General features: G+C 64.5%; 91 protein-coding genes and 2 tRNA genes (1 of these 93 running past the window's edge). 37 read left to right on the forward strand and 56 right to left on the reverse strand.

Features of this window, described 5'->3' with window-relative positions; translation table 11 throughout:
* Together ACR652_RS15965 and uvrB are read right to left on the reverse strand one after the other, a co-directional pair.
* Positions 1-1,629, reverse strand: the 5' portion of a protein-coding gene (locus ACR652_RS15965) for a hypothetical protein (protein WP_434507467.1). It extends 489 nt beyond the left edge of the window; only the first 1,629 of its 2,118 coding nucleotides appear in the window; the start codon lies at positions 1,627-1,629; its stop codon lies beyond the left edge, outside the window.
* A gap of 223 nt (positions 1,630-1,852) precedes the next feature.
* Entirely contained in the window at positions 1,853-4,414 is a 2,562-nt protein-coding gene (gene uvrB / locus ACR652_RS15970; RefSeq protein ID WP_434507468.1) for an excinuclease ABC subunit UvrB, read from the reverse strand.
* Between the two features lie 142 nt (positions 4,415-4,556).
* On the opposite strand from uvrB, the gene ACR652_RS15975 reads away from it, so the two are divergent.
* Entirely contained in the window at positions 4,557-4,844 is a 288-nt protein-coding gene (locus tag ACR652_RS15975) for a hypothetical protein (RefSeq protein ID WP_434507469.1), read from the forward strand.
* On the opposite strand, the gene ACR652_RS15980 is transcribed toward ACR652_RS15975, so the two are convergent.
* Together ACR652_RS15980 and ACR652_RS15985 are read right to left on the reverse strand one after the other, a co-directional pair.
* Positions 4,821-5,426, reverse strand: coding sequence for a hypothetical protein (locus tag ACR652_RS15980; RefSeq protein WP_434507470.1), 606 nt, complete (start codon positions 5,424-5,426; stop codon positions 4,821-4,823). The genes ACR652_RS15975 and ACR652_RS15980 overlap by 24 nt on opposite strands.
* 600 nt (positions 5,427-6,026) lie before the next feature.
* Positions 6,027-7,919 carry an ABCB family ABC transporter ATP-binding protein/permease gene (locus tag ACR652_RS15985; RefSeq protein ID WP_434507471.1) on the reverse strand — a complete coding sequence of 631 codons (1,893 nt, stop codon included), beginning with the start codon at positions 7,917-7,919 and terminating at the stop codon, positions 6,027-6,029.
* 128 nt (positions 7,920-8,047) lie between these two features.
* On the opposite strand from ACR652_RS15985, the gene ACR652_RS15990 reads away from it, so the two are divergent.
* Positions 8,048-8,644: a TIGR00730 family Rossman fold protein gene (locus tag ACR652_RS15990; protein WP_434507472.1), complete on the forward strand. Its 597-nt coding sequence runs from the start codon at positions 8,048-8,050 to the stop codon at positions 8,642-8,644.
* A 135-nt stretch (positions 8,645-8,779) separates the two neighbouring features.
* On the opposite strand, the gene cimA is transcribed toward ACR652_RS15990, so the two are convergent.
* The 4 genes from cimA to cysS form a co-directional block, all read right to left on the reverse strand.
* Positions 8,780-10,372 carry a citramalate synthase gene (cimA, locus tag ACR652_RS15995; protein ID WP_434507473.1) on the reverse strand — a complete coding sequence of 531 codons (1,593 nt, stop codon included), beginning with the start codon at positions 10,370-10,372 and terminating at the stop codon, positions 8,780-8,782.
* Positions 10,372-10,869 carry a GNAT family N-acetyltransferase gene (locus ACR652_RS16000; protein ID WP_434507474.1) on the reverse strand — a complete coding sequence of 166 codons (498 nt, stop codon included), beginning with the start codon at positions 10,867-10,869 and terminating at the stop codon, positions 10,372-10,374. The genes cimA and ACR652_RS16000 overlap by 1 nt, the downstream gene beginning before the upstream one ends.
* Positions 10,870-10,871: 2 nt before the next feature.
* Positions 10,872-11,006 (reverse strand): hypothetical protein, encoded by a 135-nt coding sequence (locus ACR652_RS16005; protein ID WP_434507475.1) that lies wholly within the window; start codon positions 11,004-11,006, stop codon positions 10,872-10,874.
* 178 nt (positions 11,007-11,184) lie between these two features.
* On the reverse strand, positions 11,185-12,585 hold the full coding sequence (gene cysS / locus ACR652_RS16010) for a cysteine--tRNA ligase (RefSeq protein WP_434507476.1): 1,401 nt from the start codon (positions 12,583-12,585) through the stop codon (positions 11,185-11,187).
* Between the two features lie 277 nt (positions 12,586-12,862).
* Between cysS and ACR652_RS16015 the strand changes: the two genes are divergently transcribed.
* Positions 12,863-13,198 (forward strand): hypothetical protein, encoded by a 336-nt coding sequence (locus ACR652_RS16015; RefSeq protein WP_434507477.1) that lies wholly within the window; start codon positions 12,863-12,865, stop codon positions 13,196-13,198.
* Here the strand turns inward: ACR652_RS16015 and ACR652_RS16020 are convergent.
* Positions 13,195-13,725, reverse strand: a complete 531-nt coding sequence (locus ACR652_RS16020) for a CreA family protein (protein WP_434507478.1) — start codon at positions 13,723-13,725, stop codon at positions 13,195-13,197. The genes ACR652_RS16015 and ACR652_RS16020 overlap by 4 nt on opposite strands.
* A 260-nt stretch (positions 13,726-13,985) precedes the next feature.
* Here ACR652_RS16020 and ACR652_RS16025 point away from each other — a divergent pair, with 260 nt between their 5' ends.
* The gene (locus ACR652_RS16025) at positions 13,986-15,095 is read left to right on the forward strand and encodes a DUF2865 domain-containing protein (protein ID WP_434507479.1); all 1,110 of its coding nucleotides are present in this window, start codon (positions 13,986-13,988) and stop codon (positions 15,093-15,095) included.
* A 72-nt stretch (positions 15,096-15,167) separates the two neighbouring features.
* Here the strand turns inward: ACR652_RS16025 and cckA are convergent, their stop codons facing one another.
* Entirely contained in the window at positions 15,168-17,702 is a 2,535-nt protein-coding gene (cckA, locus tag ACR652_RS16030; RefSeq protein ID WP_434507480.1) for a cell cycle histidine kinase CckA, read from the reverse strand.
* Positions 17,703-18,008: 306 nt separating this feature from the next.
* Between cckA and ACR652_RS16035 the strand changes: the two genes are divergently transcribed.
* The gene (locus ACR652_RS16035) at positions 18,009-18,932 is read left to right on the forward strand and encodes a hypothetical protein (protein WP_434507481.1); all 924 of its coding nucleotides are present in this window, start codon (positions 18,009-18,011) and stop codon (positions 18,930-18,932) included.
* An 82-nt stretch (positions 18,933-19,014) separates the two neighbouring features.
* Here the strand turns inward: ACR652_RS16035 and dksA are convergent, their stop codons facing one another.
* Together dksA and ACR652_RS16045 are read right to left on the reverse strand one after the other, a co-directional pair.
* Positions 19,015-19,431 carry an RNA polymerase-binding protein DksA gene (dksA, locus tag ACR652_RS16040; RefSeq protein ID WP_434507482.1) on the reverse strand — a complete coding sequence of 139 codons (417 nt, stop codon included), beginning with the start codon at positions 19,429-19,431 and terminating at the stop codon, positions 19,015-19,017.
* A 217-nt stretch (positions 19,432-19,648) separates the two neighbouring features.
* On the reverse strand, positions 19,649-20,860 hold the full coding sequence (locus tag ACR652_RS16045) for an NADP-dependent isocitrate dehydrogenase (RefSeq protein WP_434507483.1): 1,212 nt from the start codon (positions 20,858-20,860) through the stop codon (positions 19,649-19,651).
* Positions 20,861-21,076: 216 nt separating this feature from the next.
* Here ACR652_RS16045 and ACR652_RS16050 point away from each other — a divergent pair, with 216 nt between their 5' ends.
* Positions 21,077-21,910, forward strand: coding sequence for an RNA methyltransferase (locus ACR652_RS16050; RefSeq protein ID WP_434507554.1), 834 nt, complete (start codon positions 21,077-21,079; stop codon positions 21,908-21,910).
* Here the strand turns inward: ACR652_RS16050 and ACR652_RS16055 are convergent, their stop codons facing one another.
* The 5 genes from ACR652_RS16055 to ACR652_RS16075 are packed head-to-tail and all read right to left on the reverse strand — an operon-like array spanning position 21,911 to position 26,364.
* Positions 21,911-22,537: a prepilin-type N-terminal cleavage/methylation domain-containing protein gene (locus ACR652_RS16055; RefSeq protein ID WP_434507484.1), complete on the reverse strand. Its 627-nt coding sequence runs from the start codon at positions 22,535-22,537 to the stop codon at positions 21,911-21,913.
* A complete protein-coding gene (locus tag ACR652_RS16060) occupies positions 22,534-22,944 on the reverse strand; it encodes a type II secretion system protein (protein ID WP_434507485.1) in 411 nt (136 codons plus the stop codon). The genes ACR652_RS16055 and ACR652_RS16060 overlap by 4 nt, the downstream gene beginning before the upstream one ends.
* Positions 22,929-23,393 (reverse strand): GspH/FimT family pseudopilin, encoded by a 465-nt coding sequence (locus ACR652_RS16065; protein ID WP_434507486.1) that lies wholly within the window; start codon positions 23,391-23,393, stop codon positions 22,929-22,931. The genes ACR652_RS16060 and ACR652_RS16065 overlap by 16 nt, the downstream gene beginning before the upstream one ends.
* Positions 23,390-24,604, reverse strand: a complete 1,215-nt coding sequence (locus ACR652_RS16070) for a type II secretion system F family protein (protein WP_434507487.1) — start codon at positions 24,602-24,604, stop codon at positions 23,390-23,392. Before ACR652_RS16070 ends, ACR652_RS16065 begins: the two co-directional genes overlap by 4 nt.
* A 5-nt stretch (positions 24,605-24,609) precedes the next feature.
* Positions 24,610-26,364, reverse strand: a complete 1,755-nt coding sequence (locus ACR652_RS16075) for a GspE/PulE family protein (RefSeq protein ID WP_434507488.1) — start codon at positions 26,362-26,364, stop codon at positions 24,610-24,612.
* A 125-nt stretch (positions 26,365-26,489) separates the two neighbouring features.
* Here ACR652_RS16075 and ACR652_RS16080 point away from each other — a divergent pair, with 125 nt between their 5' ends.
* The 5 genes from ACR652_RS16080 to ACR652_RS16100 all read left to right on the forward strand — a co-directional run bounded on the left by ACR652_RS16080 (position 26,490) and on the right by ACR652_RS16100 (position 30,510).
* On the forward strand, positions 26,490-27,206 hold the full coding sequence (locus ACR652_RS16080) for a DUF1190 domain-containing protein (protein WP_434507489.1): 717 nt from the start codon (positions 26,490-26,492) through the stop codon (positions 27,204-27,206).
* Between the two features lie 131 nt (positions 27,207-27,337).
* On the forward strand, positions 27,338-28,468 hold the full coding sequence (locus ACR652_RS16085) for a PilN domain-containing protein (protein WP_434507490.1): 1,131 nt from the start codon (positions 27,338-27,340) through the stop codon (positions 28,466-28,468).
* Positions 28,465-29,067 carry a type II secretion system protein GspM gene (gene gspM / locus ACR652_RS16090; RefSeq protein WP_434507491.1) on the forward strand — a complete coding sequence of 201 codons (603 nt, stop codon included), beginning with the start codon at positions 28,465-28,467 and terminating at the stop codon, positions 29,065-29,067. Before ACR652_RS16085 ends, gspM begins: the two co-directional genes overlap by 4 nt.
* Entirely contained in the window at positions 29,064-29,750 is a 687-nt protein-coding gene (locus ACR652_RS16095) for a hypothetical protein (RefSeq protein WP_434507492.1), read from the forward strand. Before gspM ends, ACR652_RS16095 begins: the two co-directional genes overlap by 4 nt.
* Before the next feature lie 22 nt (positions 29,751-29,772).
* Positions 29,773-30,510, forward strand: a complete 738-nt coding sequence (locus ACR652_RS16100) for a class I SAM-dependent methyltransferase (protein WP_434507493.1) — start codon at positions 29,773-29,775, stop codon at positions 30,508-30,510.
* A gap of 13 nt (positions 30,511-30,523) precedes the next feature.
* On the opposite strand, the gene ACR652_RS16105 is transcribed toward ACR652_RS16100, so the two are convergent.
* Entirely contained in the window at positions 30,524-30,946 is a 423-nt protein-coding gene (locus ACR652_RS16105) for a metallopeptidase family protein (RefSeq protein ID WP_434507494.1), read from the reverse strand.
* A 143-nt stretch (positions 30,947-31,089) separates the two neighbouring features.
* Positions 31,090-31,764 carry an enoyl-CoA hydratase-related protein gene (locus ACR652_RS16110; protein WP_434507495.1) on the reverse strand — a complete coding sequence of 225 codons (675 nt, stop codon included), beginning with the start codon at positions 31,762-31,764 and terminating at the stop codon, positions 31,090-31,092.
* A gap of 389 nt (positions 31,765-32,153) precedes the next feature.
* Between ACR652_RS16110 and ACR652_RS16115 the strand changes: the two genes are divergently transcribed.
* Complete coding sequence (locus ACR652_RS16115) at positions 32,154-32,726, forward strand: hypothetical protein (RefSeq protein WP_434507496.1); 573 nt, start codon at positions 32,154-32,156, stop codon at positions 32,724-32,726.
* A 205-nt stretch (positions 32,727-32,931) separates the two neighbouring features.
* Here the strand turns inward: ACR652_RS16115 and ACR652_RS16120 are convergent, their stop codons facing one another.
* From ACR652_RS16120 to ACR652_RS16135, 4 genes are all read right to left on the reverse strand, one after another.
* Positions 32,932-33,615 carry an ABC transporter ATP-binding protein gene (locus ACR652_RS16120; RefSeq protein ID WP_434507497.1) on the reverse strand — a complete coding sequence of 228 codons (684 nt, stop codon included), beginning with the start codon at positions 33,613-33,615 and terminating at the stop codon, positions 32,932-32,934.
* Between the two features lie 8 nt (positions 33,616-33,623).
* Entirely contained in the window at positions 33,624-34,913 is a 1,290-nt protein-coding gene (locus ACR652_RS16125; protein ID WP_434507498.1) for a lipoprotein-releasing ABC transporter permease subunit, read from the reverse strand.
* Positions 34,910-36,253 (reverse strand): proline--tRNA ligase, encoded by a 1,344-nt coding sequence (gene proS / locus ACR652_RS16130; protein WP_434507499.1) that lies wholly within the window; start codon positions 36,251-36,253, stop codon positions 34,910-34,912. Before proS ends, ACR652_RS16125 begins: the two co-directional genes overlap by 4 nt.
* A gap of 258 nt (positions 36,254-36,511) precedes the next feature.
* Complete coding sequence (locus tag ACR652_RS16135) at positions 36,512-37,495, reverse strand: beta-ketoacyl-ACP synthase III (RefSeq protein WP_434507500.1); 984 nt, start codon at positions 37,493-37,495, stop codon at positions 36,512-36,514.
* A gap of 476 nt (positions 37,496-37,971) precedes the next feature.
* On the opposite strand from ACR652_RS16135, the gene rimO reads away from it, so the two are divergent.
* The 3 genes from rimO to ACR652_RS16150 all read left to right on the forward strand — a co-directional run bounded on the left by rimO (position 37,972) and on the right by ACR652_RS16150 (position 40,182).
* Entirely contained in the window at positions 37,972-39,318 is a 1,347-nt protein-coding gene (gene rimO, locus ACR652_RS16140) for a 30S ribosomal protein S12 methylthiotransferase RimO (RefSeq protein WP_434507501.1), read from the forward strand.
* 151 nt (positions 39,319-39,469) lie between these two features.
* Positions 39,470-39,784 (forward strand): hypothetical protein, encoded by a 315-nt coding sequence (locus ACR652_RS16145; protein WP_434507502.1) that lies wholly within the window; start codon positions 39,470-39,472, stop codon positions 39,782-39,784.
* Between the two features lie 104 nt (positions 39,785-39,888).
* Positions 39,889-40,182, forward strand: coding sequence for a hypothetical protein (locus ACR652_RS16150; protein WP_434507503.1), 294 nt, complete (start codon positions 39,889-39,891; stop codon positions 40,180-40,182).
* Here ACR652_RS16150 and ACR652_RS16155 read toward each other — a convergent pair whose 3' ends face one another.
* Both ACR652_RS16155 and ACR652_RS16160 read right to left on the reverse strand, forming a co-directional pair.
* On the reverse strand, positions 40,183-40,746 hold the full coding sequence (locus ACR652_RS16155; protein WP_434507555.1) for a nicotinate-nucleotide adenylyltransferase: 564 nt from the start codon (positions 40,744-40,746) through the stop codon (positions 40,183-40,185).
* 58 nt (positions 40,747-40,804) lie between these two features.
* A complete protein-coding gene (locus tag ACR652_RS16160; RefSeq protein ID WP_434507504.1) occupies positions 40,805-42,091 on the reverse strand; it encodes a glutamate-5-semialdehyde dehydrogenase in 1,287 nt (428 codons plus the stop codon).
* 109 nt (positions 42,092-42,200) lie between these two features.
* Here ACR652_RS16160 and ACR652_RS16165 point away from each other — a divergent pair.
* Positions 42,201-42,276: transfer RNA gene (locus tag ACR652_RS16165), tRNA-Glu, on the forward strand.
* 580 nt (positions 42,277-42,856) lie between these two features.
* Here the strand turns inward: ACR652_RS16165 and ACR652_RS16170 are convergent.
* Entirely contained in the window at positions 42,857-43,624 is a 768-nt protein-coding gene (locus tag ACR652_RS16170; protein WP_434507505.1) for a carbonic anhydrase, read from the reverse strand.
* Positions 43,625-43,761: 137 nt separating this feature from the next.
* Complete coding sequence (locus ACR652_RS16175; RefSeq protein ID WP_434507506.1) at positions 43,762-44,058, reverse strand: tyrosine-type recombinase/integrase; 297 nt, start codon at positions 44,056-44,058, stop codon at positions 43,762-43,764.
* A gap of 47 nt (positions 44,059-44,105) precedes the next feature.
* Here ACR652_RS16175 and ACR652_RS16180 point away from each other — a divergent pair, with 47 nt between their 5' ends.
* From ACR652_RS16180 to ACR652_RS16205, 6 genes are all read left to right on the forward strand, one after another.
* Complete coding sequence (locus ACR652_RS16180) at positions 44,106-44,306, forward strand: hypothetical protein (RefSeq protein ID WP_434507507.1); 201 nt, start codon at positions 44,106-44,108, stop codon at positions 44,304-44,306.
* 239 nt (positions 44,307-44,545) lie between these two features.
* Positions 44,546-45,661, forward strand: a complete 1,116-nt coding sequence (locus tag ACR652_RS16185) for a CDP-diacylglycerol diphosphatase (protein ID WP_434507508.1) — start codon at positions 44,546-44,548, stop codon at positions 45,659-45,661.
* Positions 45,662-45,842: 181 nt separating this feature from the next.
* Entirely contained in the window at positions 45,843-46,280 is a 438-nt protein-coding gene (locus tag ACR652_RS16190) for a VOC family protein (RefSeq protein WP_434507509.1), read from the forward strand.
* A gap of 259 nt (positions 46,281-46,539) precedes the next feature.
* Positions 46,540-46,989, forward strand: coding sequence for a c-type cytochrome (locus tag ACR652_RS16195; protein WP_434507510.1), 450 nt, complete (start codon positions 46,540-46,542; stop codon positions 46,987-46,989).
* 261 nt (positions 46,990-47,250) lie between these two features.
* Positions 47,251-49,401, forward strand: coding sequence for a carbohydrate porin (locus tag ACR652_RS16200; protein WP_434507511.1), 2,151 nt, complete (start codon positions 47,251-47,253; stop codon positions 49,399-49,401).
* Positions 49,402-49,486: 85 nt separating this feature from the next.
* Positions 49,487-50,545 carry an SAM-dependent methyltransferase gene (locus tag ACR652_RS16205; RefSeq protein WP_434507512.1) on the forward strand — a complete coding sequence of 353 codons (1,059 nt, stop codon included), beginning with the start codon at positions 49,487-49,489 and terminating at the stop codon, positions 50,543-50,545.
* On the opposite strand, the gene ACR652_RS16210 is transcribed toward ACR652_RS16205, so the two are convergent.
* Positions 50,523-51,335: a hypothetical protein gene (locus tag ACR652_RS16210; RefSeq protein WP_434507513.1), complete on the reverse strand. Its 813-nt coding sequence runs from the start codon at positions 51,333-51,335 to the stop codon at positions 50,523-50,525. The genes ACR652_RS16205 and ACR652_RS16210 overlap by 23 nt on opposite strands.
* Positions 51,336-51,548: 213 nt before the next feature.
* Here ACR652_RS16210 and ACR652_RS16215 point away from each other — a divergent pair, with 213 nt between their 5' ends.
* From ACR652_RS16215 to ACR652_RS16225, 3 genes are all read left to right on the forward strand, one after another.
* Positions 51,549-51,926, forward strand: coding sequence for a hypothetical protein (locus ACR652_RS16215; protein WP_434507514.1), 378 nt, complete (start codon positions 51,549-51,551; stop codon positions 51,924-51,926).
* Between the two features lie 72 nt (positions 51,927-51,998).
* Complete coding sequence (gene gspG, locus ACR652_RS16220) at positions 51,999-52,481, forward strand: type II secretion system major pseudopilin GspG (RefSeq protein ID WP_434507515.1); 483 nt, start codon at positions 51,999-52,001, stop codon at positions 52,479-52,481.
* Positions 52,478-53,437, forward strand: a complete 960-nt coding sequence (locus tag ACR652_RS16225; RefSeq protein ID WP_434507516.1) for a general secretion pathway protein GspK — start codon at positions 52,478-52,480, stop codon at positions 53,435-53,437. The genes gspG and ACR652_RS16225 overlap by 4 nt, the downstream gene beginning before the upstream one ends.
* Before the next feature lie 75 nt (positions 53,438-53,512).
* Here ACR652_RS16225 and gspD read toward each other — a convergent pair whose 3' ends face one another.
* Positions 53,513-55,861, reverse strand: a complete 2,349-nt coding sequence (gspD, locus tag ACR652_RS16230) for a type II secretion system secretin GspD (RefSeq protein ID WP_434507517.1) — start codon at positions 55,859-55,861, stop codon at positions 53,513-53,515.
* Between the two features lie 538 nt (positions 55,862-56,399).
* Between gspD and ACR652_RS16235 the strand changes: the two genes are divergently transcribed.
* Positions 56,400-56,843 (forward strand): prepilin peptidase, encoded by a 444-nt coding sequence (locus tag ACR652_RS16235; protein ID WP_434507518.1) that lies wholly within the window; start codon positions 56,400-56,402, stop codon positions 56,841-56,843.
* 16 nt (positions 56,844-56,859) lie between these two features.
* Here ACR652_RS16235 and ACR652_RS16240 read toward each other — a convergent pair whose 3' ends face one another.
* Positions 56,860-58,722: an ABC-F family ATP-binding cassette domain-containing protein gene (locus ACR652_RS16240; RefSeq protein WP_434507519.1), complete on the reverse strand. Its 1,863-nt coding sequence runs from the start codon at positions 58,720-58,722 to the stop codon at positions 56,860-56,862.
* A 184-nt stretch (positions 58,723-58,906) separates the two neighbouring features.
* Between ACR652_RS16240 and ACR652_RS16245 the strand changes: the two genes are divergently transcribed.
* The 6 genes from ACR652_RS16245 (at position 58,907) to ACR652_RS16270 (ending at position 63,555) form a co-directional block, all read left to right on the forward strand.
* On the forward strand, positions 58,907-59,029 hold the full coding sequence (locus tag ACR652_RS16245) for a hypothetical protein (RefSeq protein WP_434507520.1): 123 nt from the start codon (positions 58,907-58,909) through the stop codon (positions 59,027-59,029).
* 118 nt (positions 59,030-59,147) lie between these two features.
* Positions 59,148-59,223, forward strand: a tRNA-Glu gene (locus ACR652_RS16250).
* Positions 59,224-59,666: 443 nt separating this feature from the next.
* Positions 59,667-60,221: a TetR family transcriptional regulator C-terminal domain-containing protein gene (locus ACR652_RS16255; protein WP_434507521.1), complete on the forward strand. Its 555-nt coding sequence runs from the start codon at positions 59,667-59,669 to the stop codon at positions 60,219-60,221.
* A gap of 244 nt (positions 60,222-60,465) precedes the next feature.
* Positions 60,466-61,773: a selenium-binding protein SBP56-related protein gene (locus tag ACR652_RS16260; protein ID WP_434507556.1), complete on the forward strand. Its 1,308-nt coding sequence runs from the start codon at positions 60,466-60,468 to the stop codon at positions 61,771-61,773.
* Complete coding sequence (locus ACR652_RS16265; protein WP_434507522.1) at positions 61,770-62,492, forward strand: SCO family protein; 723 nt, start codon at positions 61,770-61,772, stop codon at positions 62,490-62,492. The genes ACR652_RS16260 and ACR652_RS16265 overlap by 4 nt, the downstream gene beginning before the upstream one ends.
* Position 62,493: 1 nt before the next feature.
* Entirely contained in the window at positions 62,494-63,555 is a 1,062-nt protein-coding gene (locus ACR652_RS16270; protein WP_434507523.1) for a cytochrome-c peroxidase, read from the forward strand.
* A 67-nt stretch (positions 63,556-63,622) separates the two neighbouring features.
* Here ACR652_RS16270 and ACR652_RS16275 read toward each other — a convergent pair whose 3' ends face one another.
* From ACR652_RS16275 to atpD, 9 genes are read right to left on the reverse strand one after another with little or no spacing between them, the layout of a single operon-like run.
* Positions 63,623-64,471 (reverse strand): F0F1 ATP synthase subunit gamma, encoded by an 849-nt coding sequence (locus ACR652_RS16275; protein WP_434507524.1) that lies wholly within the window; start codon positions 64,469-64,471, stop codon positions 63,623-63,625.
* Positions 64,468-66,030 carry a F0F1 ATP synthase subunit alpha gene (locus tag ACR652_RS16280; protein ID WP_434507525.1) on the reverse strand — a complete coding sequence of 521 codons (1,563 nt, stop codon included), beginning with the start codon at positions 66,028-66,030 and terminating at the stop codon, positions 64,468-64,470. Before ACR652_RS16280 ends, ACR652_RS16275 begins: the two co-directional genes overlap by 4 nt.
* Positions 66,017-66,757, reverse strand: coding sequence for a F0F1 ATP synthase subunit B family protein (locus ACR652_RS16285; protein WP_434507526.1), 741 nt, complete (start codon positions 66,755-66,757; stop codon positions 66,017-66,019). The genes ACR652_RS16280 and ACR652_RS16285 overlap by 14 nt, the downstream gene beginning before the upstream one ends.
* 12 nt (positions 66,758-66,769) lie before the next feature.
* Positions 66,770-67,015 carry a F0F1 ATP synthase subunit C gene (locus ACR652_RS16290; protein ID WP_434507527.1) on the reverse strand — a complete coding sequence of 82 codons (246 nt, stop codon included), beginning with the start codon at positions 67,013-67,015 and terminating at the stop codon, positions 66,770-66,772.
* Positions 67,002-67,703: a F0F1 ATP synthase subunit A gene (locus ACR652_RS16295; protein ID WP_434507557.1), complete on the reverse strand. Its 702-nt coding sequence runs from the start codon at positions 67,701-67,703 to the stop codon at positions 67,002-67,004. Before ACR652_RS16295 ends, ACR652_RS16290 begins: the two co-directional genes overlap by 14 nt.
* Positions 67,703-67,996, reverse strand: a complete 294-nt coding sequence (locus ACR652_RS16300) for an N-ATPase subunit AtpR (RefSeq protein WP_434507528.1) — start codon at positions 67,994-67,996, stop codon at positions 67,703-67,705. Before ACR652_RS16300 ends, ACR652_RS16295 begins: the two co-directional genes overlap by 1 nt.
* Positions 67,993-68,283 (reverse strand): AtpZ/AtpI family protein, encoded by a 291-nt coding sequence (locus ACR652_RS16305; RefSeq protein ID WP_434507529.1) that lies wholly within the window; start codon positions 68,281-68,283, stop codon positions 67,993-67,995. Before ACR652_RS16305 ends, ACR652_RS16300 begins: the two co-directional genes overlap by 4 nt.
* On the reverse strand, positions 68,280-68,729 hold the full coding sequence (locus ACR652_RS16310) for a F0F1 ATP synthase subunit epsilon (protein ID WP_434507530.1): 450 nt from the start codon (positions 68,727-68,729) through the stop codon (positions 68,280-68,282). The genes ACR652_RS16305 and ACR652_RS16310 overlap by 4 nt, the downstream gene beginning before the upstream one ends.
* Positions 68,726-70,201 (reverse strand): F0F1 ATP synthase subunit beta, encoded by a 1,476-nt coding sequence (gene atpD, locus ACR652_RS16315; protein WP_434507531.1) that lies wholly within the window; start codon positions 70,199-70,201, stop codon positions 68,726-68,728. Before atpD ends, ACR652_RS16310 begins: the two co-directional genes overlap by 4 nt.
* Before the next feature lie 117 nt (positions 70,202-70,318).
* On the opposite strand from atpD, the gene ACR652_RS16320 reads away from it, so the two are divergent.
* The 5 genes from ACR652_RS16320 (at position 70,319) to ACR652_RS16340 (ending at position 74,290) form a co-directional block, all read left to right on the forward strand.
* Positions 70,319-70,813: a CBS domain-containing protein gene (locus ACR652_RS16320; protein WP_434507558.1), complete on the forward strand. Its 495-nt coding sequence runs from the start codon at positions 70,319-70,321 to the stop codon at positions 70,811-70,813.
* 120 nt (positions 70,814-70,933) lie between these two features.
* Complete coding sequence (locus ACR652_RS16325; protein ID WP_434507532.1) at positions 70,934-71,554, forward strand: nucleoside deaminase; 621 nt, start codon at positions 70,934-70,936, stop codon at positions 71,552-71,554.
* A 141-nt stretch (positions 71,555-71,695) separates the two neighbouring features.
* Positions 71,696-72,898 (forward strand): molybdopterin-dependent oxidoreductase, encoded by a 1,203-nt coding sequence (locus tag ACR652_RS16330; RefSeq protein WP_434507533.1) that lies wholly within the window; start codon positions 71,696-71,698, stop codon positions 72,896-72,898.
* Between the two features lie 3 nt (positions 72,899-72,901).
* Positions 72,902-73,219 (forward strand): cytochrome c, encoded by a 318-nt coding sequence (locus ACR652_RS16335; RefSeq protein ID WP_434507534.1) that lies wholly within the window; start codon positions 72,902-72,904, stop codon positions 73,217-73,219.
* 54 nt (positions 73,220-73,273) lie between these two features.
* Complete coding sequence (locus ACR652_RS16340) at positions 73,274-74,290, forward strand: lysylphosphatidylglycerol synthase transmembrane domain-containing protein (protein ID WP_434507535.1); 1,017 nt, start codon at positions 73,274-73,276, stop codon at positions 74,288-74,290.
* A gap of 265 nt (positions 74,291-74,555) precedes the next feature.
* Here the strand turns inward: ACR652_RS16340 and hypE are convergent, their stop codons facing one another.
* The 17 genes from hypE to ACR652_RS16425 form a co-directional block, all read right to left on the reverse strand.
* Positions 74,556-75,605: a hydrogenase expression/formation protein HypE gene (hypE, locus tag ACR652_RS16345; RefSeq protein ID WP_434507536.1), complete on the reverse strand. Its 1,050-nt coding sequence runs from the start codon at positions 75,603-75,605 to the stop codon at positions 74,556-74,558.
* 9 nt (positions 75,606-75,614) lie between these two features.
* Positions 75,615-76,733, reverse strand: a complete 1,119-nt coding sequence (hypD, locus tag ACR652_RS16350) for a hydrogenase formation protein HypD (protein ID WP_434507537.1) — start codon at positions 76,731-76,733, stop codon at positions 75,615-75,617.
* Complete coding sequence (locus tag ACR652_RS16355; RefSeq protein WP_434507538.1) at positions 76,730-76,954, reverse strand: HypC/HybG/HupF family hydrogenase formation chaperone; 225 nt, start codon at positions 76,952-76,954, stop codon at positions 76,730-76,732. The genes hypD and ACR652_RS16355 overlap by 4 nt, the downstream gene beginning before the upstream one ends.
* A complete protein-coding gene (hypF, locus tag ACR652_RS16360) occupies positions 76,945-79,236 on the reverse strand; it encodes a carbamoyltransferase HypF (protein ID WP_434507539.1) in 2,292 nt (763 codons plus the stop codon). Before hypF ends, ACR652_RS16355 begins: the two co-directional genes overlap by 10 nt.
* Positions 79,237-79,240: 4 nt before the next feature.
* Positions 79,241-80,176, reverse strand: coding sequence for a hydrogenase nickel incorporation protein HypB (hypB, locus tag ACR652_RS16365; RefSeq protein WP_434507540.1), 936 nt, complete (start codon positions 80,174-80,176; stop codon positions 79,241-79,243).
* Complete coding sequence (gene hypA, locus ACR652_RS16370) at positions 80,176-80,517, reverse strand: hydrogenase maturation nickel metallochaperone HypA (RefSeq protein ID WP_434507541.1); 342 nt, start codon at positions 80,515-80,517, stop codon at positions 80,176-80,178. The genes hypB and hypA overlap by 1 nt, the downstream gene beginning before the upstream one ends.
* Complete coding sequence (locus ACR652_RS16375; protein WP_434507542.1) at positions 80,510-81,583, reverse strand: nickel-dependent hydrogenase large subunit; 1,074 nt, start codon at positions 81,581-81,583, stop codon at positions 80,510-80,512. The genes hypA and ACR652_RS16375 overlap by 8 nt, the downstream gene beginning before the upstream one ends.
* A complete protein-coding gene (gene hybE, locus ACR652_RS16380; RefSeq protein WP_434507543.1) occupies positions 81,580-82,074 on the reverse strand; it encodes a [NiFe]-hydrogenase assembly chaperone HybE in 495 nt (164 codons plus the stop codon). Before hybE ends, ACR652_RS16375 begins: the two co-directional genes overlap by 4 nt.
* Positions 82,067-82,273: a rubredoxin gene (locus ACR652_RS16385; RefSeq protein ID WP_434507544.1), complete on the reverse strand. Its 207-nt coding sequence runs from the start codon at positions 82,271-82,273 to the stop codon at positions 82,067-82,069. Before ACR652_RS16385 ends, hybE begins: the two co-directional genes overlap by 8 nt.
* On the reverse strand, positions 82,270-83,121 hold the full coding sequence (locus ACR652_RS16390; RefSeq protein WP_434507545.1) for a hydrogenase expression/formation C-terminal domain-containing protein: 852 nt from the start codon (positions 83,119-83,121) through the stop codon (positions 82,270-82,272). Before ACR652_RS16390 ends, ACR652_RS16385 begins: the two co-directional genes overlap by 4 nt.
* Positions 83,118-83,561: a hydrogenase accessory protein gene (locus ACR652_RS16395; RefSeq protein WP_434507546.1), complete on the reverse strand. Its 444-nt coding sequence runs from the start codon at positions 83,559-83,561 to the stop codon at positions 83,118-83,120. Before ACR652_RS16395 ends, ACR652_RS16390 begins: the two co-directional genes overlap by 4 nt.
* Before the next feature lie 10 nt (positions 83,562-83,571).
* Complete coding sequence (locus ACR652_RS16400) at positions 83,572-83,874, reverse strand: HypC/HybG/HupF family hydrogenase formation chaperone (protein ID WP_434507547.1); 303 nt, start codon at positions 83,872-83,874, stop codon at positions 83,572-83,574.
* A gap of 6 nt (positions 83,875-83,880) precedes the next feature.
* Positions 83,881-84,084, reverse strand: a complete 204-nt coding sequence (locus ACR652_RS16405; protein ID WP_434507548.1) for a hypothetical protein — start codon at positions 84,082-84,084, stop codon at positions 83,881-83,883.
* Positions 84,085-84,115: 31 nt separating this feature from the next.
* A complete protein-coding gene (locus ACR652_RS16410) occupies positions 84,116-84,685 on the reverse strand; it encodes a HyaD/HybD family hydrogenase maturation endopeptidase (protein WP_434507549.1) in 570 nt (189 codons plus the stop codon).
* Entirely contained in the window at positions 84,682-85,410 is a 729-nt protein-coding gene (gene cybH / locus ACR652_RS16415) for a Ni/Fe-hydrogenase, b-type cytochrome subunit (protein WP_434507550.1), read from the reverse strand. Before cybH ends, ACR652_RS16410 begins: the two co-directional genes overlap by 4 nt.
* A 10-nt stretch (positions 85,411-85,420) precedes the next feature.
* Positions 85,421-87,211 (reverse strand): nickel-dependent hydrogenase large subunit, encoded by a 1,791-nt coding sequence (locus ACR652_RS16420; RefSeq protein WP_434507551.1) that lies wholly within the window; start codon positions 87,209-87,211, stop codon positions 85,421-85,423.
* A 58-nt stretch (positions 87,212-87,269) separates the two neighbouring features.
* The coding region (locus tag ACR652_RS16425) for a hydrogenase small subunit (RefSeq protein ID WP_434507552.1) at positions 87,270-87,723 on the reverse strand (454 nt) is incomplete at its 5' end.

Raw genomic sequence — 87,723 nt, forward strand, 5'->3', positions numbered from 1 at the left:
TTTACGCAGGGCCGTCACATGCGCCTTGAGGGCCGTCAGCCGTGTACCTGCCGCATCGCGCTCTGACTCCGTCAGCTTGCGTCCGATGATCTTCCGCAGCTCATCCGGTGAAAGCTTTTCAATCGCTTCAGCCATATCGGTGTCGATGACTGGCGGCATGAGCACGCCGTGGAAAACGGGCGTCCTGACGCCCGTCTTGAGGATATCATTGCTCAGCGCGCCGCTTTGGCTTGCGTCATTTGGAGTCTTGATCTGATCGCCCAGGCAAAAGTCGTGATCGAAACCCACGACTTTCTTGATTTTATCCACCTCGCAAACGAACCAGTTTCCAGCATGGCGGTCGATCTGCCCGGTCAAGGCGTCCAGAAGCTGGAGCTCGATCAGACTGGGCCAAATCTGGGGATTCTCATAAATATTGGACTGACCGTAACGCCCTGTCATGCCGGCGACGTCGTCGCCCTGGACCCCCTCCGTGATCATCCTCGTCTCGAGGCCGAGTTCGACCGACCCATCAGGTAGGGTTCTGATCGCCACCTTGATCGGGTCCACGACCGTGAAGCCAAGTTTGCGCGCCAGCTTGTCCACAATGACGTTGCGCATGGCGAGCTGCGGATTCCTCGGATTGATCCCCGAGGCGATGGCGCCGTTGCTTTTCGTCTCCAGGGCCAACGGCTTGAAGGCGCCGGCATAAGTGGAGCCGTCCTCCGTTTTGTACTGTGTCTTGTAGACTTGCCCGCACTTCCCCTTTTTGAGCAGCTCTACCTTGACGTCCTTCGGTTGACTCGCGACCGTGTCTTCGGTGATGCGAAGGTCCTTGGCGCGATAGAGCTTCCCCTCCTCGATCCCCAGACCGGCAGTCTGCAGGCGCAGCATTTCACGCTTGTCGAAACCTTCCCGCTCGAAGGCGGGCCACGCCGCGCTCTCTTCGGACGAAAGGTTCGGATTCGCCGGGACATCTTCATCCAGAGCCGCCAACCGCCTGAACCGATCCTGCTGACTCTTGTCGAGCGCTCTATTGCCGCGCCAGGGCAATCTGAACAATTTCTTCCCGCCAGTTGGGGCTTTCTCCACGCCATCATTGGCGCGGTTCCTGGAAGTCCGCAGCTTGCGCCGTCCTTCGACAGGGGACGCCTGCGTCTGGCTCCCCTCGCTCTTCGAGCGCACCAATCCTGTCTCAGGGTTCCCTATGGATTTCTTCTCCTTGATCGTGTCGTGATGATCGCGCTGACGCGTCTTGTGTTTCGGGCGGCTTGTGTCGAGGGGCTCCCGCGTCGCCGTCGATCCATGACTCCTCGACCGCGCCGATCTCGTCTCGGCGCCCTTCTCGGTCTGTCTCTCGTCGTTTCGGTGCACATCGCTCGCGAAACGAGCGGTGAGGCTTTGAGATTTCTCCCCCGGACGCTCGCCGCTCCTCGCGGAGTCGTGCAGTTTTCTTTCGCGCTGATCACGAGGCTCCTGCGTCGGGGTTGATCCCTGACTCATCGAGCGCACCAATTTTTGCTCCGGCTTTCTGAGCTTCTCGACCTTCACCGGCGCGACATCGCCACGGCCCGTATTGTTGATGACGATATCTGACGTTTGCGGCCTTATGCTGAGCGCACGGTTCCCCATGACGAGCCGGTCTGTCATCGCTTCCTCTCAACCAATTTCGCCGCAAGTCGATCGAGACATCCGATATGCGCGTTCCTAAAATATTACAGACGCCGCATTCCGCAACACGCTCTTTCCTAACGGCTTGCCACGGATTTCCCGTTTTGGTTGATCGGTCTTCGCGCGAGACCTCGTGCATCTCGTCGCACGAGACGAGTTCAGCGTAACACGGCTCTCAGGCTTTCACCTGCCACGCGCGTCCCTATTTCGGCTTGCCCTTCACTGTCCGCGTTCCAGGCTTCCCGCCCGACGACCGCCCCGCCGGGCGCGCGGGCGCGACGCGACCCACGGGCCTCGCCTCCCCGCCGCCGAAATTATGCGGCCCCATGTCGGCGTCGGTCGGCTTGCGGGCGCGGGTCGACAGGCTCTCACCGCCCCCTCCCCCCGCCTTACGCGCGAGGGACATGCGCAACAGCGGGCTCGCTTCGGCAAGCAGCTCGGCCTTCTGCAAGCGCTGAATCTCGTCGCGCAGCCGCGCGGCCTCCTCGAAAGCGAGATCGGCCGCCGCCTCCTTCATGCGCTTTTCGAGATCGGCGATGGTCGCCGCGAGATTATGGCCCGGGGCGATGTCGAATCCGGTGTCGACCGTCACATGATCCTGCTCGGCGACGCTGCCGAGAATGTCGGCGATGCCGCGCTTGATCGACGCCGGCGTGATGTTGTTCTCGATATTGTAGGCCTGCTGCTTGGCGCGGCGGCGTTCCGTCTCGTCCATGGCGCGCTTCATCGAGCCCGTGATGTGATCCGCATAGAGGATCACGCGCCCGTCGACGTTGCGCGCGGCGCGGCCGATGGTCTGCACCAGCGAGGTTTCGGAGCGCAGAAACCCTTCCTTGTCGGCGTCGAGAATGGCGACGAGACCGCATTCGGGAATATCGAGACCCTCGCGCAGCAGATTGATGCCGACCAGCACGTCGAAGGCGCCGAGGCGCAGGTCGCGGATGATCTCGATGCGCTCCAGCGTGTCGATGTCGCTGTGCATGTAGCGCACGCGCATGCCGTTCTCGTGCAGATATTCGGTGAGGTCCTCGGCCATGCGCTTGGTCAGCACGGTGACGAGCGTGCGATAGCCGATCTGCGAGGTGGCGCGCACCTCGTCCAGAAGGTCGTCCACCTGCGAGCGCGCCGGGCGCACTTCGACGGGCGGATCGATCAGCCCGGTCGGGCGAATGACTTGCTCGACGAAGACGCCGCGGGTCTGCTCCAGCTCCCAATTGCCGGGGGTCGCAGAGACAGAGACCGTCTGGGGCCGCATGGCGTCCCATTCCTCGAATCGCAGCGGGCGATTGTCCATGCAGGACGGCAGGCGGAATCCATATTCCGCGAGCGTCGCCTTGCGCCGGAAGTCGCCGCGATACATGCCCCCGATCTGCGGGATCGACACATGGCTTTCATCCGCGAAGACCAGCGCATTGTCGGGCAGATATTCGAAGAGCGTCGGAGGCGGCTCGCCGGGCTTGCGGCCGGTGAGATAGCGCGAATAATTCTCGATGCCGGCGCAGGCGCCCGTCGCCTCCATCATCTCCAGATCGAAGCGCGTGCGCTGTTCGAGCCGCTGCGCCTCCAGCAGGCGCCCCGAGCGGTTCAGCTCGTCGAGCCGCTGCTTCAGTTCATCCTTGATGGCCTTGATGGATTGCAGCAGCGTCGGGCGCGGCGTGACATAGTGCGAATTGGCGTAGATCTTCACGAATTCGAGATCGACAGTCTTCTTGCCGGTGAGCGGATCGAACTCCGAAATCGACTCCACCTCGTCGCCGAAGAAGGAAATGCGCCAGGCGCGATCCTCATAGTGGGCCGGAAACACATCCACCGTATCGCCGCGCACGCGGAAGGTTCCTCGCGTGAAATCCGCCTGCACGCGGCGGTAGTGCAATGCGACAAGGTCCGTCACCAACTGCCGCTGCTCCAGCTTCTCGCCGAGCTGCACGGAGAAGGTCATGGCCGTATAGGTCTCGACCGAGCCGATGCCGTAGATGCAGGACACCGAGGCGACGATGATGACGTCGTCGCGCTCCAGCAGCGAGCGCGTCGCGGCGTGGCGCATGCGGTCGATCTGCTCGTTTACGCTCGACTCCTTCTCGATATAGGTGTCCGAGCGCGGCACATAGGCCTCAGGCTGATAGTAATCGTAATAGGAAACGAAGTATTCGACGGCGTTGTTGGGAAAGAAGCTCTTGAACTCGCCGTAGAGCTGCGCCGCCAGCGTCTTGTTGGGCGCGAGAATGAGCGCCGGCCGCTGCGTCGCGGCGATGACGCTGGCCATGGTGAAGGTCTTGCCCGAGCCGGTGACGCCGAGCAACACCTGATCGCGGTCATGCGCCTCGATGCCCTTCACCAGTTCGGCGATGGCCGCCGGCTGGTCGCCCTTGGGCGTATAGTCCGAAACAAGCTCGAACTTGAGGCCGCCTTCGGACTTCTCCGGGCGCTCGGGGCGATGCGGGACCCACGGTTTCGTGTCGCGAAGATTGGGGTCGCCGAGGCGGAGCAGCTCCGCGAGCGAATCGGCGGTCGCCTGTACGCCGCCGCCCTGAGGGGACAAGTCGCCCAGCACCCATTTGGGGATGTCTTCATTGTCCAGAGCGGTTGGATCGGAGACGTCATAGCCAGCCTGCCGCATGTCCTCGAACCCGGGCGCCAGCGCGGGGTTGAGGAGCTGGGCGAGATGCGGCGCCAGCGGCGCGACCTCGGGCTTCGACGCCTTGGCGCGGGTGGGGCGCGCGGGGTCCTTCTTCGCAGGCTTCGGTTTTTCGGGAGACTTCGCCATGGCCGCGAATATGGGGGTTCCGGGGGCCGGAGGGAAGCGCAACCCTCGGGAAAGAAACGCTCAGGCCAGCCAGACGGCCCAGCCTTTGCATTTACAATCCAGATGACGCAAACTCCGGGTCTCGCCGCGGAGGTTGACGCAAATGAACAGCAGGTCGGACCTCGTCACGCTTTTCGTCGATACGCTCACCCTGAGCATGGCGGCCAACGCCGTCATCGCGATGCGCTTGACCAAGATGGCATTCGGCGTCGTCGACCCCAGCCAAGAGGCTCCGCTCATGGTCGTCGAGAAGATCGACGCGGCGACCGAGGCGTCGCTGGCGGCCGCGCGCAGCATCGCCGCCGGCGAGCCGCATCACGCCGCCGGCCGCGCCATGGCCGTCTACAAGAGGCGTGTCGACCGCAATCTAAGACGACTGACGCGCGGCTGACGTCGCGGGCTTCGCCTTGGCCGCGGCCTTGCCCACGCTCCCGCGCCGCCACAGCAGCAGAAAGCCCGTAAAGCTCACGGCCGCCACGGCCACGCCCGTGGCGATGATCTGGGTATAATCCGCGCCCACCGTGAAGCGGTACTGGCCGATATAGTCCTTGGCGCCGTCGTCGCTGAAGGCGCGCACCACAGCCATATACTCGCCGTCCTTCGCGAATTCGGCATTGAAGCTCGTCGTGCCGGCGGCCGCCAGATATTTGCCCGGCGGCAGGCGGGAGACGGTGTTGGCGTCGAGATCGTCACGCCAGTCCTTCTGTCCGACGTCCTTCAGCACCCGGGCCTCGATATTCATGTCGCGAAGCTCATTGCTCTTCGCGTCGAGGATGATCAAGGTCTTGCCCGCCTCGGCGATGGACTGACAGAAGATGGCGTCCGTGCGGTTTTCCTGAAAGGCGCTGAACATCATCTGCGCCGGCCCGACGTTCATGACGCAGAAACGCGGATGCTCGGCCGCGATCTGCGCATGGGCGCCGGACGCCGCGCCGAGCGCGATCAATGAAGCGAGAAGAAGAGATTTGGACATCGGACGCTCCCGAGGCGGCTGCGAAGCATCAGGGTGCGCCCGAACTTGACTTAGAGCAAAGAACGATCCTCGCCAAAAGCCTGCGGGATTTCGCCAGCGGCTCGGACCCCAGCCGATCCGTATGACGGACGATGACCCCAACGTGAATGCTGCTCGCGAGCGCATCCCTCCCCCTTGCGGGGAGGGTGGGCCCACGAAGCGGGGGTCGGGTGGGGTCAAGCCCCTTCATGGCTGTGGCGGCGCGAACCCCACCCGGCGGTCTTCGACCGCCGACCTCCCCGCGAGGGGGAGGTATGGGGATCACGTCGCATGACGGAGATGACCCCAACGTGAATGCTGCTCGCGAGCGCATCCCTCCCCCTTGCGGGGAGGATGGCCCCGCGAAGCGGGGTCGGCTGGGGCCAAGGCCCATCATGGCCGCAGCGGCGAGACCCCCACCCGGCGGTCTTCGACCGCCGACCTCCCCGCGAGGGGGAGGTATGGGGATCACCTCGCAAGACGGACGATGACGCCAACATGAATGCTGCTCGCGAGCGCATCCCTCCCCCTTGCGGGGAGGGTGGCCCCGCGAAGCGGGGTCGGGTGGGGGCGCCCGCCGCCCTACTCCGCCTCTGCCTCTTCCCGTTCGGCCTCGATCAGCCGCGCGCGGGCCTCGGCGGCTTCGCGCTGGCGGTTCCACATGCCGGCGTAATGTCCGCCCAGCGCCAGCAGCTCCGCGTGGCGGCCGCGCTCGATGATGCGGCCGTGGTCGAGGAACAGGATCTCGTCCGCGTCCACGACGGTCGACAGGCGGTGTGCGATCACCAGCGTCGTGCGGCCCCTGGCAACCCGGCGCAGCGCCTCCTGGATTTCGTGCTCGGTCAAACTGTCGAGCGCCGAGGTCGCCTCGTCGAGGATGAGAATTGGCGGACCCTTCAGGATCGTGCGGGCGATGGCGACGCGCTGCTTCTCGCCGCCGGAGAGCTTCAGCCCGCGCTCGCCCACCTGCGCGTCATAGCCGCCCGGCACGCGCTGGATGAAGGCGTCGATCTGCGCCAGCCGCGCCGCCTCGCGCACCTCTTCGTCGGCGGCGTCCCAGCGGCCGTAGCGGATGTTGTAGCCGATGCTGTCGTTGAACAGCACCGTATCCTGCGGCACCATGCCGATGACGGCGCGCAGGCTGATCTGCGTCACGTCGAGAATGTTCTGCCCGTCGATCATGATCCGCCCGCCCTGCGGCTCGTAAAAGCGGAACATCAGCCGGGAGATCGTGGATTTGCCGGCGCCGGACGGCCCGACGATGGCGATCGTCTGCCCCGGAGTGGCTTCGAAGCTGACGCCCTTCAGGATCGGCCGCTCGGGATCGTAATGGAAATGCACGTCGTCGAAGACGATGCGGCCTTCCGAAACGACAAGCGGTTTCGCGCCGGGCTTGTCCTTGATCTCGGGGCTGCGCGACAGAATGCCGAACATCATCTCGATGTCGATGATGGCCTGCCGCACCTCCCGGTAGAAGGTTCCCATGAAATTCAGCGGCTGCGCGAGCTGAATCATCATGGCGTTGATCAGCACGAAATCGCCGATGCTGTTGTGCCCGGCGCGAATGCCGTAGACGCACATGATCATCATCACGGTGACGCCGATGATGTAGATCACCGTCTGTCCGGCGTTGAGAACGGCGAGCGAGACGTAGGAATGCGTGCTCGCCTTCTCGTAATGGATCATCGACCTGTCGTAGCGCTCGGCCTCGCGCGCCTCGGCGCTGAAATATTTCACTGTCTCGTAATTGAGCAGACTGTCGATCGCCTTCTGATTGGCGTCGGTGTCGCTCTCGTTCATCTTGCGACGGATGGAGATGCGCCAGTTGGTGGCGAGCGTCGTATAGGCGAAATAGGCGGCGAGCGTCAGAACGAGCACGACGCCGTAGCGCCAGTCGAACTGATAGAGAAACACGCCGAGAACGAGAACCATCTCGATCGCGGTGGGCGCGCCGGTGGACATCACGAGGCGCGACAGCGTCTCAATGGCGTTGCGGCCGCGCTCCAGAACGCGCGTGAGCCCGCCCGTCTTGCGGCTGATATGGAAGCGCAGCGACAATTCGTGCATGTGCACGAACAGGTCCGTGGCCAGCCGCCGCACGGCGTGCATGGCCACGGCCGCGAAAATGCCGTCTCGCGTCTGCATCAGGATGACCGCGACGATGCGGATCGCGCCCATGAGCAGGGTGAATCCGACGGCGCCGGCGCCCAGAACGGGCAGCGCATCTGCTCCGCTTTCCGCGAGGGCGTCTGTCGCCCATTTGAAAGCATAGGGCGTCATGGCGTTGAAGAGCTTGCTGACGATCAGCAGCCCGAAGACGACTGCGACGCGCAGCTCCAGATCGCGCCTGCCGCGCGGCCAGATATAGGGCCACAGCCGGCGAATTGTCTTGAGGAGCGAGGCTTCGGAAAGGGAAGCGTCCTGCGGATCGGGCACGCCAGAGGCGCCCGACGAGCGTTGGCCAATTCTGAGCATTCGGAGTCCGATGATGAACTGAGAGGCGCCTCGCGAAAGAGGCTTGAAAGGTCATATAAGACTTTTGCCTTCCTCGCGCACCCCGCTTGACGGCCGGGGGGACGGGCGCCAGATGACGGAAGACGGTTATGCAAAAGATCAAGAACATTTGCGTCTACTGCGGCTCTGCCGAGGGAGACGACTTGCGCTACGCCGCCGCGGCGGAAACTTTCGGGCGCCTTCTGGCCCAGGCCGGCGTCGGTCTCGTTTTTGGCGGCGGCTCCTGCGGCCTCATGGGGATCACGGCCCGAGCCACGCTGAACGCGGGCGGGCGGGTGACAGGGATCATCCCCGGCTTTCTCGATGACCGGGAAATCGCCATGCGCGGCCTCACTGAAATGATCGTGGTCGAGGACATGCACACGCGAAAGCGGCTGATGTTCGAGAGGTCGGACGCCTTTGTGGCGCTGCCCGGCGGCGTGGGCACGCTGGAGGAGCTCACGGAACAGCTCACCTGGATTCAGCTCGGCCGACACACCAAGCCGCTCGTCATCGCGGATATTGGCGGCTTCTGGCGCCCATTGCTGTCGCTCTTCGCCCATATGCACAATGAGGGCTTCATCCGCGAGGGCTATGAGGTGCGCTACTCGGTCGCCGAGCGGGTGGAGGACATTCTGCCGATGATCCTCTCGACGGCGCGGCGCATGCCGAAGGTCAAAGAGACGGCCATTACAGAGAAGATGTGACGTGCCCCCTCCCCAACCCTCCCCCGCTTGCGCGGGAGAGGGGGCAGATTCGGGCCTTCATCGACATTGCTGATCACGAGCGTCCCCTCTCCCGCGCAGCGGGGGAGGGACAGGGAGGGGGGCGCCCTCTTCGGTCTATCGCGCCCCCGACACCAGCAGCTTGTAATTGATCGCGTCGACGATCGCCTCGAAGGACGCGTCGATGACATTGGCCGAGACGCCCACGGTGGACCAGCGATTGCCCTCCGCGTCCGCGCATTCGACCAGCACGCGGGTCACCGCGTCCGTGCCGCCCTGGAAGACGCGCACGCGATAATCCACCAGCCGCACATCGTCGATGAATTTCTGATAGGCGCCGAGATCCTTGCGCAGCGCCAGATCGAGCGCATTGACCGGACCGTTGCCCTCGGCCGCCGAGATGCGGGTCTCGCCGTGGACAGTGATCTTCACGATCGCTTCGGCGCCCTGATCCTCGAATCCGTTGCGCGAGAAGCGCCGGTCGACCGCCACGCTGTAGCGCTCGATGTCGAAGAAATGCGGCGCCTCGCCGAGCACCCGCTTGGCCAGCAGAAAGAAGGACGCGTCCGCGCCCTCATAGGCGTAGCCCTGCGCCTCCTTCTCCTTCACCTCGTCGAGGAGGCGCGCGAGCCTCGGGTCGTCCTTCTCCACCGTCACGCCAAGACGGGTGAGTTCCGAAATGATATTCGAGCGCCCCGCCTGATCCGAGACCAGCACGCGGCGCATATTGCCGATCGTCTCCGGCGGCACATGCTCATAGGTGCGCGGGTCGGTCATAACGGCGGAGGCGTGGATGCCCGCCTTGGTGGCGAAGGCGCTGGCGCCGACATAGGGCGCGTGGCGGTTCGGCGCGCGATTGAGCAGCTCGTCCAGCGCATGGCTGATGCGCGTGAGATGGGTGAGCTTATCTCTCGTGACGCCGATTTCGAAACGCTCTGCGAATTCCGCCTTCAGCAGCAGCGTCGGGATGATCGTCGTCAGATTGGCGTTGCCGCAGCGTTCGCCAAGACCGTTGAGCGTCCCCTGAATCTGCCGCGCCCCGGCGCGCACCGCAGCCAGCGAATTGGCCACCGCCTGTCCGGTGTCGTCATGACAATGCACGCCGACGTGACCGCCGGGAATGACCTTCACGACCTCCGCGACGATCCGTTCGATTTCGTGCGGCAGCGTCCCGCCATTGGTGTCGCAGAGCACGATCCAGCGCGCGCCGGCGTCATGGGCCGCCCTGGCGCAGGCCAGCGCATAAGCGGGATTGTCCTTGAAGCCGTCGAAAAAATGTTCGCAATCGACTGCGACCTCCTTCCCTCTGGAGACCGCCGCTCTTACGGACTGCGTAATGCCTTCGAGATTATCCTCTTCCGTGGAGCGTAAGGCGACCTTGACCTGATAGTCCCAGCTTTTGGCGACGAAGGTGACGGCGTCGGCCGCGCTGTCGAGGAGCGCGGCGACGCCGGGATCGTTCTCGACCGACCGACCCTGCCGCCGCGTCATGCCGAAGGCCGAGAAGCGCGCGCGCAGGTTTGGCCGCGCGCCGAAAAACTCCGTGTCCGTCGGATTGGCGCCGGGATAGCCGCCTTCGACATAATCGACCCCGAGCTCGTCGAGCATGGCGGCGATCTGCCGCTTGTCCTCAAGCGAAAAATCGACCCCGGTCGTCTGCGCGCCATCGCGCAGCGTGGTGTCATAGAGCGTGACGCGTTCCCTGGCCATCAATGCGTTCTCCCGGCGGCGGGCGCCGCCAGTTCCTTGATCATGGTGGTGTTCCCGAGCCATTGGCCCGCGACGGTCACCGTATTGCGGCTCTGCCCGACATAGCCGCGCGCCGCGAAGAAATCGCGAGCGGAATCGGAGGCCTCGACGGTCAGTTTCGTCACGCCGCGCGCGCCGGCGAGTTTCTCGATGGCGTCGGCCAGCGCGCTGCCGACGCCCTGCCCCGAGAGATCGGGCCGCACGTAGAGCATGTCGAAAAGCTGATTGTCCTTCAGCGAAGCAAAGCCCGCCAGTTCGCCGTCCACCAGCGCGACGATGGTGAGCGCGCCGGACAGACGCGCGGCGAAGGCGGCCTCGTCATCGGCCGCGGAGATCCACGCCTCGCGCTGATCCTCGTCGTAATCCTCGGCGGCAAGCTCTTCCACGCTGGCGCGAAACAGGGCGGCGAGCGTGGGCGCGTCGGCAGGGAGAAACGGGCGAAGGCCGGGCTGCGCCATGATCACACCACCGCGAAGGCGCGCAGCAAATGCCAGGCGACAAAGGCCGCGAGCGCCAGCAAGCCGAGCTTGAAGACGAGGTAGACCGCCCAATGGCGCTTGAACGGCAGCGTGGATTTCCAGTCGTCGTTGGACATGGCTGTTTCCTTTACCCCACCCGCCGCGCTTCGCGCGCCGTAATGGCGAGGGATGGGGTGGCGGCGGCGTTGCAAACAAATAGCAGCATTTCAAACGAAGCGGCGATCTGCGTGTTCTCCTCCCTCGCCCTCGCGGGGAGGGTGGCGCGCGAAGCGCGACGGGTGGGGGGCGCCGCGATCATCGCTTCATCTCCCAGCTCGTCGTGCCGTCCTTGTTGTCCTTGAGCGCCACGCCCATGGCGGCAAGCTCATCGCGAATGCGGTCGGACTCCGCCCAGTTCTTCGCCGCGCGCGCGGCGAGGCGGGCGGAGATCAGCGAGTCGACCGTCTCCTTCAGAGCCGGATCGACCGCCACCTTGTTCCAGGAGGCGTCGAGAATGCCGTCCAGACCCAAGAGCTCGAGACAGAACCGCAAGGCGCCGCGCGCCGCCGGCGCAGCGGGATGGTCCCCGCCCGCCGGCGTTTCGGCGACGCTGGCAAGCGCATGCATTTCTGCTTCCACCCTGGAAAAGTTCAGGTCGTCGACGAGCGCCTCGACAAACGGCGGATGTTCCAGCGCCTGCGCGGAGGCGGCGACGCCCCGCCATTTCTCCAGCGTCTTCTCCGCCTCTTCCAGCGCCTTCACGGTCCAGTCGATCGGCTGGCGATAATGCGTGCGCAGCATGGCGAGGCGCAGGACTTCGCCGGGCCATTTCCGGCCGCCGAACGTATCCGTGTGCAACAGCTCATGGATCGTGATGAAGTTACCCAGACTCTTGGACATCTTCTCGCCCTCGACCTGGAGGAAGCCATTGTGCATCCAGTAGGTCGCCATCACGTCGCGGCCGAAGGCGCAGCAGCTCTGCGCGATTTCGTTTTCATGATGCGGGAAGACCAGATCGATGCCGCCGCCGTGAATGTCGAAGGTCTCGCCGAGATGGCGCCAGGACATGGCCGAGCATTCGATGTGCCAGCCGGGGCGTCCCCGCCCCCAGGGCGAGTCCCAGCCGGGCTCATTCTCCCGCGACGGCTTCCACAGCACGAAATCCATGTCGCCGCGCTTGTAGGGCGCGACATCCACCCGCGCGCCGGCCAGCATCTCATCGAGCGAGCGCCGTGAGAGACGGCCATAGGCGGGCATCGACGGCACGTCGAAAAGCACATGGCCGTCCGCCGCATAGGCGTGCCCTGTCGCGATCAGCTTGTCGATGATCGTGATCATTTCAGCGATGTGCTCGGTCGCGCGCGGCTGCACGTCGGGCTCCAGACAGCCGAGGGCGCGCACGTCGCCCTGAAAGATGCGGTTGGTTTCTTCCGTCAGCTCGCGGATCGTCACGCCCCGCTCGGCGGCGCGCGCATTGATCTTGTCGTCGACGTCCGTGATGTTGCGGACATAGCGCACATGCTCCACCCCATGGAGATGACGCAGCAGCCGGTAGAGCACGTCGAAGACGATCAGCGGCCGGGCGTTGCCGATATGGGCGAAGTCGTAGACCGTCGGGCCGCAGACATACATGCGCACATGTGCGGGATCGATGGGCCTGAAAGGCTCCTTCGTTCGCGTCAGCGTGTTGTAGATCTTGAGCGCGGGCGTCGACATGAAATCCCCTGGGGCCAGCATGGCCGGCGCGTTTCATGTCGTTTGAGGGACGTGACGGCTCCGGCCAGCGGTGGTCGCTAGCTGATGATGATCCGGCCGCAAATTCGGCAGTTGAGCGTCATGCGGCGACCATGCGCCGGGCGCGCCGCCGCGTCAAGGCCGTTATCGCGCCGCCGCATCGCGCCGCCAGGCTGATTTAAGGGATAGTTTACCAACACCGGATAACCCTTTAGGCAGCCGCCTCCACCGCCGGCGGCCCTCAAACGGGCTCCCCGCCATGTTCATCCTGTCCTCAAAAGCCGAACACGCCTTTTTGCCCCGCCTCGCCGCGCCGCTCATCGCCGGCGCACTGGCGACGCTGGCCTTCCAACATGGCGCGCAGGCGGCCCCCGAGACCTTTATCGTCGCCGATCAGGAGGGCTACGGCATCTCCGAGTGCCTAAAGGGCCGCGCCGAATGCGGCAGGATCGTCGCCGACGCGTGGTGCGAGTCGCATGGGCATGGGCCGGCCAGCGCGTTCGGCCTTGCCGAGGATGTCACGGCCTCCGTCCCGGGCGGCGCGTCGCGTCAGTCCATCCCGGCCGACGCGACGATCGTCGCCTGCTCCGATTAGCGCACCCAGTCCTTGCACTGGGCGGCGGCTGCGCCGCCCCAGGGCTGGATGGGAACCACGGCCGTCGAGTTTTCCGGCGAGCCCTCGATGAGCTTGTCCGAATAGATCATGTAGACCAGCATGTTGCGCCTGGTGTCGCAGCCGCGCGCGATGTGCATCTGCTTCCATAGCAGCGACCGTCGCTCGCTGATCATCAGATCGCCCTGGCTGAATTTCTCATTCTCCTTGCCCGCCCGCGGCTTGATCGGGCCGTATTGATTGCAGGCAAGCGAGACCTCGGACGTCTGTTCCGCGACTCCGAACATGCCCGCGACGCCGCCCTTTTCATGGGCGGTATAGGCGCAGGCAACGCCGTCGAGCAGCGGGTCGTCGACCACATAGGTCGCAAGCTTGTCGTTGGGCGTCAACAACTTGAAATCCGTGGACTTGCGGAAGATGAGGTCCGGCCCCTCCTGCGCGGCGGCTGCGCCGGCGGCGAGCGCCGCGCCCAAAACGATCGTGAAAGACAAAGTGCGAAGTCGCGTCATCGAGCCGGCCTCCAAATGCGTCAGCGCCGGATATGGGCGAAGTCCCCGCTCAAGGGAAGGCCTCCGCCAAAAAAAGCGGGCGGACAGCCGCCGCCTTGTTGCCGACACGATAGGCTGAACAATCGCATCCGGTTGATCCGCGGTCGGAACGGGCCACTATGGCGCATGGAAACCCGGCCGTGATTCCTACGAGACGGGACCCGCCGCGCCGCTGGCGCTCGAGAGACGTCCCGCAGTCAGGCTGCAAGCCGGAGCATTCAATGAGGCCGACACTGGGGCCCGAGACCATCCGCACCACCCGTTTCCTGGCGCCGCGCGCCGCCGCCCTGCTCGCCGCGTTCTTCATCGCCCCTGTCGCAAGGGCCGAATCTCCCCGCTGCATGGATCTGCGCGCCCAGATCGCCAAGGCGGGCCAGGAGGGCATGGCCGCCCGTTATCGGGCCGCCGCCGCCAAGCAGAGAGCCGAATACTCCCGCCTCGCCGTCAAGGGCCGGTCCATGGGCTGCAATCGCCAGCAGTTTCTGTTCTTCGGCGAGCCGCGGCCGCCGCAGTGCGACGGAATCAACGCGCGGCTCGGCGCCTTGCAGGCGAGCATCGCCGCCTATGATCAGGGCGCGTCCGACGACAGCCAGCGTCAGGCGCTCATGGCCCGTTATGAGGTGGAGTGCCGCCCGCAGCAGCGCGCGCCGGCCGAGCCCGATCCGGGCAGTTTCTTCGAAGAGCTTTTTGGCGTACGCCCGCCGGACCAGGGCGCCGGCCTGCGCGATGAGCCGGTCGATCCCTCGCAGCAGGGCGAGGCCGAGGAGGTCGACCAGGGCGCGCGGCCGATGGGCGGCCCCATGGCGATCTGCGTGCGCTCCTGCGACGGTGGCTTCTTTCCGATCACCTATTCCGCCCGGCACGCGCAGCTCGAAGACCTCGGCGCGCTCTGCAAGGCCATGTGTCCGGGCGCCGAGGCGAAGCTTTACACACAGTCGCAGTGGAAGGGGCTGGAGTCCGCCGTTTCCATCGATGGCGAGCCCTATGCCGACCATCCGAACGCGCGCAAGTTCGAGACGAAATATGATCCGACCTGCGGCTGCAAGCCGCCGGGTCAAAGCTGGACGGAAGCACTCGCCGAGGCCGAACGCATCCTCGCCGAGCGCAACCGGAAGGATCAGATGGTCACCGCCGAGCAGGCCGAGCAAATGTCGCGGCCGATCCCGGCCGCCGTCCGCCCGCGCAACCCGCTTGAGCCCGCCCCGCCGGCGACCGCCCCGGAGCCTGACCCGAAGGGCAGCGTGACCCTTGGCGCGCCGGACGTGTTCCGCGAGGTCGTCGGGCCGGACGGCGTGAAACGGCGCGTGCGCGTCGTTGCACCGCTGCTGTGAGGCCGGCGGAAAGGCGACACGGACGACGCCCTGTGAGAGACAGGGCGCCGTCGCGAGCTCGAAATCAGCTTCCTAAGACGCACCGCCAGCGCCCGGGGGCGGCAGATGCGCCTTCACCGTCTCGACGAGTTGCTTGATCGAGAACGGCTTCGGCAGGAAGCCGAATTCGCCCTCCGGCAGATTTTTGGCGAACGCCTCTTCCGCATAGCCCGAAACGAAGATGACCTTCGCCTTGACGCCGCGCTTGCGCAGTTCGGCGTACATGGCGGGGCCGTCCATTTCCGGCATCACCACGTCCGAGACGATCAGGTCGATCTTGCCGTCGACCTCCTCGACGACCTCCAGCGCCTCGAGGCCCGTCGTGGCTTCCAGCACGGTGAAGCCGCGCGTCTTGAGCGAGCGGGCGCCGATGGAACGCACGGCGTCCTCGTCCTCGACCAGCAGGATGACGCCCTGCCCCGTGTAATCGCCCTGCGGCTTGGCGCCCTCGGCCTCCTTCTGCGGCGCCTCTTTCTCCTCGGGAATGTAACGCGGCAGGAAGATGCGGAAGACCGTGCCCTTGCCGACCTCGCTCGCGGCGAAGATGAAACCGCCCGACTGCTTGACGATGCCGAAAACGGTCGAGAGCCCGAGCCCCGTGCCCTTGCCAACCTCCTTGGTGGTGAAGAAGGGCTCGAAAATCTTCTCGATGACATCCGGCGGGATGCCGGCGCCCGTGTCCTCGACCTCCACCAGCACATAATCGGCCGCCGGCAGATGCGGCTCGCTGAAGCTCGCGCAGTCCCCCGTCGTCACATTGCGCGTGCGAATCTGCACGCGGCCGCCCGACTCCGGCATGGCGTCGCGGGCGTTCACTACGAGATTGATGATCACCTGTTCGAACTGCGTCAGGTCGGCTTTCACGTACCACAGGTCGCGGCCGTGGCGCAGTTCGATCTCGTTCCTCTCGCCGACGACGCGGCGCAGCAGCATCTGCAATTCGGAGAGCGCGTCGCCGAGCTGGAGCACCTGCGGCCGGAGCGTCTGGCGACGGGAGAAGGCGAGCAGTTGCCGGGTCAGCCCGGCCGCGCGCTCGGCCGTCGCCTTGATCTGGCGAATGTCCTTGAAGCTCGGATCGGTCGGACGATGGCTGGACAGCAGGAAATCGGAGTAGCCGATGATCGCCGTCAGCATGTTGTTGAAGTCGTGCGCGATGCCGCCGGCGAGCTGGCCCACGGCGTTCATTTTCTGTGACTGAGCGAATTCCTCCTGCAGCTTGCGCTGCTCGGTGGTGTCCAGCGCATAGATGGTCACGCCCTTCTGGCCGCCGTCCTCGGCCGGAGACACGAAGAAACGCGCCGAGCGCGGGCCTGCCCCCTCCTCGAAAGAGACGTTCACCGGCTTGACGTCGCTCTTGCCGTCGATGGCGTCCTGAACCGCCTTGCGGAGCGCCTCGGCGTCCCGCTCGCCAAGGCCCGCGAGCAACGACCAGGGCTCCCTGGCCTGGCCGGACTTCAGCGCCTTTGGCAGCAGCTTGGCGAAAGCGGCGTTGGAGTCGCGCACGCGCCCCTCGCCGTCGAGCGTCACGATCGCCATGGGCGTCGAATTGAAGAAGCGCGCGAAGCGCACCTCCGCCGCGCGCAGCCCCTCCTCCGGCTTTTCGCCCGCAGCGCGGTTGAGCGCCAGCGTGCGCGACGCGCCGGCCGCGCCGTCCTGCCCGAAGGCGACGCGGTGCAGGAGACGCACCGGCAGCGGGCGGCCGTCCCGGCAGCGCAGATCGAGGTCGATCTGGTCCGTGCGCACCTCTCCGGGCGCGCCGGAGACGGCGGCAAGCAGCGCCGCGCCGTTATTGGCGACGATGGAGGCGAGCGTCGCGCCGCCGGACCCCACCTGCGTGAGATCGTAGCCGAGCCAGTTGGCGAGCGTCTTGTTCATGTAGGACACCGCCCCGTCGGGGGAGGCGGAGAAGAAGCCCGCCGGCGCGTGATCCAGGAAGTCGATGGCGTGCTGAAGCTCCTGAAAGACGCCCTCCTGCCGCTGCCGCTCCCCCGTCACATCGGCCACGCGCCAGAGCACGGCGCGCGGGCCCGCCTGCGGGAGCGACCGCACCATGATTCGGTACCAGCCCACGCCAGGCCCGCCGGTCAGCGGCGGCGACAGGCGCAGCTCCTCCACATGCGCCGTGCCGGCGCGCGCCGCCTGCGCCAGCCGGTAGACGGCTTCCGAGACTTCCGGGGGACCGGAGAACAGGCGCTCCACGACCTGGAGGCCGGCAGGGTCGCGCGCGCCGCACAGGTCCATGTAGGCGGCGTTGGCGTAGACGATCTGCGTATCCTGCGTGACGACGAGCCCCTCGGCCGCCGAATCCGCAATCAGGCGGGTGACGTCGTTGCGCGCGGCGCGGGGCGAGAACTGGACAAGCCCGACCGCGAGAGTGAACAGGAAAAACACGCCCGCCACGCCGAACAGCGCCAGCGCGAACATGACGAAGCGCGGCGCAATCGCCGCCGGCGCCAAAAAATAGACGCCAAGCACCGCGAAGATCACGAGAGCGAGCATCAGCACCAGGCTGGCGCTTCCTGGCCGCTCGCTTCGGTCATATGCTGACGACGCCGTCCTGTCGGTCATCCTGAACGCCCCGCGCGCCATGCCCGGACCGTGACGTGATCCGGGCGATTCGGTGTGCATGCCAGAATAGGGTTAATGAAGGCGCACGTCGAAAACGGCCGGGCCCCTCTCGATTTGCCGGCCGCGCGGCCGCCAGAATCGTGAGGAAAGAATGGCGGTCGACGCATCGGAACGCAACGGCGCGCCCTCTGGTTTGCGTCGCTTTCGCAAGCTGCGTTAACCATTGATTAACCTTTTAACCCCGCTTGCCAGAAATCCTGTTAATTTGGCAAGGTACAGGCGCGTTCGAAGAGAGACCCGCAGTTCATGCAAGACCGATTCTCCCAACTGCTCCCGATTCTCGGAGCAATCGTGGCGTTCCTCATCGCCGCGCTCCTTGTCCTCTACATCATCCGTCTCCTGTTTGGACGCCGGATTCGCTCCGCCGCCAAGAAGGGCGGGCCGCGCCGGCTGGATGTCGTCGACGTGTTCGATCTCGACCGCGAGCGCCAGCTCGTCATTGTGCGCCGCGACGACACGGAGCACCTGCTCCTGATCGGCGGGCCGAACGATGTTCTGGTCGAAGGCTCGATCGCGCCGTCGGAGGCCATGGCCGCCGCCCGGGCGCGCGCCGCGTCCGCTCCCGCCGCGGCGGCCTGGCCGCCGGGACCGGTCGAGCCGCTGACGCCGTCGCCCGCCGCCGGCCCCATGCCGAAGCCCGCCGCGCCCGGCCCGGTCAATCTGCCGCCGGATCTGTTTGCGCCCGCCCCCAGCAAGGCTGCCGCGCCTCCTCCGGCCAAGCCCGCCCCCACCCCCGGCAAGCCGGCGACGCCCGAACCCGCGCCGGCTCCCGCAGCGCCGATCGCCGCCGCGCCGCCGCCCGCCCCTCCCGCGCCGCCGGCCCCAGCGCAGCGCCCGGCCAGCCCGCCGCCCGCCCGGCCGGCTCCGCCCCGGCCCGCGACGCCGCCTTTCCTGGCGCGCACCCAGCGGCTGATTCAGCCGAAGGGGGAGATGCCGCCGCCGGCTGGGCCGTCAACCGCCGCCGCGCCGCCGCCGGTCGCGCCGCCACCCCCGCGTCCTTCCGCGCCCCCGGCGGCTCCGCCCCTGCGTCCGGCGGTTCCGCCCACGGCGTCCCAGCCGCCAGCGCCGCCTCCGGGCCCCGCGATTCCGCCGCCGCCCCCAGAGGCCGACCCGCTGGAGTCGCTGGAAGCCGAAATGGCCCGCCTGCTCGGCAGGCCGGAGAAGGAATAAAAAGAAAAGGGCGCCGCTGATCAGCGGCGCCCTTTTTCTTTCCACTTTTCATTGCCGAGCCGAACGCCCCGGCGGCGGCCTTTTAGTCGTCCCGGTAAACCTTCTCGCGACGCTCGTGACGTTCCTGCGCCTCGATGGAGAGGGTGGCGATGGGTCGCGCGTCCAGCCGCTTGAGAGAAATGGGTTCGCCGGTTTCCTCGCAATAGCCGTAGGAGCCGTCTTCGAGACGGCCGAGGGCGGCGTGGATCTTGGCGATCAGCTTCCTCTGCCGGTCGCGGGCCCGCAGCTCGATGGCGCGGTCCGTCTCGGAAGATGCGCGGTCCGCCAGATCCGGATGGTTCTCATTCTCGTTCTGAAGCGCCGCGAGCGTCTCACGGCTCTCGTGGAGGATGTCTTCTTTCCAGGCCAGCAGCTTCCGCCGAAAATATTCGCGCTGCCGATCGCACATGAAAGGCTCGTCTTCGGACGGTTTGTAGTCTTCGTCCAGATCGACCGTCATTGCCGCGATTCTCCCATTGGGCCATAGGCGGCGCCTATATAGACGCGCCGCGAGACAGATACAATCACAGTATTTTGGCGCGCCGCCGCAAAACCGACCCGCCGGCGCCGCCGGGGAAATCCGCGCGCCGAGCCCCCGCGCCCCCGGCGCCGGGCCGGGAGCGGGACCCTTTTCAACGGCGTTCCGGCGATCCAAACAGAACCGCCGGCGCAAACCGTCACCCCATGGCCTTGCGCAGGTTTTCGTCGACCTTGTCGAGGAAGCCCGTCGTGGACAGCCAGCTTTGATGATGGCCGACGAGCAACGCCAGATCCTTGGTCATGAAACCCGATTCGACTGTCCTGACGCAGACGTCCTCCAGCGTTTTGGAGAATCGCGCCAGCTCCTCGTTGCCGTCGAGCTTGGCGCGATGGGCGAGGCCCCGCGTCCACGCGAAAATCGAGGCGATCGAATTGGTCGAGGTCTCGTGACCTTTCTGATGCTCGCGGTAATGGCGCGTCACCGTGCCATGGGCGGCTTCGGCCTCGACGGTCTTGCCGTCCGGGGACATCAGCACGCTGGTCATGAGGCCCAGCGAGCCGAAGCCCTGGGCGACGATGTCGGATTGCACGTCGCCGTCGTAATTCTTGCAGGCCCAGATATAACCGCCCGACCACTTGAGCGCGGATGCGACCATGTCGTCGATCAGCCGATGCTCGTACCACAGGCCCAGCGCCTCGAATTTCGACTTGAATTCAGCCTCGTAGACCTCCTGGAAAATATCCTTGAAGCGGCCATCATAGGCTTTGAGGATGGTGTTCTTCGTCGAGAGATAGACAGGGAATTTCCGCTGCAGGCCATAATTGAAGGTGGCGCGCGCAAATTCGAGGATCGAGTCGTCGAGATTGTACATCGACATGGCGACGCCGGCGCCGGGGAACTTGAACACCTCCTTCTCGATCACCTGCCCGTCCTCGCCCTCGAATGTGATGGTGAGGCGGCCTTTGCCGGGAACCTTGAAATCGGTGGCGCGATACTGGTCGCCGAAGGCGTGGCGGGCGACGACGATCGGCTGCGTCCAGTGCGGCACGAGACGCGGGACGTTGCTGCAGATGATCGGTTCGCGGAAAATCACGCCGCCGAGGATGTTGCGGATCGTGCCGTTTGGCGACTTCCACATTTCCTTCAGGTTGAACTCCTTCACCCGCGCTTCGTCGGGGGTGATGGTCGCGCATTTCACGCCGACGCCGTGTTGCTTGATGGCGTTGGCGGCGTCGATGGTCACCTGATCATTGGTGGCGTCGCGATTCTGGATCGAGAGATCGAAGTAGAGGAGATCGATGTCCAGATAGGGCCGGATCAGCTTGTCCTTGATGAAGGCCCAGATGATGCGGGTCATTTCGTCGCCGTCGAGTTCGACGACGGGATTGGCGACTTTGATCTTCTGCATGTGTAATCGATCCTCGCGCTACGCGCGCCTTATAGACCTGCCCCGGCGTCAGGAAAAGCGCCGGGAACGGGGCAGTCGCGGACAAGCATCAACGGCGCCATTGCCGGGCTTGCGCCTTCGGTAATGTCAAGTTCCTGGCGTCGCCGCCGAACGAAAAACCTTCCCACTTGCGCCGGTTCCGCCTAATTAGCGGCTTCGAGCGAAAGGATGCGGGCGTTGGTCGGAGCGGGAACGGATCACACGAAACAGGCGCTGTCAGGCGGGCCGGCGATCATTCTGGTGCGGCCGCAGCTTGCCGTGAACATCGGCATGTGCGCGCGCGCGATGGCGAATTTCGGCCTCTCCGACCTGCGTCTGGTGTCGCCGCGCGAGGGCTGGCCGCGCACGGGCGCCTATCGCAAGGGCGCCTACGCCGCCGCCGCCGGGGCGACGCATCTGCTCGAAGGCGCGAAGCTCTACGACAGCGTCGCCGAGGCCGTCGCCGATCTGAATTTCGTTTACGCCACGACGGCGCGCGGGCGCGGCCAGATGAAGCCCGTCCACACGCCCGCCAGCGCTCTCGCCGACACGGCGAAGCGGGTCGCCGCCGGCGAGAAGCACGGGGTGCTGTTCGGCCCCGAGCGCACCGGCCTCGACAATGACGATGTGGCGCTCGCCGACGCCATCCTCACCTTCCCGGTCAACCCCGCCTACGCCTCGCTCAACCTTGCTCAAGCCGTTCTGCTCGTCGGCTATGAATGGTTCCGCTCGGCCCATGGCGACGTGGTTCCCTATGATCTCGAGGAGCGCTCGCCGCCCGCCACGCGCGAGATGACCATGGCGTTCTTCGACTTCCTGGAAGAGGAGCTGGACACGCGCGGCTTCTTCCGCCCGCTCACGAAAAAGCCGGTCATGTCGCGCAATCTGCGCAACATGTTCCACCGCATGAACCTGACGCAGCAGGATGTGCGCACGCTCTGGGGCATGGTGGTGCGGCTGATCGAGGGGCCGCGGCGCGACCCCAAGAAAGTGTGGCGGCGCAAGGCGCAGACGGAGGACGCCGGCGGGTGACTATTGCAGGCGCGGCGAGACGGTCGAGGCGAGTTCCATGACGTGGCCGAGACGGCTCGCGCCGAGTTTGATCGACACCAGCCCGGGGAGACTGGTCGGGCTCCGCCATCCGCTGCTCCAGGCGGGAGTCTGTCCCTGCTGCTGTGGGCCGAAATAGGAGAGCGCGAACCCTGTCACACCGCTAAGGATCACGGTCTTCCTCATGGACTCGCGGCCCGCCGAGAGACCTTCTTTCGGCCGATAAACTTTCGTCCACACCGCCAGCTCGGCGCCGCCGGGGCCGTTGTCGACCCCGATCTCGGTGAGAATGAGCCCGCCCCACTGGGCGCCGCCCTCGCTGAGTGTCACGAAACGGCATCCCTGCTGGGAGCCGAGAAAGACCGGCGGCAGGTCGGCCCCGTTGATCTGCGATTGATCGGGCAAGATCGCGAAACTTTTCGCCAGCAGCGCCGACGTCGCCCGCATGGCGTTCTCCACTTCATCCAGCGCGTCGCTCGCGCGCGTCGTCTCCCAACTCCGCCGCCCCAGATGAATGCCGCCCATGATGGCGGCGGTGATCAGCGAGAGGAGGCTGATCGCCAGCAGAAGTTCGAGCAGCGTGAAGCCGTCCGGCGCGCGTCGCTTCATTGGCCTGGCCGGAGTTCGACGGGCTTCGCCTTGAACGTCGACAGGGTGAATGTCTCGCCGAAGCCGGTTGGTTTCTTGATGACGAGCTCGGCGTGGAAGCTCGTGGCGAGGGGCTGACCGCCCGGGCCGGAGGCCGCGGGACCCGGCGTGACGGAGAGAAACCAGTAGAGTCCGTCGGAATAGCGTCCGCTCGTCTGGCCGAAGGAGACGGGGCCTTCCACGCCCAGCGAATCGAGATGGGCGGCGCCCTGGCGCGCGGCGCGCAACAGGAAGTCGGCGCGCGCCTCGTTGCGGACGCCTCCGCTCACCCCATTGAGCAACTGCCCGAGCGACATGGCGAGAATCGCGAAAGCCGCCAGGGACTCGATGAGCGAGAAGCCTCGCCGCGCCTTCAGCCGAACGAGCATTTCGTTTCGCCTGTGAGCCAGTTCACGCCGATGGCCGCGCGCGCGTCCAGCAATTGCACCGTGATGTCCGCGCCGGTCGAGGCCCCGTCGGGAAAGAAGGTGATGGCCCCGGCTCGCGCCGACACTTGCTGCGTGCTGGCGACGTCGAGCTGGACGACCGCGTCGGCAGGCAGGGCGCCGGGCTTGCCGACCGGCGAGGTGTAGGTCTTCGTGTAGAGATCGAAGACCACCGCCGCCTCGCTGTTGGTGGCGATCGCGCGCGAGCGCGTCGCGCGCAACGTGGCGCATAGGGTCCGCGCGGCGGTCTCGAGCTTCAGCCGGCCGGACGGCGGACGCAGCAGTTGCGAAGCCATGCCCGCCATCATCGCGACCAGCGCGAGCACCACGAGCGACTCCAGCATGGTGAAGCCAGCCCGCCGAAGAAGGGTTCGCGAAAGGCGCGGGCTCATTTCGCCGCGAGATCGTTGATGCTGAGCACGGCGTCCATCACCGTCATGATCAGGCCGCCGACGACGGCCGCGATGACGATGGTGAGAACCGGCGTCATCAGCCCCATGGCGCGTTCGATGGAGCGCTGCGTCTGCCGCTCGAACATGGTGGCGACGCGCAGCAGCATGTCGCCGAGCTGGGCCGTTTCTTCGCCGATGGTGATCATCTGCACCGCCACCGGGGGAAGATACGGCACGCGCGCGAGCGCGCCGCTCAGATTGGCGCCGCCGCGCACCGCCTCGACGACGTCGGCCAGCTCATTGTTGAGAAAGCTGTTCGCCACCGCCGTGCGCGCGCTTTCCAGCCCCTGTAGCAGCGGCACGCCCGCCTTGAGCATCGAGCCCAGCGTGCGCGAGAACCGCGCCGTCGCGAATTGCGACAGGAGCGGACCCGCGACCGGCAGCCGCAGATAGAACCGGCCGAGCGCGATCTGCCAGTTCGGCCGCGTCTGCGCCATCTTGTAAAAGAGCGCCACCCCGGCGCCGATCAGGCCGAGCACGAGGCCGATGGTCCCGGCGTTAGCCTGCACGTCGAGAATGAATTGCAGACCCGACGGCATCTCCTTGCCATTGTCGGCGAAGATCGGCGCGATGCTCGGCACCAGCGTCCCCAGCACCACGCCCGTCGAAATGATCGCGAGCGTGATGAGGAGCGAGGGATAGATCAGCGCGCTCTGGATGCGCGCGCGCAATTCGAGCCGGCGCTCCAGCATCTCGGAGAGGTCCATCAGCGACGAACCGACCCGGCCCACCGCCTCGCCCTCGCGCACGATGTTGATATATTCCGACGAGAAGACGTCGGGCCGCCGCGACAGCGCGTCCGACAGGGACGCGCCGTCGACGATGCGGCCGAGGATTTCCTGCGCCAGCTCGCGCAGCGGCTCGGTCGGACTTTGCGCGGCGAGGATGCGCAGGCTCTGATCGAGCGGCACGTCCGCCTGTTCCAGCGTCGCGAATTCGCGCGTGAACGCGGCGACCTGCGTCGCATTCGGCCCCTTGCTCCCGAAGGAGATCTGGGTGATCGACGGCTCCTTCCGGGCCTCGAAGGTCTCGAACGGCGTCAGGCCGCGCATGAAGATCGCGTCCTCGGCCTCCGCCGCCGTGCGCGCCTCGATCTCCCCTTCCAGAAGATCGCCAGCCGCGCTGAAGGCGCGGTATTTGTACATTGGCATGAGCGTCAATCCATGCGGGTCACGCGCGCGACTTCCTCGATGGTCGTCTCGCCGCGCCAAGCCTTGGCCATGCCGCAGTGATACATGGTCACCATGCCATTTTCACGCGCCGCCGCCTCGAGCTGCGCATCCGGCGCGCTCTCGCAGACGAGCCGCTGCATCCGCTCGTTCATGATCAGCAGCTCGGCGATTGTGGAGCGGCCGGCATAACCGAGATTGCGGCATTGCGCGCAGCCTCGCGGCGCGGACAGACGATCGGGACCTCTCGCGAAGGCTTCCCCCGCGAATTGCGCGCGAACCTGCGCGCGCGTCTCCAGCGGCGCGGCGCAATGCGGACACAGCCGCCGCACGAGGCGCTGCGCCAGAACCGCCTTCACGGTCGACGCGATGAGATAATTTTCCACGCCCATGTCGATCAGACGCGTGATGGACGCGGCGGCGCTGTTGGTGTGCAGCGTCGAGAACACCAGATGGCCGGTGAGCGAGGACTGGATGGCGATTTTCGCGGTTTCGGCGTCGCGAATTTCGCCGATCATGATGATGTCCGGGTCCTGGCGCAGGATCGCGCGCAGCGTGTTGGGGAAATCCAGCCCGATCGCCGGCTGCACCTGCACCTGATTGACGCCGGCGAGCTGATATTCGATCGGGTCCTCCACGGTGAAGACCTTCACGTCCGGCTTGGTCAGCTCGCGCAGCGCCGTATAGAGCGTCGTCGTCTTGCCGGAGCCGGTCGGGCCGGTCACGAGCACGATGCCGTTGGGATTGCGCATGACCTTGCGCAAATCCGCCGTCGTTTCGGGCTCAAAGCCAAGCTTGTTGAAGTCCAGCGCGATCTGGCTGCGGTCGAGAATACGCAGCACGATGCTCTCGCCATGCGCCGTCGGCAGGGTCGAGACGCGGAAGTCGATGTCGACGCCGCGAATGGCGAGCTTGATGCGGCCGTCCTGCGGCAGACGGCGCTCGGCGATGTCGAGCCGCGCCATGATCTTGATGCGCGACGCGATCGCGGCCTTCAGTCCCGGCGGCAGGGTCTCGGCCGTGCGCAGCGCGCCGTCGATCCGGTAGCGGACCTGCACCGCCTCCAGCGAGGGTTCGATGTGAATGTCGGAGGCGCGCGCCTCGATGGCGTCGGCGATGATCTGGTTGACCCGCCGCACGACCGGCGCCTCATTGGCGATGTCGCGCAGCCGTTGCAGGTCGAATTCGCTGGCGTCATTGGCCCGCACGTCGGTGTCGGCGAAGGCCACGCCGTCCTGCTGCGCGCCATAGAGCGAGGCCCAGGCCTTGTCGAACTGCGCGGGCGATGCGACGCGCAGCTCGATTTCGAGCCCGGTCGAATAGGCCAGCGCCTGCACCGGCTCTAGATCGAGCGGATCGGTGACCGCCAGCTTCAGCCTCCGTCCCTCTACCGAGAGCGGCAGAAGCCGGTTCGCATGAATGAATTTTTCCGGGATGTCGCCCCTGAGCGGCGGCTCCAGAGGCATGTCCCCCGCGTCAAGCTGCGGGATTTCCAGAAATCTGCCCAGAAGCGTGCAGAGGTCCGCCTCGGAAACGAGGCCAAGTTTCGTCAGCACGTGATCGAATCGCTCGCCGCTTTGCGTCGCCGCGCGCTGCGAGCGCTGCAACGCCAGTTCGTCGATCGCCTTCTCGCGCAGGAGAAAAGCGCCGAACGTCTCGGCGAAAGCTGGACTGTTGGCGTCCGGCCAGGACTGATCCTGACTGGGTCCGCCAATCCCCGCGACCTGGGTTCCCGCCGCCATCGAGGCTCCTTTTCGCGAAGCTTGACGCCAAAGCTCCACTCCAGCGCTCAGCTTGACTCTGGAATGACACATTTGGGATGAAAAATATATGGGAAGCGTTAAGTCTCTGTTGAGCTTTATTAACCATGTCTAGCACAGAAGCATTCGCCGCCAAGCAGCCTTGCGCGCGCATGCCGGCGCTGAGCGTTGCGTTTTGCGTGTCTCTGCTGAGCCTTGCCGCGAGCGACGCCGTCGCCGCGACTTTGGGGAAGACATACTTTTTCGCCACGCGCGACGCCTGCGCCGCGTCGGGAATCTTTTCCCCGCATGAATGCGCGATGGCCTTCTCGAACGCCCGCGCGCAAGTGCGCGACCGCGCGCCCCGCTTCGCGGGCGGCGCGGAATGCCGTCTGCATTTCCACATCTGCCAGATCGGCCGCGTCGAGGACGCCGCCGTGGACGCCGGCAGCGCCGGGGGCGCCTTGTCCTACGCCGAGGCCGAGGAGCCGGTCTATGTGCCCACGGCGCTCGGCGTCGAGATGGTCGCCTCCGCCAACGGCGTCGAGGCCGCCCCGACCCTCGCGGTCGAAACGCCCACCCGGCTCTTTCCCTATTATCCGGTCTCCAGGGTCTATGAGGCGGAGTCTCAGGGGCAGTCCGTGCAGGCCAAGGGCGAGCAGCAAAACGCCTCCATCCTCTCGCCCGATCATTTCGAGCCGTTCTCGAAGCGCAAGCCCGTCGCCGGCGCGACCACCTTCACGGCCTCGGCCCTCGGCGCCATCGAGGGCGCGACAGGCAATCTGAACGGCGAGAGCCGCGAGGATCGGCGCATGCGGCTCAGAAGCGCGCCTTTCGTCGAGTAGCGCGGCGACCGGGCGGGCGTGCGCCCGGAGCCGGCCGTTATTGCCAGTCCCCGGCCGGAAAGCTATTTTGGCCGCGCTTGACGGCGCCTTGGGCATGAGCGCCGCGTCTCTCGATCTCCGAGGTTTTATTCTTGCCAAGCGAGTTCTGGACGCGCGACGTTCTCGAAGGCTCTCTCAAAGGGGCGGCGCGCCGCTTCCTGGCCTGGTATCGCCGCGAGTTCTTCAGCCTTTTCCCGCCGGAGACGGTCGCCTGGCTGACCGACCGGGGAGACCGTCAGCTCATCCTGCGCGCGGGCGAGCGCGATTTATGGTGCGTGGACTCGCGCGGCGCGCCGCTCTGGGGCGTCACGGGCGACGAACTCGCCTCGGGCTCGCTGGAGGAGGCGCTCACGCGCCGGGACCTCGCGCGCAACGCCGTGCGGATCGGCGTCGAAATCGACGCCGGCGCGTTTTTCATCCGGCGGTTCGACATCCCCGCCGCCGCCGCGGCGAATCTGCCAAAACTGCTCGTCTCCGACATCGAACGCAAAACCCCGTTCAAACTCGCGGACGTGATCTACGGCCACACGACGGCGAAGCATCCGACGGCGCCCGACAAGCTGCGCGTGAGCGTCTGGATTCTGCGTCAGGACTTCCTGATCGCGTCGCTGCAATACGCCGGGCTGGCGCTGGCCGACGTGGCCTTCGTTCGCCCGACCGGCGCGCAGGCGCAGGGCGACGCGGCGCCGGTGATCACCCTGGCGGCCAAGACCGAAACCTCTCATCTCTTTCGCAATCTCGCGCTCGGCCTGTGCGCGGCGACCGTCGTTTTCGCGGCGATCGGCGTCGCCGCGACATTATGGCGGCAGGCGGCGCTCAGCGAAGAGCTGGACGCGAAGATTCAGGAAGCCTCGGCGCGCGCCGCCAAGGTGCGGCAGGTGGTGGATCGCGCCTCGTCCGAGAGCCGCCTCCTCTCCGTGCTCCGCACCGCCCGCCGCGACGGCCCGCTCTTCGCGGACCTCTGGGAGGAGACGGCGCGCATCCTGCCGGACAGCGCCTATGTGACCGACTTCCGCCTCAGCGAGACGAAGCCGAATGAACGGGCGCTGGACATCGTCGGTTTCGCCAGTTCCGCCGTCGGCCTGCCTGCGCTCTTCAACAAGTCGCCGCTCTTCGCCGACGCCGGCCTGACGGCGCCGATCACGCCGGACCCGCGCGAAAAGCGCGAAGGCTTCTCGCTTCAGGCCAAGCTCGAGGCGAAAAAGCCGGAGGGCCGCAAGTGACCTGGCGCGACATGAACTGGAAGGCGTTGCGCGCCTCGCCGGCCGGCCGCCGCGCCGCCTTCATCGGCGTCAATCTGCTGGCCCTGCTCATCGCCTATCTCATCTTCATGGAGCCCTTCCGCCGCATGATCGCGGACGGGGCCGAAGCGATCACCGAACGCCGGCAGACCCTTGCGCGCTACGAGGCGGTGGCCGCCCATGAAGCGCAAATCCAGGCCTACGCCCAGCAGGTGGCCGACATCAACGGCCGCGGCGAGTTGTTCGACGGCGACAGCGACGGCGTGATCAGCGCCAATCTTCAGGCGCGCCTCAAGACTGTCGCGGAACAGACGCAAGTCACGGTGCGGTCGATCCAGATGCTACCGGAGCGGGCGCTTCAGGGCGTCACGCTGGTCGGCGCGCGTCTCGATGTCGTCGGCTCTTACGAGAACATCCACGCCCTCGCCCGGGCGCTCGAGGGCGAGCCGCCCCTTCTCATCATCACCGCCGCCTCGATTCGTGGACAGGCGATGTTGTGGGGCGCGGCGCCGCAGCAAAACGAAGAACTCGAAGCGCAATTCGACGTCTTCGGCGGCGCGCCGAAGAAAGGGCGCCCGTGATGAAAGACCGGGTGAAAATCCGCATCTCCGAGTGGCTGAGCAAGACCCGGGCGATGCTGTCGCGTTTGAAACAGTGGCGGCTCTCGCCCCTTTCGGCGATCCTGCTGGCGCTCTTGTCGGCGGTCGCGGCGGGAACCGCCCTGTTCGCGGCGGCCGCCCTGCTCTGGCCGGTCGGGTCCTCCAGCGGCGCGGCGGTCCCGGACTGGACTCCGCCGACGCTCGCGGTCGTCGAACTCGATCCGCCCAAGCCGCCCTCGGCCGATGTCGACTCTCTGTCGCGGCCGATTTTCTCCAAGACGCGCAAGCCGTCGCCCAAGGCCGCCGTGGCGGTGGACGCCGCCAATATCTCCGAGGCGCCGACAGGCGTGGTTGTCACCGCCATTGTCAGGAACAAGAAGGTCACGCAGGCCTTCATGATCTCGACCGAGGCGCCCGACGGCGCCTGGCGGAAGGAGGGCGACCAGGTCGACTCCTGGACCCTCCACAAGATCCTGCCCGCGGAAGTCGTGCTGCAGAGCGGCGACCGGCTGACCAAGGTGAAGCTCTATACGCCGCCGCCGGAAACGCCGGAGGCCCCCGTCGAAGGCGGCTTCAGCGTCGGCCCCGGCGCGACGCCCGCCGCGCCGCCTGAAGCTCCGCCCGTTCAGCAGGACCCGTCTGCGAACACCCCCCCGCCTTTCTGAGCTTCGCGAAACGGAGGCAGCCGTGACGACAGATTACGATCCGATCGCCGAGGAGTACCGGCGCGCGAAGCAACAGCCCTGGCGCACCCATATCGAGGCGTTCACGCTCGGCGCGCTTCTGCCGGACCTCACCGGCAAGTCCGTTCTCGATATCGCCTGCGGCGAGGGCTATTACACCCGCCGGCTGCGGCGCCTCGGCGCCGAGCGGGTGATGGGCGTCGATCTGTCCGCCGGGATGATCGACCTGGCGCGACAGCAGGAGGCCGCCGAGCCTCTGGGCGTCGACTACAGGGTCGGCGACGGCAAGCATCTCGACTTCGACGCGGAATTCGATCTGGCCTTCGCCGCCTATTTTCTCAATTACGCCCATGATCGAGGCGAGCTGCAACAGATGTGCGACGCCATCGCGCGCTCTCTCAAGCCGGGCGGGCGCTTCATCACCGTGAACAGCAGCCCGATGCTCGATTTCGATCCGGCGCGGTCCTATCGGCAATATGGGTTCGAGGCCAAAATCAAGGGGCCGCTCGTCGAGGGCGCGCCGATCATCTGGCAGATTTTTCTCGACGAGGGATCATTCGAGATCGAGAACTATTTTCTCGACCGCCGGAGTCACGAGGACGCCTTCCGCGCCGCAGGATTCCGGGAGACGATCTGGCATGCGCCGCGCCTGTCGCCAGAGGGCGAAGAAGGCTTCAGGCGCGATTTCTGGCAGCCCTTCTTCGACCATCCGACCGTCGCCTTCATCGAATGCGTGAAGTAGCAGGCGGCGCGCGTCAACCGACGACGCTCTGCTCGATCTCCTCCATCTCTTCGTCCGAGAGTCCGAAGTGGTGGCCGATTTCGTGCACGAGCACATGGGTGACGATATCGCCGAGCGTGTCCTCGCTCTCGCACCAGTAATCGAGGATTGGCCGGCGATAGAGATAGACCCGGTTCGGCTCGGAGCCGGTCTCGGCGAGATGCTCGCCTTCGGTCAGGCCGCGGCCGCGAAAGAGACCGAGCAGATCGAACTCCGTTTCGCAGGACATTTCCGTCATGGTCTCATCGTCGGGAAAGTCTTCGACGTGAAAGACGACGCCTTCACACAGGCGCGTGAACTCTTCCGGCAGCGACGCGAAGGCCGCGTCGGCGAGCGCTTCGATATCGGCAAGCGTGGGCGCGCCCCGCTGCGCCCAATCATAAGACATGTCAGCCATGCCGGGACTATGACGCAGCGCCCGCACGGCGCCAAGTTGCAAGGCTGGGTCCGGGTTTATGCATCCGTCTCATTCGCGCGGCGACGAATCGGCGCGCCGCCGGCCCCGCCTGTGCGAGCGGCGCGCGCCGATGCGCCATGACGTCAGCCGACGAGCAGCGGCCGCCGGTCGATCGGCGGCTCGGCCATGCGCTGCGCCCGGTAAATGGCGTGCGAAGCGTTGTAGCGCCGCTCGAACTGGGCGAGATAGGCGGCGATTCCCTCGTGACCCGGCCGCGCGGGCGCCACGTCCCGCACCAGCAGCAGATCACGCGCCTCCTGCGGCGAGAGCGCGCGGTCGCTCTCGATCAGCCGCTCGGCGCGGGCGAAGCCGATCCTCCGCCCGAGCGCCGCATAAAGTCCAAGCAGATCGAAAGGATCGCCGGCAAAGGAAAAATCGGCCGAGCTCTCCGCGACGACCGCTGAACAGTTCATCGCGAAGTCGAAGTCCAGACCGCCCATCAGTCCGCGCGCCCAGGCCAGCGTGATGACAGGCGTATCCACGATGAGATCGGACGTTACGGCGACAATGTCGGCGAAGCCCTCCGGCGCCTGCGTCGCGCCGGCGCCGTCATGAGCAAAGTCGAAAACGAGGAATTTCAGCGCGTCGCCGCCGTCCATCGCTACCCGACGCAAAATGGCGGCAATCGCGCCGACGCCGGCCTGATCGAATCCCGGCCGCGACTTGGTTACGACAAGCGCGCCCTGCTCCTCGAGCCAGGTCACGTCCAGCCCCACGGCGCCCACGGTCAATTCCTTCCAATCCTTTAAAAATCGCATGCTTTCCCCCACACCCAAACGTTGCATGGTGAAGCAAAGCTTAACCTAAACGTTCAGCAATTGCTAAGCCTGCGTGTGCTGGGCGAACAGTTCGCGCGGAAGATGGTTAACGGCGTCAGTTTTCAATATGCGCGAAGGCTTTGGAGGACATGGGCCGCCGTCCCCTCGTCGTCCCCTGCAAGCCTGGCGACCGCGCGTCAGCGTGTGGCCGAAGGTCGCAAGACAGCCCCCCTTGAATTGATATATGCTAACCACAAGCTGCTAATGGCGGACCTCAGCCTGCCAGGGCGACAGGGGAACGTTCTATGGTTTCGCGCGTGGCGTGCCGGCCACGCCGGGATCGCCCATCCAAGAGGCGGCAGAGAATAATGGGTAAGGGAGGAAACAGGATGAAAATGCGCTTTCTCGTCGCCATGACGCTGGCGACGGTCGGTTGGACAGTTCAGGCGCACGCGCACGGCGACGTCGGCTCCAACCAGGGGCAGTGCCTGATGAAGATCGGGCCCGACACGATGAGCTTCACCGGCTATCAGCCCCTGAAGTCGCGCGAACAGTTCTGTGACGACATCCCGGACGCGGGTCCGACCATCATCACCCTCGACGCGCAGCAGGATGAGCTTCGCGAGATGAACCTCGAAATGCGCGTGCTGCGCGACGTCGGCCAGAAGGACGACAACGAGAATCTCGAAGCCAACACCGAATATTTCTCGCCGCCGAAGAAGTACAAGACCGGCACGCTCACCTTCGATCACAACTTCGCGACCGAGGGCAAGTATATCGGCATCGTGAAGGCGAAGAGCGACGACGGCAGCAAGGAATATGTGGCCCGCTTCCCCTTCTCCGTCGGCCTGACCGCCAGCAAGGAGCTGACGACCTTCCTCGTGCTCGGCGCCGCCGGCGCGGTGGCCTTCGGCCTGTGGTACAAGCACTTCATCCTCGACAAGAAGAAGAAGACGGTCTGATCGGCTTTCACCGAAAGACAACGCCCCCCTGCCATGGCAGGGGGGTCAGCCCGCGGTTTCGCGTGGCGTAGATCTGACTGAGAAGAATTGGCAAGCGCGCAAGCCGGAATCAGCGGCCACGGCGCCGCTTCTCTCTCAGGGTTCAGAACTTTCCCCGAAATAAGCCTGCTCATACTGGACGCGGCGCTTGCGCCCTCCTCGACGCTTACGGCAATTCCTCGATCCGTCCGTCGCGCAGGGTGACGCGGCGATCCATCTGGTCAGCCAGTTCGAGATTATGCGTCGCGATCAGCGCGGCGAGGCCGGAATGACGCGCGAGCGTCATCAGCGTGGCGAAGACATGTTCCGCCGTGCGTGGATCGAGATTGCCGGTCGGCTCGTCGGCGAGCAGAAGCTGCGGCCCGTTGGCGACCGCGCGCGCGATGGCGACGCGCTGCTGCTCTCCCCCTGAAAGCTCCGAGGGTCGATGTCCGGCGCGCGGTCCCAGCCGCAGATACTCCAGCAATTGCTGGGAGCGGGTCTCCGCTTCCTTGCGCTCCATTCCGGCGATCATCTGCGGCAGCATGATGTTTTCGAGCGCCGAGAACTCCGGCAGCAAATGATGGAACTGGTAGATGAAGCCAATGGCCCCGCGGCGCAGCTTCGTGCGCTCATTGTCGTTCATCTGCGAGGTCGGCGCCCCGCCGATGAGGGTCTCGCCGCCGTCCTGACGCTCCAGCAGGCCCGCGATGTGCAGCAGGGTCGACTTGCCCGCGCCCGAGGGCGCGACAAGCGCCACTGTTTCGCCGGGGTAGATCACGAGACTGATGTCGACGAGGATGTCGAGACGCGCCGCCCCTTCACGATAGTGGCGGGCGATGTTGCGCAATTCCAGAATGGCTTCGCTCATCTTCTCGCTCATTCGTGCCGGAGCGCTTCGATCGGGTCGAGCGAGGCGGCCTTCCAGGCGGGATAGATCGAGGCGAGAATGGCGATGACGAGCGTCATGACGACGATCACGGTCACCTCGCGCGTATCCACGATCGCCGGCAGGCGGGAGAGGAAATAGAACTCGGCGGGAAACAGATTGGCGTCGAAGGCCTTGTTCAGCCCCACCCGGATCGCGTCCAGATTCTTGGCGATCAGCAGCCCGAGCGCAAAGCCCGCGATCGTGCCGACCACGCCGATCGACGCGCCGATGATGAGAAAGACCCGCAGCACCGACCCGCGCGAGGCGCCTATGGTGCGCAGAATGGCCACGTCCTGCGTCTTGTCCTTCACCAGCATGGTGAGGCCCGAGATGATGTTGAAGGCCGCGACGATCACGATGAGCGTCAGGATGATGAAGAGGATGTTCTTCTCCACCTGAAGCGTGTCGAAGAACGTCTTGTTGCGCTGGCGCCAGTCCGTGACCATCATCGGCCGCGACACGGACTTGTCCAGCCGCGCGCGGAACAGGTCCATTTCCTCGGGATTGTCGACGAAGACTTCGACGACCGTGGCCTCATTGTCCTTGTTGAAGAAAAGCTGCGCCTCCGCCAACGGCATATAGACGAAGACATTGTCGAATTCCGACATGCCGATCGAGAAGATCGCCGCGACAGTATAGGCCTTGATGCGCGGAGCGACGCCAAAGGGGGTCTGCGCGCCCTTGGCGACGAGCAGGCTCACCTTGTCGCCCACCGAAACGCCGAGGGTCTCGGCGAGGCGCTGGCCGATGGCGACGCCCTCGCCCTTGTCGAAGCCCTTGAGCGCGCCCGCCTTGATATTGCCGACGATGCCCGGCAGGCGCAGGAGGTCCTTCTCGCGGACGCCGCGCGTCAAAACGCCGGACTGGCCGTAGGGCGTCGAGATGCCCGCCGCGCCTTCAACCATGGGGATCGCCAGCTTGACGCCGGGAACCTTCTCGGTCTGGGCCGAGACGTCGTCCCAGTCCGTGAAACGGGTCTCGACGGCCTGCAGGAAGGCATGGCCGTTGATGCCCATGATCTTGTCCATCAACTCGCGATGGAAGCCGTTCATCACCGAGGTGACGACGATCAGCGTCGCGACGCCCAGCATGATGCCGAGGAAGGAAAAGCCCGCGATGACGGAAACGAAGCCGTCGGCCCGGCGCGCGCGCAGATAGCGCAGCGCGACCAGCCATTCGAAAGCCGAGAAGGCCCTGCCGCCGTTTGAGGCCGCTGGCGCGGCGCCGCTGTCGCTCATGCGCCCGCCTGCTTCACCGCGTCCACGATCCGGGCCGCCGCCGCGTCGGGCGACAGCATTTCGCGCTCGCCGGTCTTGCGGCGCTTCACCTCGACATGGCCGTCGGCAAGACCCTTCGGGCCGACGAGGATCTGCCAGGGCAGACCGATCAGGTCGAGAGTGGCGAATTTCGCGCCCGGCCGCTCGTCGCGATCGTCGTGAAGCACCTCGAGGCCGGCGTTTTCGAGCTTCTCCACCAGATCGCCGCAGACCTTGCCGGTCGCCGCGTCGCCGACCTTCAGATCCGCCACCCCGACATGGAAGGGCGCGACCGCCTCCGGCCAGATGACGCCCGCGTCGTCGTGAAAGGCCTCGACGATTGCGGCGACGAGGCGCGAGGGACCGATGCCGTAGGAACCCATTTGCACGACGACCTCCTTGCCGTCGGGGCCGTTGACGACGGCCTTCATGGGTTCGGAATATTTGGTTCCGAAGTAGAAAATATGGCCGACCTCGATGCCGCGCGCCGAAACCTTGGCGTCGTCCGGAACGGCGGCAAAGGCGGCGGCGTCATGCATCTCGCTCGTGGCGGCGTAGCGGCTCGTCCATTTGCCGACGATCTCCTCCAGCGCCGCCGGATTGTCGAAGGCGACATCGGCGGGCGGCGGGGCGAAGGAGAGAAAATCTTTATGGCAGAACACTTCGCTCTCGCCGGTGTCGGCGAGAATGATGAATTCATGCGAGAGATTGCCGCCGATCGGGCCCGTGTCGGCGGCCATGGGAATGGCCGTCAGCCCCATGCGCGCGAACGTGCGCAGATAGGCCACGAACATCCTGTTGTAGGAGTGGCGGCTGCCTTCGGCGGTCAGATCGAAGGAATAGGCATCCTTCATCAGGAATTCGCGCGAGCGCATGACGCCGAAGCGCGGGCGCACCTCGTCGCGGAACTTCCACTGGATATGGTAGAGATTGAGCGGGAGATCCTTGTAGGAGCGCACATAGGCGCGGAAAATCTCCGTGATCATCTCCTCATTGGTCGGCCCGTAGAGCATTTCGCGCTCGTGGCGGTCCGAGATGCGCAGCATCTCCTTGCCATAGGCGTCGTAGCGGCCGGATTCCTTCCACAGATCGGCCGACTGGATGGTCGGCATGAGGCATTCGATCGCCCCGGCGCGATTCTGCTCCTCCCGGATGATTCGGTTGATGTTGTTGAGCACCTTCAGGCCGAGCGGCAGCCAGGCGTAAATGCCGGCCGACTCCTGCCGGATCATGCCCGCCCGCAGCATCAGCCGGTGGGAGACGATCTCGGCCTCCTTGGGCGTCTCGCGCAGGATGGGCAGGAAGTAACGGGACAGGCGCATGGGGGCTTCCACTCACGATTCGAAGGAGAGCGAGCATAACGGCGGCTCACGGGCCGTTGAAGCGCCTAACCGGGGAAAAGGCAAGTTTCAGGGACAGGCCCGCCCAACCTCGCCCGTGAATGTCGCCGGCGCGGACTCGCCTCGGCGCGCGGCGGCCCTACTTCTCCCTCCAGAGGGATCGCGTTGCGGCGGCGTGATCGTCGTATGGTTCCCCCAGGGGCGGGCGGCTCAGGCGGCTCGCCCTTTTCGCGCGGGGCGTCACCAGCGTAGAACCGCGCCGCCCCAGGTCATGCCCGCGCCAATCGCCATCATGGCGATGACATCGCCCCGCTTGAGCCTCCCCGCGCGGCTCGCCTCGTCCAGCGAAATCGGCATGGAGGCGCTGGAGGTGTTGCCGTAACGATCGATGTTGATCCAGCACTTCTCGCGAGGCACGCCGAGCGTGTCGAGCGCGGACTCGATGATGCGCTGATTGGCCTGATGGCAGATCACGTGGTCCACGTCATCGGGCGAGAGCCCCGCCTTGGCCAGCGTCTCCGCCACCACCTCCGGCAGAAGCCTCGTCGCCACCTTGTAGACCTCGCGGCCGCGCATCTTGATCTTGTTGCCGTTGTCCTCAAGCATGTCCGGCGAGACCGGGCGCCGGCTGCCGCCGCCGAAAATGCCCAGAATGCCGGTCATGGACCCGTCGGTGCGCAGCGTCGCGGCGAGCAGGCCATGGCCCTCTTCCTCGGTCGCGCCCAGCAGCATGGCGCCGGCCGCGTCGCCGAACAGCACGCAGGTCTCGCGGTTGGTCCAGTCGACGAAGCGGCTCAAGGTCTCGGCGCCAATGACCAGCGCGCGCCGCGCCATGCCCGAGCGGATGAACTGGTCGGCGATGGTCAGGCCGTAGATCGACCCGGCGCAGGCGGCGGCGACGTCGAAGCAGAAGGCGTTCCGCGCGCCGATGAGATTCTGCACATAAGCCGCGCAGGAGGGCGTCGGCGTGTCGCCGGTCACCGTGCCGACAATGATCATGTCGACGTCCGCCGCGCTGACGCCAGCGGACTCCAGCGCCTTGCGGGCGGCGGCGGCGGCGAGGTCGGAGGTGGCCTCGTGATCGGCGGCGACGTGGCGCTCCATGATGCCGGTCCGGCTGACGATCCAGTCGCTGTTGGTGGCGACCATTCTCTCAAGGTCGGCGTTGGTCAGGGTGCGCTCGGGCGCATAGGAACCCGTTCCAAGAACGATGGAATTCGGCAAAGCGAGGGTCTTTCTGAAAGGCCGCCGGCCGTGCGGCGTTAACGAGCGCCGGCGCCGGAAGTCGACCGGCGGGCTCCGGCGGGGCTATTCATAAAGCCGTGCCCGGGAAGCGCAAACGGTTTTTGCCCCTCTTCGTAACCGTCTGTTTTACCTAATTCTTTCTTAGGCCACACAGGCGGCCCTCTTCGGGGCGCCCGCTTTTTCCGCAACCGGATCAGCGGCGGCGCAACCATTCCTTAAGCCGCGGTCATTTATTAACAGGGGAGCGGCGCCCGCGCCGTCAAGCAGCCAAGTTCCCGATCTAGAACATGATCCCGCCGCGTCCTCCCCGCGCGCGGCCAGCAGGAGTTCGCGTCTGATGATCCAAGCCTTTGTCTTTGCCGCTGTCGCTCTTTATGCGCTCGTCGGCATGATGGCCGCCTGATTATTCGCCTGTTTCGATTGCCTTCCGCGTCGCGCCGTGGCAATCGGGCGCGATGCAGGAAGACCTGAAGCGTACCGCCGCCCCGCGCGTTTCCTTCGTTTCGCTGGGCTGCCCCAAGGCCCTCGTGGACAGCGAGCGCATCGTCACCAGATTGCGCGCCGAGGGCTATGAGCTGGCGCGCCACCACGCCGGCGCCGATGTCGTGGTCGTCAACACCTGCGGCTTTCTGGACAGCGCCAAGGCCGAGTCGCTCGCGGCCATCGGCGCGGCGCTCGCGGAAAACGGCAAGGTGATCGTCACCGGCTGCATGGGCGCGGAGCCGCAGCAGATCATCGACAAGTTCCCCGACGTTCTGGCGATCACCGGACCCCAACAATATGAGAGCGTCGTCGAGGCGGTCCACCGCGCCGCGGCGCCCGCGCATGATCCTTTCGTCGACCTCGTGCCCGAGCAGGGCGTGAAGCTCACGCCGCGTCATTACGCCTATCTCAAGATTTCCGAGGGCTGCGACAACAGCTGTTCCTTCTGCATCATCCCGCATCTGCGCGGCGGCCTCGTTTCGCGCCCGGCCGGCGACGTGCTGCGCGAGGCCGAGAAGCTCGTGCGCGCGGGGGTGAAGGAGCTGCTCGTCATCTCTCAGGACACCAGCGCCTATGGCCGCGACATCCGCTACGCGGAGAGCCTGTTCGGCGAACGCGCGGTGCGCGCCCGCTTCCTGGATCTGGCGAAGGAGCTTGGCGAACTCGGCGCCTGGGTGCGGCTCCATTACGTCTACCCCTATCCCCATGTCGACGAGGTCATCGCCCTCATGGCGGAAGACAAGGCGCTCCCCTATCTCGACATCCCCTTCCAGCACGCCGCGCCCAATGTGCTGAAGGCCATGAAGCGCCCCGCCAATGAGGAAAAGACGCTCAGCCGGATCAAGGCGTGGCGCGCCGCCTGCCCCGAGCTGACGCTGCGCTCGACCTTCATCGTCGGTTTCCCGGGCGAGACGGAAGAGGACTTCCAGATGCTGCTCGACTGGCTGGAGGAGGCCGAGATCGACCGCGCCGGCGCCTTCAAATATGAGCCGGTCGCCGGCGCGCCGGCCAATGATCTGGGCCTCGCCCCCGTGCCCGACGAAGTGAAGGAAAGCCGCTGGAAGCGCTTCATGGAGAAGCAGCAGGCCGTCAGCGCCCGGCTGATGAAGCGCAAGATCGGCAAGAGGCTTCAGGTCATCATCGACGAACCGGGCGGCGGCCCCTCGGGCGCGCTCGCCAAGGGCCGGACCAAGGCGGACGCGCCGGAAATCGACGGTTCTGCTTTCGTGGAGAGCCGCCGGCCGCTGCGGGCGGGCGACATTGTCTCGATCAAGGTCGAACGCGCGGACGCTTATGATGTGTATGGCGCGGCGGGCTGAGCCCAACAGGAAAAAGAAGGCGTGATGTCTCGTCTTTGCCCGACGCTTCCCGAAGCGGCGCTGGCGAACATGCATGTCCCTTTGGCGGATTGTGGCGCTTCCGCGCCGGCTCGGCCCCCTCTAACGTCACAATCGAAAGAGGAGAAACGCCATGGCGGAAAATCAGACCAATCACCGCGCGCCGCAGCGCCGCCCGGGAGAAGAACCGCAGTTCGTCTTCCCTGTGCCGAGAAACATGGTCTATGGCACGGTGGCGGTCGTCGTCGCTTCCCTGCTCGTGACCTTCTTCGTGCGCAACCCCTATACGCAGGCGGTGAGCGAGGGCAGCCTCTATTACGAGCGCGGCTTCGAGGCCAATATGGCGCTCTGGGTGGTGATCTTCATCGGACTCCCCGCGAGCTTCCTGGCCTACAAGCACTGGCTCGCGCCCATGCTGGAGCGCAGGGCGAAAGGCCAGCGTCGCTAGAGCCGATCCCTCCACGAGACCTCGCGGGGGACCAGCTGTCTATGGCGGAAGCTTGCGGCATGTCCCATATTAGGGACCGAGAAAAACGCCCGAGGGAGCCAATCATGTCCGATGAGCAGAAAAACCGCCAGCAGCCCCCGCAGAACCAGAAGCCGGGGCAGCCGGTCATGCTGATCCCCAAGAGCTTCATCTATATCGTCGGCGCGATTGTCGTCGGCTCCTTCCTGCTGACTCTCTTCGTGCGCAATCCTTACACGCAGTCGGTTCACGAGGGCGGCAGCTTCTATGAGAACAGCATCGACAACTCGGGCCTGATGTGGGTTGCGATCTTCATCGGCATTCCGGCAAGCTTCTGGGCCTACAAGCGCTGGATCCTGCCGCTGTTCGAGAAGAAATAATCAGCAAGCGCCCGCGCGCAGCGCCGTCGAGGACGCGGCGCTGCGCGGCCCGTGCAGATAGGCGAACGCCGGCGGCGCGGCGTCGCACAAGAGACGCGCCTCCCGCTCGTCGAGCCTGGCCCACGCAAATCGCTGGACGGCTTTGGCGCTCGCGGCGCGCAAGGCGGCGCCGGGCCGGTCGACGATGGCGATGGGCATGGCGCGCATGATCTCCTCCCAGTCGCGCCAGCGGTGGAACTGAAGCAGATTGTCGCCGCCCATGATCCAGACAAACCGGACGCCGAGGCAACGCGCGCGCAGATATTTCAGCGTGTCGGCGGTGTAGCGGGCGCCGATGCCCGCCTCAAGGCCCGTGACCACGATGCGAGGATCGCGCGCGAGTCGACGCGCCGCGTCCATGCGCGCCGCGAGCGGCGGCAGCCGGCGCGTATCCTTCAGCGGATTGCCGGGCGTGACGAGCCACCAGACCCGATCGAGCCCAAGCCGTGTCAGCGCAAGGCGGGAGGCGAGCAGATGGCCCTCGTGCGGCGGATTGAAGGAGCCGCCGAAGAGCCCGATGCGCATGCCCGGCGCATGGGGTGGGAGGCTGAGCCTGTACCTCACGCGCAGCCCTCCGAACGCCCTACCCTCTCACCTGCCCGTCGCCATGCACGCGATACTTGAACGACGTGAGTTGTTCGACCCCCACCGGCCCGCGCGCATGCATGCGCCCGGTGGCAATGCCGATCTCCGCGCCGAAACCGAACTCGCCGCCATCAGCGAATTGCGTCGAGGCGTTGTGCAGCACGATGGCGGAATCGACCTCGTTCATGAAGCGCCGCGCCACGGCCTCGTCATGGGTCAGGATGCAGTCCGTGTGATGCGACCCGTAGGTTTCGATATGGTCGATCGCGGCCTCGACGCCGTCGACCACGCGCGCGGCGATGATGGCGTCGAGATATTCGGCGCGCCAGTCCTCTTCGGTCGCGGGCTTCACCCGCGCGTCGGCGGCCTGGATCGCGGAGTCGCCGCGCACCTCGCAGCCCGCTTCAATCAGAGTGGCGACGAGCGGCGCGAGATGGGTGGCGGCGCAGGCCTTGTCGACCAGCAGCGTCTCGGCCGCGCCGCAGATGCCGGTGCGGCGCATCTTGGCGTTGAGCAGCACGCGTCTGGCCATTTCCAGGTCGGCGTCCTTGTGCACGAAGACATGCACGATCCCTTCGAGATGGGCGAAGACCGGCACGCGCGCTTCATGCTGCACGCGCGCCACGAGGCTCTTGCCGCCGCGCGGCACGATGACGTCGATATTGCCATCGAGCCCCGCCAGCATGGCGCCGACGGCCGCGCGGTCCGTGGTGTCGATGAGCGAGATCGCCGCCTCGGGCAGTCCGGCCGCCTTCAGGCCTTCGACCAGGCAGGCATGGATGGCGCGGGAGGAGCGCAGGCTCTCCGAGCCGCCCCGCAGGATGGCGGCGTTGCCGGCCTTGAGGCAGAGCGCGCCGGCGTCCGCCGTGACATTGGGCCGGCTTTCGTAAATGACGCCGATGACGCCGAGCGGCGTCGCCACGCGCTCGATGACGAGCCCGTTGGGGCGTTCGAATCGCGCCAGCACGCGCCCCACCGGATCGGTCAGATCGGCGATCTCTTCGATCCCCCTCGCGATCGCCTCGACACGGGCGGGGTCGAGCGTGAGACGGTCGATGAAGGAGCCGGCGGTTCCGCGGCCCCTGGCGTCCGCGACGTCGAGGGCGTTCGCGGCGAGAATTACGCCGCTCTGCCGGCGAATTTCGGCGGCGGCGACGCGCAGGGCCATGTTCTTGACCTCGGCCGGGGCAAGGGCGACCGCCCGCGCCGCCTTGCGCGCGGCGCGGCCCAGACCGGCGAGAACGTCTTCGAGGCTCGTGCTTTCGGTGGCAAGCGGCTGCGTCATTGTCCTGATCCGGCGAAGTAGGCCTCTCCGCTATCACGCCGGCGACAGTCGCGAAAGTCGCCGCGTCGCCCTTGCGGACCGGCCCGGGTCAGTCTATAGAACCGGCAACGCTCCCTTCGTCTAGCGGTCTAGGACGTCGCCCTCTCACGGCGAAAACAGGGGTTCGAGTCCCCTAGGGAGCGCCAAAGAAATCAAGCAATTGCAAGAGATACGCGCGCAAAACTGGCTGCCGTGCCCAACATTTGCCCGATAAGCGTTGCCGAACGCCAGCGGACCTCGAGGCCGCGTCAAGCCCCTCAGCACCTTCGCTAAATCCGCCCGCCGAGCCAACCGCCCTCCGTCCGCTGCCGGCTTCGATGCCGCCGAATACAGGGCTCGTTCCGCCCTCCCCTGAATGGGGAATCAATCGGGTTTAATCGGAGCCAGCCGGGAGCGTTACTGTGCCTCGCCAACGGCCAAAGCGGGCTTCACGTTTGGCCAAGACCTCTGAGGCCCCCGAGCTGGCTGACTCTAGGGCGCCCTTCCCGTTGCGGTCAGGCCTGTGGTTCTCGCCGTATCGGATGCAAACGACAAATTGTCGCTCACGCCTCCCCGCCCGAGAGCGTTATTCGTCCCGGCCGCCTGCGCCACACCCGCCGCCGTCTCCGGATGCAACTTTGCGGGGACGAAAGGAGCCCTAAACAGGGACGTTTGTGAGAGGCTGATTTGCTCGCGGAGCCCGGCGCACGGCATGGCTTCCGTGACGCCAGTTCTCGATGGTCGATATCAGACGAAGATTTCGACCTCGCCATTCGCAAGGCGATAGATTCCCCCCACGACCTTGACGCGGTTCTCATTGACGGCTGCGCTCAGCAGCGGCGTCGCCGTCTTGAGTGCTTGCACGCCCAGACGGACATTCTCTTTCGTGGCGTTCTCAAGCTCGTCGCCCGAATGGTTCGCAACAGCTTTCACAGCAGGCGCTAACGCTGTCACGAGATAGGGCAGATGGCCAGGAAGCGTTGTTTTGTCTGCAATCGAAGAAATCGCAGACTTCACCGCGCCGCAGCTATCGTGGCCGAGCACTAGCACGAGTGGTGTTTTCAGCACTTCCACAGCAAATTCGAAACTCGCGATATTCTCTGGACTGACGAAGTTGCCGGCGACGCGACAAACGAATAGATCGCCGCGAGAACTGTCGAAGGCATATTCGGGCGCAATGCGAGAGTCGGCGCAGCTTAGGATTCCGGCGTAAGGATTCTGCCCGCCTATGAGCGCCTCGCGTTCAGCGACGAAATCATGCCGCCGAGCAATACCATTCTGGTAGCGTTTGTTGCCCTCCATCAAACGCGCGAGAGCGGCGTCCGGAGTTATTACGTTTTCTGGCCTCGGCGGCGGCGCTTCCGACTTTGATTCCGCTTTGCGCGCCTTTCGAGCTTTGGCATTTGCCTGCCCGGCCGCTGTCAGCGATCCGGCCACCGCCGCGCCGAACATGAAGTCCCGGCGAGCCAAACTCTTCATGTGCGAGATGTAAGGGTTTCCACATAGCTGACACATTAACAAATCTCCCTAAGCGATCGTGGGGTGTTTGGCTTTCGTTGGCTCGGCCGCCTCCGCCGATGCGGCGTGATTCCCTCGGGCAATCCTCCGGCGGTGGCGAGCCCGGGCCGCGCAAACGCCTGCGCTTCCTATCATCAATATGAGTTTCCTGGAGCATGGTATCCCCTGCGTTCGTTGCCGGAAGTTGGCGAACGCCAAAGTCGACGCTGCGCCTCGCTCATGGTCTTGTGGCCAAGAATGGCCATGATTTCTTTTGCTGAGCATCCCGCTTCCGCGAGTCGCCTTCCAGCGGCCTTACGAAGGCCATGGGGCTGGTCGTCTGCTGGATCCCCCGGAGGGTCCGTAGCGTCGTATCCGCGAATGTCATGCGGTGGGCGTCTTGGCGACTCGCAATGTCGGGCGAACTGAAAGCGCGGGCGGCATCGCCACATTACCGGACAATTTCCGTCTTTCGATGCAGAGGGGGCGGAGTGAAGTTATGCGTTTCACGATCCAATCGTTTGTTGCGCTCGTCCGCCGAGAGGCGATTTTTGCCATTTCCGAAATCAGCAAAGGAGCCATGATCGTCGGCGTCGGCGATATGGCGACTGCCGACCAGGTCGGCGAAGCAATCGTCGGCGCATGGCCAGTGATAGCCTTTATCGGCGGACTCCTCTTCCCTGTCGCCGGCCCGAGCTAACCGCTGCGCGGCTTGGTCCGCGCCGCTGGAGACGGCCCGCCCGCATCCTGTCAACGCAGACGAGCCATCCCGCGCGGGACCGCCGGTGCGCAGCCATCGCGCTCAGCCAGGATATCCGATGCATGTTTCGCAGCTGTGTCTCGACGGGGACGAAACGGCAACGCCCCAGCATCCGGCCACGACTAAGTCGATTCACAATTAGGGAGGAGAAAGCTGTGGCGTGAGCGCAGGGGGTGCGCTTGGCTTTGCTGAACCGCGAGCGCTTTGCCATACATTGGAGCACGATCGCCAATCCGCCCAACTCTGGCCCTGCGCCACCTGCAGGCTCATCGGCCCCGCGCAAACCGCTTTGGAGAGGCGCCGCGCGCCGCTATCTCCGATCCTTGCGAGCAAGCCTAGCCAAAACGTTGCCCATGTTGTCTATTTCCGTCTTGGAGAAAAGGGAGGGCGCTGTGGCGACTTTTGAGAAATTACTCGACGGGAGCATTTTTGCCGAGCTCTTTCGTCGTATTTGTTGGGTATCCGCAATGGCCGTCGTGAGTGCGAGCTTCGCAGCCCTCATCGCGGGCGACTCCGTCGCCGCGCCGTACCAATGGCAATATCGTCTTCCGTTCCCGACAGCATCCACGCCCTACGATGGGGCCAGACAAGAAGTTTGGAATGCTGCCCAAAACTGTTTCAACCACGCAACCAAAGACAACGTCAATAAATGGCAGTTGCCGACGTCAATCTGTTATGTGCCGAAGTTCGCGTTTGAGGCCGGAGCAAAGGATTATAAAAACCGCCTGATCCTTTATTGGGACAAGGATAAAAAGCAAGTCCTTCTCGTGCCGGTTGATTACATCTCGGGCGTAGAAGCAAACCAGTTTTATGGCGGGAATGTCCTGTTGCCTGATTATTGGTCTCAAGCGATTGACGCCCTCGATTCGATGCTGAAAAGCAACCCCTACAAAGCTCCGAGCGGAGGCGGTTACGGAATTGCCATGAATTCGGCAAATTTTCGCACACGCGACCAGCTCCATCTCCATATTTGCACAGTTGATAAGGAGGTGATTGAAGCAATCACCGCCAAAAACCCCGGCGAGGCTTTCATCAACATCCCAGTCAAAAATGGTCACGCCTGGTGGGCGAGAAAATTCACAAAAACCGACGACGTCTGGGCCAGAACCTTTCTGAGTAGCACAGAGCCAGCCAGCACGGTGGATAAGGCGAATGTCTCGATAGCTGTCATCGAAGATACAAAGAGCAACTATTGGCTGCTTTATAACCAAATGGGAAAGCCCGTCGGCGAGAAGGGAACGGGCGCTGAGACGCTGCTTCAAAGCGGGTGCAACAACGCCGGGGAACCGAAATAAGTTTGTGGGGTTCTCCTGGTCGGTGTGGTGGAGCGAGGCCCTTACAGACACGTGGCGCTCTTGCTTCGGCTAAGAGCCCGACGTCACGCGAGAAGCCCGGCAGCAATGCCGGGCTTTTTGCTTGGTGCGCCTCCGGCGTCCGGTGTTACACTCGGCAAATGCGACCCCAGAGGTTGGAAGCATGGCGCTCAAGCGGATGGACAATGTCGGAATCGTCGTCGAAGACCTCGGCGGGGCCATCGACTTCTTTCGCGAACTCGGCCTTGAGCTCGAAGGGCGGACCACGATTGAAGGAGAATGGGCCGGGCGTGTCACTGGACTTGCCGATCAGCGCGTCGAAATTGCCATGATGCGCACACCGGACGGCCACGCCAGGCTCGAGCTTTCCCGCTTCCTGACCCCGCCAGTCATCGCGGATCACCGGAACGCCCCGGTCAACGCGCTGGGCTACCTCCGCATCATGTTCGCGGTGGACGACATCGACGAGACGCTTGAAAGGCTCCGGAAGCGGGGCGCGCAGCTCGTCGGCGAAGTCGTCCAGTATAAAGACGCGTATCGGCTCTGCTACATACGTGGGCCTGAAGGGCTTCTCATCGGACTTGCTCAAGAACTCAACTGAGAGCAAGAAGGAGAGAATGTTGAGGGCGCGGCCCGTGGCGTGCTAACCTGATTATAGCCGGCATAGGAGAGGAAGCATGTCTGTATCTTGGCAATGATGGCCGCTGGAACAGACCTTCATTTGATGGGCGCCGACGCCACGAGTCACGTCACAGGCCGTCCTTCGACGAAACAAATTCGAACGGCCTGTTCGCTGCTACGATTGCCTCATTGCGAATAAAAGCACGTCGTGAAAACATCCAAGCCATTGGCGGGATCACATGAACAACACTATCGATTCAAGGCTTCTCGCAGCCGCCTTCAGCTTTCTTTTGGTCGTGCAAGGGCCGGTTTGCGCGAAAGACGCTCAACAAGGTGTAAAGCTCTATAAAACCTTCTGCGCCTCCTGCCACGGAGAAGACGCAAAAGGGAAGGGCCCAGTCGCCTCGCAGCTTACTGTAGCCCCAGCGGATCTGACCCAGCTCGCCAAGAAAAATGGCGGCGCCTTTCCCCAGGATGCCGTTGCCGAGAAGATCGACGGCAGGCAAGAGGTTGCAGCACATGGTTCGCGTGACATGCCTGTCTGGGGCCGGAGGTTTGCGCCGTTAAAAGGGAGAGGGTTCATTTCTGGCGACTCTTTTCCCTGGGAAGACGGGCCGACCTCGGAGCGAGACGTTTCGAGCGACAAGCTGAGTCTTGTCCGTTATCTCCGAACATTGCAGGAGAAATGAATCTGCGACAGTCGCAGGGAGGGTGGAATCCAACTCTCTTGAAATCATGGACTTGCGCTGCATCCCCGCCAAATCGTTTCAGGCTGCTCGGGCAATAGGCGACGATAAAAGCTTGCCCTGCCCCTGAACGACTGATGTTGCTTTCTGGCAACCGTCAGAAACAATTGTCGTCTTTCCGCGCCGACAGGGGTTCTCGCATTAGCAAATCCACGCGCCCGGCCTTAACCTGCGCGCGTGTTTTGACAGTAGACGCCCCGGAGCATGAGCTGGCTTTCCAAACGCCTGGATTTCGGCCTGACGGCCCTGCTCTTGATCACAGCGGGCGGCGCGCCGGCCTCTGCCGAGGAGACGGTTCACGACGCCATCGCGCGGCTGAATGACGCCGTGGTGGGACCAACGGCTCCCCCGAGCTTCACTTGGGCCGGCGCATATTTCGGCGTCAGTCTGGGGGCCGGCGTCCCTCTTCATCGCCGCGAACATCTGCAAGCCGCGACGGGATGGAACGCGCCGCTGCGTGATCTCGCGCCGCCGAGCGTGGAAAGAAATGGAATCACCACTGGCGTGCAGGTGGGATACAACTGGCAGGCGGGCCGTTTCGTTTACGGCATCGAGACCGATCTGAATTTCCTCGACGGCAGGGGCGGAAGCAGCGGACTGTTCCTGGCGCCTTCCTCCTACCTGCCGCTCATGGTCTCCGCCTATTCGCTCTCCTGCAGCGACAGCGCCAGATTTTTCGGCAGTCTGCGCGCCCGCTTCGGCGTCGCCCATGACAGCAGTCTGCTTTATGTGACGGCTGGCCTGGCGACCGGCGGCACGCGCGGTCCGGCGATGCTTGTGTTGCTGCCCGGCGGGCTTGGCGATCCTTATTTTGCGCGCGACTCGGACTCGTCGCGGTCGAAATATGTCTTCGGCGTGGGGATCGAGCGCGCGCTTGGCGGCGGCGTTTCAGCGCGCTTTGAATATCTGTTTCTCAATCAGACCTTGAACAGCCAGTTCTTCCTGGACGCTTCCAATAATCTGTTCGTTTCCCGCACGCGCAACGAAAACCACATCTTGCGCTTCGGGCTCAATTATTCTCTTGGCGCCGAGAACGCCTACACGGACTGGAGCCAGCCCAACGCCGTCCCAAATCCCGATGAAGAACTCTACAGCGTTCACGGGCTGGAGACCAACGTCGTGCAGGGCTATCCCGCGTTCCGGGCCAAATACAGCGGGCAGAACAGCCTGCAGGCGGCGGGTGAAGTGCGTGGCGGCGTCACCACCGACGTGTTTCTGGGAACGCGTCTGTGGAAGGGCGCGGGTCTCTACGTCAATCCGGAACTGAACTATGGTTACGGCGTCGCCGATGGCGTTGGCGCGGGAAGCTATCCGAACGCCGCTTACACCAGAGGCGATTCCGGCGCGCCCTATCTGCGCTTCCAGCGCTATTTCCTTCGTCAGAATATTGGACTCGGCGGAGATCAGGAGTCGAACGCGGCGGAGCGGGGCGTCGTCAGCGAGCAGCTCGAGTCCTCTGAAAGCCAGCTGTCGCGCACCGTCGACGTCAACCGGCTGATCCTCACGGTCGGCAAATATTCGGTAGGCGACATTTTCGACGCCAATCTCTACGCGCATGATCCGACGCGCGACTTCCTGAATTACGCCCTCAACTCCATGGGAACCTTCGACTACGCCTCGGACGCCTGGGGCTACAGCTACGGGGCGACGGCGGAGTGGAAGCAAGACTGGTGGTCGCTGCGGACCGGCGTCTTTCAACTCCCCAGCTCCGCCGGCGGCTTCAATCTCGAAGGCGCATTCTGCCGTCAATGCATGGTCGTCGGCGAAGCCGAGGCGCGCTACGACCTTCTCGGACAGCCGGGCGTGCTGAAAATCCTCGGTTACAATAACATGGGCTATATTGCGAAGATTCAGGAGATCAACGCGCTTGCTTTCGCAACCGGCTCCTTTCCGCCGGACGTGAGCGATGTGCGTCGCAAACGCTCGAAAGCCGGGCTGAGCTTGAGTCTCGCTCAGCAAATTCTCCCCGGCGTCGGCTTCTTCCTGCGCGCGGGTCTGATGGATGGCCGCTATGAAACCATCTCCTACGCCGACGTCGACCGCACCATCGCTGGCGGTTTCGTCTTCTCGGGCGAGCTGTGGAGCCGGCCGAACGACGAGATCGGCCTTGCGGCGGCGATTGGCGGACTCACGAAGGACCGACAAATTTACTTCGCGCTTGGGGGAATGAGCATCGACATTGGCGACGGCGCCCTCACTTATGGAAGTGAGAAAAATCTGGAAGCCTTTTATCGCTGGAACGTGGCGGATTGGCTGGAGGCGACCGCCGATTATCAGTTGATTGTGAATCCCGCCTATAATCAGGACCGGGGTCCCGTCAATCTCTTTGCCTTGCGCACCCGCGCCAAATTCTAGGATATTCGGGCGTCTGGGCTGCTTTCATAATCTCTGGATTTCTTTATAATAATGGCCACGAAAGCGCGAGGGGGCAGGCGACGTGATGAAAGCATCTCTGACAGGGATGGAAGGCGATGGCTTCTACAATCGCCACTCGTCCTTGCAGGCGGCCGCCATTCAGAAAGTCCTTCCCTTGTGGCGCAAGGTGGTCGACTCCACGCCGACGCCCGGTCCAGATGTGAGGCTGGTGGATTACGGATCGTCCCAGGGCCATAATTCCATGGCGCCCGTTTCGATCGCGATCGAAACCCTGCGCGGCAGAGTGGATGCGCCGGCCTCCATGGAAGTTGTTCACACGGATTTGCCCGGCAATGATTTCACATCGCTGTTCCGGGCGGTGCTGGAGAATGAGAACAGCTATTTGCGACTGGCGCCGGATGTCTTTCCCAGCGCCATCGGCCGCTCTTACTTTGAACAGATCCTGCCGGACGAGAGCGTCGATCTCGGCTGGAATTCCTGGACTCTGCAATGGATGAGCCGCAACCCTGCCGAGGACCCGGACTTCCTCTACGGATATATGAGCCCCTCTCCTGCCGTGCGCGCCGCCGTCGCGCGCCAGCTCGATGAGGATTGGCGAAACTTTCTCGGGCTGAGGGCGCGCGAGCTGAAGCGTAACGGCAGACTGTTTTGCCTGTTCAGCTCCAAAGCGCATACCGGCAGCGGGTGGGAATGGATTGTCGAGGCGGCCTGGTCCTGCGTGCTGGAGATGCGCCGGCAAGGGAAATTGTCAAGCGACGAGACGCTGAAACTCAATCTGCCTCTCGGCCCGCGCGATCTCGACGATATCGAGCGCCCGTTCAGGGAAGGCGGCGGCGCCTTTGCGGGACTGACGCTCGAACACGCCGAGATCGTTTCCAGTCTGGACCCTTTCTGGATCGACTATCAGAAGACCGGCGACGCGAAGCAATTTGGCCTCGGCTGGAAGAACTTCATGAAGGCCGTTTTCGCGCCCGTCATCAAGGCTGCGATCGATCCTCGCAAGGACGCGGCGTCGCTGTGCGACGAGCTTCTCGACCGCTTCGCGGAGAGGGTTTCGCTTTCACCGCGCGACACGCAGCATTATGTGGCCGTGGCCGTCGTCAGGAAGGGCGCGGCGTCTTAGCGACGTTCACTCGCTGGCTCAACTGGCCGCATGATTTTCGCGTCGCGATCAGTCCGTCCTTGGAGACGCGCAGGTCGCCCGAGAATGGCGCGCCGAACAGCAGCGCGAGGTAGAGACTCATTGAGATGATGAGGGTGACGAGCCCTGTCATGAAAAGATGAATCGGTCCGCTGTCGATGGTGAAAAAGAACGTAAACACGATGGTGATAGCCGCGCCGCCCAGCAGAACGACCCATTCCGGGGTCGGGAGGCCGTAGTTCGAGAGCTTCACGCGATCGCGGCGCTTCTCCCAGAGCGTCATCGTCTCGGCCGATAATGTGGGAAACAGGGCTTTCTGGTTCTCCGTCTGGGGCTCGATGACGAGAATCTCTCTCACGAGATCAACCAGCGCCTGGCGCGCCTCCATGCTCGCGCCATTCCTGGCCATCATCTGCCATTCGACGTCGATCACCTGATCGAGATACCGCTTGACGAGAGTCTGAATTCTCGCGTCGCTTTTCGGGAACTGCTTCGCGATCGCGCTGACGGCGAGCGCCGACTTCCCCTCCAGTTCGACCGTCTTTTCCGCATCCTGGAATTTCCCCAGCGCGTCGAAAACGACGAGGCCCAGGAGGACGGCGTAGAGGGCGCCGACGATCGAGAGGTAATAGCCGCCGACCTCGTGGCACTGCTTGATCGTCTCCGCCCCAAGAAGCCGCTTGACCAGAAACTGGCAGGTCATCGCGCCAGCCACAGCCAGCATGATGGCCGGAATGCCATAGACAAAATGGTCAAGAGGGAAATCGAACATGCGGGAGTCCTGCTTCTGGAGCCTTCATACAAACTGCAAAATGCGTGTTCTGGCTAGTCGGGGCGCGCCGGAGCGTCCGCCTTTAACTTGGCGTTAGGCGGAGGGGGAGGTAATCGGATGTCAAGGAGACCGGGCGGGCCGCGCCCGGATTGCGCAAGACGACAAACAGCCATACACAGGAGGCATATGCTCAGCCGGATCGCCGGAGGTCGCATGGCGCGAACGACAGCCTGTTCAATGGGATTTCTGCTGGCCGGCGCCCTTTCTTGCGCGGGAACGGGCGCTTTGGCGCAGATCAGCGTCAAGCCGGACGCCCTGAAGCATTATTCCTATTGCATCAGCCACGCGAAGGACCGCAGCAATGTCTTTTTGCTCGACCGCGGCACCCTTTACAGGTGCGGAGACGATATTGCTGTGGCCTATTTCAATTATCTCGGCCGCCAGCGGGCGCCGGAGAAACGGGCGGTCGAAGCAGAAGGCGTTTTCATTTATCGGATGATCGCGGGCGTCGGCAAATGCTGGAACAAGATCGAGGACGCCGAAGGCAATCCGACCTCGATCTATGGCTGCGACGTCTACGTCGAGCTTTGAGCGACGCGGACCGGGCCGTCATTTGCCTGGCGCCGGATGCGTCTAATATCGGGGCAGAACGAGGAAGAGAACATGCTGCACAGGAATTTGGAGCAAAACGCGACGGCTTCGGCGGTCCGCCGGACCCGGCAAGCGCGCAGGAAGGGGCGGCGCGCTGGCTTCACGCTTGTCGAAATGCTGGTCGTGCTGGCGATCATCGGCTCCATTGTCGGCCTCGTCGGCCCGCGCGTGCTCAACTACCTGTCGGAATCGAAAGTGAAGACCGCGCAGATCCAGATGGAAAATCTCGCCAGCGCGCTCGATCTTTTCTATCTCGACGCGGGACGTTACCCCTCGACGGAAGAGGGCCTGTCGGCGCTCGTGCAGCGCCCCGCGGGCGTCTCCTCCTGGAGCGGCCCCTATCTGAAATCCGCGGGCGTTCCGAAAGACCCGTGGGGTCACGCCTATCTCTACCGCGCGCCGGGACAGAGCGGGCCTTATGACGTCGGCTCGATGGGGCCGGAGGGTCGCGAGGGCTCCGCCGGCGCGCTGTCCCGCGCCGCGAAAGAGAAGTGATCCACAGACCCGGATTGCGCCCGCGCGTTGAACGAAAGCGCGCGGGCTTTGCCCTGCTGGCGGTCATTTGGGGCACGGGGCTGATCGCGATGCTGGTCGTCGCCTTCATGACCAACGGTCGCCTGCGCCTGCAATTCGCCCAGAACATCGCGCGCGCCACCGAAGCGGCCTATCTCGCCGAAAGCGCGATCCATCTCGCAACCCTTCCACTTTTGACCCAGCGTGACGCCATGGCGGGTCCGGGAGTCGACGCCGTCTCGAATGGCGCGCCGAAGTTCTGCGTGCTCGATCGCGCCGCCGTCGCGCTCGCCGTCGAGGAGGAAAGCGGCAAGATCGACATCAACGCCGCCACCCCCGAACTGATGAGCGCGGCCATGGTCGGCCTCGGCCTCAATGAAAGCAGGGCCCGTCAAGTCGCCGAGGCCATCATCGCCTGGCGGACTCCCGCGATTGGCGGCTTCGGGCAGATCAAACCGACCGGCGACAAGCCTCTCGAACCGAAGCAGGCCCTGTTCGAAACGCCCCTTGAGCTCGATCAGGTGAGCGGGATCGACCCGGATCTGTTTCGCGCCCTCCTGCCCTTCGTGACCGTCTATTCCAGGACGTCGGGCGTCGATCCGCGCGCCGCTCCGCCCGGCCTGTTCGCGGCGCTCTCCGGCTTGCCCGTCGAGGACGTGCGGGCGCTCACCGCCGCGCCTTACCCCAACCAGTTGAACCGCACGGACCCGCGCTTTCCGGCGAGCTTCAATCAGGCGGGCGATCGCTCCGCCTTTCTGATTCACGCAGAGGTGCTGCTGGCGAGCGGCCAGACTGCGGCCAGGGACGCCATCCTCGACCTGCGGCCGCCGAGCGGCAAGCAATTCGCCTTCCGGGAGATGCGGCGGGGTCAGTCGAAATATGTCGAACGCCTCCGCGCGATCATCGCCAGCAATGGCGCCGGCGTGCCCGACTGCTGAATCCATCCCGCGTCGAGAAAGCGGCCCGCCATCGACGGGAGCGCCTCCCGGCTCCCCGGCCATGTGCATAAAGGCCTAGCGCGTTTCCTTGTCCGCCCGCCACGGAGACTTCGACCATGGATCGAGCAGGGTCCGCCGCGTCGATTGCTCGATGTCGTGCGGGCGGCCATAGGCGCGCGACGAAATGTCGAGCAGCTTGCGCTTGTATTCCTCGGTGATCTCGCGGCCCTCGCTCAGCGAGCGCACGACATGCGGCGTGATCATGATGATCAGCTCCTGCTTGTCGATGGCGTTGGTCTTGTCCTTGAAGAGGCTGCCGACGATTGGAACGTCGCCGGCGACGGGGACCTGCTGGGCCGCATTGCCGGTCTGGTTTTTCACCAGACCGCCGAGCATCAGCGACTCGCTGTCGTTGACCACCACCTGCGTCCTGACCCGGCGCTGCTGGATTCTCGGCGTCGTGCTGTTCGGATCGTTGGTGGGGTCGACGTTGGAGACTTCCTGTTCGATCTCCAGCATCACCCGGCCGCTCTCGCTGATATGCGGCGTGAGCTTCAGAATGACGCCCGTATTGGTGTAGTTCACCGAGTTGAACGTGTTGCCGATCGCCGAGACGCTGGTGAGGGTCTGCACCGGAATCTGGTCGCCCACCTGGAGGACGGCCTCCCGATTGTCTAGAACCGTCAGCGACGGCGTCGAGATGATGTTGACCTCCGAAATGCCGTTCAGCGCCGTGAGCGTCACCTGCTGGTTGAAGGTGCGGTAGGCGTAGGCGAAGCCGGGGAAAGCCGCGGCGACGCTCGCGCCGAGCAGATTGTTGCCGAGCGTGTCGTTCAGCGCCGGCGTGCCGCCCGGGGTGTTGGTGAAGCCGAACAGATTGGGATGCGTCTGCATGAACCAGCGCACGCCAAAGCGCAGCGTGTCGTTGAGGCGCACTTCCGCGATCGTCGCTTCCAGATAGATCTGGTTCGGCAACACATCGAGAGTCTCGATGACCTGCCGGATGCGCCGATAGTCCTCCGGCGTGGCCATGACGATCAGAGCGTTTTTGGCGTCGTCGACGCCGATCTTGTAACGGTCGTTGTCGAGGCTGACCGCCGGCGTCGGGCCCGGAGCCAGGCCGTTTTGCCCGCCGCCGGGGACGCTCAGTCCGGAGACGCTGCTCGGCGATCCCGTGGAGCCGCCAAAGCCGCCGCCAAAGCCGCCGCCGCCGCCCCCGCCGCCAAGTCCGCCGCCGCCGCCAACTCCGCCGCCGCTCGGCGCGCCGGAGCTCGCCGCCGCGCCATTCGCGCCGCCGCCGGTCGGCCCAGACGCCGACAAGGCTCCCAGCGGACTTGAAGACCCGCCGCTGCCGCCGCCGAACATCCCGCCGCCGCCCGAGGACATGGACGACTGGCCGAAGCGGGGGGCGACGCTGGAGTCCCCTCCCCCCTTGGAGCCGAAGATGGAGGTGAGAACCGTCATCAGCTCCTTGGCCGGCCGGTTCTGGACGCGATAGGTGAAGAACTGCTTCTCGCTGTGCTCGGCGCGCGCGTCCAGCTTCTCGATCCAGGCGCGGGCGCGGGCGATATATTGCGGCTGCGACGAAATCACGAGAATCGAAGACAGGCGCTTGTTCCCGATGAAGCGGATCATGCCGCCCATCGGACCCTCCTTGTCCGAGCCGAAGACATTCTTGAGGTCTTCGGCGAGAAGGTCGGCGTCGCTGCTGCGCACCGGAACCATCGCGAAAGACATGCCCTTCATCGTGTCGATGTCGAACATGTTGATCGCGTCCATCAGCGTGGTGAGGTCCTGCGCCGAACCGCTGAGCGTCAGCGTGTTGCGCGCGTCGTCGGCGCGCACGATGGACCCGCGCTCGGCGATGGGCTCGAGCACGCGCTTCATTTCCGAAGCCGAAACATAGCGGAGCTGCACGACGCGGGCCGTGTCTCCGAGCGGCGTCGCCTCGGGCGGCAGGGCGTCGCCCGTGATCACCTCGCCGGACACCGCCGCCTGATCGCTGGGAACGACCTTGTAAATATTGCCGGATTTCACCACCGACGCGCCGGAAACGCGCAAGGCGGATTGAAACAGCTCCAAAGCCGTGCTCTTGCGCACCGGACTGGCCGTGTGAACCGTCACCTTGCCGTCGAGCTTGGGGTCGACCACGTAATCGGCGCCCATGATGTCGCCGATCACGATCTTTGCGGCCTGCGGGATCGGAAGATTGACGAGGTTCAGCGTCACCCCGTCGTCGCCAACCGGCTCGGGAGCGGGGCGCGGCCTGCCGGGCCCGACAAACTTGCCGGTGCCCGTGGCGACAACGGCTTTCCCCGCCGTTCTGGGCGGCAGGACGCCGCCCGACGATCCGCCAGACCCGCTCCGCGGATCATGGGGAACGGGCGCGACATTCCACTCCGCGATGGGCGGTCCGCCCGACACGGACGACGCATTGCACGAGGCAAGAGCGACGACGGCCAACGCCAGGGCAGAAGCTCGAAAGGCAAGACGCAAGACAAAAACCCGTGGGTTGATCGAAGGTCTGTACTGGCTGTGGGGAACGACTTAACATGTCTACAAAAGCTTTGCCACGCATGACAACTCGCGTTGATTCGCCACTCTAGCTTGACTGTCTTCATTTGCAACAGCCATGCTGAAGCCATTCACTTGAGCGAGGCTTGTTGACGCCGGCCGTCTCGCCGTTGACGGCGGGCGGCCAACCGTTCCAACTTTCGCGCCTGACCATGAAACCCGAGTGAAAGGCTTGTCCTTGAGCCAGAAGCCTGTTCCTGGCCTTTGGCCCTTGTCGCTCCCTCCGGCCTGCGCGCGCCGGCGCCGCGCCCTCGGCCCCCTCGCCTGCGACATTATGCGCGGGCGCGGCGACGGCCGTCCCCTGACGGCGGCGGCATGGCTCGCCTTGCTTCTGCTCTGCAAAATCTCTGTGGAAAGCGCAGGTTCCCCACTCATGCTGGCGTCGAGCATGGGACTGCTTGTGGGCCTGTTCGCGATGTCGCTGTTCGACGCGCGCTACTTCGTGATCCCTGACGGACCGCTGCTTTTTCTGCTGGCGGCCGGCTTCGGGACCTGCGTCGCCCTGACGCCCGAGGACTCCGGCGCGCGACTCGCGGCCGCGGTCCTGGGTTTCGCGGCGCTGCGGAGCGTGGCCTACGGCTACGAAGCGCTGCGGGGCGCGCCGGGCGTCGGAGAGGGAGACGCCCGGCTGTTCGCGGTTGCCGGCATCTGGGTCGGCTTCGCGGGCCTGCCGAGCTGCCTGATTTATGCAGTCTTTTCCGCGCTCGTGGCGGCCGTGATCGCCCTGCGGCAGGGCTCGCTCGAAAGCGCGCGCGCCCCCCTGCCCTTCGGCCCGCATCTGGCTTTCGGCCTCTGGCTGTGCTGGACGGCAGGGCCGATCGAGTTTGGATGATCGGCCAGCGGCCCCCTCAGCCCCCTTCCGCCTCCGCGGCCAGCTCCAGCCATTGCTCTTCCGCGACGCCCAGCGCCCTGACCAGTTCCTCGCGCTGCGCCGCAAGTCTGGCGGCCTCCTGCGGATTTCGCGCAAAGGCGTCGGGCGCGGCAAGCGCCTCGTCGACGCGCGCCAGGAGCTGGGTGAACTTCTCCACCTTCTCCTCGGCGGCCGCGAGCTTGCGCCGGAGGAAGCCGGCGTCCCGCCGTCTCGGCGCCTCCCGCCCCGCCTCGGCCGCTTCCACGGCGGGCGCCGCCCGTCGCGGCTCCTCGCCTCTCGTCTTCGAGAGCACCAGCCGCGCATATTCGTCCATGTCGCCGTCGAAGGGCTTCACCGTGCCCCCGTCGACGAGCCACAGCCGGTCGGCGCAAGCCTCGAGCAGATAGCGATCGTGCGACACGAGCACCACCGCCCCCTCATATTCGTTGATCGCCTCGATCAGCGCGGCGCGGCTGTCGATGTCGAGCTGGTTCGTCGGTTCGTCGAGAATCAGAAGATGCGGCGCGCCGAAGGCGGTGACGCCGAGCAGCAGCCGCGCCTTCTCGCCGCCGGAGAGATGGGCGACCCTGGTGTCGGCCCGCGCGCCGGAAAAACCGGTCTGGGCCGCCCGCGCCCGCACCCGCGCCTCCGGCGCGTCCGGCATCAGCCGCGAGAAGACGAGGTAGGGCGTATCCTGCTCATTGAGGTCGTCCACCTGATGCTGGGCGAAAAACCCGGCCTCCAGCCTGGCGGCGCGCACCATCCGGCCGTCCATGGGCGAAAGCCGCCCGCCGAGCAATTTGGCGAAGGTCGATTTGCCATTGCCATTGGCGCCCAGCAGGCCGATGCGGTCGTCATTGGAAATGGACAGCGTGAGCCGCGACAGCACCGCCCGCTCGCCATAGCCGACCGACGCCCGCTCCAGGGCGATGATGGGCGGCGACAACGGCTTCTCCGGCGAGGGGAGATGGATCGGCAGCACGCTGTCATCGACGATGGCGGCGGCGGGCTCCATTTTCTCCAGCATCTTGAGGCGCGACTGGGCCTGCCGCGCCTTGGTGGCCTTGGCGCGGAAACGGTCGACGAAGGCCTGGAGATGCTGGCGCTTCTCCTCCTGCTTCCTGGCGCCCTTGGCGGCGAGCAGTTGCGCCTCCCGCCGCTGTTTCTCGAAGGAGGAATAATCTCCCTTGTAGAGCGTCAACCTGCCGCGTTCGAGATGCAGGATATGAGTCGCCACGTCGTCCAGAAGATCGCGATCGTGACTGATCACGAGCACGCTCGCGGGGTAGCGGGTGAGATAATCCACCAGCCAGAGCGTGCCTTCGAGATCCAGATAGTTGGTGGGCTCGTCGAGCAGCAGCAGGTCGGGCTGCGAAAACAGAACCGCCGCGAGCGCCACGCGCATCCGCCAGCCGCCCGAGAACTCCGACAGGGGCCGCTGCTGGGCCCCGCTGTCGAAGCCAAGGCCATGGAGAATGGCGGCGGCGCGGGCGGGGGCCGAATGGGCGTCGATATCGGCCAGCCGCGTCTGAATCTCGGCGATGTCATGGGCGTCATGCGCGGTCTCGGCGCGGTCGAGCAACTCCGCGCGCTCCACATCGGCTGCGAGAACGAAGTCGATGAGACGCGTCGGCCCGCCGGGCGCCTCCTGCTCCACGCGGCCAAGCCTCGTGCGGGCGGGCAGCGCGATATTGCCCGACTCGGGCGCGATCTCCCCGGCAATGAGACGGAAGAGCGTGGTCTTGCCGGCGCCGTTGCGGCCGACGAAGCCCGCGCGGCAGCGGCCCGGGAGAAAGACGCCGGCATGGTCGAAAATCAGCCGATCGCCGAGTCGGTAGGTGAGATCATTGATGGTGAGCATGGCCGCATGCCCAGTAACAGGCCCGGCGCGCCGTCGCTAGGCGCTTTTTCCCCACCGCGCGGCCCCCAGCCGCCCTGTCAGCCCCGCGTCAGGCCCGAGGGGTGAAATGGCATCCCAATTGCTTGAGCAAGGCAAAGGAGGAGGGAGCCCAGGGCGTGTCAACCGCAACGGAAGGGAAGACGTCATGCACCCCGATATGGAAGCCTATTTGTGGATCACGGTGAAGGCGTTCGGCTGCGCGCTGGCGGGAATCTACGCGACGCGCATCGGGCTCTACGTCTATGAGGCGATGATTTGGGGCGCTTGAGCTCCCTCCCTGGCGGCGCGGCGGTGTTTTCTGGACAATGCATCCGATGAGACTTGTCTTGTCCGCCGCGCGCCTCTATACAGCCCCTCGCTGCGCCGCTTCGACCGGCGCCAGCCCCGCGCCCATCGTCTAGAGGCCTAGGACGTCGCCCTTTCACGGCGAAAACAGGGGTTCGAATCCCCTTGGGCGCGCCATCCCTTCCACATTCTCCCTGATTTTCGACGCCATTCGATTCCGAGGCAGTCTCTCTTACTGGCCGACTACGGAAGCGCGGATGTTCAGCTTTGCGCCCTCACATTCGGCGTACCGAGCGCTTTTCTGGTAGTCTTTTAAATACAACGACCGCGGGAAACTCGTTCTCCCGGCCAAGCTGACCGAAGGAGGGCATGGCGCCTTCGCCTTTCAACGAACACTGCCGGCATCATGAAAAACAAACTCATCAGACACTCTGACCTTATCCGCCTCCGACACATGCTTCCTGCCCGAAACTCGACTGAGCCCTAGCGACTCTTTGGCAATCGAAACGCTCGCGTAAACTTTACGCTTCCGCAGGCGGACCAACTTGCATTTCGAGACGACCGGTCATATAAAAGAGCCCATGAGCCGACGTGACATCAAAGAAGTTCGGGAGAAACTTTTGGACGAAGGGGTCCTGCTGCTGATGGAGCAGGGCTACCACGGGACCGGGCTGCAGGAGATCGTGACGAAAGTCGGCGTCCCGAAAGGGTCTTTTTACAACTACTTCCCGAGCAAGGAGGATTTCAGCGCCGCTGTTGTCCGCCATTATATCGAGCCCTTCATCCGCCAGCTGGACGCGCATCTGGGCGCAAAGGGCGTCCCCGCAGACGCGGCCCTGGCGGCCTATTTCGACGAGCTCATCTCCGAGACGGAAAGCAGGGATTTCAAGGGCGGCTGCCTCCTCGGCAATCTGATCGGCGAAATCGGCGACACCAGCGATCTCTGCCAGGCCTCCTTGCGTAACGCCATTCATCGTTATCGAGAGAAACTGCGCGAAGGCTTCGCGCGCGGTCAGCGCGAGGGGAGTTTCCGCACGGATATCGACGCGAAGGACATGGCCGACTTCCTCGTCAATGTCTGGCAGGGCGCCCTGCTGCGCATGAAGATCGAACGCTCGGTCCAGCCCCTGACCCAAGTCTGTGACATGGTGCTCAAAGGCTATTTCAAGCCCTGATTTTTTCCGCCAATCGAGACGACCGGTCATATAACCTGAGAGCTGACTCTGGAGGCGAAATGAAAAAATTTGTCGTCAAACGTGGCATCCCCGGCGCGGGGCGGCTGTCGGCGTCGGACCTCAAGGCCGTCTCGCAGTCGTCTCGGCGGCGTTCCTGCCCACCGCATCAGCAAGGTCAGGGCGATCGTTGATCCGTGGGGCGACTGTCAAACCAAAAGAGAAAGAGGAGGAAAACATGAGATCGATGACAACGCCGCGGCCTTTCCTGAAGCGGTCGCTTGCGCTGGGCCTGTGTCTTCTCGGCGGCGTGGTCCTACAGGGGACGACGGCCGCCCGCGCCGACGAGACCTGCAACTCGCCGTTCATGAGCGGGTTGATCAAGGGCCAGGAGCAATACCTCCACGTCTGGACGCTCGGCGAGAAGGGCGTGGGAGATGAATCCGACAAGCTTGTGACGATCGATGTGAGTCCCGATTCCGCGACTTTTGGAAAGGTCATCCACACACTTTCCGTCGGGGGAAGAGGCGAAGCGCATCACATGGGCTTTACCGACGACCGGAAACATCTCTGGGCCGGCCGTCTCGACGACAGCAAGATTTTCATTTTCGACGTTGGAACCGACCCCGCGAAACCCGTTCTGGTGAGAACCATCGACAATCTTGCGGAGGCCACAGGCTATGTCGGGCCGCATACGTTCTACGCGCTTCCTGGACGCATGCTGGTGCAGGCGCTTTCCAACAAGAAAGACCACGGCGGCGTCACCGGGCTGATCACTTACAACAATGCCGGCGAGCTGGTGTCGACGACGCCCATGCCGGTAACGGACGGCGGCGACGGCTATGGCTACGACATCGCCATCAATCCCGGGCAGAACCGCATGCTCACCTCGAGCTTCACCGGCTGGACCAATTACATGATGGATCTGGCGCAGCTCATCGGCGATAGCGCCGCCATGAAGAACTTCGGGAACACGATGGTGATGTGGGACCTGAAGGCCATGAAGCCGGTGAAGATCTTCTCGGTCCCCGGCGCGCCCCTCGAAATCCGCTGGGCGCTGAAGCCCGGCGCGGACTGGGCGATAACCGCGAGCGCACTGACCTCCAAGCTCTATCTCGTAAAGGAAGACGAAAACCACGAGTGGCAGGCGAAGCCTGTGGCGGACATCGGCGATCCCTCGAAGATTCCGTTGCCCGTGGACATTTCCATCTCGTCGGACGCGTCCTCGCTCTGGGTGAATACGTTCATGGACGGCACGGCGCGCCTCTTCGATCTGTCGAATCCGGAAGCGCCAAAGCAGATCTATTCAAAAAAGATCGGGTCGCAAGTGAACATGGTCTCGCAAAGCTGGGATGGAAAGCGCGTCTATTTCACCACCTCCCTTCTTGCGAACTGGGACAAGAAGGGCGCCGACAATGAGCAGTTCCTGAAGGGCTATTCCTGGGACGGGAAAGAGCTCAAGGAGCAGTTCGCCGTCGACTTCCACAAGGAGGGTCTGGGGCGTGCGCATCACATGAAGTTCACGGCCCGCGCCCAAAAGGCGGAACTTCCGTGAGTCCTGATACCGCGAGAGAAGCGAAGGGGCGCGCGCGTCTTTGCGCGCGCGTCGCCGCCGCCGCGCTGTTGCTGTTGCAGCTTACGCCTGCGAAGGCGGAGAGCGGCGCATCGGTGACGCGCAATCTCCCCGCGCCCGGGAGCTACGTTTTGCAACGCATACAGCGAACCCCGCAAATCTCTCTTCTCGACGCCGCCGCTGCCCCAGTGGAGCTCTCCGCTTACACGCGCGGCGCGGTGACGGCTCTGGGCTTCTTCTATGGCCATTGCGCCGATCCGGCCGGGTGCCCCGTGGCGTGGTCCGTCTTCGAGACCGCGCGGGACGCCGCGCAACACGATCCGCTGATCGCGGCGCGGCTGCGCCTTGTCTTCGTCAGCCTCGATCCTGAACGAGATACGCCCGCGGTCATGCGTCTTCTGCAATCGAATGAAAAGGACAACGGAGCCGATGTGCCCTGGTCATTCCTCACCAGCGCGTCGGAACGCGAGCTAACGCCATTTCTCCGCGCCATGGGTCAGAATGTCGCCTATGACATAAATGACGCAGGCCAGCGTACGGGAACCGTCGATCACATGCTGAAAGTCTTTCTCATCGATCCGGACGGGTGGGTGCGCGAGATCTACAGCACGGCGTTTCTTACCCCGGAAGCCCTGCTCAATGACGCGCGAACCCTTGCAATGGAGTTTCCCGATGCGAGCAACAGGATTGCGGGTCCTTGACATGAGCATTGAAAAGCTGCTGCTCCCTGCGGTTCTCGCCCTTTGGGTCGGCGTCGCCACGGCGGAAGCGCAAGACATCGCCCAGCCGCTCGGACTGCCGCCAGCGCCTCGGCAAATCGCCGGCACGCCGACCATGCGAAAGCTCGGCGAGCAACTGTTCTTTGATCGCAGCCTGGCGGCGAATGGCACGCTGTCCTGCGCCATGTGTCATATTCCGACGCAGGCCTTCGCCTCCAACCAAAGCGCTCTGTCGATTGGAATGGAGGGACGCTCCTTACGCCGCAATGCCCCGTCTCTCTATAACGTCGTCTTCAAGAAATATCTCTTTCACGATGGCCGCGAAACCGATCTTACGGCGCAGGTCTGGGGGCCGTTGCTCGCGCCGGATGAAATGGGCAACACAGGCATTGGCCCGCTGCTCACGCGGCTGCGCGTCCAGCCTGACTATCGCGCCGCCTTCGACGCGGCGTTTCCCGGCGAAGGCGTCTCGATGACGACGGTCGGCCGCGCGATCGCGGCATATGAAGCAACACTGTTGCTGGGCGAGAGCCGCTTCGACAAAGCCATCTTCGGCGGCGACAGAAATGCGCTCTCTACGGAAGAATGGCGCGGCTATGACATCTTCATCTCGAAAGGCTGTGCGTCCTGCCATAAAATCGAAAGCGACACGGCGCTTTTCACGGATCAGTCCTGGCACAATACCGGCGTGGCGTTCCGACAAACCGCGCAGACGGCAAGAGTGCAGGTGCAACTGGCCCCTGGCCTGGTGAAAGAGGTTGATCTTTCGGGCCTCCGGCTTGCCCCGGCGCCGCCACGCGATATTGGCCGTTTCGAAATCACCAAGGATCCCGCCGACCGTTGGGCCTATACGACCCCCATGTTGCGCGGCGTCTCGAAGAGCGCGCCCTACATGCATGACGGCAGCCTCTCGTCGCTTGAGGAGGTGATCGATTTTTACGACGTCGGCGGCGGCCCCAATCCCGTGCTCGATGCGAAGATCAGGCCGCTCAATCTCACAAGGGAGGAGAAGGCGGCTTTGCTGGCTTTTCTCAGGGCGCTTTGAATGGGAGAGGATGCAATAGCGGATATTTCATATCATTCTTTCTTATCGCCAGATTAAGCGAAGCCGTTTATCGCTGAGCAATTCCTCCCGACGTTCTTGAAAGTTCGATCAACTCGTCCGTGATCTGCTCCTGCCGCGACCGGCGGTAGCGCGCCGTCAACTCGTCAAGGGTCTTTCGCACATTACTTCGAGCGGATGTCATCGCCTGCATGCGGGCGGCGTTCTCGGACGCGAAGGAAAGCAGCGTCGCCTCGCAAAGCTCGGCGAAGACATATTCCTCGGCGAGCAGCGACAGGAGAACGGGCGGGGGGAGATTCAAAACAGGCGCCGCCCCGCCTCCGATGAGGGGGAAGCGCGCGAGATCAAGTGGGACAAGCGATCTTGCCCTAATCTCGTAATCGGGCGGAGAGGCGGGAGCCGCGTGGACCACTGTCACTTGCATCGTCTCGTGCGCCGCGACCTCGTCGAAGAGCGCGTCCACAATGCGTTCGGCAACCGATGCCGCATCGACCGCATGCGCCGCCATGGGCGTCGACCAGGCGACCGCCAGGCCGCGCTCGAGTGCGTTGGCTTGGCCTCTTTGCCCTACGACATACAGCGCGGCGTCGCGGCTGAGATTGGCCGCCGCCGTCAGCACGCGTTCATCGAAAGCTCCCGCGAAACCCTGCTCCGCGCAAAACGCCAGGATGATTCTCTTTGTCGGCGCGCGACGCGCTGGCGGCTCGTCCGGCGAGAGAGAGAGGGTAATCTGGATCGCTTCGCCAACGGCGGCGGCATAGGCGCGCACGCCGTCGAGGCTGCGCTGCGCTTCCCGGCTGCGGGCCGCTGCGACTCCGCGCATGGCGGTGAAGACGGTTTCGAGTTGGCGCGTCGCGGCGATCCGCTTGCGAACGGCGCTCAACTCTTCATCGCTCATGTCGGCGCGCCCGATTTGCCTGCGGCGATCTCCAAGGCGAGGTCGGTCACGAGGCGGATAAGCGCGCTTTGCCGCGCTTCGTCGAGCGGCGCGCCAGATCGACAAGCCTGAATCGCCTCAGGAGCATCCCGATTGAGACGGTCCGGAACCCTCTCCCGCAGCTGCATGACCCCTGACGAGTCCAGCGCATCCAGCGCACCAGCGTCCAGCGCAAGCAGCAGCGCGACCTGATCCGCCTGTCGCAGGAGCGCGAACCTCTCCTGCATCAGCAAATCCCGGATCCGGCGACCCCGTGTAATTTCATTTTGCACGAGGCGGGTCGAAACGCCCCCGAACCGGCTGAACATTTCCAATTCAAGAAACTGAGAATATTGCAGCCGCAGCCGCGCAGAGGCCTGCTTCAACGCCGCCGGCTGCGCCTTGCCTCCAACGCGACTCACGCTCAACCCGACATCGACAGCCGGGCGCTGGTTCGCGGCGAAGAGGCGAGAGTCGAGGACGATCTGGCCATCTGTGATGGAAATGAGATTGGTCGGAATGTAGGCTGAGAGATTGCCGGCCTCCGTCTCAGCAATCGGCAGGGCGGTGATGGAACCGCCCCCCTTCGCCTGCGACATCTTCGCGGCGCGTTCCAGAAGACGGGCGTGCAGATAGAAGATGTCGCCTGGATAGGCCTCTCGCCCCGACGGTTCCCGCGTCAGCAATGCGAGTTCCCGATGGGTGGCCGCATGTTTGGTGAGATCATCAATGATGACGAGGACATGTCCGCCGCGATCGCGAAAATATTCCGCCATGGTGAAGCTTGAGAAAGGCGCTATCCATTGCAGCCCCGGCGCGCTGGACGCCGGCGCCACCACGAAGATCGTGCGCTCGGGCGCGCCGCGCGCGCGCACCACCTCGATCACACGTTCAACCGCTGTCCCACGCTGCCCGATCGCGACATAGACGCAAACCATATCGGTCTGCTTCTGGTTGAGAATGGCGTCGACGGCGATCGCGGTTTTGCCGGTCGCGCGGTCGCCCAAGATCAATTCGCGTTGTCCGCGGCCGATGGAAAACATGGAGTCGATGACGAGCAGCCCGGTCTCCAGCGGCTCCGTAACGAGGTCACGGTCAATGATGCTCGGCGCGTCCCGTTCGATCGGCTGATAGGATTCGACTGAGAGGGGGCCTGCATTGTCGAGCGGTCGACCAAGTGGATCGACGACCCGCCCAAGCAGGCCAGGGCCGACGGGCGCGCGCGCCGTTTCGCCCAGACCCTCGACCGCCGCGCCGGCCTCGAGGGCCCCTGCATCGTCGAGCAAGATTGCGCCGAAAAGGTCCGCGTCGAGCGCCGTGACAAAGCCGAGGCTGCCATTCTCGAAACGCAGCAGCTCATTGAGCCGCGTTTGCGGCAGTCCGGAAACGAAAGCGACGCCGTCCGCGAAGCTCTCGACGCGACCGATGCGCCGCACACTCGGGCCAAGCGTCAGCCTCGATAAACGACGGCGCCGCTGTTCGAGCCAGTCGGCCCAGGGATCCGACGCGGATGGACGATCATTGGGGCTAGCGTCGGTCATGATCTTCGATAGATGCGGCAATGTCGGCCAAGTCCGTCCGCAGGCTGTTACGGATCGCCGTGTGTCGATTTTCGAGTTCCAGCCCGGCGATCACATTAGGGTCTATTTCAACCAGGAAGCCGAGCGGCCGTCCGAAGCCAATTTCAAGAGCGCGCCGACAATCGGCTTCCTCTTGGGCCGTTAATGCTCTGGGCGTCTTGAGCCGCACGCCGCCCTCCTCTTCGAAATCCTTTTTTTCTTCTGGCGACAGAGCGGCGACGGCTGCAGCCAGGCCCGGAATGAAGCCGGAGACCAGGCCGCACTCTGGTAGGCGCGCGATCAGACGTCTTGAGATGTCGAGGGCGAGTGCGCTCGCATGTTTCATCTGCGCATCCCGGGTGAGTTCAAGCTGGCGCGTCATCTCGAGCCGCGCCACGTCGCGCAGGCGATCGGCGTCCTTGTGGGCTGCGGCGAGCACGGCTTCCCTTTGCGCCTCGGCCTCCCTGTTTGCCGCCGCCAAAGCGATGGACCGGCGTTCGGCAAGGTCGGCGAGCGCCGCCTTTTCTTCTTCGTGCATTGAAAGCGCGGCAGCTTTTGCCTGCTCGGCCTCCTGGAGCAACTGACTCGCCTCAGCTTTCCGCGCAGCGATGATGTGGGCGATCGGCTTGAAGAAAAAATAGGCCAAAAGCCAGATCAGGACGATCGCGTTGACAGTCTGGAGCGACAGCGTCCACCAATCGATGCGCATGCGGGCCGACGCCTATTTCACAAAGGGATTTGCAAACAGAAGCAACAGCGCGACCACGAGGCAATAGATCGCCATGGTCTCGATCATGGCGAGGCCGACAAAGAGCGTACGAGACAGGACGCCGGCGGCCTCGGGTTGACGCGCGATTGCATCCATCGCGGCGGCGACAGCCTTCCCTTCGGCCAGGGCTGGGCCGATGGCGCCGAAGGAGACGGCGATCGCAGCCGCCAGGATGCTGATATTTTCAATCTGATCCATTCTGCGCTCCGTCTGAAGGCTGCGTCTCTCTTTCTGGCGCGATGGCGGCTGCGGTGAAGACCATCGCCAGGGTAGCGAAGATATAGGCTTGCACCGCTCCCGTCAGCAGGTCCAGCGCCATCAGCGGAATCGGAACGAGAAGTCCGGCGAGCGACAGTACGATCCCGACAACGAAGACGCCGCTCATCACATTCCCGAACAGGCGCACGAACAGGGAAAATGTGCGCGTGATTTGCTCAACGAGGTTGAGCGGAACCATAAACAGGCTTGGCTCGGCGAAGGTCTTCAGATACCCCCAGACGCCTTGCGTTCGCAGGCCATGGTAGATTGTCGCAGCGAAAACAACGAGCGCGAGGGCGGCGTCCGTCTCAAGACGCGCGGTAGGCGGCTCGACGCCAGGCAAAAGCGCCGACCAGTTCGCGAGAAGGATGAAAAGAAAGATCGCTCCGAACAGCGCGCGATAGGGGGCCGGATCGACGCGCATCGTGTCGCGGATCTGGGAATCAAGGGTATCGACAATGAGTTCGAGCAAGGCCTGAACGTTGCCTGGGCGCAGTGACAAACGACGGGTCGACAGGGCGCTCGCGATGATGAGAAACGCCATCAACGCCCATGTCGTCGCGACCGGCCTCGAAATTGGGACCGGGCCAAGATGGAATGCCGTTTCCAGTTCAAGCGGCGAGCCGATCACGACGGATCGCCTCCCAGGCGCCGCATCAGAACGCGCCGCGCCGCGAGCAGCCCGGCGGCGCCGGCGAGAAGGGCGAGCGCGCCAATGCGAACGAGCACGAAGAGCGTGAGCGCCAGCGCCGCGACCCGCGCCACCAACAACAGCGCCGCGCGCCCGGTCGCGCCGCGATCGATCAGAAGAACGTTCCACCAGAGGCCGGTAAAATAAAGATAGCCCGCGATCGCACCAGCCAGGCCTCCGCCGCAGACCTGAAGCGCGAGCGTCGACAAAGGGGTGGTCGTGAGGGTCATTGGCGGGACATCCATTTCCAGGCGAGCCACAATCCAAGCGCGGCGCCCAGCATCATAAGCGGCGCCGAGAAAAAAACCCCGGAATGCATCGTCCTGTCCAGCCACCGGCCGAAGAAGAGTCCCGCGAGGGCCGGGAGCACGATGATCCAGCCCAGCACGCCGATCTGCCCGAGCCGCTTGCCGAGCGAAGGTTCGGGGTCACAGCGCAGCTCGCGCTCACGCGCCGCGGCCTTTCGCGCAGCCTCCGCAAGCTTTTCGGTGGAATGCGACGCGGGTCGCTCGGTCACTGCCCCTCCCCCTGCCCGTCTCCGAGAATGGCGTCCGAGAGCCCGGCGGGTCGCAAATAGCGCAGCAGCTGGCGCACGGCGTAAGCATGCAGCCGCGCCTGTTCGACGCGGGCGCGACTTTCGACGCCCGCCTGCGCAAGCGCCGCGGCGCGCACTTCTGCCTCGAGCTTGGCTAATTGGTCGCCGAGAACGCCATGCCGGCACGCGACACTGACCTGACGCCCGTCCCTGACCGACAGCACGCCGCCGCGCAGGGCGCAATACCTCTCATCCCCCTCCAGCCGCCAACGAAGCACGCAAGGCGAGAGGGCGGTGACGAAGTTTGCATGGCCGGGCAATATTCCAAAGCTTCCGCTCGCGTCCTCCGCCCGCACCGCCATGACTCTCCGCTCGTCGACGAGAAGCCTTGTCGGTGTCGAGACGACAAGCCGCAGCCGCGCGCTCATACGGGCGCTCCATTCATTGCGGGCTTTTGGGAATGCCTTAGCATTTTTTCGCGCGCGTCGTCGATTGAGCCGATCATATAGAAGGCGCTTTCCGGCCAGTCATCACAATGGCCGTCGAGAATGGCTTTGCATCCTGCAATTGTCTCCTGGATCGTGACTGAGCGCCCAGCCATGCCTGTGAAATTCTCGGTGACGGCGAAGGGCTGCGTAAGGAATCGCTGTAGCCGCCGCGCGCGCCCGACAAGCCGACGATCCTCGACGCTCAATTCATCCACGCCGAGGAGCGCGATAACGTCCTGAAGCTCGCGATGATGTTCGATAACGCGCCGAGTCTCGGTGGCAATGCGTGCATGCTCCTCGCCGATGACGAGCGGATCGAGCAAGACAGACGACGATTGAATTGGGTCAATCGCCGGATACATGCCTTCGGCCGCCATCTGGCGGGACAGCACCACCATGCTGTCCACGTGAGAGGCGATGGCGGTCACCGCCGGATCCGTGAAGTCGTCCGCGGGCACATAGACCGCTTCGATCGCGGTGACCGCCGCGTCGCCAACCGAGGCGATACGCTCCTGCAAATCAGCGACTTCGCTCGCCAGCGTGGGCTGGTAGCCGACGCGCGAAGGCATGCGCCCCATTAATCCGGACACTTCCGCGCCGGCCTGCACGAAACGGAAGACATTGTCCATCAGCAGAAGAACGTTCTGACGCCGCTCGTCACGAAAGAATTCGGCGATGGTCAAGGCGGTCAGCGGCGCCCGCCACCTTGCCCCGGGAGGTTCGTTCATTTGGCCGTAGACGAGAACGCTGCGGTCGAGAACTCCGTAGCGCCTCATGTCGAGCAGCATCTCATGCCCTTCGCGCGATCGCTCCCCAACACCGGCAAAGACCGAGATCCCCCGGTAGCGCGCGATCATGGCGTTGATCAGCTCCATCACGAGCACGGTCTTGCCAACGCCGGCGCCGCCAAACATCGCGGCTTTGCCGCCATGCGCCAGCGGGGTAAGCAGATCAATCGCCTTCACCCCCGTCGCGAAAATTTCAGTGCCCCGGCGTTTCCTCGCGAGCGGCGGCGGCGGGCGGTGGATCGATCGTCGCGGCGCGTCTGCCGGAAGCGGCGGCCCGCCGTCGGCGATGTTTCCGACGACATCGATCAGGCGGCCGAGCACCGCTTCGCCGACAGGCGCTTCGACCGGATTGCCGGTCGGGACGACTCTTTGCCCACGCCTGAGGCCAATGGTTGACCGCAGCGCAATCGCGCGTATCGTGCTCGGATCGACATGCGCCTGCACCTCCGCGAGGATCATGTCGCCCGCGTCGCGTTCGATCAGCACGGCCTCATTGATCGCGGGAAGGGATTCGGGGGGAAAGACGACGTCGACGATCGCGCCGCGAACCGCCCTGACGACGCCGGACGACGCGGGCGCACCCAGCTTCGTCTGAGCAATTCTGTCGCTTTCCGCCCTATCCAAAAGCGTTCCTTTACTTGCGATTCAGGCAGCCGAGTTGTGAAACGCCAAGACTTGCATATTTAACGGAAGCCGCAACGCTCGGGACCCAAGAGACGCGCCATGTTTGCAAAAGACATTATGACCCATGACGTGGTCTCCGTTAAGTGGGACGCGACGATGCGCGACGTCGCGCACCTGCTGATCGAGAAAGCGATCAGCGCCCTTCCCGTGGTCGACGAGAGCAACCGGCCGATTGGCGTGGTGAGCGAGGGAGATCTCGCCTGCGCGAGCGAAATGCGCCGCAAGGAGCGCTCTCAATGGTGGCTCGCGCAACTGGCCGAAGGGGAGCCGCTGAATGAAAGCTTCCTGGCCGCGATTGACGCCGGCAACTGTTGCGTCGGAAAGCTCATGGCGCAACCCGTTATCACTGCGCCTGAGGCAGCCACGCTCGAGGAAATTGCGCAGGTCATGGAAAAGCACAAGATCAAACGCGTCGTCATAACCGGCGAGAACGGCGCCATCGCAGGCATTGTCACGCGCGCGGACATCGTCCGCGCCGTGGCGGCACAGCAGGATGCGGCGCGCGTTACGGTGGCTTTGTCAGAGCGAGGGCGGGCGATGGCGCTTGAGTGACGAGTGCGGCCCGCGCATTCAATCAGCGCAGAGATCGAAGCACGACCTTGGCAGCATCCATCGGGGCGAATCCTTGTTGAGAACGGATATCAATGCTGCTTCATGTCCAGGAGCATGCGCTTGAATGGCCCGTCGCGTAGCGCCCGCCAGTGGCTCCTCGACGCCCAACCAAAGGACACACGCCAATTCTCTTTCAAGACCCGACTTCTCGCCTGTTTGGATGAGGGGTTTGATGGTCCTGAGGAAGAGACCGCCTGGGCCGCGTGCGTTCTGGCCTTCGTCTCGGTCTGCAACAACCACTATGGCATTGGCGCACTGATTGTTGATGACGTGTTTCACATCGTCTCGCATGGCCACAATGAAGTCTGTGGTCCGCCATTTCGTAGCGACGCCCACGCGGAAATGGTGGTGCTCGACGACTTCGAGCGGAAGCATCCCGACCGCAGAAAGGACAAGTTGACTCTGTATACCTCGCTTGAACCATGCCCCATGTGCTACACGCGCATCCTCATTTCAGGGATAAGCAGGGTTCTGTATGTTGCAGAGGATGATTTGGGCGGAATGACGAGACGAGGCCATCTGATGCCTGCCTATTGGCGAGAGATGGAGAACCGCTGCGTCTTTACGCAGGTGAAAGCGCGCCCGCCATTGAGGGATATCTCCCTGGAAATTCTCTACTCAAACATGACAGGCCTGCAGCACGAAGTAAAACTTGCCCCTTTCACTTGGCAAGGAGAGTAGTGCCCGTTAACGCGGCCAGCTCCCGTCCGCGCCTTCCGAAGCAACCGACATCGGGGCCGAATGCTGCGGCGCACAAAACTTTGCACTTGAGACCCCCGCCGTTTGGATTAATCCTCAGTAGCTGCAAATGAGGGGGCAAAAGTGATGGACCGTCGATCCTTGATCCTCGGAGGGGCGGCCTTGTCCAGCTCCACTGCTCTCAAGGCGTTTGCACTCGCCGAGCCTACGGTGGACCTGCCCTTCGCGAATGGCGACCGCCCCCTCGTCGCCTATCCAGGAAAGCGACCTCTGATCCGGCTCACCTCCCGTCCGCCACAGTTGGAGACCCCGTTTCACGTTTTCGACGAAGGGCCACTGACGCCGAACGACGCTTTTTTCGTTCGCTACCACCTGGCCGACATTCCCCTATCGATTGATCCCGACACATATCGGTTGTCTGTCGGCGGAAAAGTCGAGCGCCCCCAATCGATCAGCTTGCAGGAGTTGAAGAGCGCCTTTGAGCCTGTCGAAATCGTTGCTGTTGCGCAGTGCTCCGGCAACAGCCGGGGGTTTTTTGACCCTCGCGTGGGCGGCGGCCAATTGGCCAATGGCGCAATGGGCAATGCCCGTTGGCGGGGCGTTCCACTAAAGGCGCTTCTCGAGAAAGCCGGGATGCAAGCGGGCGCGCGCCAGGTTACTTTCAATGGCCTCGACCAGCCTGTCTCTCCCCAAACGCCCGATTTCGTCAAGGCGCTCGATATTGACCATGCCAGGGATGGCGAGGTGATGGTCGCTTATGAGATGAACGGACAAGAACTCCCATGGCTCAACGGCTATCCCGTTCGCCTGATCGTGCCGGGCTACTATGCAACTTATTGGGTTAAACACCTGAGCGAGATAAGGGTCGTGGATGAGGTGTGGGATGGTTTCTGGATGAAGACCGCCTATCGGATTGCAGATAATGATTGCGCTTGCACAGAACCGGGACAAGCGGTTCGCTCCTCCGTCCCTATCAAACGGCTCAATGTGCGCTCGTTCATGACCAACCTCTCGCATGGCGCCAGGATCAAAGCCCACACAGAGACACTTGTCAGAGGCATCGCTTTCGACGGCGGTTATGGGATCGCCGCCGTCTTGTTTTCCAGCGATGGCGGCCGAAGCTGGATGGAGACGAAGCTGGGCAAGGACCTGGGTCGCTACTCCTTCAGGGAGTGGACGATTCCGGTGCGGCTGGAAAAGGGAGAGCACGAGCTGAAAGTCTGCGCCATTAACAGGATCGGGCAAACCCAGCCGCTCTCATCTCTATGGAACCCACAAGGCTACATGCGCAACAGCGTCGAGAGCGCCCGCGTTATCGCCCAATAACGGATGAAAACCATGCGCAGTCGACTAGCTTTGTTTGTGCTCCTTGCCGCAACACACCTGACGATCACCCCCCTCCTCGCGGCAGCCAGGACTTACGCCCTTCCTGAAGCCGTCACCGCTTTTCGCCCTGGGCAGGGCCAGGAGGTCGCTGAAAACAACTGCCTCGCATGTCATTCTTCAGATTATATCAGCACCCAGCCGCCTGGCCTTGGCAAGAAATTCTGGGAGGGGGAAGTCAGGAAAATGCAAAAGGCCTATGGCGCTCAGATTTCCGAGGAAGACGCGACCGCAATAATAGATTACCTCTCCCGCGCCTACTGATGACAACCGACAGCGCCCGGTGAGATTTGCAGCACTGGATGAGGCTGGATAGAAATGCACGGCCGCAGAGTGTCATCAACCTCAAAACCCCTGTTTTTCCGCTCGCGGAGCTACCGTTACATTGCGCTCGCCGCCAATGCGGCTTTTTTGGCTCTTCTTTCTTATTGGCTGTCCACAAATGTGGATGTATCAAACCTGCAAAAGCATCTTCAGCAGATCCCCGCAAGCGCCATCATTGTTGGCATGATGATGAATGCGGCTGTGTTGATGTGTTTTGGCGCGCGGCTGGCGGCGATACTTGATGCACGGATATCGGCCTGCTTTCTGATCACGGTCACTGGAATGACCTTCAACGGCCTGCTTCCATTTCGCCTTGGCGAGGGGGCAAAATTATATTGCGGGGGCGCCTTTTTCCAACTTCCGATCGGCGGCCTGGGCGCAGCGATCGTGATGGAAAAGCTCTACGACCTTTCGATTCTCCTGCTGTTGCTCGCGGCGCTCTCGACAAGCAAGCATTTGCCTTTCATCAATGTTGGCAGTCCTCAGATCCTGGCGCTCGCCGCCGCAGCAGGGTTGGGCGCGCTGCTGATCTATCGAACCCGCGTTGCAGGCTTGGAGCATCTCTCGCGACGGGCCATCCTGGAGAAATTCGGGCTTGGTCGCATTCTGGAACAGGCCAGGGTTCTCCTTGCGCGCCAGAAGCTGATTTTGCCGGCAAGTCTGACGTTGCTGATATGGTCGGCAAACCTCTCACTCGTCCTATTCTTCTTTAGAGTCGTCGTCCCGGAGATCCACTTCGGTGTGCTCGATGCAATGACGTTGCTGGTCATCGCATCCTTGGCGATCGCAATACCGGCCAGTCCCGCTGGATTAGGGGTTCTCGAAGCCGGAATCGCGGTCTATCTGACAAATGTACATGGGATCCAGACAGAGAAAGCGATCACCGCAGCAGCGGCCTATCACCTTGTGATCCTGCTCCCGCACAGCGTCATCACTGCCGCATTTCTTGCATGGAGGTTCCCCTTGTCGAAGTGGACGCAGCCGAGCCTGACGCGGATTTCTGGAGAATAGGATTTTGTGGAACACAAAGCTTAGGGGTCTGAAGCCGACGGCGCCGACGCAGGAGTTGGCGGACAGCCGAAACAGCTTGCGCGCCACGGGCGGAAACGGCCCGCCGCCGATCCTGATGAGCGAGCGGGCCGTCACGCGCGGGCTGGCACGGGGAACCGGCCCCGCACAGAGCTCTGCTATACCGCGAGTGTTTCCGAGCTGTGTCGGCAGCGTAACGGACGGCTAAGCCCACGCATTCCTGTTTGGCGCCGAGGGGACAGGGCACCTAGCAAATGCGCGGCAATTGCTCGCCCGCGAGCCAATCGACGATCCGGGAGCCTCCGAAGGACGAGGTCATCTGCACGAAGCGCCGCTCATCGGCCACCGCCGCGCCGATGATGGCGGCGTCGCGGCCGAGCGGATGCGCGCGCATGGCCGCGAGCAGCGCCTCCGCCCGATCAGGCGCCACAACGGCGAGCAGCTTTCCCTCATTCGCCACATTGAGCGGATCGAGACCGAGCAATTCGCAGGCGGCGGCGACTTCGGGCTTGACCGGTATGGCCGTCTCCTCGATGCGGAAGCCGACGCCGGACTGCTGGGCGATCTCGTTCAGCGTCGCGGCGACGCCGCCGCGAGTCGGATCGCGCATGAGTCGCAGCGCGTCGCCGACCGCCGCCACCATATCGGCGACGAGGCCGTGCAGCGCGGCCGAGTCGGATGTGATCTCGCAGTCGAACTCCAGATTCTCCCGCTTCGACATGATGGCGACGCCGTGATCGCCGATGGAGCCGGAAATCAGAAGCGCGTCGCCCGGACGCGCTCGATCGCCGGACAGCGTCAGCCCTTCCGGCGCCACACCCACCGCCGTGGTCGAGATGAACACGCCATCGGCCTTGCCGCGCTCCACGACCTTGGTGTCGCCCGTCACGACCGGCACGCCGGCGGCGCGCGAGGCGTCGCCCATGCTCTGCGCAATGCGCGCCAGATCGGCGAGCGGAAAGCCCTCCTCGATGATGAAACTCGCCGAGAGATAAAGCGGCCGCGCGCCTGACATGGCGACGTCATTGACGGCCCCGTGCACAGCCAGCGAGCCAATGTCGCCGCCGGGGAAAAACAGCGGCGAGACGACGAAGGCGTCCGTGGTCATCGCCAGCCGGCCATGAGGCGCGGGCAACACCGCCTGGTCGTTGCCCTGCTCCAGCCAGTCGTTCGACAGCGCCGCCTTGAAAATCTCCGAGATGAGTTGCGCCATCGCGCGCCCGCCCGCGCCATGTGAGAGATCGACGCGCCCATGGGCGAGATCGAGCTTGCGGCGGTACAGCTTTGTCGTCGTCATCGGGGTCCTTCAGGCGGCGCGGTCATGAAAGCGCCGATAAGTCCATTGCGCGGCGCAGGCGCCTTCGGATGACACCATGCAGGAGCCCATCGGCGTTTCCGGCGTGCAAACCGTTCCAAACAGCTTGCAGTCATGCGGCCGCTTCGCGCCGCGCAGGATCGCGCCACATTCGCAGGCCGGATTGTCCTTCGCGGGGAGCGTCTCGATTCCGAAGCGGCGCTCCGCGTCATAATCGGAATAAGCGGCGCGCAGCCGCAGCGCGCTCTCCGGCACGCTGCCGAGACCGCGCCACTCGAAGCTCTCGCGCACTTCGAAAATGTCGTCGGTCTCGGCCTGAGCCCTGATATTGCCCGCGGCCGTCACGGCGCGGCCATACTGGTTTTCGACCTCGCAGCGGCCGTCATTCACCTGACGAACCAGCATGGCGATCGCCTGCATGACGTCGAGCGGCTCGAAGCCTGCGATGACAATGGGCTTCCCGAAGTCCGTCGCGACGAACTGATAGGGTTTCACTCCGATGACTGCCGACACATGCGAGGGTCCGACGAAACCATCGAGCGCGACGCCCTCGTCGTTGCTCGAGAGAATGGCGCGCATGGCGGCGGGCGTCAGGACATGATTGCAGAAGATGGTGAAGTTGCGCAGGTTCCGCTGCGCGGCGAGACGGATCGCGAGCGCTGTCGGAGGCGTCGTCGTCTCAAACCCGATCGCGAAGAAGACCACCTCGCGGTCAGGCTCGGATTCCGCGATCCGCAGCGCGTCGAGGGTGGAATAAACCATGCGAATATCAGCGCCGCCGGCCTTCGCCTTCATGAGGCTGGCGCCACGCGACGCCGGCACGCGCATGAGATCCGCATAAGTGCAGAGCGTCACTTTCTCATTTTGCGCGAGCGCGATCGCCGCGTCGATGCGGCCGATCGGCAGGACGCAGACCGGACAGCCCGGCCCGTGAATCATCCGGATATTGGCCGGCAGCAGATCTTCCAGACCATAGCGCGAAATGGCATGGGTGTGGCCGCCGCAAAACTCCATGAAGCGATAGTCGCGCTCAGGCCGCGCGAGCGCCGCAAGGCTGCGCGCCATGCCGCGCGCAAGTTCGCCATCGCGAAATTCGTCGACATATTTCATTGCACGGCCCCCGCGAAGTCCCGAATCATCGCCAGCGTGCGCTCGGCCTCCGCGGCGTCGATCTTCGACAGCGCGAAGCCGACGTGCAGGATCACATAGTCACCGACCGACACATCATCGACCAAGGCAATCGAAATCGTCTTGCTGACGCCGTCGAGCGACACCCGCGCCATCTGATCGGGCAGAAGCTCGGTGACGCGCACCGGAACAGCTAGACACATGCCGCGATCTCCTTCTCTTGATCCGCGCTGTCCCAGGCGGTACGCGCGATCGCGGCCTGCCCCAGCGAAATCCCGCCATCATTGCAGGGAGCCGCCCGCGCCAGCATTGGCGTCAGCCCCCTCTCCCGCAAAGCGCCGGCGAGGCCTTCGGCGAGAATGCGATTCATCATGCATCCGCCGCCGAGCGCCACATATTCATGCCCCCCCGCGCGCGCGGCCGAGGCGATCCAGTCCGCGCAGCCCTCGATCAGCGCGCCATGGAACAGCTCCGCCGACTCGCGGGCGCCCGGCCGTTCCGTCGCGAGAAAGGCCAGCAACGGCGAGAAGTCCAATACGCCCTCCGTAAGGCGGAAACCGCCTTCGAGCCGTCGCGGCGCGCTCACCAGCGCCTCGAAGGCCATGGCCGCCTGCCCTTCATAGCGCTGATTCAGGCAGACTCCGGCCAGCGCGGCGGCGGCGTCGAACAGGCGGCCCATGCTGGTCGTGCGCGCGCCCGCGCCACGACGCAGGCTCTCCGCGACCTTGATGGCGAGCGGCGCCTCGGGAAAGAGGCCCCCCGCCAGATCAAGGCGGCCAATGGCGGCCAGCGCGGCGACTCCCATGCGCCAGGGCTCCCGCGCGGCGCGGTCGCCGCCCGGCAGGGCCAGCGGCGCCAGATGGCCGATGCGCGCCCAGCTTGCGCCATCGAGCGACAACAGTTCGCCGCCCCAGGCGCCGCCATCGTCTCCCATGCCGTAACCGTCGAGCGCGACGCCGAGCAACGGCCCGCGCAGGCCATGCTCCGCCGCGATCGCCGCGACATGCGCCGCATGGTGCTGAACGCGCATCATCGGCAAACCCGTCTCCACGGCGTAGCGCGTCGAGAAGAAATCGGGGTGCAGATCACAGGCCGCGACATCGGGCGTCACGTCGAGCGCCGAAACAAGATGGCGGATGGTCTCCTCGAAGAAGCGGATGGTTTCACCGTCGTCGAGATCGCCAATATGCTGCGAGACGAAGGCCTCGCGTCCGCGCGTCACCGTCACCGTCGATTTGAGATGCGCGCCCACGGCGACGACGCAGGGCCCGTCGCCGCCCAGATCGATGGGCTCCGGCACGAAACCGCGCGCCCGTCGCAGAAAGGCCGGCGCATGGTCGACGACCGCCATGACGGAGTCGTCGGCGCGCACCACAATCGCGCGATCGTGTCCGACGACGAGATCGGCGACTCCGCGCAGACGACGGCGCGCGTCGTCATCTTCCACGACGAGCGGCTCGCCGCCAGGATTGGCGCTCGTCGCGACGATCACGAAATCCTGAGCGCCCTCGCGCCAGTCAGCGCCAGCCGGCGCGCCCGCCGCTGCGTGAAACAGCAGATGATGCAGGGGCGCATAGGGCAGGACCACGCCAACCCTGCGCAGTCCCGGCGCGACGGACTCCGCGAGCCCGCCTGTCGATCGGACAAGGACAATCGGACTGGCGCGATGACGCAGAAGATCGCATTCGGCGTCCGTGGGCTCGGCGAAGAGACGCACTGAGGCGATATTGGCCGCCATGACGGCGAAAGGTTTGGCGTCCCGTTCCTTGCGCCGGCGCAGTTCGGCGACCGCCTGTTCATTCCGTGCGTCGCACATCAGATGATATCCACCGATCCCTTTCACCGCGATGATGGCGCCGCCCTTCAGCATCTCCACCAGGGTCGCGGGATCGTTGTCGAGACGCGGCCCGCAAACCGGGCAGGCGATGGTTTCGGCGTGAAACCGCCTGCTCGCGGGATTGCTGTAATCGGCGGCGCAGGCGGCGCAGAGCGGAAAGCGCGCCATGGACGTCCGCGCACGGTCATATGGCAGGGATCGGCTGATGGTGAAACGCGGGCCGCAGTTGGCGCAGCTCGTGAATGGATAAAGATGAAAGCGGCTGTTGCAGTCGAAGAGGTCGTCCAGACAGTCGGGGCATGTGGCGGCGTCGGGCGCGATGCGCGTCGCGCTCTTCCCGCTGGCGCTTTCGTCGATGGAAAAGCCCGCCTGCCCCGTGGCGGCGATCTCTTCCGCTTCGATCACGTCGATGCGCGCGAGCGGCGGCGGCGAGTCGCGCAGGGCGGCGATGAAATCCGGCGCGCGCGCCCCCTCTATTTCCAGCAGGACGCCCTCGGCGTCATTGCGCACGAAGCCGCTCAGCCCGTAACGCGCCGCCACCCCATGTGCGAACGGACGAAAGCCAACGCCCTGCACGGCCCCGCGCACGCGCAGACGCAGGCGCATCGTCGCTTCGCCGGAGGCCGGAGGAACAGCGGCGCGGGTCATGGCCTCACCCGGTCTTCGCCGCGCCCGCCGCCGAAGCCGCCCGCGCGGCGCGCGCTTCGATCCAGGCGTAAAAGGCTTCCATGCCCTCTCCCGTCTGCGCCGAGACGAGAAGCGTCTGCAAATTCGGGTTCACGCGCAGCGCATAGGCGAGGCATTTGCCGACATCGAAGGTGAGATGCGGCAGGAGGTCGGACTTGTTGAGCAGCATGAGATCGGCGGCGGCGAACATGTCCGGATATTTGAGCGGCTTGTCCTCCCCCTCGGTGACGGAGAGCACCACGACCTTGTGCGCCTCGCCAAGATCGAAAGCGGCGGGGCAGACGAGATTGCCGACATTCTCGATGAACAGCACGCCGCCCTTTTGCGGGGCCAGCGTTTCGAGCGCATGCCCGACCATATGGGCGTCGAGATGACAGCCCTTGCCCGTGTTGATCTGGATCGCCGGCGCCCCCGTCGCGCGAATGCGCTCGGCGTCATTGGAGGTTTGCTGGTCGCCCTCGATCACCGCGATCGGCATTTTCGCCATGAGATCGGCAATCGCGCGCACCAGCAGCGTCGTCTTGCCCGAGCCCGGACTCGACACAAAATTCAGCGCCAGCACGCCCTCGTGCGCGAAGAACGCCCGGTTCTGGCGCGCGTACGCATCGTTCTTTGAGAGGATGTCGCGCTCGATACGGACGATTTTCTCCTGGCTCAGGCCAGGAACATGCACGCCCGAAAGACTCGCGCCAAAATCAATCACGCCCTCGCCGTGCGTATGGTCATGATCTCCGCCATGCGCATGACCGGGATGATCGTGATGGTGGTCGTGATGGTAATCGCCGTGCGCATGATCATGCGCATGGTCATGGCGATGGCGCCCAGCCTCCTGCGGCTTCTCCTCGCCGGGTTTCGCCTGCCCCTCCACCGAGGCCGTTCCGCAGCCGCAAACCGTACACATCAGTCGACCTCCAGTTCCTCGATGCGCAATTCGTCGCCCGACGTCATTTGCACACGCCGCCCGCCGCATTCGGGACAGGCGCCAAAACGCTCGCCCATCGCGACGGTCCTGGCGCAGTCGAAGCACCAACCTTCGCCCGGCGCGCGCAGGATGTCCAGCGTCGCGCCTTCCGCGACAGTGCCGCGCGACACGGCGTCGAAGCAGAATCTCAGCGCCTCGGGTTCGACATGCGCCATGGCGCCGACCCGCAGGCGCACGACGCGCACCTTGCCGAAGCCCTGCTTCGACGCCTCCTCGCAGATGATGTCGACAATGCTTTCGGTGAGCGCCATCTCATGCAAGAGCCGCCTCCCGCAACTCCACTTCAAACGCCACGCAGGGGTCGAAAAGCGCCGCAAGGCGACCGACGCGGCGCAGCGCCATGTCGCGCGCGCTGATGTCCACCCCCTTCAACGCGGCGACGAACGGTCCTTCGGGGTGGAAATTCCATTCCGTGGGCGCGAGCATCTCATAGTCCAGAACACGGCCATCCTTGTCGAGCCGCGCCCAATGATAGAGCCGTCCGCGCGCGGTCTCCACCGCGCCATAGCCCTCTCGCTCTCCTGTTCGCCCGGCGCTGCAAAGCCCCGCGTCCGTGCCTCGCACGGCGGCGCGCAACATGGCGAGCGCCTCCCTGATATCCGCGAAGCGCGCGGCAAGCCGGGCCGCGAGGCCTGAGTCCTCGTCCCGCGCCTCGCGCCAGTGACGCGCGAAGGGCCCCGTTTCGACGACCCGGTCGGACAAGACCGGCGCCGCCGCGAATCGCGCGCCCCCCGCCCGCAGCGCGTGGATCACCGTCATGTCATCCGCCGGCACAAGCGCATCGGGAGCCACTGCCCGCGCAATCCGCTCCGAGCGCGCTTCGCTGAGCATGGCGTCGAAGAAGCTCCCCGGCGCCGGCCTGTCGGAGCCCAGCCCGAAAGCCGCGACGGCCTTTTCCAGAGTCTCGAGCGCCCGAGCGGGATCGAAAGACGCTCCGCCCGCGTTCAGCGCCCGCGCGGCCGTCATCGCATCGCGCAGCGGGCCAGCGATCGTCAACATGTTCAGCGAGAGACTCGGCCAGCCGAGCGCCGTCGCGCGCAAGGTTTCGACGAGCCGTTCGGCCGCCACGCCGGCGCCCCGATCCGCTCCCATGGGCGGATCGTCTGCCGCGGCGGAAAGAGCCAGCCGCGCGGCGGCCCCATGGGCCAATCCACAGAGACTGAACAGGGAGCCGGCCAATGTGGGAACGCCTTGCGCCGGCCGTCCGAGGAACAGGCGCGTCGCGCCCGCCGGTCTGCTCGACTGGAGGCAAACGTCCGCCACGCGCCCCTGCCCGTCGCCCTGGACACTGATCCGGATCGCCCCCGGATGCAACGGACCGCTCACGGCCGTGCCTCTTTTTCGCGGCTGAGCCGCCCGCCAAGCAGCGCGCGGCGATCCAGCCCAACCGAGTCGCGCGGAGCCTCTTCCTGCGCCGGCTGCGTAAAGAACGCCGTCATCGCCTCCACAGCGACGTCACGCGCAAACGCCATGTCGGAAAACTCGAACATGGGCGAGAACAGCGAACAGGACCGGAGCGGCCCGAAATCGTCGAGCCAGCCACCGACGCAATCCACCTCGCCGGCCGGCAGTTTGACAGAGACGACCGCGCCCGACCTGATCTGCGACGCCTGCCCCGACGCGTCCACCACGACGAGATTCATGAACCAGGGCGTGACGACAATCCCGATGGCGGCGTCGCCATAGGCGCGGAAACCCACCGCCTCGACGCCGAGCGCCTCGTTGCAAATCGGCACGTCGCGCATCGGCCCGGCCCAGATCCGCGCATACAGCTCGGCGAGCCGAGCGCCCACGACGCGGGCGGCGGCGTCATCCATGATCCACTCTCATGAAGCGCGTGCGTGGCGCGTCGCAATGGGGGCAGCGCCATTCCTCCGGCAGTTCGGAAAAAGGCGTGCCGGAGGGTATCTGCCAGACGGCGTCGCCCTCGGCCGGATCATAGACGCTCCAGCACACGCCGCATTCGAAGCGGTCGTCGGGGGAGGCGCTGGCGGGACCGAAATTCTCGAAGCTCACAGGAAATAAGCCTCGTAAATCTCCCGCAGCCGCTCGGCGGAATCCTGAAAATCCTCGTCGGCCGCGCAGGCCGCCAGCGGCGGGTCGCCAATTTCCAGCGTATCGAGAATGATCGTGTCCATGGAGTTGAAAAACTGCACCGACCAGACGCTTCTCGCGCCTGTCGCATGCACCCGGCAGGCGCCATAGCCGCGAGACACCAGCCGCACGGGACCGTCGCCGAGCGTGTGCTGCAAGAAGGCCATGTCGATCTCATTCATCGGCAACAGTGAAAAAGTGATGACATGGCCCGGCTCGCCAGGTCGATGGGCGGCCATCCGCGTCTCGATCTCCGCAAGCAGGGGCATGACGTTCATCGCTCCCTCCGGCGGCTCGCCGAACGCGAGGCTCGTGCGCGTCAGTTCCGCCGCCTTGCGCACGACCTGCGGGATCGCGGCGATTTCCAGATAATCCGCCACCAGCGCGCCCGCCGCGTTTGTGAAGCGCACACGCCACAGGCCGGCCATCACCGATTCCGCGATCTGTGCGACAACGCCATCGGTCAAGGCCGCGACGCCGGAAACCTCGCCTTCGCCCAGCACTTGCGCAACGAGTTCACGGTCGTCGTCCGGAAGATCGGTGATGTCGAAGAGACGGCCCGGCTCCCGCGCCTTCTGGCGCGCGAGCGCCTCCGCGACCTGAGGCAGCAGGCTCGCGACGCCCGGACAGCGGGCGATCAGCTCTTCCGCCGATTTCGTCGCGAGAAAATTCGCCTTCCTTCGCCGGTCGAGGTCGTCGTCGGCGCCGATCGGCAGGATCTTGACCGTTTCCTCGGCGCCCTCCGGCGCGATCCAGAACCCCGCCTTCACGCTTCCGCTCCCTTATGAGAATAAGTGATCTCGACGCGAGGTCCCTGAGGTTTCACAGGCAAAGCCACGTCCGCTTCCAGCAAGCTCGCGATCCTCTCGATATATTCGGACCAGTCGCGAATGCGCGGAATGACGCCGATCGTCTGGCCGCCGCGGATCACCGCCAGAGAGGGCAGAACGTCAACCTGATAGATCTTGCCGAGCGCCTTCTCCGCCCCCGCCGCCACGACGGCGCCCTGCAGACGCCCGCGAAAGGCCTTGAGCAGCTCCGCGAAGATCACCGCCACATCCAGAACCTCCGGACGCTGCACAGGATCGCCGGCGAAGAGAAGCAACCAGGGTTCCCGCGCCTCGACGGCGCCCAGAATTTCCGCCGCCGTGCTCTCGTCCACGGTCGGGACGCCGGCGCGGGCCAGAAGGCTGGATAGCTGCGACGACATGAGGGTCTCCCTACTCGGTCCGGCTTCGCAAATGTTCGGGAAGCTCGGGCTCCCGGTCGATGATATCCGCGAAGAAATGCTCGAAGCTTGCGCCGTTGAGCGCGGCCGACAGGCCATCGAGCGCGGCGTCGATCGCGTCGGCTTCCGTTTCATCGAGCACGCGCATGGCCGACCCGAGGTGCACGAGGACGCGCGCCCCGGCCGGCTGTTCGCCGACAAGCAACATGGAAACCATCTGCGTTTCCCCCTTGCGGGCGCAGATCGCCTGCAAGGCGTCGCCGGAGACGACCGTCATCGGAAAGCCCAGGCACATGGCTGATTAAGCGCCCATGCGCCGCGCGGCGATCTTCTCCACGACCACCGCGTAGACGGCCCAGCACGTCAGAACGCCCGCAAGCACCATGGCGGGATGAACCGGCAATGACGGGTCGGAGGCCAGATGCGTGTGCAGGCCCTCCACAGGATGGGCCTCGGCGGCCTGCGACGACAGAAGGACGAGCAGACTATAGATAGACGTTTTCAAGGCGGACCCCCTTCTTTCAAACCGCGCCGAATCAGGCGCGTCCCTCGTAGCGGCGATGATCGATGTCGTTCGACAGCAGCGGCGCGAAGGACTCCTCCGCCACGCGGGCCTGAAGCGCGACACCCCATTCCGCGAGGACGCTCGCGGCGGCGTCCAGCGCAGGGGCGATGGCGGCGCGCACGGGGTCGGTCAAAGGACCACCCCAGTCTTCGAGATCCAGCGGCTGGCAGCCAATCAGCGCGAGCTTTTCAGGATAGCGGCCGAGCAGATCGGCGGCGCTGAGCACTTCCTGAAACCCAGTCTGATGCAGACTCATCTTCTTCGATCCGGTGAATTTGGGCACTTCGTGGTCGCGTACGACCTTCAGCGCGCCCGGCTCGAGGCCGTAATCGATTGCATCGAAGACGAGAAGGCGATCGGCCTCCTCGACAAACTGCACAAGATAAAGCCCCTGCGTGCCGCCATCCAGGATCGTGACATTCTCCGGCGTCACGAAACGACGGTGAAACGACTCGACGGCCCGCACGCCGAACCCCTCATCCCCCCAAAGGATGTTGCCAATTCCGAGAACGAGAATGCGAGGCGTGCGGGCGACAGTCATTCGGCCGAATCATCCTTGAAATTGCGCTCGCCGGAGATCATCGACGAAATGATGCTCTGCCGGCTCACAATGTCTTCGCGCACCGCCGCATAGATGTGGAGGATCGAAAAGACGACGAGCGTCCACATGCCGAGATGGTGCAGGGTGTGAACGTCCTGGCTGTTCGGAAAGATCGCGAACACCCAGCCGAACGCCTTGTGCTGCCACGAGTCGATCCCCTCGCCTTCCGAATACAGCGCAAAGCCGGTGACGATCATGAAGACGAGTGGAATTGTAAACATCGAGAACATCAGCAGCCGGGCGAGCGGATTGTGTCCGACGTATTTCTTGGGCTGCTGGGCCATGAACAGATACCACTTCGCGACGTGCCAGACTTCGGACCAATAGATCACGTCGAAGAGTGGGACAAAGAAAATGTGGCGCGAATGCGGGCTGCCGATGAAGGCCCACCAGCTTCGCAACAGGAAAGCCGCGGCGAGGACCTGTCCCGCCGAGAAATGCGCGAACCGCACATAGCCCATCACGAAGCTCTGACTGGCTTCGCCGGGCATGCTCGGCAAGGGGCTTGCGATGAGATAGCCCGTCACGAAAAGGACGAGAATGCAGGCGGCGTTCACCCAGTGCCAGATGCGAACGGGCGCATCGTAGACATACACGCTCTGGCGCCGGACCGCGCGCGCGCCATGCGCGTCGCGCACCCCGGGGATCGGAAAGGCTTCGGACATGCGCGCCTCCTCAACGGACTTTCACGGACGTCATTTCCTGCCCGTCGGGACTCATCACGTGAGTCGAGCAGGCCAGGCACGGGTCGAAGGAGTGGATCGTGCGCAGAATCTCCAGCGGCTTCTGCGGATCCGCCATCGGCGTGTCCATCAGCGACGCCTCGAAGGCGCCGATATTGCCCTTGTGATCGCGGGGACTGCCGTTCCAGGTCGTCGGCACGATGCACTGGTAATTGTCGATCTTGCCGTCCTTGATCTTGACCCAGTGCCCCAGGGCGCCGCGCGGCGCCTCCGTGAAGCCGTAACCCTTCGCCTCTTTGGGCCAGCTCTTCGGCTCCCATTTGTCGATATTGGCGGTCGAACTGTCGCCCGCCTTGATGTTCGCGACGAGCTTGTCCTGGAAATATCGCAGCTTGTGCGCCGCCCATTGACATTCGAGCCCGCGCGCCGCCGTGCGGCCGAGCGTGGAGAAGAGCGCGGTCACGGGAACGCCCAGAGCTTGCAGAAGCCGATCGGTCGGCTCCTTGAATTCGGGCTTGCCCTGCGCATAGCCGATGACATAGCGCGCGAGCGGACCCACCTCGACCGCGGACCCGCGCCAGCGGGGGGACTTGATCCAGGAATATTTCCCGCCCTCATCGAGAGACTCGATATTCGTGGGCGTGCCCTTGGCGTTCGGACCGAGCTTGTAGTTTGGCTCGGTGACGCCGTCGAAGGGATGGAGCCCCTTGCTCTCGTCCGGATATTTATACCAGGAATGCGGCACGAATTCCTGAATCTGCTCGGGATCGGCGTGGTCGATCGGCAGCACCTCGTTCAGATTGCCATTCAGGATGACGCCGCGCGGCAGCAGCAGGCTCTCCGCCGAGTAATCATTGGCGTGTTCGGGGATGTCGCCATAGCTCATCACGCTCTTGCCGGAGAGCCCGCCGCCATACAGCCAGTCCTTGTAAAAGCCGGCGATCGCGATGAGGTCGGGGATATACACCTGCTCCACGAACTGAACCGTGCGGTCGATGATCTCCGAAACGAGGTTGAGCCGCTCCATATTGATCGCGCCAACCGCGCCCGTCCCATCGACATTGATGGCGCAAGGCACGCCGCCGACGAGCCAGTTGGGATGCGGATTCTTGCCGCCATAGATCGTATGGATCTTGACGATGTCCTTCTGGAAGTCGAGCGCCTCCAGATAATGCGCCACGGCCATCAGATTGGCTTCCGGCGGCAGCTTGTAGGCCGGATGCCCCCAATAGCCGTTCTTGAACGGCCCAAGCTGGCCCGACTCGACAAATTTCCTCAGGCGGGTCTGAAGGTCCTTGAAGTAGCCGGGCGACGACAGCGGCCACGCCGAGATCGACTGCGCGAGCGCCGAGGTCGCCTTCGGGTCGGCGGACAAGGCCGACACCACATCGACCCAATCGAGCGCGTGCAGATGGTAGAAATGCACGAGGTGGTCGTGCACCTGCAGCGTGAGCTGCATGATGTTGCGGATCGAGTTGGCGTTCTCGGGAATGCTGATGTTCAGCGCGTTCTCCACCGCGCGCACGGAGGTCAGCGCATGCGTCCCGGTGCAGACGCCGCAAATCCGCTCGGTGAACGCCCAGGCGTCGCGCGGGTCGCGATTCTTCAGGATGACCTCGATGCCGCGCCACATGGTGCCGGTGGAGACGGCGTTCCGGATCACGTTGTTGTCATCCACATTCACTTCGATGCGGAGATGACCCTCGATGCGCGTGACCGGATCGACGACGACGCGCTTGCCTGTGTTGTCGAGATTGAAGCCGTTGGGAGTCTGGATGCCCATGACGAAATTTCCTGTAGCGCCGCCACGACGGAAGCCAGGCGGCCGAAAGAGAATGGATTCAGTGCGGCCCGGCCTTTTCGGCCTCCGCGCCCTTCGCCGTGACGCGCTTCACGGCGGTGAGGGCCGCATGGGTCGCGACGGCGGCGCCGACGACGCTGACGGCCGTCAAGCCGATCTCGTCGGCGTTCTTTTCGACGCCGAACTGATGGATCGTCGAGAGCCGCTCGTAGAACGGTCCCTTGTCCCAGAACCCCTCTTCCGAACAGCCGAGGCAGCCGTGGCCGGACTGGATCGGGAAGGAGACGCCGCCGTTCCAGCGCACCGCGGAGCAGGCGTTGTAGGTCGTCGGCCCCTTGCAGCCCATCTTATACAGGCAATAGCCCTTGCGGGCGCCCTCGTCGTCCCAGTCCTCGACGAACTGGCCGGCGTCGAAATGCGGCCGCCGGTAGCATTTGTCGTGGATGCGCTGGGAATAGAACATCTTGGGCCGGCCCTGGCGATCGAGTTCCGGC

The organism is Methylocystis sp. (assembly GCF_051061225.1).
Lineage (GTDB): Bacteria > Pseudomonadota > Alphaproteobacteria > Rhizobiales > Beijerinckiaceae > Methylocystis.

Bases quoted from the DNA above. Each gene is read 5' to 3' on its own strand.
- ACR652_RS16275 (WP_434507524.1), bottom strand. From the start codon at position 64,471: ATGAGCGATGAAGAGTTGAGCGCCGTTCGCAAGCGGATCGCCGCGACG.
- ACR652_RS16020 (WP_434507478.1), bottom strand. From the start codon at position 13,725: ATGACGCGACTTCGCACTTTGTCTTTCACGATCGTTTTGGGCGCGGCG.
- ACR652_RS16190 (WP_434507509.1), top strand. From the start codon at position 45,843: ATGGCGCTCAAGCGGATGGACAATGTCGGAATCGTCGTCGAAGACCTC.
- ACR652_RS16200 (WP_434507511.1), top strand. From the start codon at position 47,251: ATGAGCTGGCTTTCCAAACGCCTGGATTTCGGCCTGACGGCCCTGCTC.
- ACR652_RS16395 (WP_434507546.1), bottom strand. From the start codon at position 83,561: ATGTCGTCGCAGCTATCCAGCCTTCTGGCCCGCGCCGGCGTCCCGACC.
- ACR652_RS16065 (WP_434507486.1), bottom strand. From the start codon at position 23,393: ATGAGCCCGCGCCTTTCGCGAACCCTTCTTCGGCGGGCTGGCTTCACC.
- ACR652_RS16300 (WP_434507528.1), bottom strand. From the start codon at position 67,996: ATGACCCTCACGACCACCCCTTTGTCGACGCTCGCGCTTCAGGTCTGC.
- ACR652_RS16035 (WP_434507481.1), top strand. From the start codon at position 18,009: ATGCAAGACCGATTCTCCCAACTGCTCCCGATTCTCGGAGCAATCGTG.
- cybH (WP_434507550.1), bottom strand. From the start codon at position 85,410: ATGTCCGAAGCCTTTCCGATCCCCGGGGTGCGCGACGCGCATGGCGCG.
- ACR652_RS16060 (WP_434507485.1), bottom strand. From the start codon at position 22,944: ATGCTCGTTCGGCTGAAGGCGCGGCGAGGCTTCTCGCTCATCGAGTCC.
- ACR652_RS16285 (WP_434507526.1), bottom strand. From the start codon at position 66,757: ATGCGCATCGATTGGTGGACGCTGTCGCTCCAGACTGTCAACGCGATC.
- dksA (WP_434507482.1), bottom strand. From the start codon at position 19,431: ATGACGGTCGATCTGGACGAAGACTACAAACCGTCCGAAGACGAGCCT.
- ACR652_RS16150 (WP_434507503.1), top strand. From the start codon at position 39,889: ATGTCCGATGAGCAGAAAAACCGCCAGCAGCCCCCGCAGAACCAGAAG.
- ACR652_RS16105 (WP_434507494.1), bottom strand. From the start codon at position 30,946: ATGGCTGACATGTCTTATGATTGGGCGCAGCGGGGCGCGCCCACGCTT.
- ACR652_RS16180 (WP_434507507.1), top strand. From the start codon at position 44,106: ATGCGTTTCACGATCCAATCGTTTGTTGCGCTCGTCCGCCGAGAGGCG.
- hypB (WP_434507540.1), bottom strand. From the start codon at position 80,176: ATGTGTACGGTTTGCGGCTGCGGAACGGCCTCGGTGGAGGGGCAGGCG.
- ACR652_RS16400 (WP_434507547.1), bottom strand. From the start codon at position 83,874: ATGTGCCTGGGCTTTCCGATGACGGTCGTCTCCGGCGACGCCTTGCAG.
- ACR652_RS16080 (WP_434507489.1), top strand. From the start codon at position 26,490: ATGTCTAGCACAGAAGCATTCGCCGCCAAGCAGCCTTGCGCGCGCATG.
- hybE (WP_434507543.1), bottom strand. From the start codon at position 82,074: ATGGATGACGCCGCCGCCCGCGTCGTGGGCGCTCGGCTCGCCGAGCTG.
- ACR652_RS16355 (WP_434507538.1), bottom strand. From the start codon at position 76,954: ATGTGTCTAGCTGTTCCGGTGCGCGTCACCGAGCTTCTGCCCGATCAG.
- ACR652_RS16155 (WP_434507555.1), bottom strand. From the start codon at position 40,746: ATGCGCATCGGGCTCTTCGGCGGCTCCTTCAATCCGCCGCACGAGGGC.
- ACR652_RS15980 (WP_434507470.1), bottom strand. From the start codon at position 5,426: ATGTCCAAATCTCTTCTTCTCGCTTCATTGATCGCGCTCGGCGCGGCG.
- gspG (WP_434507515.1), top strand. From the start codon at position 51,999: ATGCTGCACAGGAATTTGGAGCAAAACGCGACGGCTTCGGCGGTCCGC.
- ACR652_RS15985 (WP_434507471.1), bottom strand. From the start codon at position 7,919: ATGCTCAGAATTGGCCAACGCTCGTCGGGCGCCTCTGGCGTGCCCGAT.
- ACR652_RS16195 (WP_434507510.1), top strand. From the start codon at position 46,540: ATGAACAACACTATCGATTCAAGGCTTCTCGCAGCCGCCTTCAGCTTT.
- ACR652_RS16310 (WP_434507530.1), bottom strand. From the start codon at position 68,729: ATGAGCGCGCGGCTGCGGCTTGTCGTCTCGACACCGACAAGGCTTCTC.
- ACR652_RS16260 (WP_434507556.1), top strand. From the start codon at position 60,466: ATGACAACGCCGCGGCCTTTCCTGAAGCGGTCGCTTGCGCTGGGCCTG.
- hypF (WP_434507539.1), bottom strand. From the start codon at position 79,236: ATGACCCGCGCCGCTGTTCCTCCGGCCTCCGGCGAAGCGACGATGCGC.
- ACR652_RS16070 (WP_434507487.1), bottom strand. From the start codon at position 24,604: ATGCCAATGTACAAATACCGCGCCTTCAGCGCGGCTGGCGATCTTCTG.
- ACR652_RS16175 (WP_434507506.1), bottom strand. From the start codon at position 44,058: ATGTGGCGATGCCGCCCGCGCTTTCAGTTCGCCCGACATTGCGAGTCG.
- ACR652_RS16320 (WP_434507558.1), top strand. From the start codon at position 70,319: ATGACCCATGACGTGGTCTCCGTTAAGTGGGACGCGACGATGCGCGAC.
- ACR652_RS16005 (WP_434507475.1), bottom strand. From the start codon at position 11,006: ATGTCCAACGACGACTGGAAATCCACGCTGCCGTTCAAGCGCCATTGG.
- ACR652_RS16160 (WP_434507504.1), bottom strand. From the start codon at position 42,091: ATGACGCAGCCGCTTGCCACCGAAAGCACGAGCCTCGAAGACGTTCTC.
- ACR652_RS16125 (WP_434507498.1), bottom strand. From the start codon at position 34,913: ATGAGCGACAGCGGCGCCGCGCCAGCGGCCTCAAACGGCGGCAGGGCC.
- uvrB (WP_434507468.1), bottom strand. From the start codon at position 4,414: ATGGCGAAGTCTCCCGAAAAACCGAAGCCTGCGAAGAAGGACCCCGCG.
- ACR652_RS16120 (WP_434507497.1), bottom strand. From the start codon at position 33,615: ATGAGCGAAGCCATTCTGGAATTGCGCAACATCGCCCGCCACTATCGT.
- ACR652_RS16075 (WP_434507488.1), bottom strand. From the start codon at position 26,364: ATGGCGGCGGGAACCCAGGTCGCGGGGATTGGCGGACCCAGTCAGGAT.
- ACR652_RS16025 (WP_434507479.1), top strand. From the start codon at position 13,986: ATGAGGCCGACACTGGGGCCCGAGACCATCCGCACCACCCGTTTCCTG.
- ACR652_RS16110 (WP_434507495.1), bottom strand. From the start codon at position 31,764: ATGCGATTTTTAAAGGATTGGAAGGAATTGACCGTGGGCGCCGTGGGG.
- ACR652_RS16210 (WP_434507513.1), bottom strand. From the start codon at position 51,335: ATGTTCGATTTCCCTCTTGACCATTTTGTCTATGGCATTCCGGCCATC.
- ACR652_RS16290 (WP_434507527.1), bottom strand. From the start codon at position 67,015: ATGGATCAGATTGAAAATATCAGCATCCTGGCGGCTGCGATCGCCGTC.
- ACR652_RS16145 (WP_434507502.1), top strand. From the start codon at position 39,470: ATGGCGGAAAATCAGACCAATCACCGCGCGCCGCAGCGCCGCCCGGGA.
- ACR652_RS16420 (WP_434507551.1), bottom strand. From the start codon at position 87,211: ATGGGCATCCAGACTCCCAACGGCTTCAATCTCGACAACACAGGCAAG.
- ACR652_RS16335 (WP_434507534.1), top strand. From the start codon at position 72,902: ATGAAAACCATGCGCAGTCGACTAGCTTTGTTTGTGCTCCTTGCCGCA.
- ACR652_RS16015 (WP_434507477.1), top strand. From the start codon at position 12,863: ATGTTCATCCTGTCCTCAAAAGCCGAACACGCCTTTTTGCCCCGCCTC.
- ACR652_RS16205 (WP_434507512.1), top strand. From the start codon at position 49,487: ATGAAAGCATCTCTGACAGGGATGGAAGGCGATGGCTTCTACAATCGC.
- ACR652_RS16055 (WP_434507484.1), bottom strand. From the start codon at position 22,537: ATGAAGCGACGCGCGCCGGACGGCTTCACGCTGCTCGAACTTCTGCTG.
- cckA (WP_434507480.1), bottom strand. From the start codon at position 17,702: ATGACCGACAGGACGGCGTCGTCAGCATATGACCGAAGCGAGCGGCCA.
- ACR652_RS16240 (WP_434507519.1), bottom strand. From the start codon at position 58,722: ATGCTCACCATCAATGATCTCACCTACCGACTCGGCGATCGGCTGATT.
- hypE (WP_434507536.1), bottom strand. From the start codon at position 75,605: ATGACGACGACAAAGCTGTACCGCCGCAAGCTCGATCTCGCCCATGGG.
- ACR652_RS16270 (WP_434507523.1), top strand. From the start codon at position 62,494: ATGAGCATTGAAAAGCTGCTGCTCCCTGCGGTTCTCGCCCTTTGGGTC.
- proS (WP_434507499.1), bottom strand. From the start codon at position 36,253: ATGCGCCTGTCCCGTTACTTCCTGCCCATCCTGCGCGAGACGCCCAAG.
- rimO (WP_434507501.1), top strand. From the start codon at position 37,972: ATGCAGGAAGACCTGAAGCGTACCGCCGCCCCGCGCGTTTCCTTCGTT.
- ACR652_RS15975 (WP_434507469.1), top strand. From the start codon at position 4,557: ATGAACAGCAGGTCGGACCTCGTCACGCTTTTCGTCGATACGCTCACC.
- hypD (WP_434507537.1), bottom strand. From the start codon at position 76,733: ATGAAATATGTCGACGAATTTCGCGATGGCGAACTTGCGCGCGGCATG.
- ACR652_RS16215 (WP_434507514.1), top strand. From the start codon at position 51,549: ATGGCGCGAACGACAGCCTGTTCAATGGGATTTCTGCTGGCCGGCGCC.
- ACR652_RS16170 (WP_434507505.1), bottom strand. From the start codon at position 43,624: ATGTGTCAGCTATGTGGAAACCCTTACATCTCGCACATGAAGAGTTTG.
- ACR652_RS16115 (WP_434507496.1), top strand. From the start codon at position 32,154: ATGAAAATGCGCTTTCTCGTCGCCATGACGCTGGCGACGGTCGGTTGG.
- ACR652_RS16280 (WP_434507525.1), bottom strand. From the start codon at position 66,030: ATGACCGACGCTAGCCCCAATGATCGTCCATCCGCGTCGGATCCCTGG.
- ACR652_RS16245 (WP_434507520.1), top strand. From the start codon at position 58,907: ATGCACCCCGATATGGAAGCCTATTTGTGGATCACGGTGAAGGCGTTC.
- ACR652_RS16000 (WP_434507474.1), bottom strand. From the start codon at position 10,869: ATGGCGCAGCCCGGCCTTCGCCCGTTTCTCCCTGCCGACGCGCCCACG.
- ACR652_RS16340 (WP_434507535.1), top strand. From the start codon at position 73,274: ATGCACGGCCGCAGAGTGTCATCAACCTCAAAACCCCTGTTTTTCCGC.
- ACR652_RS16045 (WP_434507483.1), bottom strand. From the start codon at position 20,860: ATGCAGAAGATCAAAGTCGCCAATCCCGTCGTCGAACTCGACGGCGAC.
- ACR652_RS15990 (WP_434507472.1), top strand. From the start codon at position 8,048: ATGCAAAAGATCAAGAACATTTGCGTCTACTGCGGCTCTGCCGAGGGA.
- cysS (WP_434507476.1), bottom strand. From the start codon at position 12,585: ATGTCGACGCCCGCGCTCAAGATCTACAACACGCTGACGCGAACGAAG.
- ACR652_RS16235 (WP_434507518.1), top strand. From the start codon at position 56,400: ATGGGACTGCTTGTGGGCCTGTTCGCGATGTCGCTGTTCGACGCGCGC.
- ACR652_RS16410 (WP_434507549.1), bottom strand. From the start codon at position 84,685: ATGACTGTCGCCCGCACGCCTCGCATTCTCGTTCTCGGAATTGGCAAC.
- cimA (WP_434507473.1), bottom strand. From the start codon at position 10,372: ATGGCCAGGGAACGCGTCACGCTCTATGACACCACGCTGCGCGATGGC.